This is a genomic window from Flavobacterium aestivum, from assembly GCF_026870175.2.
Classification (GTDB): Bacteria; Bacteroidota; Bacteroidia; order Flavobacteriales; family Flavobacteriaceae; genus Flavobacterium; species Flavobacterium aestivum.
The window spans coordinates 460883-576225 of sequence record NZ_CP113977.2 but is presented as its reverse complement, the minus strand read 5'-3'; the positions used below and the strand labels follow the sequence as shown (position 1 = coordinate 576225).

104 protein-coding genes and 2 tRNA genes (2 of these 106 running past the window's edge) are annotated in these 115343 nt (G+C 34.7%); 37 read left to right on the top strand and 69 right to left on the bottom strand.

Translation table 11 applies throughout. The annotated features are described in order from the left end of the window. From glmS to OZP08_RS02535, 14 genes are all read left to right on the top strand, one after another. Nucleotides 1-358: the end of a glutamine--fructose-6-phosphate transaminase (isomerizing) gene (glmS, locus tag OZP08_RS02600; RefSeq protein ID WP_268848204.1), read on the top strand. It extends 1490 nt beyond the left edge of the window; 358 of the gene's 1848 nt are visible here — the last part of the coding sequence; the start codon falls outside the window, past its left edge; its stop codon occupies nucleotides 356-358. Between the two features lie 302 nt (nucleotides 359-660). After that, a complete protein-coding gene (locus OZP08_RS02595) occupies nucleotides 661-3501 on the top strand; it encodes a TonB-dependent receptor (RefSeq protein WP_281322908.1) in 2841 nt (946 codons plus the stop codon). A gap of 36 nt (nucleotides 3502-3537) precedes the next feature. Next, nucleotides 3538-5007, top strand: coding sequence for an SGNH/GDSL hydrolase family protein (locus OZP08_RS02590; protein ID WP_268848202.1), 1470 nt, complete (start codon nucleotides 3538-3540; stop codon nucleotides 5005-5007). A 284-nt stretch (nucleotides 5008-5291) separates the two neighbouring features. Further along, entirely contained in the window at nucleotides 5292-6803 is a 1512-nt protein-coding gene (gene atpD / locus OZP08_RS02585; protein ID WP_268848201.1) for a F0F1 ATP synthase subunit beta, read from the top strand. Between the two features lie 77 nt (nucleotides 6804-6880). Further along, nucleotides 6881-7162, top strand: coding sequence for a FoF1 ATP synthase subunit delta/epsilon (locus OZP08_RS02580; protein WP_268848200.1), 282 nt, complete (start codon nucleotides 6881-6883; stop codon nucleotides 7160-7162). 469 nt (nucleotides 7163-7631) lie between these two features. Then, nucleotides 7632-8753, top strand: coding sequence for a hypothetical protein (locus OZP08_RS02575; protein WP_281322907.1), 1122 nt, complete (start codon nucleotides 7632-7634; stop codon nucleotides 8751-8753). 51 nt (nucleotides 8754-8804) lie between these two features. Then, the gene (locus OZP08_RS02570) at nucleotides 8805-9545 is read left to right on the top strand and encodes a porin family protein (protein WP_281322906.1); all 741 of its coding nucleotides are present in this window, start codon (nucleotides 8805-8807) and stop codon (nucleotides 9543-9545) included. 119 nt (nucleotides 9546-9664) lie between these two features. Next, nucleotides 9665-10804: an aminotransferase class I/II-fold pyridoxal phosphate-dependent enzyme gene (locus tag OZP08_RS02565; protein ID WP_281322905.1), complete on the top strand. Its 1140-nt coding sequence runs from the start codon at nucleotides 9665-9667 to the stop codon at nucleotides 10802-10804. 94 nt (nucleotides 10805-10898) lie between these two features. Beyond that, a complete protein-coding gene (locus OZP08_RS02560; protein WP_281322904.1) occupies nucleotides 10899-11756 on the top strand; it encodes a TraB/GumN family protein in 858 nt (285 codons plus the stop codon). 7 nt (nucleotides 11757-11763) lie between these two features. Continuing rightward, nucleotides 11764-12264 carry an RNA polymerase sigma factor gene (locus OZP08_RS02555; RefSeq protein ID WP_432419634.1) on the top strand — a complete coding sequence of 167 codons (501 nt, stop codon included), beginning with the start codon at nucleotides 11764-11766 and terminating at the stop codon, nucleotides 12262-12264. Continuing rightward, nucleotides 12254-12871, top strand: coding sequence for a phospholipase A2 family protein (locus OZP08_RS02550; RefSeq protein WP_268848196.1), 618 nt, complete (start codon nucleotides 12254-12256; stop codon nucleotides 12869-12871). Before OZP08_RS02555 ends, OZP08_RS02550 begins: the two co-directional genes overlap by 11 nt. Before the next feature lie 55 nt (nucleotides 12872-12926). Continuing rightward, the gene (gene bioD, locus OZP08_RS02545; RefSeq protein WP_268848195.1) at nucleotides 12927-13547 is read left to right on the top strand and encodes a dethiobiotin synthase; all 621 of its coding nucleotides are present in this window, start codon (nucleotides 12927-12929) and stop codon (nucleotides 13545-13547) included. Between the two features lie 41 nt (nucleotides 13548-13588). Further along, nucleotides 13589-14860, top strand: coding sequence for an adenosylmethionine--8-amino-7-oxononanoate transaminase (gene bioA / locus OZP08_RS02540; protein ID WP_281322902.1), 1272 nt, complete (start codon nucleotides 13589-13591; stop codon nucleotides 14858-14860). 129 nt (nucleotides 14861-14989) lie between these two features. Further along, nucleotides 14990-16144 carry a beta-ketoacyl synthase N-terminal-like domain-containing protein gene (locus tag OZP08_RS02535; protein WP_281322901.1) on the top strand — a complete coding sequence of 385 codons (1155 nt, stop codon included), beginning with the start codon at nucleotides 14990-14992 and terminating at the stop codon, nucleotides 16142-16144. A gap of 114 nt (nucleotides 16145-16258) precedes the next feature. Here the strand turns inward: OZP08_RS02535 and OZP08_RS02530 are convergent, their stop codons facing one another. Beyond that, a complete protein-coding gene (locus OZP08_RS02530; RefSeq protein WP_268848193.1) occupies nucleotides 16259-16717 on the bottom strand; it encodes a regulatory protein RecX in 459 nt (152 codons plus the stop codon). Nucleotides 16718-17074: 357 nt separating this feature from the next. Between OZP08_RS02530 and OZP08_RS02525 the strand changes: the two genes are divergently transcribed. The 4 genes from OZP08_RS02525 (at nucleotide 17075) to OZP08_RS02510 (ending at nucleotide 35865) form a co-directional block, all read left to right on the top strand. After that, a complete protein-coding gene (locus tag OZP08_RS02525) occupies nucleotides 17075-20818 on the top strand; it encodes a DUF8693 domain-containing protein (RefSeq protein ID WP_268848192.1) in 3744 nt (1247 codons plus the stop codon). Nucleotides 20819-21336: 518 nt separating this feature from the next. Then, nucleotides 21337-25623: a DUF8693 domain-containing protein gene (locus OZP08_RS02520; RefSeq protein ID WP_281322900.1), complete on the top strand. Its 4287-nt coding sequence runs from the start codon at nucleotides 21337-21339 to the stop codon at nucleotides 25621-25623. An 858-nt stretch (nucleotides 25624-26481) separates the two neighbouring features. Next, complete coding sequence (locus tag OZP08_RS02515; RefSeq protein WP_281322899.1) at nucleotides 26482-33105, top strand: DUF8693 domain-containing protein; 6624 nt, start codon at nucleotides 26482-26484, stop codon at nucleotides 33103-33105. A gap of 264 nt (nucleotides 33106-33369) precedes the next feature. Then, a complete protein-coding gene (locus tag OZP08_RS02510; RefSeq protein WP_281322898.1) occupies nucleotides 33370-35865 on the top strand; it encodes a DUF8693 domain-containing protein in 2496 nt (831 codons plus the stop codon). A gap of 79 nt (nucleotides 35866-35944) precedes the next feature. On the opposite strand, the gene bioB is transcribed toward OZP08_RS02510, so the two are convergent. From bioB to OZP08_RS02485, 5 genes are all read right to left on the bottom strand, one after another. Beyond that, entirely contained in the window at nucleotides 35945-37030 is a 1086-nt protein-coding gene (gene bioB, locus OZP08_RS02505; protein WP_268848185.1) for a biotin synthase BioB, read from the bottom strand. Nucleotides 37031-37131: 101 nt separating this feature from the next. Further along, the gene (locus tag OZP08_RS02500; protein ID WP_268848184.1) at nucleotides 37132-37569 is read right to left on the bottom strand and encodes a hypothetical protein; all 438 of its coding nucleotides are present in this window, start codon (nucleotides 37567-37569) and stop codon (nucleotides 37132-37134) included. A gap of 217 nt (nucleotides 37570-37786) precedes the next feature. Beyond that, nucleotides 37787-38224, bottom strand: coding sequence for a hypothetical protein (locus tag OZP08_RS02495; RefSeq protein WP_268848183.1), 438 nt, complete (start codon nucleotides 38222-38224; stop codon nucleotides 37787-37789). A 154-nt stretch (nucleotides 38225-38378) separates the two neighbouring features. Continuing rightward, nucleotides 38379-38822, bottom strand: coding sequence for a hypothetical protein (locus OZP08_RS02490; RefSeq protein ID WP_268848182.1), 444 nt, complete (start codon nucleotides 38820-38822; stop codon nucleotides 38379-38381). A 124-nt stretch (nucleotides 38823-38946) separates the two neighbouring features. Next, complete coding sequence (locus tag OZP08_RS02485; protein WP_268848181.1) at nucleotides 38947-39891, bottom strand: bifunctional riboflavin kinase/FAD synthetase; 945 nt, start codon at nucleotides 39889-39891, stop codon at nucleotides 38947-38949. A 218-nt stretch (nucleotides 39892-40109) separates the two neighbouring features. On the opposite strand from OZP08_RS02485, the gene OZP08_RS02480 reads away from it, so the two are divergent. Continuing rightward, the gene (locus tag OZP08_RS02480) at nucleotides 40110-42779 is read left to right on the top strand and encodes a zinc-dependent metalloprotease (protein WP_268848180.1); all 2670 of its coding nucleotides are present in this window, start codon (nucleotides 40110-40112) and stop codon (nucleotides 42777-42779) included. A gap of 66 nt (nucleotides 42780-42845) precedes the next feature. On the opposite strand, the gene pth is transcribed toward OZP08_RS02480, so the two are convergent. From pth to OZP08_RS02465, 3 genes are all read right to left on the bottom strand, one after another. Next, on the bottom strand, nucleotides 42846-43472 hold the full coding sequence (gene pth / locus OZP08_RS02475) for an aminoacyl-tRNA hydrolase (RefSeq protein ID WP_281322897.1): 627 nt from the start codon (nucleotides 43470-43472) through the stop codon (nucleotides 42846-42848). A 345-nt stretch (nucleotides 43473-43817) separates the two neighbouring features. Continuing rightward, the gene (locus OZP08_RS02470; RefSeq protein WP_268848179.1) at nucleotides 43818-44426 is read right to left on the bottom strand and encodes a 50S ribosomal protein L25/general stress protein Ctc; all 609 of its coding nucleotides are present in this window, start codon (nucleotides 44424-44426) and stop codon (nucleotides 43818-43820) included. Nucleotides 44427-44521: 95 nt separating this feature from the next. Continuing rightward, entirely contained in the window at nucleotides 44522-45463 is a 942-nt protein-coding gene (locus OZP08_RS02465) for a ribose-phosphate pyrophosphokinase (RefSeq protein ID WP_268848178.1), read from the bottom strand. Between the two features lie 217 nt (nucleotides 45464-45680). Between OZP08_RS02465 and OZP08_RS02460 the strand changes: the two genes are divergently transcribed. Next, nucleotides 45681-45760, top strand: a tRNA-Leu gene (locus tag OZP08_RS02460). 102 nt (nucleotides 45761-45862) lie between these two features. On the opposite strand, the gene OZP08_RS02455 is transcribed toward OZP08_RS02460, so the two are convergent. The 11 genes from OZP08_RS02455 to OZP08_RS02405 all read right to left on the bottom strand — a co-directional run bounded on the left by OZP08_RS02455 (nucleotide 45863) and on the right by OZP08_RS02405 (nucleotide 61281). Continuing rightward, nucleotides 45863-46000: a transposase gene (locus OZP08_RS02455; protein ID WP_268848177.1), complete on the bottom strand. Its 138-nt coding sequence runs from the start codon at nucleotides 45998-46000 to the stop codon at nucleotides 45863-45865. Nucleotides 46001-46006: 6 nt separating this feature from the next. Beyond that, entirely contained in the window at nucleotides 46007-46951 is a 945-nt protein-coding gene (locus tag OZP08_RS02450) for a glycosyltransferase family 4 protein (RefSeq protein WP_268848176.1), read from the bottom strand. Nucleotides 46952-47156: 205 nt separating this feature from the next. After that, the gene (locus OZP08_RS02445) at nucleotides 47157-48377 is read right to left on the bottom strand and encodes a DUF6625 family protein (RefSeq protein ID WP_268848175.1); all 1221 of its coding nucleotides are present in this window, start codon (nucleotides 48375-48377) and stop codon (nucleotides 47157-47159) included. Between the two features lie 282 nt (nucleotides 48378-48659). Continuing rightward, a complete protein-coding gene (locus OZP08_RS02440; RefSeq protein ID WP_268848174.1) occupies nucleotides 48660-49859 on the bottom strand; it encodes a redoxin domain-containing protein in 1200 nt (399 codons plus the stop codon). 108 nt (nucleotides 49860-49967) lie between these two features. Further along, entirely contained in the window at nucleotides 49968-50159 is a 192-nt protein-coding gene (locus OZP08_RS02435) for a hypothetical protein (protein WP_268848173.1), read from the bottom strand. 359 nt (nucleotides 50160-50518) lie between these two features. Then, the gene (locus OZP08_RS02430) at nucleotides 50519-50767 is read right to left on the bottom strand and encodes a DUF2141 domain-containing protein (RefSeq protein WP_268848172.1); all 249 of its coding nucleotides are present in this window, start codon (nucleotides 50765-50767) and stop codon (nucleotides 50519-50521) included. A 346-nt stretch (nucleotides 50768-51113) separates the two neighbouring features. Beyond that, on the bottom strand, nucleotides 51114-53111 hold the full coding sequence (locus OZP08_RS02425) for a hypothetical protein (protein WP_268848171.1): 1998 nt from the start codon (nucleotides 53109-53111) through the stop codon (nucleotides 51114-51116). A 100-nt stretch (nucleotides 53112-53211) separates the two neighbouring features. Continuing rightward, nucleotides 53212-54651, bottom strand: coding sequence for a hypothetical protein (locus OZP08_RS02420; protein ID WP_268848170.1), 1440 nt, complete (start codon nucleotides 54649-54651; stop codon nucleotides 53212-53214). Nucleotides 54652-54882: 231 nt separating this feature from the next. Beyond that, the gene (locus tag OZP08_RS02415; protein WP_268848169.1) at nucleotides 54883-56583 is read right to left on the bottom strand and encodes a RagB/SusD family nutrient uptake outer membrane protein; all 1701 of its coding nucleotides are present in this window, start codon (nucleotides 56581-56583) and stop codon (nucleotides 54883-54885) included. Between the two features lie 26 nt (nucleotides 56584-56609). Further along, a complete protein-coding gene (locus tag OZP08_RS02410; protein WP_281322896.1) occupies nucleotides 56610-59861 on the bottom strand; it encodes a SusC/RagA family TonB-linked outer membrane protein in 3252 nt (1083 codons plus the stop codon). Nucleotides 59862-60714: 853 nt separating this feature from the next. Continuing rightward, nucleotides 60715-61281 carry a substrate-binding domain-containing protein gene (locus tag OZP08_RS02405; RefSeq protein ID WP_281322895.1) on the bottom strand — a complete coding sequence of 189 codons (567 nt, stop codon included), beginning with the start codon at nucleotides 61279-61281 and terminating at the stop codon, nucleotides 60715-60717. An 881-nt stretch (nucleotides 61282-62162) separates the two neighbouring features. On the opposite strand from OZP08_RS02405, the gene OZP08_RS02400 reads away from it, so the two are divergent. Together OZP08_RS02400 and OZP08_RS02395 are read left to right on the top strand one after the other, a co-directional pair. Further along, the gene (locus tag OZP08_RS02400) at nucleotides 62163-63404 is read left to right on the top strand and encodes a hypothetical protein (protein ID WP_281322894.1); all 1242 of its coding nucleotides are present in this window, start codon (nucleotides 62163-62165) and stop codon (nucleotides 63402-63404) included. Beyond that, complete coding sequence (locus tag OZP08_RS02395) at nucleotides 63395-63799, top strand: hypothetical protein (protein WP_268848163.1); 405 nt, start codon at nucleotides 63395-63397, stop codon at nucleotides 63797-63799. The genes OZP08_RS02400 and OZP08_RS02395 overlap by 10 nt, the downstream gene beginning before the upstream one ends. Nucleotides 63800-63880: 81 nt before the next feature. On the opposite strand, the gene OZP08_RS02390 is transcribed toward OZP08_RS02395, so the two are convergent. The 23 genes from OZP08_RS02390 to OZP08_RS02280 all read right to left on the bottom strand — a co-directional run bounded on the left by OZP08_RS02390 (nucleotide 63881) and on the right by OZP08_RS02280 (nucleotide 79336). After that, nucleotides 63881-64729, bottom strand: a complete 849-nt coding sequence (locus tag OZP08_RS02390) for a DNA adenine methylase (RefSeq protein WP_281322893.1) — start codon at nucleotides 64727-64729, stop codon at nucleotides 63881-63883. A 340-nt stretch (nucleotides 64730-65069) separates the two neighbouring features. Continuing rightward, on the bottom strand, nucleotides 65070-65648 hold the full coding sequence (locus OZP08_RS02385; RefSeq protein WP_268848160.1) for a hypothetical protein: 579 nt from the start codon (nucleotides 65646-65648) through the stop codon (nucleotides 65070-65072). 4 nt (nucleotides 65649-65652) lie between these two features. After that, nucleotides 65653-66159 carry a glycoside hydrolase family 73 protein gene (locus OZP08_RS02380; protein ID WP_268848159.1) on the bottom strand — a complete coding sequence of 169 codons (507 nt, stop codon included), beginning with the start codon at nucleotides 66157-66159 and terminating at the stop codon, nucleotides 65653-65655. Nucleotides 66160-66175: 16 nt separating this feature from the next. Next, nucleotides 66176-66574 (bottom strand): ATP synthase subunit B family protein, encoded by a 399-nt coding sequence (locus OZP08_RS02375; protein ID WP_268848158.1) that lies wholly within the window; start codon nucleotides 66572-66574, stop codon nucleotides 66176-66178. Beyond that, entirely contained in the window at nucleotides 66574-67215 is a 642-nt protein-coding gene (locus OZP08_RS02370; RefSeq protein WP_268848157.1) for a hypothetical protein, read from the bottom strand. The genes OZP08_RS02375 and OZP08_RS02370 overlap by 1 nt, the downstream gene beginning before the upstream one ends. 12 nt (nucleotides 67216-67227) lie before the next feature. Further along, a complete protein-coding gene (locus OZP08_RS02365) occupies nucleotides 67228-69006 on the bottom strand; it encodes a hypothetical protein (protein ID WP_281322892.1) in 1779 nt (592 codons plus the stop codon). 23 nt (nucleotides 69007-69029) lie between these two features. Beyond that, the gene (locus tag OZP08_RS02360) at nucleotides 69030-69842 is read right to left on the bottom strand and encodes a hypothetical protein (RefSeq protein ID WP_268848155.1); all 813 of its coding nucleotides are present in this window, start codon (nucleotides 69840-69842) and stop codon (nucleotides 69030-69032) included. Beyond that, nucleotides 69835-70320: a hypothetical protein gene (locus tag OZP08_RS02355; RefSeq protein WP_268848154.1), complete on the bottom strand. Its 486-nt coding sequence runs from the start codon at nucleotides 70318-70320 to the stop codon at nucleotides 69835-69837. Before OZP08_RS02355 ends, OZP08_RS02360 begins: the two co-directional genes overlap by 8 nt. Then, nucleotides 70310-71152 carry a nucleotidyltransferase gene (locus OZP08_RS02350; RefSeq protein ID WP_281322891.1) on the bottom strand — a complete coding sequence of 281 codons (843 nt, stop codon included), beginning with the start codon at nucleotides 71150-71152 and terminating at the stop codon, nucleotides 70310-70312. Before OZP08_RS02350 ends, OZP08_RS02355 begins: the two co-directional genes overlap by 11 nt. Then, nucleotides 71152-71451 carry a LysM peptidoglycan-binding domain-containing protein gene (locus tag OZP08_RS02345; protein WP_268848152.1) on the bottom strand — a complete coding sequence of 100 codons (300 nt, stop codon included), beginning with the start codon at nucleotides 71449-71451 and terminating at the stop codon, nucleotides 71152-71154. The genes OZP08_RS02350 and OZP08_RS02345 overlap by 1 nt, the downstream gene beginning before the upstream one ends. After that, nucleotides 71429-71968 carry a phage holin family protein gene (locus tag OZP08_RS02340; protein ID WP_268848151.1) on the bottom strand — a complete coding sequence of 180 codons (540 nt, stop codon included), beginning with the start codon at nucleotides 71966-71968 and terminating at the stop codon, nucleotides 71429-71431. The genes OZP08_RS02345 and OZP08_RS02340 overlap by 23 nt, the downstream gene beginning before the upstream one ends. Before the next feature lie 5 nt (nucleotides 71969-71973). Further along, entirely contained in the window at nucleotides 71974-72261 is a 288-nt protein-coding gene (locus tag OZP08_RS02335) for an oxidase (protein WP_268848150.1), read from the bottom strand. A 2-nt stretch (nucleotides 72262-72263) separates the two neighbouring features. Beyond that, nucleotides 72264-72479: a hypothetical protein gene (locus tag OZP08_RS02330; protein WP_268848149.1), complete on the bottom strand. Its 216-nt coding sequence runs from the start codon at nucleotides 72477-72479 to the stop codon at nucleotides 72264-72266. Then, nucleotides 72479-72961 carry a hypothetical protein gene (locus OZP08_RS02325; RefSeq protein ID WP_268848148.1) on the bottom strand — a complete coding sequence of 161 codons (483 nt, stop codon included), beginning with the start codon at nucleotides 72959-72961 and terminating at the stop codon, nucleotides 72479-72481. The genes OZP08_RS02330 and OZP08_RS02325 overlap by 1 nt, the downstream gene beginning before the upstream one ends. Continuing rightward, on the bottom strand, nucleotides 72958-73965 hold the full coding sequence (locus tag OZP08_RS02320; protein WP_268848147.1) for a hypothetical protein: 1008 nt from the start codon (nucleotides 73963-73965) through the stop codon (nucleotides 72958-72960). Before OZP08_RS02320 ends, OZP08_RS02325 begins: the two co-directional genes overlap by 4 nt. Then, entirely contained in the window at nucleotides 73965-74615 is a 651-nt protein-coding gene (locus OZP08_RS02315) for a DUF6046 domain-containing protein (RefSeq protein ID WP_268848146.1), read from the bottom strand. Before OZP08_RS02315 ends, OZP08_RS02320 begins: the two co-directional genes overlap by 1 nt. After that, nucleotides 74615-74740 carry a hypothetical protein gene (locus tag OZP08_RS02310; RefSeq protein ID WP_268848145.1) on the bottom strand — a complete coding sequence of 42 codons (126 nt, stop codon included), beginning with the start codon at nucleotides 74738-74740 and terminating at the stop codon, nucleotides 74615-74617. Before OZP08_RS02310 ends, OZP08_RS02315 begins: the two co-directional genes overlap by 1 nt. 59 nt (nucleotides 74741-74799) lie before the next feature. Beyond that, complete coding sequence (locus OZP08_RS02305; RefSeq protein ID WP_268848144.1) at nucleotides 74800-75123, bottom strand: hypothetical protein; 324 nt, start codon at nucleotides 75121-75123, stop codon at nucleotides 74800-74802. Between the two features lie 83 nt (nucleotides 75124-75206). After that, nucleotides 75207-75626 (bottom strand): hypothetical protein, encoded by a 420-nt coding sequence (locus tag OZP08_RS02300; protein ID WP_268848143.1) that lies wholly within the window; start codon nucleotides 75624-75626, stop codon nucleotides 75207-75209. Further along, entirely contained in the window at nucleotides 75626-76870 is a 1245-nt protein-coding gene (locus OZP08_RS02295) for a DUF2586 family protein (protein ID WP_268848142.1), read from the bottom strand. Before OZP08_RS02295 ends, OZP08_RS02300 begins: the two co-directional genes overlap by 1 nt. Nucleotides 76871-76890: 20 nt before the next feature. Next, nucleotides 76891-77280, bottom strand: a complete 390-nt coding sequence (locus OZP08_RS02290) for a hypothetical protein (RefSeq protein WP_268848141.1) — start codon at nucleotides 77278-77280, stop codon at nucleotides 76891-76893. 17 nt (nucleotides 77281-77297) lie between these two features. After that, nucleotides 77298-78218, bottom strand: a complete 921-nt coding sequence (locus tag OZP08_RS02285) for a hypothetical protein (RefSeq protein WP_268848568.1) — start codon at nucleotides 78216-78218, stop codon at nucleotides 77298-77300. Beyond that, nucleotides 78218-79336, bottom strand: coding sequence for a Clp protease ClpP (locus tag OZP08_RS02280; RefSeq protein WP_281322890.1), 1119 nt, complete (start codon nucleotides 79334-79336; stop codon nucleotides 78218-78220). Before OZP08_RS02280 ends, OZP08_RS02285 begins: the two co-directional genes overlap by 1 nt. Before the next feature lie 126 nt (nucleotides 79337-79462). On the opposite strand from OZP08_RS02280, the gene OZP08_RS02275 reads away from it, so the two are divergent. The 8 genes from OZP08_RS02275 to OZP08_RS02240 all read left to right on the top strand — a co-directional run bounded on the left by OZP08_RS02275 (nucleotide 79463) and on the right by OZP08_RS02240 (nucleotide 87500). After that, complete coding sequence (locus OZP08_RS02275; RefSeq protein WP_268848138.1) at nucleotides 79463-79894, top strand: transposase; 432 nt, start codon at nucleotides 79463-79465, stop codon at nucleotides 79892-79894. Continuing rightward, nucleotides 79894-81468: a hypothetical protein gene (locus OZP08_RS02270; RefSeq protein ID WP_281322889.1), complete on the top strand. Its 1575-nt coding sequence runs from the start codon at nucleotides 79894-79896 to the stop codon at nucleotides 81466-81468. Before OZP08_RS02275 ends, OZP08_RS02270 begins: the two co-directional genes overlap by 1 nt. Further along, nucleotides 81468-81914 carry a phage protein Gp36 family protein gene (locus OZP08_RS02265; protein ID WP_268848135.1) on the top strand — a complete coding sequence of 149 codons (447 nt, stop codon included), beginning with the start codon at nucleotides 81468-81470 and terminating at the stop codon, nucleotides 81912-81914. Before OZP08_RS02270 ends, OZP08_RS02265 begins: the two co-directional genes overlap by 1 nt. 55 nt (nucleotides 81915-81969) lie before the next feature. Continuing rightward, nucleotides 81970-83331: a phage portal protein family protein gene (locus OZP08_RS02260; RefSeq protein WP_268848134.1), complete on the top strand. Its 1362-nt coding sequence runs from the start codon at nucleotides 81970-81972 to the stop codon at nucleotides 83329-83331. After that, nucleotides 83255-84595, top strand: coding sequence for a PBECR2 nuclease fold domain-containing protein (locus tag OZP08_RS02255; RefSeq protein WP_281322888.1), 1341 nt, complete (start codon nucleotides 83255-83257; stop codon nucleotides 84593-84595). Before OZP08_RS02260 ends, OZP08_RS02255 begins: the two co-directional genes overlap by 77 nt. A gap of 107 nt (nucleotides 84596-84702) precedes the next feature. Continuing rightward, the gene (locus OZP08_RS02250) at nucleotides 84703-86454 is read left to right on the top strand and encodes a phage tail tape measure protein (RefSeq protein ID WP_268848132.1); all 1752 of its coding nucleotides are present in this window, start codon (nucleotides 84703-84705) and stop codon (nucleotides 86452-86454) included. Nucleotide 86455: 1 nt separating this feature from the next. Next, nucleotides 86456-86965 (top strand): phage virion morphogenesis family protein, encoded by a 510-nt coding sequence (locus OZP08_RS02245; protein ID WP_281322887.1) that lies wholly within the window; start codon nucleotides 86456-86458, stop codon nucleotides 86963-86965. 19 nt (nucleotides 86966-86984) lie between these two features. Then, the gene (locus OZP08_RS02240; RefSeq protein ID WP_268848129.1) at nucleotides 86985-87500 is read left to right on the top strand and encodes a hypothetical protein; all 516 of its coding nucleotides are present in this window, start codon (nucleotides 86985-86987) and stop codon (nucleotides 87498-87500) included. Here the strand turns inward: OZP08_RS02240 and OZP08_RS02235 are convergent. The 16 genes from OZP08_RS02235 to OZP08_RS02160 all read right to left on the bottom strand — a co-directional run bounded on the left by OZP08_RS02235 (nucleotide 87497) and on the right by OZP08_RS02160 (nucleotide 95902). Continuing rightward, the gene (locus tag OZP08_RS02235) at nucleotides 87497-87829 is read right to left on the bottom strand and encodes a hypothetical protein (RefSeq protein WP_268848128.1); all 333 of its coding nucleotides are present in this window, start codon (nucleotides 87827-87829) and stop codon (nucleotides 87497-87499) included. The two genes, OZP08_RS02240 and OZP08_RS02235, sit on opposite strands and share 4 nt — an antisense overlap. Further along, complete coding sequence (locus OZP08_RS02230; RefSeq protein WP_268848574.1) at nucleotides 87829-88434, bottom strand: hypothetical protein; 606 nt, start codon at nucleotides 88432-88434, stop codon at nucleotides 87829-87831. Before OZP08_RS02230 ends, OZP08_RS02235 begins: the two co-directional genes overlap by 1 nt. Next, the gene (locus tag OZP08_RS02225) at nucleotides 88434-88778 is read right to left on the bottom strand and encodes a hypothetical protein (protein ID WP_268848126.1); all 345 of its coding nucleotides are present in this window, start codon (nucleotides 88776-88778) and stop codon (nucleotides 88434-88436) included. Before OZP08_RS02225 ends, OZP08_RS02230 begins: the two co-directional genes overlap by 1 nt. A gap of 209 nt (nucleotides 88779-88987) precedes the next feature. Next, nucleotides 88988-89416: an LvrA C-terminal domain-related protein gene (locus OZP08_RS02220; protein WP_268848125.1), complete on the bottom strand. Its 429-nt coding sequence runs from the start codon at nucleotides 89414-89416 to the stop codon at nucleotides 88988-88990. Nucleotides 89417-89431: 15 nt separating this feature from the next. After that, entirely contained in the window at nucleotides 89432-89563 is a 132-nt protein-coding gene (locus OZP08_RS02215) for a hypothetical protein (protein ID WP_268848124.1), read from the bottom strand. Then, on the bottom strand, nucleotides 89563-89880 hold the full coding sequence (locus tag OZP08_RS02210) for a hypothetical protein (protein WP_268848123.1): 318 nt from the start codon (nucleotides 89878-89880) through the stop codon (nucleotides 89563-89565). Before OZP08_RS02210 ends, OZP08_RS02215 begins: the two co-directional genes overlap by 1 nt. 1 nt (nucleotide 89881) lies before the next feature. Then, nucleotides 89882-90127, bottom strand: a complete 246-nt coding sequence (locus OZP08_RS02205) for a DUF3850 domain-containing protein (protein ID WP_268848122.1) — start codon at nucleotides 90125-90127, stop codon at nucleotides 89882-89884. 2 nt (nucleotides 90128-90129) lie between these two features. Beyond that, entirely contained in the window at nucleotides 90130-90369 is a 240-nt protein-coding gene (locus OZP08_RS02200; RefSeq protein ID WP_268848121.1) for a hypothetical protein, read from the bottom strand. Nucleotides 90370-90445: 76 nt separating this feature from the next. Continuing rightward, nucleotides 90446-90853 (bottom strand): hypothetical protein, encoded by a 408-nt coding sequence (locus tag OZP08_RS02195; protein ID WP_268848575.1) that lies wholly within the window; start codon nucleotides 90851-90853, stop codon nucleotides 90446-90448. A gap of 1 nt (nucleotide 90854) precedes the next feature. Next, nucleotides 90855-91478, bottom strand: a complete 624-nt coding sequence (locus OZP08_RS02190) for a hypothetical protein (protein WP_268848576.1) — start codon at nucleotides 91476-91478, stop codon at nucleotides 90855-90857. A 79-nt stretch (nucleotides 91479-91557) separates the two neighbouring features. Continuing rightward, nucleotides 91558-92199, bottom strand: coding sequence for a DUF3164 family protein (locus OZP08_RS02185; protein ID WP_268848119.1), 642 nt, complete (start codon nucleotides 92197-92199; stop codon nucleotides 91558-91560). Between the two features lie 85 nt (nucleotides 92200-92284). Continuing rightward, nucleotides 92285-92458, bottom strand: coding sequence for a hypothetical protein (locus tag OZP08_RS02180; RefSeq protein ID WP_268848118.1), 174 nt, complete (start codon nucleotides 92456-92458; stop codon nucleotides 92285-92287). 5 nt (nucleotides 92459-92463) lie between these two features. Beyond that, nucleotides 92464-92607 carry a hypothetical protein gene (locus tag OZP08_RS02175; RefSeq protein WP_268848117.1) on the bottom strand — a complete coding sequence of 48 codons (144 nt, stop codon included), beginning with the start codon at nucleotides 92605-92607 and terminating at the stop codon, nucleotides 92464-92466. Then, nucleotides 92604-93530 carry an ATP-binding protein gene (locus tag OZP08_RS02170; protein ID WP_268848577.1) on the bottom strand — a complete coding sequence of 309 codons (927 nt, stop codon included), beginning with the start codon at nucleotides 93528-93530 and terminating at the stop codon, nucleotides 92604-92606. Before OZP08_RS02170 ends, OZP08_RS02175 begins: the two co-directional genes overlap by 4 nt. Before the next feature lie 11 nt (nucleotides 93531-93541). Next, on the bottom strand, nucleotides 93542-95713 hold the full coding sequence (locus tag OZP08_RS02165; RefSeq protein ID WP_281322886.1) for an integrase catalytic domain-containing protein: 2172 nt from the start codon (nucleotides 95711-95713) through the stop codon (nucleotides 93542-93544). Between the two features lie 9 nt (nucleotides 95714-95722). Beyond that, nucleotides 95723-95902 carry a hypothetical protein gene (locus OZP08_RS02160; protein ID WP_268848579.1) on the bottom strand — a complete coding sequence of 60 codons (180 nt, stop codon included), beginning with the start codon at nucleotides 95900-95902 and terminating at the stop codon, nucleotides 95723-95725. Between the two features lie 93 nt (nucleotides 95903-95995). Between OZP08_RS02160 and OZP08_RS02155 the strand changes: the two genes are divergently transcribed. Further along, nucleotides 95996-96871 carry a S24 family peptidase gene (locus tag OZP08_RS02155; RefSeq protein WP_268848113.1) on the top strand — a complete coding sequence of 292 codons (876 nt, stop codon included), beginning with the start codon at nucleotides 95996-95998 and terminating at the stop codon, nucleotides 96869-96871. 90 nt (nucleotides 96872-96961) lie between these two features. Here OZP08_RS02155 and OZP08_RS02150 read toward each other — a convergent pair whose 3' ends face one another. The 4 genes from OZP08_RS02150 to OZP08_RS02135 form a co-directional block, all read right to left on the bottom strand. Continuing rightward, nucleotides 96962-97447, bottom strand: coding sequence for a hypothetical protein (locus tag OZP08_RS02150; RefSeq protein WP_281322885.1), 486 nt, complete (start codon nucleotides 97445-97447; stop codon nucleotides 96962-96964). A 101-nt stretch (nucleotides 97448-97548) separates the two neighbouring features. Further along, nucleotides 97549-97812, bottom strand: coding sequence for a hypothetical protein (locus tag OZP08_RS02145; RefSeq protein WP_268848111.1), 264 nt, complete (start codon nucleotides 97810-97812; stop codon nucleotides 97549-97551). A 173-nt stretch (nucleotides 97813-97985) separates the two neighbouring features. Beyond that, entirely contained in the window at nucleotides 97986-98798 is an 813-nt protein-coding gene (locus OZP08_RS02140) for a LytR/AlgR family response regulator transcription factor (protein WP_281322884.1), read from the bottom strand. Nucleotides 98799-99198: 400 nt separating this feature from the next. Further along, nucleotides 99199-100740, bottom strand: a complete 1542-nt coding sequence (locus OZP08_RS02135) for a glycine--tRNA ligase (RefSeq protein ID WP_281322883.1) — start codon at nucleotides 100738-100740, stop codon at nucleotides 99199-99201. Nucleotides 100741-100835: 95 nt separating this feature from the next. On the opposite strand from OZP08_RS02135, the gene OZP08_RS02130 reads away from it, so the two are divergent. Beyond that, nucleotides 100836-101519 carry a ComF family protein gene (locus OZP08_RS02130; protein WP_268849420.1) on the top strand — a complete coding sequence of 228 codons (684 nt, stop codon included), beginning with the start codon at nucleotides 100836-100838 and terminating at the stop codon, nucleotides 101517-101519. 158 nt (nucleotides 101520-101677) lie between these two features. Here the strand turns inward: OZP08_RS02130 and OZP08_RS02125 are convergent, their stop codons facing one another. From OZP08_RS02125 to OZP08_RS02110, 4 genes are read right to left on the bottom strand one after another with little or no spacing between them, the layout of a single operon-like run. After that, nucleotides 101678-103939 carry a hypothetical protein gene (locus tag OZP08_RS02125; protein WP_281322882.1) on the bottom strand — a complete coding sequence of 754 codons (2262 nt, stop codon included), beginning with the start codon at nucleotides 103937-103939 and terminating at the stop codon, nucleotides 101678-101680. Further along, nucleotides 103899-104903 carry a hypothetical protein gene (locus tag OZP08_RS02120; protein ID WP_281322881.1) on the bottom strand — a complete coding sequence of 335 codons (1005 nt, stop codon included), beginning with the start codon at nucleotides 104901-104903 and terminating at the stop codon, nucleotides 103899-103901. Before OZP08_RS02120 ends, OZP08_RS02125 begins: the two co-directional genes overlap by 41 nt. 19 nt (nucleotides 104904-104922) lie before the next feature. Beyond that, a complete protein-coding gene (locus tag OZP08_RS02115; protein ID WP_268848104.1) occupies nucleotides 104923-105093 on the bottom strand; it encodes a hypothetical protein in 171 nt (56 codons plus the stop codon). 2 nt (nucleotides 105094-105095) lie between these two features. Further along, nucleotides 105096-105854 carry an enoyl-CoA hydratase/isomerase family protein gene (locus tag OZP08_RS02110; RefSeq protein ID WP_281322880.1) on the bottom strand — a complete coding sequence of 253 codons (759 nt, stop codon included), beginning with the start codon at nucleotides 105852-105854 and terminating at the stop codon, nucleotides 105096-105098. 128 nt (nucleotides 105855-105982) lie between these two features. Here OZP08_RS02110 and OZP08_RS02105 point away from each other — a divergent pair. The 4 genes from OZP08_RS02105 (at nucleotide 105983) to OZP08_RS02090 (ending at nucleotide 110032) form a co-directional block, all read left to right on the top strand. Continuing rightward, nucleotides 105983-106056 (top strand) — tRNA-Ala (locus OZP08_RS02105). 122 nt (nucleotides 106057-106178) lie between these two features. After that, nucleotides 106179-108296: a prolyl oligopeptidase family serine peptidase gene (locus OZP08_RS02100; RefSeq protein ID WP_432419627.1), complete on the top strand. Its 2118-nt coding sequence runs from the start codon at nucleotides 106179-106181 to the stop codon at nucleotides 108294-108296. Between the two features lie 171 nt (nucleotides 108297-108467). After that, the gene (locus OZP08_RS02095; RefSeq protein ID WP_268848103.1) at nucleotides 108468-109463 is read left to right on the top strand and encodes a Gfo/Idh/MocA family protein; all 996 of its coding nucleotides are present in this window, start codon (nucleotides 108468-108470) and stop codon (nucleotides 109461-109463) included. Nucleotides 109464-109717: 254 nt separating this feature from the next. Beyond that, entirely contained in the window at nucleotides 109718-110032 is a 315-nt protein-coding gene (locus tag OZP08_RS02090; protein WP_268848102.1) for an HPF/RaiA family ribosome-associated protein, read from the top strand. Between the two features lie 330 nt (nucleotides 110033-110362). Here OZP08_RS02090 and OZP08_RS02085 read toward each other — a convergent pair whose 3' ends face one another. Together OZP08_RS02085 and OZP08_RS02080 are read right to left on the bottom strand one after the other, a co-directional pair. Next, on the bottom strand, nucleotides 110363-111940 hold the full coding sequence (locus tag OZP08_RS02085; RefSeq protein WP_281322879.1) for a L,D-transpeptidase family protein: 1578 nt from the start codon (nucleotides 111938-111940) through the stop codon (nucleotides 110363-110365). Nucleotides 111941-112188: 248 nt separating this feature from the next. Next, nucleotides 112189-112752, bottom strand: a complete 564-nt coding sequence (locus OZP08_RS02080) for a porin family protein (protein WP_281322878.1) — start codon at nucleotides 112750-112752, stop codon at nucleotides 112189-112191. Between the two features lie 321 nt (nucleotides 112753-113073). Between OZP08_RS02080 and OZP08_RS02075 the strand changes: the two genes are divergently transcribed. Further along, nucleotides 113074-115343 carry the 5' portion of an AsmA family protein gene (locus OZP08_RS02075; RefSeq protein WP_281322877.1) on the top strand. The gene runs 211 nt beyond the window's last position, so 2270 of the gene's 2481 nt are visible here — the first part of the coding sequence; it begins with the start codon at nucleotides 113074-113076; the stop codon falls past the right edge of the window.

Here is a 115343-nt window from a genome sequence, read left to right as displayed (position 1 = left end):
TTATATCCATGCTGAGGGTTATCCAGCTGCCGAAATGAAGCACGGACCAATCGCTTTAATAGATGAGCATATGCCGGTTATAGTAATTGCTCCAAAACAAGGACATTACGATAAAATTGTAAGTAACATACAGGAAATAAAGTCTAGAAGTGGTAAAATTATCGCGGTAGTAACCAAAGGTGATACTCAAGTTCGTGATTTGGCTGATTATGTGATCGAAATTCCAGAAACTTCAGATGCATTATCTCCGTTGATTACAACTATACCTTTGCAATTATTATCTTATCATATTGCAGTTATGAGAGATTGTAATGTTGATCAACCAAGAAATTTAGCAAAATCTGTTACAGTTGAATAATTGATTTATAATATTTTATAAAAAAGCGGGATTGATTTCTCGCTTTTTTTTTGGTTTTTATTTTTTTGTTGAATCAATGAAATTTTAAGATTTATTTAATATAATTACATTATTGTTATGTATGCATAATATTTTTTAAGAATTTACTACTAAATTTTTATTAAAAATGCAATTTTATCATATATTGAATTATTTATTTTGATGTTGTTTTATTAGTAATTATTTTATTTTTTTTATGTTTTGCTGCTGATAATTAAAAAATAAGTGTAATTTGCTGCCATTAACCAATAAAACTTAACCAAATGAGATTGTATTTGCTTTTTTTAACATTATTCTTTTGTGGTGTGTCTTTTGCTCAAAATTCTATTACAGGTGTAGTAACAGATGAAAATAATCAGCCGATTCCAGGTGTGAATATTACTGTAGTTGGAGCAAAGGAGGGAGCTGTCACTAATTTTGAAGGCTCTTTTACATTAGTTACAATGCAAAAGCCTCCTTTTTCGATTGAGGTTACTAGTGTTGGATATATGTCCTCACGTGTAAGTGTAGAGTCGATTACTCAAAAAATTAAAGTGCAGCTTCATGCTGAAGAAACAAAACTCAATGAAATTGTGGTTTCTGCATCTAGAGCACCAGAAAAAGTGCTTCAGTCACCAGTTACTATTGAGAGAATGGGGATTAGAGATGTGAAAAGCACTACCGCTCCTACTTTTTATGATGGTTTGGAAAATTTAAAAGAAGTGCAGTTTAATACAAGTAGTATCTCTTTTAAAACAGTAAATACAAGAGGTTTTGCTGCTGTTGGTAATACTCGATTTATGCAGTTGGTGGATGGGATGGATAATTCATCGCCAGCGTTAAATTTTGTTTTGGGTAACTTAATTGGTCTTTCGGATTTAGATGTTGCAAGTGTAGAACTTTTGCCTGGAGCGTCTTCAGCATTATATGGAGCCAATGCATTTAATGGTATTTTGTTTATGAATAGTAAAAGTCCTTTTGTTTATCAAGGGGTTAGTTCTTATGTAAAGTACGGACAGACTTCTCAAGATGCAGCGGGAACAAATGATTATTTTGATATGGGGATAAGAGCAGCTACTGCTTTTACTAAGCATTTTGCGGTTAAGGCCAATTTTAATTTTATGCGAGCTACAGAGTGGATTGCTAATGATCAAAGAAGTATGACGGGTGGTTCAATTGGACACGACGGAAATCAAAACTATGATGGGTTGAATTTGTATGGGGATGAGGCTAGTACGTTTATTGCCAATGTTGGACAAGTAAGTAGAACGGGGTATCGTGAGCAAGATTTAACAGATAACAAAGTACATAGTGTTAAAGCTGATTTCTCTTTGAATTTTAAACCGTGGGAAAATGATACTGAGATTATTCTTCAATACAAAATTGGTTTAGGAAGTACAATATACCAAGGAGCAAATAGATACGCATTGGATGATTTCTTTATGAGTCAAATCAAATTAGAAGCGAAAGGGAAAAACTTTTTTATAAGAGCCTACCGTTCTGCAGAAGATGCTGGAAATTCTTATGATATGCGTTTTGCTGGATTGAATGTAAACAGAGCGGCAAAATCAGATACAAACTGGTTTACGGATTATGCTAAATCTTTTCAGTTGTCTGAGGCAGTATTGGGGTTAAATGCAAATGATGCAGCGAATTATGCTAGAAACTTTGCGGATAATAATCTTTCGCCAGGTTTAGGATTGACTCCAAATATTGATCCTGCTAATCCTGAAGCACCAAGAGGAGCGAGATTTGCTGTTGGTTCTCCGGAATTTAATAATGCATTAGCTTCTATTATTAGTAATCCTGATTTTACGAAAGGAGCAAAATTTATTGATCATTCAAAAATATACCATTCAGATGTGAATTATAATTTTAAAGACATGATAAAATTTGCTGAAATCCAAGTTGGGGGCTCAGCACGCCAATATGAAATGAATTCTGAAGGTACCATTTTTACAGATTATGATGGTCCTATTCGTTATAATGAATTTGGAGCCTATGCACAAGGATCTAAGTTGTTTATGGATGATCGTTTGAAATTAGTGGCTTCCATTCGTTATGATAAAAGTCAAAACTTCGACGGAAAAGTTTCTCCAAGAGTATCGTTTGTTTATTCTGCAGGAGCCAATAAAACGCACAATTTTAGGGTGTCTTACCAAACTGGTTTTAGAAATCCGACTACGCAAGATCAATATATTGGTTTAGATTTAGGGCCGTATGCATTAATAGGATCTGCACCAGAAAATTTAGATCGTTATTCAGAAACTTTTAATGTAAGTGCTTCGGGACAAGCATTGCCAGGTGTTACGCCTACGGTTACAATGAATGGTCAAAATGCTTATCATAATGCTTATACTTTGACTTCTGTTCAGGCATTTGGAGCGGCAATTGCTGCAAATCCGTCAAATGTTCCTGCTGCAGCTGCATTGTTACAAGTGGCTGATGTTAATTTAGTGAAGCCAGAAGAGGTGCACGCTTTTGAAGCTGGATATCGTACGGTTATTAATAATGATTTGTCTATTGATATAAATGGGTATTATAATATCTATAATAATTTCTTGAATACTGCTAGGGTGGTTGGACCTTACTATGGAAAAGTAGGTGCTGATTTTACTAATCCTGAAACGGCAATGACATTAGCAGCTCTTTCATATGGAGATAGAAGAGTGTATCAAGTGTATACAAATACAGAGGCAGATGTGTCTTCTCTTGGTTTTGGGGTTGGTATATCGAAAAAAGTATACAAAGATTTTGAAGTAGGTGTGAATTATAATTATGCACAACTTGATTTTGATCAATCAGATGATCCAGGATTTGTAACTGGATTTAATACACCAAAACATAAAGTGAAAGGTTCGATAGGAAATCCTAAATTGTTCAAGAATTTTGGATTCAATGCTAATGTTAGATGGAATACGGAATATTTATGGCAATCTTCATTTGCAGATGGAATGATTGAGGAAACAACAGTTTTTGATGCGCAAGTAAATTATAGTATACCAAAATTGAAGTCTATTTTAAAAGTGGGAGCTACCAATATTGGGGGTAAAGATTATATCCAAGTAATTGGTTCTGGAGCTATTGGTCAGCAATGGTTTGCTTCATTGACAATTAATCCGTAAAAATTAAAGTAAGGCAAAAAAATAAAAAGATATAGTATGATGAAAAATTTCAAATGGCTATTATTGGCTTCTTTAAGCTTTGTAGCGTGTAATAATAATGATGACGATTCGGCTCCGGTAGAAATTCCTATTACTCCGGGAACAGCATCTTTTGCAAAATATGTGGCATTAGGAGATTCTTTTGCTGCAGGATATAGCGATGGAGCTTTATTTAAAGCAGGTCAGGCAAATTCATATGTGAATATATTATCACAACAATTAATACCGGCAGGTGGAGCAGCTATAACTATCCCTTTAATGTCGGATAATTTAGGAGGGCTTTTGTTTGGGGGTAATGTGATTGCAAAGACTAGATCAGCAATTCTTGGATTTTCAGCTAGTGGGTCTCCAAATATTGGAAATGTTCCGGGGATTCCAACAACAGAAGTGACTAGTCATTTAACAGGTACTTTTAATAATCTAGGGATTCCTGGTGCAAAAAGTTATCATTTAATCGCGCCAGGGTATGGGAATCCTGCGGGGGTGCCAATTAAAAAGGCAAGTCCGTATTATGCTCGTTTTGCTAGTTCAGCAACGGCTACTGTTTTAGGAGATGCTTTGGCTCAAAATCCGACGTTCTTTTCGTTATGGATAGGAGGTAATGATGTTTTGGGTTATGCAACAAATGGAGGAGTTCCTACTTCTCAGGATCCGGTTTCGGGCGATGATATAACTCCAACAGCCACTTTTGATTTTGCATATAATAAATTGGTTACTGATTTAACGGCTAATGGTGCAAAAGGAATTGTTGCTAATTTGCCATATGTGACTACATTACCTTATTTTACCACGGTTCCTTATAACCCGGTTCCTTTAAATGAGGCTGCAGCTACTCAGTTAAATGCAGGATATGCACAATACAATGGAGGTTTGCAAGCAATGGTTGCAAATAAGTTGCTAACTGCAGAAGAAGCGGCTAGGAGAACAATTAAATTTGTGGCAGGAAATAATGCAGTTGTAATAGTAGATAGTTATTTGACTAATTTGTCTGCTTACGGAGTTCCTTCTTATAGACAGATAACTAAAGAAGATCTTGTAGTGCTTTTGGCGAGAAATTTTATTGGTACCCTTGTAAATGGGAATCCGGCTGCTATAAATGGTGTTTCAGTGCCTTTAGCAGATCAATGGGTTTTATCAAAAGATGAAGTGGCAGAAATTAAAACAGCTACTGATGCATATAATGTAACTATAAAAGCTGTTGCAGATGCTAAAGGATTAGCTTTCGTAGATGCAAAAGCAGCAATGACTCAGTTGTCAACAACTGGAATTCGTTTTGGGAATTTCCAGATGACCGCTGCTTATGTAACAGGTGGGGCTTTCTCATTAGATGGTGTTCATCCAAGTCCTAGAGGGTATGCATATATTGCTAATCTTTTTGTTGATGCGATTAATGTTAAATTCGGTGCAACTTTAAGAAATGTTGATTTGGCAAAATATCAAATTCAATATCCAGTAGTAATTCAATAAAATGATTAAGTTCACAAGAAAAGCAAAACCATCCGTCCTTAATGTGATGGTTTTGTTATTTTTTTGCTAATTGTAATTTGTGATCGGTCTGTAATTGAGTATTTTAGGGGTTGTAAAGTAGGTTTTTAATCATTATGGTAAAAAATTAAAATATTTTATAAAAAAAATTATTGATTTTGTATTTTAAAAAATTATCTTTGCGCTCTGAAAAAAGTATCCATTCGACATATTTCGATGGGCTATATTTCATAAACCTAATTAGCTATTTAATAAACACATAAGTAATGTCAAAAGTAATAGGAAAAGTTGCCCAAATCATTGGACCAGTAGTTGATGTAGTTTTCAACGGAAAGGATGTTGAACTTCCAAAAATTTATGATTCGTTAGAAATCACAAAAAAGGATGGTACATTATTAGTACTTGAAGTACAATCTCACATTGGTGAAAACACAGTTCGTACCATTTCGATGGACTCAACAGATGGTTTGAGTAGAGGTTATGAAGTAGTTGGAACAGGAAATCCTATCCAAATGCCAATTGGAGCAGATGTTTACGGACGTTTGTTTAATGTAATTGGAGATGCTATCGATGGTTTGCCAGAATTGCCAAAGACAGGTGAGAATGGAACTCCAATCCACAAACAAGCACCAAAATTCGAAGATTTATCAACTTCATCTGAAGTTTTATTTACAGGTATCAAAGTAATCGATTTGATTGAGCCTTACTCAAAAGGGGGTAAAATTGGATTGTTTGGAGGTGCTGGTGTAGGTAAAACAGTATTGATCCAAGAGTTGATTAACAATATTGCAAAAGGTCACGGTGGACTTTCAGTATTCGCAGGAGTAGGAGAAAGAACACGTGAAGGGAATGACTTACTTCGTGAGATGTTAGAGTCAGGAATTATAAAATACGGTGAAGATTTCATGCACTCTATGGAAAATGGAGGATGGGATTTATCTAAAGTAGATTTGAAAGGAATGAGAGATTCTAAAGCTACTTTCGTATTCGGACAAATGAATGAGCCACCAGGAGCTCGTGCACGTGTGGCACTTTCTGGATTGTCTATCGCTGAATATTTCCGTGATGGTGCAGGTTCTGACCAAGGAAAAGATGTATTATTCTTCGTTGATAATATCTTCCGTTTTACACAAGCAGGTTCTGAGGTTTCGGCTCTTTTAGGTCGTATGCCATCTGCGGTAGGTTACCAACCAACTCTTGCTACAGAGATGGGGGCGATGCAAGAGCGTATTACATCAACAAACAAAGGATCTATTACATCTGTACAAGCGGTTTACGTTCCTGCGGATGACTTAACTGACCCGGCTCCAGCAACTACATTTGCTCACCTTGATGCAACTACAGTATTGTCTCGTAAAATTGCTGAGTTAGGTATTTATCCTGCGGTAGATCCATTGGATTCTACTTCAAGAATTTTAGCACCACACATTATTGGTAATGAGCACTATGACTGTGCACAAAGAGTAAAAGAAATTCTTCAAAAATACAAACAATTACAAGATATTATTGCGATTCTAGGTATGGAGGAATTGTCTGAAGAAGATAAATTATCTGTTTCTAGAGCAAGACGTGTACAACGTTTCTTATCTCAACCTTTCCACGTTGCTGAGCAATTTACAGGATTGAAAGGTGTTTTAGTAGATATCAAAGATACTATCAAAGGATTTAACATGATTATTGACGGTGAATTAGATCACTTACCAGAATCAGCTTTCAACCTTAAAGGTACTATCGAAGAAGCTATCGAAGCTGGAGAAAAAATGTTGGCAGAAGCTTAAAATCAGTTTGCAGTTTAGAGTTAGTAGTATTCAGTTTTACTCATAACTCATAACTCATAACTCATAACTAAAAAAATATGTTATTAGAAATAGTATCACCAGAAGCGAAATTATTTTCAGGAGAAATAACTTCTATTTCTGTTCCAGGAGTAGATGGACGTTTTCAAATGTTGAATAACCACGCGCCAATAGTTTCATTGTTGCAAAAAGGAACGGTTAATATTACTGCTCCAAGTTTTGACTTAAATGAAGAAGCTTCAAGTTTATTTACCAAAATAAATGATCAAAATTATAGTTTAGAAATTAACTCTGGTACTCTTGAGTTAAAAGATAATAAAGTAATTGTTTTAGTAGATTAAGACAATTCAATTTCAAAAATTAAATGCCTGACTTATGTTAGGCATTTTTTTTGGCTAAAATGAAAGTTAGCTAATCGAATTCAAAAGTTCATGGATTCTACATCAATAGGTCTGTTTAGCCTTTCTTTTTAAAAATAAAGATACACTTGCTTACTTACCCATATAGAAGCGAAATCCTGCCTCGTTTCGTGCCTAAAAGAGAAGAAGAGATAGAAACAATGAACAGCAAGAATTGTGTTAGTTAATAAAGCCAATTGTTTCGCTTTTTTATATTCTTTTAAATGGTCTTAAAAAGATAGTAGTAACAATGTGGCGACAGCTCTTGTACTATAAAGTTTTTGTAAAGAATTAGTTTAGTTACTGATTTTCTGTGAAATAAATGAGGATGTAAAAGAATTACCTTATTATTTTTTTTAACTTTACCTCACGGGTTGTGTTTAAACTAAATAAATAATGTAAATTTTATATTATGAAAAATAATAAAATTTTGATATTTCTTTTTTTGTTACTGTATGGTATTAGTTTTTCGCAAGTATATACCAATAAAGTGGTGGGTAAAAAAAATGCTGCTCTTCTCGACAGTCTTAAAGTGGTAGAATATCCTTATTCGTTACCGATATGGGGAGAAAAAGCAACGCAAAAGGGGTATCAATTGCCTTATTCCGCGGGTCTATCGATTAATTACTTTTGGCAGGAATCAGATCTAACCATAAAGAATTTAGAAGTAGGTTTTAATAATGGCCCTATGTACAATTTAGATCAAATTATACGATTTAATAAAGCTGTGGCATCAGGATACGCAGTCAATGTTAGACCCGATATTTGGTTGTTCCCTTTTTTGAATGTGTATGGGATTTTTGGTAAAGCAAACATGTCTACAACAATTGATGCTGGAGTGTGGGTTCCAGATGCAAACAACAATTGGTCGGAGATAACGACATTCAAATCAAAAGCTGATTTCGAGGGCACTACCTTTGGATTAGGTTTTACACCTACTATTGGTATCGGAGGTGGTTGGTTAGCACTTGATATGAATGTTGCATGGACAGACATTTCTGCCCTTGAGAAGCCAGCTCTTAGTTTTGTTTTTGGGCCACGATTGGGAAAAACGTTTAAATTTAATAAGCCGGAAAGTAACATTGCAGTTTGGGCTGGTGGTTTTAGAGTACATTTAAAAAGTGGAACAAATGGTTCTTTGGCTTTAGGAGATGTATTGGAATTAGATGGAGCGCAAGCTAGAGTAGATCAAGGTATAGCCACCGTAAATGATAAGCAAACTCAAGTAGATGCTTGGTGGAATGGACTTTCTAATGCTGAACAAGCTAAGCCATCAAACAAAGCTAAATACGAAACTGCGAACAAAGCTTTAGATACTGCAGGAAATTTGTTGAATGGTATTGACGGTGCTTTGAGTACTGCGGAATCTTCTACAGTTCAATATTCTTTAGAAAAAGCACCAAAAGATATGTGGAATTTTATTGTAGGAACCCAATATCAATACAACAGACACTTTATGTTACGAGCCGAATGTGGTTTTTTAGGAACCCGTACACAGTTTATGACGAGTCTTCAATATCGTTTCGGATTATAGTTTAATGATTGATTAAAATTGAGATTCAAGGAAATTGATAAATAAGGAAATATGAAAAAAATTACCTTCTTCATTGCATTATTTTTTAGTTTTCAAGCTGTCCAGTCGCAAGTGATTATGTCACTAATTTTTGGTGATAAATTAAATTCTCCAAATATAGAGTTTGGTTTGGAGGGCGGTGCCAATTTTTCGACTATTTCAAATCTGGATTCGGATTATAAAACGGATTTTAATTTAGGTTTTTATTTTGACTTTAATTTAAAGAACCCTTCCTGGATTTTCAACACTGGAGTTATTGTAAAATCGACAATGGGAGCCAAAGGGATTGCTGTTTACTCATTGAATGACGAAAAATTGGATGCTGTATTTGCTGAAGGTTCCATCAAAAGAAATATAAATTACTTCAATGTTCCTTTGATGATTAAGTATAAGTTTGATAACAATATTTATATCAAAGCAGGTACACAATTGGGTTTGTTGTCTACAGCCAATGATATATTTCATCAAAATTATTATGGGGATGATGTGGAATATAAAAACAATATAAGGGACAAAATTCATGTTGTCGACGCAGGTTTGGCGTTTGGTTTGGGGTATAGATTAAAAACTGGAAACGGTTTGAATCTCGGTTTGCAATATTATTATGGATTGGTTCCACTTCTTAAAGGAGATGATAGTCCTAACCAATTCAATCGCTCCTTATACGTAACGGTAGGGCTACCAATTGGCAAAGCCAAAGCTGCTAAAAGAGCCGCAGAAAAAAAGAAGAAGGCTGATGGGATTAGTGAATAGGCATTAGGCAATAGTCATTAGTTGAAACCCGAAAGGTAATAGCATAGTCCAACATCATATTAAAATCAAAAAACTTATGCCTAATGGCTAATTGCTTAAAAAAAGCATAACTTTGTTTTATGAATTTTCCCAAAAAACTAGCCGATAAACTCGAAACTCGAAAACAAAATAAATCGCTAAGAGAACTTCCTCAGCCTAATGATTTAATAGATTTTGCTTCGAATGATTATATAGGTTTATCAAAATCGGAAGCAATTTTCAATACGACCCATCAATTTTTATTAGATTATAATATAAAAAGCAATGGAGCAACCGGCTCTAGATTACTTTCGGGAAATCATATTTTGTATACCGAAACTGAAAATTATATTGCTCAATTCCACCAATCAGATTCGGCTTTGTTATTCAATTCGGGCTATGATGCCAATGTAGGTTTTTTTAGCGCAGTTCCTCAAAAAGGGGATTTGATTTTGTATGATGAATTGTGTCATGCCTCGATTCGGGACGGAATTCAATTATCGAATGCTAAGTCATATAAATTTAGGCACAATGATTTTGAGAATTTAGAAAAAAAGATAATCAATTTTAATAATAGTGCTGGGATAATTTATATCGTAACCGAATCTGTTTTTTCAATGGACGGTGATTGCCCAAACATGAAGGAGTTGGTTGCTGTTTCGGAAAAGTACAACTGTTATTTAGTGGTTGATGAAGCACATGCTTTGGGTGTTTTTGGAGATAAAGGAGAGGGACTAATTCAGTATTTGCAATTGCAAGACAAGATATTTGCTCGAATTATGACTTTCGGAAAAGGTTTGGGTTGTCATGGTGCAGTGGTTTTAGGTTCGGATGAATTAAAATCGTACCTCGTTAATTTTGCTCGAAGTTTCGTTTATACCACAGGGCTTTCTCCGCATTCGGTAGCCACAGTTTTAATGGGGTATTATCATTTAGAAAAAGATAAAAATGCACTCGAATTGCTTCGGGAAAATATCGTTTTTTTTAATCAGGTGAAGAAAATGTTGTATTTGAGTCCACTTTTCATACGTAGCAAATCGGCTATTCAAAGTGCTATCATTCCCGGAAATGAAAAAGTAAAACATATTGCCAATGCTCTTCAGCAAAAAGGTTTTGATGTCAAAGCGATATTATCTCCCACAGTTCCCGAGGGGCAGGAGCGTTTGCGTTTTTGCATTCATAGCTTCAACTCAAAAGAAGAAATTTCATCTCTGATTGCTTGTATTTCCTCACTTCTTTAAAAAAAAGAAACTTTTTTTGTAACGTTTTGATTGTTTGATTACTTACGAGTCGTAAAAAAAATATTTCAATCATCAATCAAAAAACGAAAAAACCATGAAAAATGTTTTCAAATCAATTGTAGCTATTACGGTATTCGCATTTAGTTTTTCGACAAATGCACAAACTCCAAAAAATGAAAATTCAGTATTATGGGAAGTGTCAGGAAACGGACTGACAAAGCCTTCTTATCTTTTTGGAACCGTTCATATGATCTGCGGAAAAGATTATGTTATGCAACCTAAAGCAGTAGCAGCTTTTTCAAAAACATCTAAATTAGCTTTAGAGATAAATGTAGCTGATCCTAATGAAATAGCATTAGTGCAGCAAATGGCAATTGGTAAAGAACCTTTGTCTAAAAAATTGACTGCAAAACAAATAGCACAACTCGAAGAGGTATTGCAAAAAAGTGGAGGATTTACGCTAGCGCAAGTCGATAGTTATACGCTCGAAACCGTGATGAGTTTGCTGTTTATGAAATCATTTGGTTGTACAGATTTGAAATTTTATGAAATGGAATTTGTTAGTAAAGCCAAAGAAAGTAGCAAACCTGTAGTAGGACTTGAAAAGGCTATTGAGCAAGTGGAAATGTTATGCAAATCCTTTACAGATGATGAAATGATTTCTTATTTGCAACAGATCAATCCAGATATGTGTACTGAAATGATCAAAGATTATGTGAGTGAGGATATAAACAGCCTTTATAAAATGACAACGAGCAATAAAGTGATGTCAGCAAATACTAAGAAAATATTGTTGGATAACCGAAATGAAAATTGGTCTAAAATCATGCCTGTTATGATGCAAAAAGAAAGTGTTTTCTTTGCTGTAGGCGCGGCACATTTGGCAGGAGAACTAGGAATTGTTAATTTACTAAAAAAAGCAGGGTACACTGTAAAATCTATAATGAACTAAAGTTTTGATAGCGAAAGAACAAGAGTTTTTAAACCGTATTGAAAATCACAAAGGAATACTTTATAAGGTTTCTAAGATGTATATGGATAATCCGGACGACCAGCAGGATTTGTTTCAGGAAATTGTACTTCAGTTATGGAAAGCCTATGATAGTTTTAAAGGTGAAAGTCAATTTTCTACTTGGATGTATCGTGTAGCAATTAATACTTCGATCGTTTTTTTGAGAAAGGAAAAACGAAAGGTTGACAAGTATGAAATTGCTTCAGAAAACATAAAAGAAGAAGAAAGCGATTCGGATCATAAAGAAAATCAGTTGAATCATTTTTATAAAGCGGTGCAGCAATTGGATAAAATTGATAAAGCAATTATATTTTATCAACTTGAAGGTTTTTCGCATCGGGAAATTGCAGATAACTTGGGTATTTCAGAAGGGAACGCCAGAGTGAAACTGAACAGAGCAAAGGAAAAATTAAAAGAAATTATAAAAAATCAAGGTTATGGATTTTAACGATATGCAATCAGCATGGAATAACGACAAAGCAGAAAATGTTGTGATTCCAACCAATTTAGAAAAATTACAATCGGCCAAAACGCCTTTGGATAAAATCAGAAAGAATTTAAAAAAGGAATTTGTGTATCAAATTATATCTATTCTTTTCCTAGGATTTATACCAGTACTCTATAAATTCACTCCTTTAGTGATAACGGCGTTTTATGGATTGTTTGCTTTATTTTTGGTTATTTGTGCCTACTTTTTGGCCAAACTGTTTTTATTTTACAAACGATTGAATAAGGCAAATACGAATACAAAGGACAACCTATATGACACGTATTTTGATATCCGATTGAATATGGAATTGTACAAATCCTTCACGTATTCTGTCATGCCTTTTGCTTTAGCCTTCGTTACTATGATTATTTTAAAGGATTATTCTCAGGAAATTATAGATGTAATTTTGAATAAAAAATCAGGGGATTTTATTTTAGGAGGTTTATTTGCAATGTTTATTGGTGTAATGACTTCGGCCGCTTTTATTACTGAATGGTGGGTGAATTATTTTTATGGAAAATATGCCAAAGAGATTCGAAAAGTAATTGATGAATTAAAAGAATAACAATTAAAGCCCATCTTAACGATGGGTTTTTTACTTTTGTGTAAAAATTATTTAGATGAAATTATTCATTACAGGAATTGGAACTGATGTGGGTAAAACGATAGCTTCGGCCATTATAACAGAATCTTTGGAAGCTGATTATTGGAAACCCGTTCAGGCTGGGGATGTTGACCATTCTGATAGTCATAAAATCAAATCATTTATCTCAAATGATAAAACAACAATTCACCCGAACAGTTATTTGCTAAATACACCAGCTAGTCCGCATCTATCTGCTGCAATTGATGGAATTACTATTGATTTGCAAGCAATAAAAGAACCGAAAACCCAAAATCATTTAGTTATTGAAGGAGCTGGAGGTGTTTTTGTACCATTGAATGACACTGATTGTGTTATAGATTTAATTCAGCCAGATTATAAAGTAATTGTAGTTTCAAGACATTATTTAGGAAGTATCAATCACACCTTGCTTACAATTGAAGCCTTGCTTAATCGTAAAATAGCGATTGGAGGAATTGTCTTTTCAGGTGATGAAAATGCCGCAACTGAATCTATTATCTTGAATAAAACAGGAATTAAATGTTTGGGAAGAATTGAGCAAGAACCGTATTTTGATCAAAATGTAATCAAAGAATATGCAGATAAGTTTAGAGACGAACTTTTGCAACTGCAATAGTAAGATCAATCTAAAATCAGCAATCTAAAATCTGAAATCTAATGACTTTAATCGAGAGAGACAGCCAACATCTTTGGCATCCTTATACACAGCACAAAACAGCAGCGATTCCTATAGCAATAACCAAAGGAGAAGGCGCTTTGCTTTGGGACGAAAACAACAAACAATATATTGATGCCATCGCTTCTTGGTGGGTCAATCCTTTTGGACATTCTAATAGGTATATTGCCGATGCAATTTACAAACAGTTGACTACATTAGAACATGTTCTGTTTGGAGGATTTACGCATGAACCTGCAATAATTTTGGCTGAGAAGCTATTAGCTATGTTACCGATTAATCAAAAGAAAGTGTTTTTTTCGGATAATGGATCAACGGCTGTCGAAGTGGCTATCAAAGTGGCTTTGCAGTCTTTTTATAACAAAGGAGAAAAGAGAACAACGATTATTGCTTTCGAGAATGCTTTTCACGGAGATACTTTTGCTGCCATGGCTGCGAGTGGAATATCATTTTATACACAAGCATTCCAAGGGATGTTTATAAATGTGGTTCGAATTCCGGTACCAGTGAAAGGTCAGGAGCAATTAAGTTTTGATGCATTACGTGAAGTAATACAAAATAATAATTGCGCAGGATTTATTTTTGAACCCTTAGTGCAAGGTGCAGCCGGAATGGTGATGTTTGAGCCTGAAGCATTGGATCAATTATTGCAAATTTGTCAAGAAAATAATGTGCTTACAATAGCCGACGAGGTAATGACGGGCTTTGGGAAAACCGGAAAAACATTTGCCTGCGATTATTTGACCCAAAAGCCAGATATGATGTGTTTGTCCAAAGCCTTGACGGGAGGAACTATTCCTATGGCGATTACGACTTTTACACAAGATCTTTTTGATGCTTTTTATGATGAAGATATCAATAAAGCATTATTTCATGGGCATACGTTTACGGCAAATCCTACGGGTTGTGCAGCGGCTTTGGCCAGTTTAGAATTGTTGCAAACCAAAGAAATGCAAGATAATTTAATCCGAATTAACAAAAGTCATTTGGATTTTAAAAAACGGGTTGAAAATCACCCTATGGTTACTGCTACAAGAGTGCTGGGGGTTATTTTTGCTTTGGAAATAAAAACAGAAACTTCGGCAAGTTATTACGGGACATTGCGCAACAGACTGTATAATTTTTTTATTGAAAATGGCTTGATTTTGCGCCCTGTTGGGAATATCGTTTACATTTTACCTCCTTATGTGATTACTGATGAGCAATTGCAAAAAGTATATGAAGTGGTAGCGAAAGCATTGGAAATAGTTTAAATTTGCAAAAAAATATTTCACAAAGAGACACAGAGAAAAAACACGAAGTTACACTATGTTTTTTTACAAAAGCTTTGTGAATCTTTGCGAAAGTTCTTTGTGAACCTTCGTGTAATAAAATAAAAAGTCTTGTCACAAACGATCTCCATAACTGCAATAGCTTCTATTTCTCCATTAGGAAATTCATCCAAAACCATTTGGGAAAATTACCTTACGGAAAATCCTTGTTTTTCGGAACACTATTTGGACCATAAAAACACTTTGGTTGCAACTCTAGATTCTATCTCTAATGAAGAGGTTGAACAGTTGCGACAATCAGATATTAAATATAAAGCCTTAGATAAATCGGTTTTGTATGCGATGGTGGCTTCCCGTAAAGCAATGGAAGATGCGGGTTGGACAAAAGAGGATGTTTTTGGGATTAATATTGGTTCTTCTAGAGGGGCAACTGATTTATTCGAAAAACATTTTCAAGAGTATGTTGAGACAGGTAAAGCACAAACATTGGCATCACCAACGACTACTTTGGGGAATATTTCTTCATGGGTAGCCCATGATTTGCAAAGTACAGGACCAGAAATTTCACATTCTATTACTTGTTCTACAGCTTTGCACGCAGTACTGAATGGAGTAGCTTGGTTGAGAGCCGGTATGGCCAATAAGTTTTTGGTTGGAGGTAGTGAAGCTCCTTTAACCGATTTTACCATTGGACAAATGCGTGCTTTGAAAATTTATTCTAAGAGCGAAGAACAATACCCTAATAGAGCTTTGGATTTGGATAAAAAACAAAACACCATGATTTTGGGAGAAGGAGCTGGTGTGTGTTGTCTTGAAATCGGAAAAAAAGAAAATGCTATAGCTTTCATAGAAGGTGTTGGTTATGCTACAGAAATCTTAGAGCACAATATTTCTATTTCGGCAGAAGCAACCTGTTTTCAAAAATCAATGAAAATGGCTCTGCAAAATATAGATGTTTCTGAGGTAGATGCAATCGTAATGCATGCACCAGGAACCATAAAAGGGGATTTAACGGAATATGTAGCTATTCAGAAAATTTTTGGTGATAGTCTACCTTTGTTAACTACTAATAAATGGAAAATCGGGCACACTTTTGGTGCTTCGGGTATTTTAAGTATGGAAATGGCTATTTTGATGATGCAACACAATCAATTCATTGGAGTTCCTTTTGCAGAAGCACAAAAACAAACCCAATCCATAAAGAAAGTTTTGGTCAATGCGGTTGGTTTTGGTGGGAATGCAGTAAGTGTACTTTTGAGTTTGTAAAAGTTAGTCTGTTTCGTAAAATTTTTCAGTTTATTTATTTCGAAATAGGGGTACACTTTTTTAGCATGTCTTTGTGACTTCTCTTCGTGAATCTTTGTGAAATTAGGATCAGTTTTATTCTTGCTCCAATTCACGCACTTTATCGTAAATTAGATTGCTTTCAAATCCACGGCGAAGCATATAATCACAGAATTTCTTTCTTTTTTTGAGAAGGTCATTTTCCGACATGGATTTCCAATTTCTTTCGGCTAGATCTTCAAAAGTGGCTATGTATTCTTCGGGTGAAATTTCTTTTAGTGCAAGATTGATAAGGTTTTGACCAATTTTGCGGACTTTTAATTCATTGGTAATTCTTATTTTACCCCAATGTTTGATGCGGTGTTTTCCTCGGGCAAAACTACAGGCAAATCGAGTTTCATTCAGAAAATTGTGCTCAATAAGATGTACAATAATTTGGTCTATCTCTCCAGAGTTCATCTTCATGCTCCATAATTTTGATACTACTTCTTCATGACACCGTTCTTGGTAGGCACAAAAATGTTCAATTTTTTGGATAGCTTCTTTGATGGTCATAATTAGAATTTGCTAAGGATCGTGAAATGATTCAATTTAGAAGCAAATGTAAAATTTAAAAAAAGTCATTGCAATTAAATTTTGAGGGATTACTTAAAAAATGACTGATTATAAATTTTACAAAATGAGTATTTTAAGGGTACTGATAATTACAATACCCGATCATAACGATGATTTTTTTTGTATATTTGACATACCCCCAATCTGCTTATAAACAGCAATTTAAAGATGTTGTAATTTTTTTGAGAATAGAATGATTTAGGTTAATCTTATTTTCTGAGAATGTTAACTTTTTCATTAGGGCTCATAAATATTACTAAGGATGAATTGATTTTTTAATCTTTAAAGCCTACTATTATGAGACTAAAATTATCTCTATTATTAGTTTTTATTTTTTCTTTAGTGCGGGCACAACCTCCGCATACATTTTCATCAAGTGGTACTTTAAATGTTCCTGCAGGAGTTACTTCTGCAACTGTTCAAGCTTGGGGCGGTGGTGGAGCAGGAGGAGGGGCCAGTGGAGGAAGTGTAGTTACAGGGAGAGGTGGAGCTGGTGGAGGTGGTGGAGCTTATGCCAGTGCGACTATTACAGTTACGCCAGGATCGGTCTTGAGTGTTGTTGTTGCAGGGCAAACAGCTGGTACAACAGGTACAGGAAGTGCTGGAGGGAGTTCAACCATTACAGGTTTTGAAAGTTCTATCTTGGCCGCTGGCGGTAGCGGCGGTACAGCTAACACAGCAGGCGGAACTCCTGCGGGTGGTGCAGGCGGAACAACTGCTGCTTCATTTGGAACAACTAAATTGGCAGGTGGAAATGGAGGAAATGGTCAAACGGCATTATTAACAGTTGGTCTTACTTCGGGAGCTGGTGGTGATGGAGGAAATTCTGGTGGAGCCGGCGGTGTTGGGCGTCAAAGCTTAATTTTTGGCCAAGGACCTGGTAATGATGGTACGGCACCTGGCGGAGGCGGTAGTGGTGCAATAGATTCAGGAGGTGCTAGTGAGACTGGAGGTGCTGGAGGTGCAGGTCAGGTAATTATTTTTTATACATGCCCAACATATAGTCTTAGTGGAGCTACAGCAACAGATGTATGTGCGGCAACCGGAACAACATCTGTAGTAACATTAACTTCGAGTGCGGCATCTTTACCAGTGGGTAATTATGTGGTGACGTATGATAGGAGTAGTCCTAGTGCAACAGGTTTAACTGCTACAATGACGGTTAGTGTTGCCGGAACGGGAACTTTTACTGCAGTTGGGTTAAATACGGTTGGTTCTAGCACAATAACGGTTACGAAACTTACTTCTGAAGCATGTTTTTCTAACATTAGTACAAATAATGTGGCGACAGTTATCATTTCCCCTGCAAGTGTTGGGGGAACTGTAAGTGGTGGTACTTCAATTTGTAGCGGAAACACAAGTAGTTTGCTAACCTTAACTGGGTATACAGGAGGAATTGTAAAATGGCAATATGCTGTGAGTCCGTTTTCTTCATGGACTGATATAGCAAATACAGCTGCAACCTATACTTCAGGGGTGTTAACAGCAACTACACAATTTAGAGCTGTTGTTCAGAGTGGTGTCTGTGCCACAGCAAATTCAGCAACAACTACAGTAACAGTAAATGCTTTACCAACTATTTCAACCACAGGAAACGCTAATGATGTCTGTTTTAGCGCAAGTGCCCAAACAGCCACTTTATCTTATAATGCAACAACAAATAGCCCTATTAGTTATAGTATTGTATGGAATGCAGCTGCTCATACGGCAGGTTTATCAGATCAAGGTTCTACTTCATTTGCATTTTTAGCAGGTGGGGGAAATGTAAACACTATTGCGTTACCGGCTAGTCTAGCTGCAAATACATATTCAGGAACGATGACTATAGTTAATGCAAATTGTTCAACAACTCAGTCAGTACAAGTTACCGTAAAGCCTAAACCAACAGCACCAGTACCTGTAGCGGTTACTGATCCTACTTGTATAGTCTCAACAGGAAGTGCAACATTAAGTGGTTTACCAACGTCAATTACTTGGTTAATTACACAAAGCGGCACAGCATCTACAACTTATTCTAATATTGGGGCAACTTATTTAGTTTCTAATCTTGCTCCTGGTACATATACTTTTACAGTGGAATATGCAGGAAGTTGTGTTTCGCCATCTTCTACAAGTGTTGTAGTAAATGCTGTTGTAAGTAACACTTGGAACGGTGTAGTATGGTCAAAAACCGGGAATACTACACCGCCAGCGACATCTACTGATATAGTTATTTTTGATGGAAATTATTCTTCTTCAGACAATATAAGTGGATGCTCCTGTCAAGTAAAATCAGGAAAAAGTGTTACCATACAATCAGGAGGTATAATGACTATGACTGATGCCGTGGTTAATAATGGAGGCACCTTAATTTTTGAGAATAATTCGAGTTTGGTTCAGTTAAATAATAGTGCTGTAAATACTGGATCCATTACTTATAAACGTAATGCATCACCGATGAAGAATTTTGATTATACCTATTGGTCATCACCAGTAGTTGGGCAAAAACTAAATGTATTGTCTCCAAATACCTTGTCTGATAAGTATTTTAGTTTTGCCAACAATGCTTGGAAAATAGAACCAGGAGTAACACAAATGGAAATTGGGAAAGGGTATATTATAAGAACACCAAAAGACAATGGAGGCACTCCTTGGCCCAATGGAGAAGTCGTTAGTTTTCCTTATGCACAACTAGTACAATTTGTTGGAGTTCCTAATAATGGGGTTTATTCATTGTCAATTGGTACAACTGATGGAGATGGTAATTTAATTGGAAATCCTTACCCGTCGGCGATGAGTGCAGATTATTTTTTAGCGGCAAATAATAAAGAAATTGATGGAACGATTTATTTTTGGACACATAATACAGCTATTTCAAATCTAACGTATTCTTCTACAGACTATGCTTCGTATAATGGAGTTGGAGGAGTAAATACTTTGCCTGCGGCTAGTGGAGGCGCAACTCCAAGTGGTAATATAGCAGCTGGACAATCTTTTTTTACGGTAACTAAAAAAGGAGTGGGCTTTACCGGATCTGTTACTTTTAACAATAGCATGCGAGTAGGTGTGGCCAATAGTAATGCCCAATTCTTTAAAGGGACTAAATCTAAAGAGGCTATAGTGAAACACCGAGTTTGGTTGAATTTATCTAATGACAATGGTGCTTTCAAACAAACATTAGTGGGTTATGTTACAGGAGCCACTGTTGGAAATGATGCTGCTTTTGATGGGGAGAGCTTCGATGGTAATAAGTATATTGATTTCTATAGTATTAATGACAGTAAAAATTTAGCGATTCAAGGGCGTGCTCTGCCTTTTGACAAAACAGATAAAGTACCATTAGGATACAAGACGACTATTGAGGGAACATTTGCAATAAGTATTGATAAAGTAGATGGGGTTTTGGCTAATCAAGCTGTTTTTATTGAAGATAAGGTTACTAATGTTATCCATAATCTGAAGAATGGTGCTTATTCCTTCTCTACTCAAAAAGGAGTTTTCAATGATCGTTTTGTATTGCGTTATACGGATAATTCAATTGTTGTAACGGATCCAGTCGTAACGGATCCGATAATAGTTGATCCAATTGAGACGAATCCGGTAGTAGAAAATCCGGTTGTAACTGATCCAGTAGTACAAGATCCAGTAGTACAAGATCCAATTGTAATGACCCCAGTGATAACAGATCCAATAGTGCAAGACCCAATTGTGAGCAATCCAGTGGTAAAAGACCCGGTTGTAGCTGATCCAATTGTAACTGTCCCAATAGTTTTAGATCCAAATAAAGGTAGCGGAACATTGGGGACTGATGATTTTGCCAATAAAGGAAAATCTGTAATTGTTTTTGTAAAGGATCATCAGATTAAAATTAATTCATTTGATGAAACTATAGGAAAGATAATGGTTTACGATTTGAGAGGAAGATTACTTTATGAAAAGGCTAATATAAACAATTCGGAATTTGTTGTTCAGAACCTAGCTTCAGCTGAGCAAGTTTTAATAGTTAAAGTGCAGCTTAAAAATGACAAATGGGTTGTTAATCAAATAATTCTTAGAGCGTAAAAATTTCAAATAAGTTTAGCAAAACCATCTAGTTGATTCAAGATGGTTTTTTGATTCAAACAAAGTGTAGACAGATTGAATTGGGTTTTTGATTTAGATATTAATTTTTTAGAGTAATACTTTGTGTTTTTTCTATTTGTCTGAATTCATTTTTATACTCCGCAATTTGGGTATAGCTTCTACATGAGATTTTTTTGGAAGGAGTAAAAATGCTCAATTTTAATTTGAGCTCCTTTATGGAGGAAATGTCTTAAAATATTTAAATTATATGTCTTTTTTGAAGTAGAAATAGAATCTACAAATGGCAAAATCTTACAAATTAAAATTTTATTTAAGCATACATTTCTTTCTTTTTCAACAGTGGTAACTTGTTGATATACAATTGTTATGCTGTTGAACGGATATAAAAGATGTTTGACGTTTTAATGATTCGCTTTTAATGATTTTATGTAGCTTTATCACAATATAATTGTTTTGATATCAGAAAAAGTTCTATTAATAATATAAAATTTTTTGCTATGGATATATTTTTACATAAATCAAAACTTTTTTTTTGTGTCTTTTTTCTACTTGTGATCTCAGGAAGTACAAATGCCCAATGTACAATCACAGGTAGTTCTGTTGTTAATGCCAGTACTTTAACGTGCGGAACTTCACCACTTAGTAGCTGTAACGGTATTTTGTATATTGGTGATGGAGTAACTCCAACCAGTTTGTATATGAATGCTGCCTTAAATCTTACTTGTTTAGGAGCTATTCAGTTAATTGTTAGGAATGGTGGGACGTTAGATTTTTCCGCTGGAAATGATTATTTAACACTTGCAGAAGGATCTTCGGTGACTTTTGAGTCTGGAGGGGCTTTAGTTGGAGGTTCATGCAATGCTTCGGAACGGTTATATATTGGGACCAATTTACTTGCCAGTTGTAATGGTGGTGCTGGAGCCGATTTAAATTTTGCGGACCTTGTAAGTTTTGGAGGGACAGGAAGAGCTTCATCAAATTCTCCTGTTTGTGTTGGGAATAATATTGTTCTATCTGCTACCCCACCACCAAACGGAACATTTACTTATAAATGGACTGGTCCTAATTCTTTTTCCAGTACACTTCAAAACCCGACTCCATTTTCAGCCACAACTACTCCTAATGTGGCGGGTATTTATACAGTATCAATAAAGAGAACATCAGATGGTAAAACAATTGATGCTTATACAACAGTAGTTGTTAATTCAGGAACATTGCCTAGTGCCCCAACAGTTTCACAGTCGCAACCAACATGCTCTGTTGCAACAGGAACAATATCAGTTTTAACTCCTACTCCAGATGGTACATTAAAATATAGTATTAATGGATTAACATATACCAATACATCGGGTGCTTTTACATCCGTTTCGCCCGGTACTTATAGTGTGACGGCCAAAAATGCTTCCGGATGTATTTCACCGGCGTTGAGTGTTACGGTTAATAATCAGCCAGCAACACCAGTAGCTCCGACATTAAGTTCAAATAGTCCAATTTGTTCAGGATCGAATGCGGTTTTTACAATACATGGTACAGCCGGAAATACAGTAACTTATACAGGAGCAGCATCTTCGACAGCAACGATAGGTGCAGGAGGTACAGTAGATGTTACGATAACAGGAGTTACTGCAAATACGACTTTAAATTTAACGAATGTTAGTAACGGTACATGTAGTTTAACTTTAACAGGGGTAACTTCGACAGTAACGGTAAATCCTAATTTGGCAGCGAGTGTAAACATTGCAGCTTCTCCATCGGGAACGATTTGTTCAGGTACATCAGTTACTTTTACGGCAACTCCAACCAATGGAGGGGCAACCCCAGCTTATCAATGGAAATTGAATGGCGGAAATGTTGGGACAAATTCGGCAACTTATACCAACTCAGCCTTAGCAAATGGTGATAGTGTAACTTGTGTCATGACATCAAATGCAGCTTGTGCAACTGGAAGTCCAGCTACATCAAATACTGTATCAATGGTGGTGAATCCAAGTTTAGTTGCCAGTGTAAGTATTGCGGCTTCCCCATCAGGGGCTATTTGTTCAGGTACATCGGTTACTTTTACGGCTACTCCAACCAATGGAGGAGCTACCCCAGCTTATCAATGGAAATTGAATGGTGGAAATGTTGGAACAAATTCGGCAACTTACACCAACTCAGCTTTAGCAAATGGAGATAGTGTGACTTGTATTATGACATCGAATGCTACTCCTTGTTTAACAGGAAGTCCAGCAACATCGAATGTTGTAACTATGACGGTGAATCCAATGGCTACTTTGGCAGGAGTTTCTCAAGATAATGCAGCTTGTGCAGGTTCTGGAGCAATAATAAATTTGACGGGTTTGGTACCTAGTAGTACATCAACATTAAATTATACCATAAATGGGGTTTCCCAAACAGATGTTACAGGAGTTGTTGCCAATGCATCTGGAGTTGCCAGTTTTACTACTCCGCTATTAACAACTGCTAACAATGGTCAAACTTTGCAAGTAACTGGGGTAACAATAACTAGCGCAATACCAAATTGTGGAGCTTCGTTTCTAAAAAATGTTACTTTAAATGTAAACCCAGATTCTGTGGGAGGAAGTATTTCAGGATCACAAACTCTTATTTGTGTTAATACTACCACAGGAACATTGACCTTAGGAGGTGGTTATGTAGGTGCAATTGTGCAGTGGGAGAAAAGATTAGATTCTGGTTCTTGGGTAACAATACCAAATACTGCGGCAACTTACTCAGAGTCCCCTTCTGTTGCAGGGGTGTGGGAGTACAGAGCTTTAGTACAAAGTGGTGCTTGCCCAGCTGTTTATTCTTCTTCGTTTACTGTGACAGTTGAATCAGGAATGCCTACAGCTCCAGTTTTAACCGATATTGTTTTAGGGTGTAATCAAACTGTAGTTACTGGAACTTGGGCTGCTGTTTCGAATGCTGCTAATTATAAATTTGATGTTTCTTTAGATCCTTCATTCGGAACTTTTTTATCGGGTTATCAAGATATATCTGTTGCCCCAACAGCTTCTCCTTCTGTAGTTGTAAGCGGATTAACTCCAGGAGTAACTTATTATATAAGAGCTAGGACAGTAAATAGTTGTGGCACAGCAAGTATAAACTCAAATGTAGCAACAGTTTCTGTTATTATTACTAGAACTTCAAACGGTTATAGTTGGGATAATGGTGTGCCGGACAGTAGCAAAAAAGCTGTTTTTATTGGGTCTGGGAATTTATCTTCTTGTTTAAACGCTTGTTCTTGTCAAATAAATTCTGGTGTTGCCGTTCAGGTAGATTCAGGTATTGTTATGACATTGGAAAATGGATTGGCGGTTGTAGGAACCGGAACTTTGACTTTTGAGAATAATGCAAGTTTGGTACAGGTAAATGATGCAGCTTTCAATTCAGGAACGATCATTTATAAACGTAATACAACTCCTATGAAGAATTACGACTTTACTTATTGGTCATCGCCAGTAGCAGGTCAAACGCTTAAAGCATTATCTCCAAACACCTTGGCGGATAAGTATTTTAGCTTTTCTATGAATAATTGGGTAATAGAATTAAACGGACTGAGCACAATGAGTGCAGGGAAAGGATATATTATTAGAGTGCCAAAGCCTGATATACTGTACCCTAACGGAGAATATTGGACAGGAGCAACTTATGTACAACCTGTTCAATTTAAAGGAGCTCCTAATAATGGGGTTTATTCGCTGCCAATAGATCCTGTGGGATACGGTAATTTGATTGGAAATCCATATCCATGCGCCATAAGTGCAGATGCTTTTTTGTTAGAAAACAGTATCAATAATTCTAGAATAGATGGGACAATCTATTTTTGGACGCACAACACAGCTGTTTCCAATAATAGATATTCAGGAACCGATTATGCTTCCTATAATTATTTAGGAGGGGTAGGAACTTCTGCTGCCCCAAGTGGCAGTACAGGAGGGGCAAATAATAGTGTTTTTTCAGGATATATAGCAGCTGGACAGTCTTTTTTAGCGATAAGTGCTGGAGCGGGCCCCGTTATTTTTAATAACAGTATGCGTGTAAATCTTACAAATAAAAATACTCAGTTCTTTAAAGGAACTAAATCAAAAGCGGTTCCTATTGAAAAACATCGAGTTTGGTTGAATTTAGCCAATACTGAAGGAGCTTTCAAACAAGTGTTAGTGGGTTATGTTACAGGAGCAACCAATGGATTTGATCCCGCCTTTGATGGATTGAGTCTGGACAGTAATAAATACATCGATTTTTATAGTGTCAATGATAATAAGAATTTTGTGATTCAAGGGCGCAGTTTGCCTTTTGATAAAACGGATAAAGTTCCATTAGGGTATAAAACGAACATTGAAGGAACTTTTGTGATAAGTATTGATCGAGTAGATGGGATTTTGGCGAATGAAAGCGTTTTTGTAGAAGATAAAGTCAAAGGGGTTGTTGTAGATCTTAAAAAAGGACCTTATTCTTTTACTACCACCATAGGAACATTTAATGATCGTTTTGTATTACGATTCACGGCTAATGATAGTGTTACAAATGTTCTTAAAACAGTTGATTCAGATAAATCAGTGATAGTTTCTGTTAAAAATCATCAAATACAAATCAATTCATTCGATAAGATAATAGATAAATTGATGATTTATGATTTGAATGGAAGATTATTATATGAAATAGAAAAAGTAGATAGTAATGTATTTAGTGTTCCTAATTTTAATTCTAGTGAACAGTTTTTAATAGTGCAGACCTTGCTTAAAAATGGCGAATGGTCTACCAAAGAAATAGTTTTTTAATAAATGTTAGTTTTTTTAGTTTATTTTTTAATAGTTTGAATTAGGTAATTTTTTTAGATTCTCCAATCATTAACAACAGGCAAATACATTGTATCTGTCTGTTGTTGAGGGGGATTTATTTCTTGTAATCATTTTTTGAAATACCTTCGTCTTTTTATTATAAAGAAAGTTTTTCTTCTCCCTTCTTTACATTTTTAAATTATACAGTGTCATCTTCCCAATACTACTTAGAATATCACTTTAAGTTGACGCAAAATGTTTTGTTTTTTTAATACCTTCTACCAAATGTAAATCGCTATTTTTTTGTTTTCCGATTACTATGCAGTAATGGGGTATGGTTTTGTTTCTATTTGTGAAAAAGGAATTATGGCGGTTTCATTGAGGCAAAAAATGACTCTTGTTCTTGCCCTTGTTTTGCTATAATTAATAGGGAATTAAAGAATTTGTATTCAGTGAAATAGAAGGTAATTTAAAAGATTTGAAAAACATGAAAAGCCTGTGTGTCTTTTCATGTTTTTTTGCATACCAAAAGTGTTCCTAAAATTTTAAAGTAGTTCTCATAAAATCACATCTTACAGATTTATGATAGTTATTTTTAGAATCTGAGACTTACAAAAGGAATGAATTTGAATTATTTGATAAAATTAAGGTGCAATTTTGGTTACTTATAGAGAAAATAATTTTTTAATGTTTATTTTTGGCGCGTATAAATACCTGTTTTTGATTTAGTATGACAAAATGTAGTAAAAAAAGAGAGTTATTTTTATAAAAAGCTATAGAGTAATATAGCTAAAAATTAAGCTTTTTTACGTTATTGATCTGTATATCTAAATTATGACAAAATTCCCCCAAAATAATATGAATAGAATTTTACCTACTGTTTTTTTATTGTTTTTATTGCCTTTATTGACTTATAGTCAAGGTGCTGATACTTATAATTTTTCTGCATCCACAAGAACTTATAGCGCATTGACTGGTACTACACCGTCGTTTACGAATGATAATGATGATGAAGCAATATCTTCTGCTATAAATTTGCCATTTTCTTTTACTTTTGGGACAACAGCATATACGCAAATAAAAGTATCTAGTAATGGTTGGCTAACTTTTGGAGGAACAAGCAATGCGTTTTATATTAATAATTCTACGAATGCAAGTAGCGCAAAACCAATTTTGTTTCCTTTGTGGGATGATCTAAAAAACACGATAAGTACAAGATATGTTACAACTGGAGTTGCACCCAATAGAATATTCAAATTGGAGTGGAGTCAACAAAGATGGGATTATAATTCAGCTCCTGATGTCATTTCATTTCAAGTATGGTTGTATGAAACCACAAATGTAATTGAATACCTTTACAATCAAGGGACTAAGTCAGTGAGCAGTGGTTCTGCCTCTATTGGTATTTATGATGCTAATGATAAATACTTAACATTAAACAATTCAGGAGCTTCGCCAACGGCTCAATCCTCAACTTTTACAACCAATATTAATACTAAACCACAAAATGGACAAGTTTATACTTGGACCCCTTGTACACCTTCAGTTTATGCAATGACTGGTACCGGTGGAAATTTTTGTAGTACAGCTGCAGGATCTCCGATAGGGTTAGCGAATTCTGAAACAGGAGTTAGTTATCAGTTATTGAAAGGTACTGTTGCAGTTGGTTCTGCAGTTGCTGGTACAGGTAGTGCGATAAGCTTTGGAACTTTTAATGCTACAGGGACTTATACTGTTTTAGCAACAAGAAATGTAGGAAGTTGTACTTCTACCATGAGCGGAAGTGTTGCTGTTCTTAACTATAGTACACCTCCTACGCCTACAGCTACGGCTACAAATGTTTCTTGCCCTACGGATGCTACAGGAACAATTACGGTTACAAATGCTGCAGCTCCAGCTTCATTAGCTTTTTTGAGCGCTAGTAATCAATATATAGATTTTAATGCAAAAATGCTTTCTAATAGAGCAGCATTTACAGTTGAGGGTTGGATAAAGTTTGACCCAGCCAATTATACTTCTAGAATGTCACTGTTTGGACAAAATGATGTAATTGAGATTGCTTTTGAAAATAATAGTTTAAGATGTTGGACTTATAACGGAGGTAGTGTCGATTTACCTTTAGCTTCTTTTCCCGCAGGTAATGCTTGGCATCATATTGCAGTTACAGGTGATGGAACTACAGGAGGTTTGAAAATTTATTTAGATGGTGGAACACCAGTAACAGGGGGGAGTGCTACGTCAAATTATGGTTCAGATACTAATTATACAACAAAAATAGGTTGGGGTATAATGGATCCCGGAGGAATTGGTTTGACTGGGGAGGTATTTAAATTAGGATTTTGGAATAGAGCGCTTACAGCAACAGAGATTACAAATTTGTCTTCTGGATTTGTAACGTATGATGCATCACAATCAGGTTTGTTAGCAGGATATAGTTTTAACGAAGGTTCTGGGACTACAGTTTCAGGAGTGGGTAGTGTAGCGCCTACAGGTACCTTTGTTAATAGCCCAGTTTGGACAGATCCTTATGTATACAGTTGGACTTCTACTCCAGCTGGTTTTACTTCAAGTTTAAAAAATATTACAGGATTAACAGCAAGAACGTATAATTTGACTACTTCTTTAAAGGGTTGTACAAATTCAGGATCTTGGGTAGTAAATGCAACCAATACTGCGCCAACAATTACAACAATAGGAACAGCTCAGGCAGTATGTTATAGTGCAGGTGCTCAAACGACATCGTTGACCTATACAGCAACAAGTAGTGCGCCAACAAGTTATAGTATCGTTTGGAATGCGGCTGCAAATGCAGCAGGATTAACAAACCAAGCAAATACAGCTTTTGCATTTTTAGCAGGTGGAGGAAGTCTAAATACAATTGCAATAACAGCTGGTACAACTTCGGGAACTTATACAGGAACAATGACGATTACTAATGGGAATGGCTGTACAGCAACTCAAGCGGTAACGGTGACTGTAAATGCAATTGTTACAGCAGGAACAATAGGAACTGCTCAAACAATCTGTAACGGAGTAACTCCAGCAGCTTTGACCTCGTCTACAGCAGGAACTGGTTCAGGAACGATTACATACGAATGGCAAACTAATGCAAGTGGAAGTTACGTTACCATAGGTGGAGCAACAAGTGCTACTTACTCGCCACCGGCTTTGACAGCGACAACAAGTTACCAACGCAGAACAGTATCTGTAAGTGGTGGTACGACTTGTTATTCAGCATATACTACACCAGTAACTATTACAGTAAATGCTGCGGTTACAGCGGGAACAATAGCAGCGGATCAAACGATTTGTAACGGAGCAACTCCGGCAGCTTTGACATCGTCTGCAGCTGGAACCGGTTCAGGAACGATTACGTACGAATGGCAAACTAATGCAAGTGGAAGTTATGTTACCATAGGAGGAGCAACAAGTGCTACTTATTCGCCACCAGCTTTGACAACAACAACAAGCTACCAACGTAGAACAGTATCTGTAAGTGGTGGTACAACTTGTTATTCAGTATATACAACACCAGTAACGATCACAGTAAACGCGGCAGTTACAGCAGGAACAATAGCAGCGGATCAAACGATCTGTAACGGAGCAACTCCGGCAGCTTTGACATCGTCTACAGCGGGAACAGGTTCAGGAACGATTACCTACGAATGGCAAACTAACGCAAGTGGAAGTTATGTAACCATAGGAGGAGCAACAAGTGCTACTTATTCGCCACCAGCTTTGACAACAACAACAAGCTACCAACGCAGAACAGTATCTGTAAGTGGCGGTACAACTTGTTATTCAGTATATACAACACCAGTAACGATCACAGTAAACGCTGCAGTTACAGCAGGAACAATAGCAGCGAACCAAACGATCTGTAATGGAACAACTCCGGCAGCTTTGACATCGTCTACAGCGGGAACTGGTTCAGGAACAATTACGTACGAATGGCAAACTAACGCAAGTGGAAGTTATGTTACCATAGGTGGAGCAACAAGTGCTACTTATTCACCACCAGCTTTGACAACAACAACAAGCTATCAACGCAGAACAGTATCTGTAAGCGGCGGTACAACTTGTTATTCAGTATATACAACACCAGTAACGATCACAGTAAACGCTGCAGTTACAGCAGGAACAATATCGGCGGATCAAACAATCTGTAACGGAGCAACTCCGGCAGCTTTGACATCGTCTACAGCTGGAACTGGTTCAGGAACGATTACGTACGAATGGCAAACCAACGCAAGTGGAAGTTATGTTACCATAGGTGGGGCAACAAGTGCTACTTACTCGCCACCAGCTTTGACAGCAACAACAAGTTACCAACGCAGAACTGTATCTGTAAGTGGCGGTACAACTTGTTATTCAGCATATACAACACCAGTAACTATTACTGTAAACGCGGCAGTTACAGCAGGAACAATAGCAGCGGATCAAACAATCTGTAACGGAGCAACTCCAGCGGCTTTGACATCATCTACAGCAGGAACTGGTTCAGGAACGATTACGTACGAATGGCAAACTAATGCGAGTGGAAGTTATGTTACCATAGGCGGAGCAACAAGCGCCTCTTATTCGCCACCAGCTTTGACAGCAACAACAAGTTACCAACGCAGAACTGTATCTGTAAGCGGTGGTACGACTTGTTATTCAGCATATACAACACCAGTAACTATTACAGTAAACGCTGCAGTTACAGCAGGAACAATAGCAGCAGATCAAACGATCTGTAACGGAGCCACTCCGGCAGTTTTGACCTCGTCTACAGCGGGAACTGGTTCGGGAACGATTACATACGAATGGCAAACCAACGCAAGTGGAAGCTACGTTACCATAGGAGGAGCAACAAGTGCTACTTATTCGCCACCAGCTTTGACAGCAACAACAAGTTACCAACGTAGAACTGTATCAGTAAGCGGCGGTACAACTTGTTATTCAGCATATACTACACCAGTAACTATCACGGTAAATGCTGCGGTTACAGCGGGAATAATAGCAGCGGATCAAACAATCTGTAACGGAGCCACTCCGGCAGCTTTGACATCGTCTACAGCGGGAACTGGTTCAGGAACAATTACCTACGAATGGCAAACTAACGCAAGTGGAAGTTATGTTACCATAGGTGGAGCAACAAGTGCTACTTATTCGCCACCAGCTTTGACAGCAACAACAAGCTACCAACGCAGAACAGTATCTGTAAGTGGCGGTACAACTTGTTATTCAGTATATACAACACCTGTAACTGTTACTGTTAGTCCATTACCAGCAGCACCAACGGCGTCGGCTACGACTCAGCCTACTTGTGTGGTACCAACAGGAACAATCACGGTTACAGCACCAACAGGAGCAGGTATTACTTATAGTGTAGATGGAATAGATTATACGAATACGACAGGAGTTTTTAACGTTATGCCGGGAACTTATAGTGTTACAATGAAAAATGCTTCTGGATGTATTTCTGCAGGCACTTCGTCAATCGTTATTAATTCGCCAACAACAAATACTTGGGATGGGACTAAATGGTCTAAAACTGGAGACACAACACCACCAACAGTAACCGATATAGTTGTTTTTAACGGAGACTTTACTATAACAACTCAATTAAACGCTTGTTCTTGTCAAGTGAATCCAGGAGTTAAGGTAGTAGTAGGAGTTGCTGGAGGAGCGAATGATACCGCTATCTTAAAGGTTGTAAATGGATTGAATGTTGACCCTACAAGTACTTTAACTTTTGAGAACAATGCGAGTTTGGTACAAGTGAATGATGCGGCTGTCAATACGGGGACTATTATCTATAAGCGTAAAGCGAAACCGATGAAGAATTTCGATTATACTTATTGGTCATCACCAGTTGTTGGGCAAAAACTGAATGTATTATCTCCAAATACATTGTCAGATAAGTATCTTAGTTATGTGAACAATGCATGGAAAGTGGAGCCAGGTGCTACGCCAATGAAAGTTGGAAAAGGATATATCATTAGAACACCGAAAGACAATGGAGGTACACCTTGGCCAAATGGAGAAGTTGTTAGTTTTCCTTATGCACAACCAGTACAATTTGTTGGAGTTCCTAATAATGGGGTTTATTCATTGCCAATTGGTACAACAGATGGAGATGGTAACTTAATTGGAAATCCATATTCGTCTGCAATGAGTGCTGATGACTTTTTAGCAGCAAACAATAAAGAAATTGATGGAACAATCTATTTTTGGACACATAATACAGCTATTTCAAATTTAATGTATTCTTCTACGGATTATGCTTCATATAATGGAGTTGGAGGAGTGAATACTTTGCCTGCAGGAAGCGGAGGATCGGCACCAGATGGTAATATAGCAGCTGGTCAATCCTTTTTTGCAGTAACCAAAAAAGGAGCAGGCTTTACCGGATCTGTTACTTTTAACAATAGTATGCGAGTAGGTGTTGCCAATAGTAATGCACAATTCTTTAAAGGAGCTAAAACTAAAAAGACTGAAATAGTAAAACACCGAGTTTGGTTAAACTTAGCTAATGACAATGGTGCTTTCAAACAAACATTAGTGGGTTATGTTACAGGAGCAACTCCTGCTAATGACCTTGCTTTTGATGGAGAAAGTTTTGATGGTAATAAGTATATCGATTTTTACAGTATTAATGAAAGTAAGAATTTAGTAATTCAAGGACGTGCTTTGCCTTTTGACAAAACAGATAAAGTACCATTAGGATATAAAACGACAGTTGAAGGAACATTTACGATAAGCATTGATAAAGTAGATGGAGTTTTGGCTAGTCAAGCTGTTTTTGTTGAAGATAAGGTTACTAATGTTATTCATAACTTGAAAAATGGTGCTTATTCTTTTTCTACTCAAAAAGGAGTGTTCAATGATCGTTTTGTTTTACGTTATGTGGATAATACACCAGTTGTAACAGATCCAATTGTAAAAGACCCAGTTGTGACTGATCCTGTAGTAAAAGATCCAGTGGTAACCGATCCAGTAGTGAAAGACCCAGTTGTGACTGATCCTGTAGTAAAAGATCCAGTAATAACTGATCCGGTAGTGAAAGACCCAGTGGTAACTGACCCTGTAGTAAAAGATCCAGTGGTAACTGATCCGGTAGTGAAAGACCCAGTGGTAACTGACCCTGTAATAAAAGATCCTGTAATAAAAGATCCAATAGTGACTACTCCAGTAGTAACCGATCCAATAGCTTTAGATCCAACTAAAGGAGGTAGTACATTAGGTACTGATGGTTTTGAAAATAAAGGAAGAGCAGTTGTTGTATCTGTAAAGGATCATCAAATTAAAATTAATTCATTTGATGAAACTATTGGAACAGTTATGGTTTATGACTTAAGAGGTAGGCTACTGTATCAAAAGGAACACGTAAATAGAAATGAATATGTTATCAGTAATTTAGATTCCAGCGACCAGTTTTTAATTGTTTTAACTCAGTTAATCAATGGTAAATGGATCACTAAGGAGATAGTTTTTTAAGAAAATAGAATATTACTAAATTATGAATCCCATTCTGAATTATCAGAATGGGATTTTTTTGTGGCTGGAATTTATAAAACTGAATAGGAATTAAACAAGAACTAAGTAAAATTTGTAATTGTAATAGCATGTATTTTGTAAAAAAAATATGAATTTAATTGTTAAAAACAATACATATAAATAAGTATATTTCTTACATTTGAAATAATACTGAATATGAACTTTTTAAGATTTTTTATATAATTAATTATAAAATACGTTTTTATGAAAAAACTTTTTTCTTTGGTAATCTTGTTTCCATTTTTGTCTTTAGGTCAATCTATATTTTTAAATCCAATAACTGGTATTAACCCAAATGCTTTAAATCCTTATAGAACAGGACAAATAGTTGATCCAAATATTTCTGTTTCGGGTATAAGTAGAGGAAAAGGAATCTTAGGTAAAAATGCGAAAAATAGATATAATGCTACGGGTTGGAATACAGTAGGTGTTGATCCAACAGATTATTTTGAATTTGCTATAACCCCAAGTCCAGGGAAAAAAATTGATTTTAAGAGTTTTGTATATAAGGGACAAGTTTCTATAAACGGACCTATACATTTTGCTTTTCGGTCTAGTGTAGATGGCTTTCGTTCAAATATTGGGACAGTTTCTGCTGCAGGAAGAACAATATCATTATCAAGCTCTGTTTTTCAAAATATAACCAAAGCTATTACTTTCAGGATTTATGGATGGGCTGCTAAAACCGGTACTGGAACCTTTAGTATTAATAGTTTTGCTTTTAATGGAACAGTAGGTTGTACTATACTTGAGACGCCTCATTTAGATGACATCAATGTTACATGTGCATCAACTTCTTTTGATGTGAATTGGCAGGCTATTCCAGATATTACCGAATATAATTTGGATGTTGCAACGGATGCTAATTTTAGAGATTTTGTTTTAGGATATGATAATAGAACGCTAGGTAATAGTACAACTCAAAAAGTAACAGGATTAGTTGCTGGAAAAACGTATTATGTGCGTCTACGTGCTAAAAATGAATGTGGTTATAGCGATTATTCAAATACAGTAGAAGCCTTTCGTTCGTCTACAACATATAATTCGGGTTTATGGTCTAATGGTACTCCAGATAGCTCCAAAATTGCTATTTTCTCCAGTAATTATACAATACCTACTAATATGGAAGCTTGTTCTTGTATAGTAGATTCAGGGGTTTCTGTAGGGGTCAATTCTGGCGTAGTTTTGAAACTGGAAGATGGCTTAGAGCTTAAAGGCACAGGCGTTTTAATTTTTGAGAATAAAGCGAGTTTGATTCAGGTAAATAATTATGCAGTCAATACGGGTGCGATTGTTTATAAATGCAATACGACACCCATGAAAAATTTTGATTATACGTATTGGTCTTCACCAGTTGCAGGACAAACACTTTATGCATTATCTCCTAATACATTGTCAGATAAATATTTTAGTTATTCTTCAAATAAATGGATAGTCGAGTCAAGTGCAAATACTATGACTCCGGGCAAGGGATACATTATTAGAGTGCCAAAGCCACAATTTTGGCCAGATCCAACAGCAAATACGTATGCGCAATCAGTTGAATTCATAGGAATACCTAATAATGGGGTTTACTCGTTTCCAATTGCTCCAGTTGGATATAGCAATCTGATTGGAAACCCGTATCCGTCAGCAATCAGTGCAGATGATTTTTTATTAGAAAACTGTATCAATACTAATAGGATTCAGGGAACTATTCATTTTTGGACACATAATACGGCTATTTCCAGTAATAAATACTCCGAAGCTGATTATGCTTCTTATAATTGTTTGGGAGGAGTTGGTACAGCTGCTGCGAGTACTAAAGATGCAAATGCAAATATTCCTTCGGGATATATAGCAGCTGGGCAATCTTTTATGGCAATAAGTGCAGAAGGGTCAGGTCCTGTTGTTTTTAATAACAGTATGCGCATAAATGCTCAGGGTAAGAATACACAATTTTTTAAAGGAGTTAAATCAAAAACTGTAGCTATAGAGAAACATCGTGTTTGGCTGAATTTAACCAATGCTGAAGGGGTATTTAAGCAAATATTAGTGGGTTATGCTACTGGAGCGACTAATGGTTTTGATACAGCTTATGACGGATTGAGTTCAGACGGTAATAAGTATGTTGATTTTTATAGTGTTAATGATAATAAGAATTTTGTGATTCAAGGTCGCACTTTGCCTTTTGATAAAGTGGATAAAGTGCCATTAGGATATAAAACTACTATTGATGGGGCATTTACAATAAGCATTGATCAAATAGATGGGATACTAGTAAATCAAGCAATTTTTATTGAAGATAAGACAGCTAATGTTGTTCATAATTTAACGAATGGAGCTTACACTTTTTCTACCACTACTGGAACGTTTAATGATCGCTTTATAATATGTTATAAAGATAATTCAGGAGTAGTGAAGAGTAAAAACCAAGTTGAATTAGTAGCAAATGGGAAAGCTGAAAGTAGTATTAATTCTAATAAGAAAGAAGAAAAGATAACGGTATCAGCAAAGAATCGTCAAATAAAGATAGCGTCATTTGCGGAAACTATTGCTAAAGTCTTAATCTATGATTTAAGAGGAAGGCAGCTTTATGAAAAAGATTCTGTGAATAGTAATGAATGTATTATCACGAGTATTGACTCGACTAAGCAAATACTTGTAGTGGTAACAATATTGGATAATGGTATGAAACAATCCAATAAAATTGTTTTTTAGAACCAACTATGATTGTTAACTATAAATAAAAAATCCTCATTTTGTATATAAAATGAGGATTTAATTAGTTTATGATAATCTATTTTCCTTTTATGGAAGCTTCTAGATTTTTTTCAATAACATGATTTGGTCTTGTCCATTTTGGTTTTTCGCCAAGAGATTCAAATTTAGAATCTGCAGCTTCAACAGTTGGTCTTTGAGAGACTTTTGTAAAAGGCTTTTGCGGTTTCAAACCTAATAAATCAAACATTTTCATGTCTTCATTAACATCAGGGTTAGGGGTTGTTAGTAGCTTGTCACCTGCAAAAATTGAATTTGCACCGGCAAAGAAGCACATAGCTTGACCTTCACGGCTCATATTCATTCTTCCGGCAGATAGACGTACTTGAGTTTCCGGCATTACAATTCTAGTTGTGGCTACCATTCTAATCATTTCCCAAATTTCTACTGGTTTTTCGTTTTCCATTGGGGTTCCCTCTACAGCAACTAGGGCATTAATAGGAACTGATTCCGGTTGTGGGTTCAATGTAGAAAGAGCAACTAGCATTCCTGCTCTGTCTTCTATGCTTTCTCCCATTCCTATAATTCCTCCGCTACAAACTGTAACATTGGTTTTGCGTACATTTTCTATAGTTTGTAAACGGTCTTCAAAACCACGAGTCGAGATAACTTCTTTATAATAGTCTTCAGAGGTGTCTAAATTGTGGTTATAGGCGTATAAACCAGCTTCTGCCAATCGTTGAGCTTGATTTTCGGTAATCATACCCAAAGTACAACAAACCTCCATGTCCATTTTGTTAATGGTACGAACCATTTCCAAAACTTGATCAAACTCAGGACCATCTTTAACATTTCTCCATGCAGCTCCCATACATACACGAGACGAACCTCCAGATTTGGCTTGAAGTGCTTGTGCTTTTACTTGGTTCACAGACATTAAGTTATTGCCTTCAACTCCAGTATTGTATCTGGCTGCTTGAGGACAATATCCGCAATCTTCAGAACATCCACCAGTTTTTATGGATACTAAAGTCGATACTTGAACCACATTTGGGTCATGATGCTCTCGATGTATGGTGGCAGCTTCAAAAAGCAAGTCCATCATCGGTTTATTGTATATTGCAATAATTTCTTCTTTCGTCCAGTTGTGTTTTGTGATACTCATTGATCCTTCTTTTTTGAAGCTCCAAAAGTAATCAAATAGTTCTAAAGAACCAATGTTATGGCTTGAAAAAGACTTGTTGTGAATATTCTAAAAGAGGCTTTTTAATCGGTCACAAGTTTGTTATTCCAATAGAACACAAGTAGCATTGTTACAATGACAGAAGAAGCAATTCCCTCGAAAAGTAAACTAAAGCAATATATGTTAATAGATGGATGTCCTCCAAATAAAAAGGATTCTGATAGTTTTTGTACATAAATATCACCGCCTCGCATATAACTGTAAATGAGTAATCCTATAATGCTTAGAAATACACCTACAAGTGAAGTTGTCAATGCAGCTTTAACATTAGAAGTAAATTTTTTCTTGCCATGTGCTATTCTCGATTGTAAAGTGTCATTTACAGCATAGAGAACGAAAACAATGTTGAATAGTCTTAAATAAAAGAGATGCGCCAATCCTAGAAATTCCATGATTAGAAAATAAGTTCCCATTGCTATAAAAATGAAGTATCCATTTTTAATTTCTTTTTTTACTTTCATGTGGTTTGATTTTAGTTGGTTAGAAATATGGTATAGATCTGATATTCAAGTCGGTTATTATCAAATTTACAAAAAAAATATAGAATTACTTTGCTAAATATAGCAGAATGGATTTTCTGAAGAAATCTAAAGTTTTTTTAAGCTATGTTATTATTTTGTTGTTCTTAAAATTAAAACCATGTGGTATTGGGTTTGCACAATAGAAATTTATAGGAAATTAATCGGAAACAAAATTATTGTTGTAATAGAGCATGAGTAATAAAGTAACAATTACAGAAGAGGCAATTCCTTCAAAAAGCAAACAGATGCAATAAGTATTCACAGTTGGGTTTCCACCAAACAAAAAGATCTCAGATAAAGATCGTACATAAGAATCACCACCTCTAAAGTAGCTGTAAATTAATAACCCAGCAATACTTAAAATTACGCCAGTAAATGAAGTAATCATTGCAGAAACAATATTAGAAATAAAAATATTTTTACCTTCTGCAAGATTCATCCTAATTGTTCTGTTTACTCCATAAAAGACAATGAATATATTCAAAAGACGTAGGTAAAAGAAATGAGCTAGTCCTAAAAATTCCATCAATAAAAAATAAAGCACAATTCCAATGAAAATAATACATCCGTTATAAAATTCTTTTTGAAGTTTCATAATGATTTGCTTTTTAATGGTTGGATCTTTATTGTCTTTGTGTCTTCATCCTTTTTAGTAAATACAATAGAGTTTAATTTGTCATGAGCGAAAATATTTTGGTATATAGTTGTTATTTTTATTTTGGGATGAAATTGATTTTTTTGATTATAATCTAATGTTTATCTGAAGCATAACGGGTGTCCCAATACAACATGAGTATGAAGGAAACAATTACGGCAGATACAATTCCTTCAAAAAGTATACTAATACTATAAGTCATTACTGATGGGTTTCCGCCAAATAACAAGGTTTCCGATAATGTTTTTACATAGAGATCACCGCCTTTTGCAAAACTGTAAGCCACTAGTCCGGCAATGCTCAAGAACACGCCAGTAAGTGATGTCAGTAGTGCCGAAGCTGCATTAGAAGCAAAAACTATTTTGCCTTCTGCAAAGTTCGATTTTAGGGTTCTATTGGTTCCGTAAAATACAAATAGTATGTTGAGTAGGCGTAAGTAAAACAAATGAGCCAGACCTAAAGCTTCCATTGATATGAAATAAAGGCCAATACCAATAAAAATAATGCATCCATTATATAGTTCTTTCTGTAGTTTCATGTCATTGGTTTTTAGAGGTTGAAAAAAACAGTACCTATTTGATAAATAATACAATACCTATCAAATTTACAAAAAAAAACCTAGAATTATTTTATGAAAATATTAAAAAGAACTTGAATGAAATTTAAAGTTTGTTAAAGTATGCTATTGTTGTTGTTTTGTCTTTTTCTAATTGTTCTTTCAGCAGTTCAACAGAATCAAATTTTTGTTCAGCCCTGATTCTTTCAATTATAGAAACAGTTATCTTTTTGTCGTACAAGTCTTCGTTAAAATCAAAGTAATTGATTTCAATGGTTTGATGTTTGCCATCAACTGTTGGGTTAAAGCCTATATTCATCATACCAATAACTGTTCTTGAGTTAATGATGCTTTTTACTATATAAACGCCGTTTTGAGGAACAAGTTTATAGTCGTCTTCAAGCTTTAAATTTGCTGTAGGAAAACCAATGGTTCTCCCTAATTGCTTTCCTTTGGTAATATTACCTGTCAGAGAATAATTGTAACCAAGATATTCATTGGCTAAGGCTACATTACCTTGAATCAAAGCGTTTCTGATTTTTGTAGAGCTTACAGAAACTTCTTTGATTTCTTGAGCCGAAATTTCTTCGACTTCAAAATCATATTGTTTTCCAAAGGCAATTAAATCATCAATGTTTGCTGTTCTGTTTCTTCCAAAACGATGGTCGTGCCCAATGATTATTTTCTGAATATGAAATCGATCTACAAGTATGTTTTTTACAAATTCCTCAGCAGTCAATCTCGAAAATTCTTCGTCAAAAGGATGTATGACTAAATTTTGTATGCCTATTTCTTCTAATAAATGAATTTTTTCATCAAGAGTGTTCAATAGTTTTATTTCTGATTCTTCCTGTAAAACCATTCTAGGATGCGGGAAAAAAGTAAGTACTAAGCTTTCGTATTTTCCGTTTTCGGTATTTTGGGTAACTCTCTCTAATATTTTTCTATGACCGAAATGAACACCGTCAAAAGTTCCTAGAGTTAGAATCGTTTTTTTTATAGTTCCACAAGGTGTGGTATTGAAATCGTTTATGGAATGAAAAATCTTCAAAGTATATATTTTAAGATTTTGCAAATTTATACTATCTATTTTTAAAATGAGTGGTAAGAAGTTTCAATTTTTATTGATTTTCATACTTATGAGTTAAAATAATCTTTGAAAATAATGTTGTATCTTGCTATAGATGGGATGAATTTTTTAAATCATTTTTTAAATCATTGTATATTCCATTGTAAATGAATTAATTTTGTATATCAAATTTTACAATTATGAATAAATTACTACTTTGTATAGGTTTTCTTGTTGTCAGTTTTGTTGGATATTCCCAGGGGAAATCATCTTGGACAGCAGTGAGTTATTCTCCAAAACAGGAAAACGATTCGGAATCAGGTAATAAATTGTTTTTTAAGTTAAATGAGACAGAATTTAAACAGAAGTTGACGACTCTTCATTCCAAAACTTCTGCGGATAAAGGGATATCAGTTGCCATTCCGAATGGTGACGGTAAAATTGAGCAATTCGTTGTTGTAGAATCTTCCAATTTTGCTCCAGAGCTACAAGCACAATACCCAGAAATTAGAGCGTATTCTGGAACTGGAATTACAGATCCTAAGGCCTCTATCTTTTTTAGTGTTTCTCCAAAAGGGATTCAAACTATGGTTTTAAGAGGTGATAGTGGTTCTGAATTTATAGAGTCTTCAGCTGACGATAAATCATTGTATGTAGTTCTTACTTCTAAAAATAGAAGCAAGGCAGCTTTACCGCTAAACTGTAAAACGGTCGATGTTGCACTGAATAAGGATTTGGTTAAAAAAACTAGCCAAATAAAATCAAATAATGGTGTTTTTAAAACCATGAGACTAGCCTTGTCTTGTACAGGGGAATATGCAGCTTATTTTGGCGGAACAGTTGCCGATGCTTTAGCGGGAATGAATGCTACCATGACAAGGGTGAATGGGGTTTTTAATAAAGACCTAGCATTAAAGTTAGAAATTATAGCCAATAATAATTTAATTGTATATACCAATGCGACTACAGATCCATACTCAGATGCTACTGATGGGGCGAATGGAGCTTGGAATTTAGAACTACAGTCTACCTTAACTTCAGTAATTGGTAATGGGGGTTATGATATCGGGCATTTGTTTGGAGCTTCTGGCGGAGGTGGAGATGCTGGTTGTATTGGATGTGTGTGTGTAAATCCATCTCCATCTGATCAATACGGGAAGGGAAGTGCCTTTACTTCTCCTTCAAATAATGAGCCTGAAAGAGATTCTTTTGACATTGATTATGTAGCACATGAAATGGGCCATCAATTAGGGGCTAATCATACTTTTTCATATGATGTAGAAGGTACAGGTGTAAGTGTTGAGCCAGGAAGTGGTTCTACTATTATGGGTTATGCTGGAATTTCGGATGGTTATGATGTTCAAAATCAATCAGATGATTATTTTTCGTATGCTAGTATTTTGCAAATTCAGAGTAATTTGGTTACTAAATGTGCAGTTAATACCATATTAAGTAATCAAACTCCGGTTGCAAATGCTGGAATAGATTATATCATACCAAAGAGTACGGCTTTTGTTTTAAATGGAGTAGCTTCAGATCCCAATGGAAATGCGTTGACTTATTGTTGGGAACAAAATGATTCGGCTGCTGCTAGTGAGGATAAGGAGAATAGTTTGGCCAAAGCAACTAAGCTCAATGGTCCTAATTTTAGATCTTTTTTGCCAAGTAATTCTACTAGTCGTTATTTTCCAGCTTTGAGCAGAGTGGTTGCGGGTCAATTGACTTCGTCATGGGAGTCAGTTTCATCTATTGCTAGGGATTTAAATTTTGTATTTACGGTAAGAGATAATGCTGCTTTGGGTTTTGGGCAGACCAATTCTGATGGCATGGTTGTTAGTGTAGATGAGAATAAAGGGCCATTTGTTGTAACTTCACAAAATGCTGTAGATGTCAGCTGGACTAAAGGTTCTACCCAAATGATCACTTGGAGTGTAAATGGAACCAGTTCATTGTTTGGTTCGGCTAATGTAAATATTAAGCTGTCTACCGATGGGGGCTTGACTTTTCCAACAGTTTTGGCTAGTAATACTCCAAACGATGGTTCGGAAGCTATTACTGTGCCTGCAGTGGCTTCTAAAAATTGCAGAATTTTAGTAGAACCTACTGGAAATATTTTTTATGCGGTGAATAGCGTGCCATTTGCAATAAACTATTCTCTGATTACTTCTTGTAACACATATACTTTTGCAGCCCCTTACTCGATACCTGATGCGCAAGCTGCTTATACTGAGAAAACAATTGTTGTGCCAGCGACTTCTTCAGAAATTACAGATGTTAATTTGAATATTGGATTTACTCACACATATTTTGGAGATCTTCAGATAGAGGTAATGAGTCCAAGTGGAAAGGTTGTGAAGTTGTTTGATAGGTCTTGTGGTCAAGTTGATGGTAGCTTGGTGTTAACTTATGATGATTTAGGAGGGGGATTGATTTGTAATCAAACCACAAGTCAAACGGTAGTTCCGGCCGGTGTTCTATCTGCTTTTAATGGCGAAAATCCTCAAGGAGTATGGAAATTAAGATTTAGAGATGTTAGTTCAGCGAATACAGGTCAAATAAATTCAGCTTCTTTGAGTATCTGTTCTAGTGTGTATACAAGTTTAGCTTCTTCAAGTTTTGAGATTAATGATTTTGTTTTGTATCCAAATCCAAACAAAGGTATCTTTACTGTTCGTTTTAAGAGCGTTAATACAGATGGAGTTGTGGTTATGGTAAATGATATGTTGGGTAGGAAAATTTATGAGAATAAGTTTGAGAGCAAGGAAGATTTTAGTGAAAATATTCATTTAAAAAATGTAACTCCAGGTGTTTATATAGTATCTGTAACTGATGGGGATCGAAAAGGAGTTTCTAAAATTGTGATTAAATAATTTGATTTTAAATTAATAAAAAAGAAGCCGGCTAAATACAAAATTTGTATTTAGCCGGCCTCTTTTTTATTTTCCATTATAAGTGGTCATGGTGTTTTCCAGTCCTGCTGTTCCGAAAGATTTTATGATTTCGGAAGCAAGTTCCAGTCTTTCGGGAAGTTTGGTTTTTTCGGTATCGTCCCAATCTCCAAGTACGTAATCAACTTGTTGTCCTTTTTTGAATTCGTCACTAATGCCGAAACGGAAACGGGTGTATTCCTGTGTGCTTAGGACTTGATTGATGTTTTTGAGTCCGTTATGGCCGCCGTCGCTTCCTTTTTTGCGGATGCGAATGGTTCCGAAAGGAAGGTTCAGATCATCTGTGATGACAAAAATGTTTTCAAGAGGTATATTTTCTTTGTCCATCCAGTATTTTACGGCTTTCCCGCTCAAATTCATGTAGGTGTTGGGCTTTAGAAGTAAAAAAGTTCTTCCTTTAAATTTGTATTCGGCTAGTGTGCCTAGTTTTACGGTTTCGAATGGGATTCCTTCTTTTTTGGCGAGGAAATCCAAGACTTTGAAACCAATGTTATGTCGGGTATTTACGTATTCGGAGCCAATATTGCCAAGGCCTACGATTAAAAATTTCTTCATGTTATTTATGTTCTCTTCTGTTTTTGTTGATGAAAACAGGTTTTGCATCCATTTTATCATGCTGCAAAAATAGGGTTTATTCGATTATTGGACTATTGGATTGTTAGATTTTTAGAATAATCATAAAAACAAAACTATAAAACCTAATTAGCCCCGATGTGAGGGAAAAAACCTTTTGTTTTTTTCTTTAAAAAAATAAAAGATTTGGAAGGGCAGCGGGAACTCTGCCTGCTGAAAAAATCTAATTTTTCGCTTTAAATTTAAAACAAGATTGCTGTAGATATCTAAATTGCAATACAATAGAATTTGTGTAAATCCGTGTAATTTGTGGCTAGAAAAATGGAGTTGAGGCAAAAAAAAGCATCAGTTGTAGAACTGATGCTTTTGATATAGATTGAAAAAATATTATTTTTTCTTTTTTGCAGGAGCTTTTGCTGCTTTTGCTGCTTCTTGAGCTGCTTTCATAGCCGCACGAGAGATCTTCACTTGACAAATTACTGTATTGTCTGGGTGCATAATTTTGAAGTTTGGCGTTGGCACTTTAGTAACATATAATTTGTTACCCATGTCAAGAGGCGTGATATCAGCTTCAACGAAATCTGGAAGATTTTTTGGTAAAGCTTTAACTTTTAATTTACGGTTGTTCATACGTAAATCTCCACCTGCCATAACTCCTTTTGAGTTACCAATGATTTTTACTGGAACTTCCATAGTGATTTCTTTGTCATCATGGATTTGAAAGAAGTCAATATGTAAAATTCTGTCAGATACCGGGTGAACTTGAATATCTTGTAAAACAGCATTGAATGATTTACCATTTCCAAGCTCAATCACAACTGTGTGCGCGTTTGGAGTGTAAACCAAGTTCTTGAAAGCTATAACTTCCGCTGAAAAATGAACTGTTTGATCTCCTCCGTATAATACGCAAGGAACCAATCCAGCATTACGTAAGGCTTTAGTAGCTACTTTGCCCACGCTTTCTCTTTCTGATCCTTTAATTGTAATCGATTTCATTGTAAATATTTATATAGTTATTAATTAAACTCTTTTTTAGGATGATTTGATTGTTGGATGATTTGATTGTTCGAACAAAACCCAAAAATCAATTCTTACATCAAAAACTTCCCACTAATTGAATTGTTGTGGTGAACCATGTGCATTACTTCGGCAAAAAGTGGTGCGCAACTTACTACTCTTATCTTATCAGATTGCCTTTTTAACGGAATAGAATCAGTTACAATTAGTTCTAATAATTTTGAATTTTCTATTTTTTCGTATGCAGCACCAGATAAAATGGCGTGAGTACAAATTGCTCTTACGCTTAAGGCACCTTTTTCGATCATTAAATCGGCAGCTTTTGCTAAAGTTCCTCCAGTATCAATCATATCATCTACCAAGATTACGTTTTTACCTTTTACTTCTCCAATAAGCTCCATTGTTTCGATAACGTTGGCTGCTTTTCTTTGTTTGTAACAGATTACAACTTCAGAATTTAGGAATTTAGAATAGGCGTATGCTCTTTTTGATCCTCCCATGTCTGGTGAAGCAATCATTAAATTGTCTAAACCTAAACTTTCTACATATGGTAAAAAGATAGTGGATGCAAAAAGATGATCTACAGGTTTCTCGAAGAATCCTTGTATTTGATCAGCATGCAAATCCATAGTCATTATTCTTGTTGCACCGGCTGCATCTAATAGATTTGCTACTAGTTTTGCTCCTATCGGCACTCTAGGTTTGTCTTTTCTGTCTTGTCTTGCCCAACCAAAATAAGGGATTACTGCTGTAATGTGTCTTGCTGAAGCACGTTTTGCAGCATCAATCATTAATAGTAATTCCATTAAATTATCTGCACTTGGAAAAGTAGAGCAAACAATAAAGACACGTAAACCTCTGATTGATTCTTCGTATGAAGGTTGAAATTCGCCATCGCTATAAGTTGATATGGTAACTTTTCCCATTGGGATACCATACTCTTTTGCGATTTTCTCTGCAAGATATTCACTTTTTGAACAAGCAAAAATTTTAGCTTCTGGTTCTAGGTGTGACATTTAATTTGTTGTTTTGTAGTTAGTTGTGTATTCTTTTTTTAACGAGGTGCAAATTTAGAAAATAAAATCAACTCTGAAAGGAAAATTTTAAGTATTTTTATTAGAATATTTAAAAATGTTTTCTACATTTGCACCGTGTTAAAGGAAAAGATAGCAATTAACATTTACTATCTCTTTATTGCGTTGAAATGACTGTCTGTCATTTCATGTCTGCTAAGCCCGGATGGCGGAATTGGTAGACGCGCTGGTCTCAAACACCTGTGGGAAACCGTGCCGGTTCGACTCCGGCTCCGGGTACTTAAAAAGTCTGTAATTGCTTGTTTTTCAAGAGTTACAGGCTTTTTTTTATTGAAGTTGCCCGACATTGGATCAATCCTAAAACCTGTGGAGGAGCAAAAATTAAGCATAAATATTGGTTAGCCTAAAAAGGAAAAATTCTATATTTCTCACGCCTCTAAATTGTGATCGAAAAGCTTTTATTTTAGCATTGAAAGATTTTGCAGAAGCGTTTGTAATTCTGTTATTAAAATAGTTCAAAATTGTTTAGCTAATTATTTCAATAAATTTTTGGGCAATAACTGAACAATCAAAATTTTCTTCTACATATTTTCGTATTTGCTCTCTATATAGATTGTTTTCACGAATTGCTTTTTCTGCATATTCTACAACTTCATCAACAGTATCGCATAAATATATCCAAGGAAGGTTCTTATCTAAGTTTGCAGAAGCCTCCTTTGAAATGACAATAGAAAGTCCAGCAGCCATAGCTTCTAATATAACTAAGGGGTGTGCTTCACCATCACTAAATAAAATTAAACAGGAATAATTTGTTAGATTTTTATGAACTGTAGCTCTATCCCATTCACCTAGATAGTTGATATGTTTATTGTCAACTTTAAACTTAAGAGAGTAGTCTGTTGGTCCAACAAAATCACAAACTATATTTCTTTTGCTTAAAATCTTTTTGGCGACTTCCGCTTGCCTTTTTCTTCCTTCAATTCTACCTAAACAAATTGCATTCTTCAATGAAGCTGTTTTTTTAAACAGAAATTGTTGAGTTTCTGTACCATTAGGAAGTACATCAATTATTCCCTTAAACCCATTTTTTGCAAATACATTTAATATATCTTCACTTAAAACGATCAATCGTTCACTTTCCATTAAAAATCTAAAGGTAGTCTCATAACCATTGCCCCATTTTTTAGGAAAAGCAGCATATCCATAATGACTGGTAACAACTAATTTAAAATTTAGATGAACGGAAAGGATGTTCCAAAATTCAGTCAAAGGATCAAAATGGACATGAACAATATCATAGTTCCAGGGTTTTGCCGCTAATGCAGGTTCCAAACCTCTTTGATTTAAAATATCTACTGTGTGTCCTAGTGCCTCGCAGTATGTTTTTTGATTCCAGATAAGCGTCTCAACAGCACCCCAACCATTTGATGGAATCGGCAGGATTCCTGGGCCAACAAGAAGTATTTTCATTTGAAAAATTATATTAAGTTTAAAAATAGGTATTGATGATTTTTAATGTAGAAATATTTTATCGACCATCTAACTTTAGTTCCAAGTTCTCTAACCAATTCTGAGATATTGACTCTTTCATCACTTAAATTGGGCTACTTTTATTTCGAGAGAGATTGTCAGTCTTTATATTCTGTTTAGTCAAAATGGAGAAAAATTTTCAATTTTAAATAGGATAATCAGCTTTAATATAGGTATTACTATGACCAGCGCTGTTTATGGTGTCAAATTTCTTAAACGGTATAGATTGATTTGTATCAGTTTTTAATATCAATTCAAAATTTTTAGCAAAAAAATAATTTTTATTAAAAGTCATTTCGTACAAAATAATATTTGAAAAACCATTCATGTTTATAAAATTCGTCCCGTCATCATGTCTCCCTATTACTGTTTTTTGTTTATTCAAATGATAGTAATAATCTCCCGCTTCCATCGTTTTAACTTTTTTCCTAAATAAGGTATAGGATAAAAAGCAATCAATTCTTTTACCTAAATTCCAGAAAAATGGCTTCAAATTGTCATCATAAAAAACTATAAAACGGGTTAAAACTGAATTATTTTTTCTATAGTCAAATTTATCAATATAGAAAACATCAGGTATTTTACCCCATTTCAGACTGTTATTAGCAAATATATTACGCTTGTAATCAATTAAATGATATAACATAAATTCAATTTTACCAGCATAAGAAAAGATGCCATTATCCCATTTTAATTTTCCAGATATTCCGTCAATAAGTAATAAATCAAAATGAGCATTTAAATTCCCAACATCTCCTTCCTTTACTATTATATGCTGAATACTTTCTATCTGACAATCTCTTTTGAAGATATCATGTATCTCAAGAAAACTATCCGAATTTTCAAAATTAGTTTCATCAAAGGCATAATTTTTTGGAGAGGCAAAAATCATTTTATAATCTTTACTTTTTATATATAAATTATTTACATACTCATTATTTTTATACAGCATACAACAGGCAGTGATATAAGCATGTCTAACACAGACAATATCATATTCCTCTAATAGTTCATCTGTCATAAATTCACGAATCCTCCCATAAATTACATCTATATCTGTAATACCCCAAAAATCATAATCTTTTAGATATTCAGAAAATATAACCCCAAAAGCAGGTCTAAAATCACAAAGTTTATAACCTTTTTTTACATCAATATCAAATCCGAGTTTTTTTGTCGCTAATTGATTAAAAACGTCCAATGAAAAAGGAATAATTTTAATATTGTTAGTAAGAGGATAATCTATAATAGCATCAGTAAAAATAAAAAAATCTATAGTTGGGTTGGTTTCACATGATTTTAAGAAGAGTTTAAAAAACCAAGGAAACTCTCCAATAAAAATATTAATTAAGCTTATTTTTTTCATAAAGTAAATTAAAAATGCTAATTATGAATAGGTAATAAAATATGCTACAATATTATCATCATTGTATTTTGAAAAAAAATATTTTATTTTCTCTTTTATGATAATTTTTTTAAGTGTTTTGTAACAACCATATATTGTATTTATTACCTTGGATGCACGTTTCTTGAAATCTTAGGAATAGAAAATCGTAGTTTTGTGGCATTGTTGGAGATACAGGTGTATTTCTTACATTAGAAGTCTTCATTGCAAGGTTACTGTTATCCCTTATTAATATGAATTCTTTTATTGATATTCATAAAATTGAATATCTTTCTTCTCTTTCACTAGTGTCAACCCATAAATTTCTAAATCTGAAATTAAATTTTTTTCAGAATCTTTTCTTAAAATAAAATCATAATTTCCCGTAAGATTCGTTTCGTCTTTGACAAATACTTTAAAATTACGGCTAATAGTATTTTTTAATGTTTCAATTTCTATATTTGCTAGCAAAAGATGTGTCATGTTAGCACCATCTTTTTTGTCTTTTTCATTTATTATTTCTTCCAGTTTACTTTTGTCTTTTACTCTTAAAATATAAGTATCAACATTTCGATTTACAATTTTTTCTTCAAGACTTAAAGCTTTTAAGAGGTTGTTCTTGATGTCTAATATACCCCCATTTTCTGATTTCAAATTTTTGTTTTTATACATAATGCTATACTTATTACTTTTTAGGTTTTCAGGTATAGCAATTAAAGAGTTAAATAAACCAGTCAGGTTAGAAAGAATAGTAGTTAAATCGTTATTTGTGTCAACATACAGTCCTTCATCTTTTAAAGAATTAAACTGAATAGTTGCTCCATTTATTTCGCCTTTTAGTAAAGAAAACGAATATTGAGTTGAATCATTTGTTGTATCCTTATATACATTATCAATTAAACTTTTAGTTGTACTTGAATGAGGGGAAGGCGGAAATAAGTCATCTGTATTATTATCTGTGATTTTTATTTCTTCGTTATTAATTAATTTTTTTAGAATCGTTTCATTTATCAAATCTGGGCCTCCAATCCATCTGATGATTCCTTTATTGTCTATTAAAATGGTTGACGGATAAGCAATCGAATTGCCATCATTTGCAAAATAATTTTTGTGTACTTCTCGCTTTTGGTCGCTTACAACTATAGACTTAAAGGGAATTCTTTTCAAAGTTCTCATCACTTTTTCTGGTTTCTCGTCAGTCATTGAAACAAAAACTAAATCTTTGTTTGATTTGAATTGCTCTTGCAATTGGTTGAGTTTGGGTACTTCTTGCAAACAAGTTGAACACCAAGTTGCCCAAAACTCTAGTAAGATGTAACTGTTTTTAAAATTTTTGTTTTCGGGAACATTTTCAATATAATCTGTCACAGTTAATTTTGGTGATGCATCTCCTACTTTTAATTTTATTTGTCCAAAACCTTCAAATGCAATAAGCAATGCAACTAATAAGATTTTTCTTCTCATTTAAATATTAGTTTTACTTTGTAAATTTTAGCAAAAAACATGGATTTTCCATTTTTATTAGAAATAATGAGAGAATTCATATTCTCTCATTACAACATAAGTGCTTAATTAGCAAGCGTAAACCGTATATCCACCACCACAAGTTGGTATCCCTGTCGAACTGACACAATCCCCACATTGCCCTGAGCTGTTGCAGCATTTCCATTTTTGCAAAGCTCCTCCATATCCACTTCCATGAATAGCTTTCATTTCTTTTCTAGAAAGCATACTTTTAGCATTTTTTAAACTCAATTTTTTCATGATTTAATGTTTTACAATTAATAATGTAGCAAATATCTTTCATTTTATTCTGTATTTATGATAATATATTATCTTTAATACGTACTATAATGCCTACAAATAAAACTCTATTCATTTACAGGTGAGCCACATGATAATCTAATTAATTTTTCGAAATACTACACAGTCCTATTTGTATCAAGTAAGTTCAAGTTATTATTAAAGAGTAAGGTGAAATAAAACAAGAGCTAATAAACAAATTAACTTGATAAGGATAGTTAGTTTTTTTTAATTAAGCATCTTACTGTAATTATATGCAATGCTCCCACTAAAAACTGAGACATAAATAATTACATCTCTTCAATTTAAGTTTCTAATTCCTAATAAAGATCTATTGTAATTTTTGAATCGTTTTTCAAAACGTAAATAGAACAGTCTCGAAACGTAGACGTATCACCATCTGGTTTAAAATTAGTACTGTTTCCTACGGGTTCTTTAGGTACTCCCAACCAACTGCTTTTTAGATCACAGTTATTATCCAAATCTTGAAAAAAGATAATGGCATAAGTTCCTCTTGGCAAATCAACTTGAAATTTCAAGATACCTTGATCAGCTTTTTGAACCATCATGACCTTGTTTTACAAACAAAACACCATTCTCTGTTATGGCTCATGCTACAAACTTAAGTATTTAATTACAAAGGTTTAGGATCTCTTTCAATTGAATAAAAAACCCTCAATATTTATTGAGGGTTTTATCATTTTAAACCAGAACTATTTTTTCCACAACTTTAGGGATTGATCCTGGATCAATCCTAAAACCTGTGGGATTGCAAAATTTTGCATAAGTATAAAATAGATCAATCCCAAAAGTAGGGATTCTGGTAAAAATCTTAATTTTTACTGAATACCCCTTTTACTTTTGGGATTGATCAACTTTTTTGGTTATTTTTTATTTGGTTAATTCGTCAATCTATTAAAGATTGATGTTTATCGTTTCTCCGTCTTTAACAACTTTATTGAATACTGTTTTCTTGCCATCAGATACTGTGATTTTTAGTTTTTTATCGGCTCTTTCAACAGTAATGTCAAAGTCACGTTCGAATGCATAGATATGACGCAATTTCATCATTGGCCAAGATTTAGGAAGGCGTGGTGTGAAACTGAAACTATGTAAACCTGTAGGGCGGATACCAAATAATCCTTCGGTAAAAATTCTGCAATACAAGCCACTTTCTGCCGAAAGGTGACGTTGATCTCCTTCTGGGTAAGCTTCTACTGGATAAGGAACATGGTCTCCCAATAAACGACGGTTTGAGTAATAATGTAAAAAATCTAATGCTTTGTCTGTTTCACCTGCGGCTAATACACCTCTTAATGCATATAAAGTTGATCGGTCCCAGAATATTTTATCACCTGCAACACTGGCAAGACCATCTTTTGTCCATAATCTTGGCGAAAATAATGCAGCTATAGTTCCTTCTTTTCTATCATAAATGCCCATTGTAAGTGGAGTGCATATCCATGCTCTTAGGATATCATTCTCTTTATAGTATTTGTAGGTTTCAAATCCTTCTACTTTAGTGCCAAAATATTTCTCAATAGCTATTTTTAATTTTTCAGCCTGAGATTTGTATGTTTTAAGTAGAGCTTCGTCTTTTCCTAATGCTTCACCTAAATAAACTGCTGAATTAAGTGCGTCATAGTATAAAGAAGAAGTATTAAGGTTGGCTTTTCCGGCAGGTAGACGCCCTTCCAGTTCATCTGAATCTGAAGTTACTACACCATCAGCGTTTATTTTTCTGTGGCAATATTCCAAACACCATTCAACCAATGGCCATAATTGTTTAGCTTCATTTTCACTTCCTTTTGAAAGTGAATAGCGAGCTGCACCATATGCTATCATGGCTGCATCTCCACGGTCACCGGCTCCATCCCAAATATCAATTCCTTCTGCAATGATTGAACTCGGAATTGGTTTGTATTCTTTGTTCATGAATCTTGCAAAATGAAGATAGGCATTTAATGATGCTTTGTCGCCATATTCATATCCTAAATAAGGGAAGAAAGGTCCTATGTATTCTGCTTGATCATTAGCCCATATGGCTGCGTAATAAGATTCTCCTCCTGGGCCGTGCATAGGACCACCTTTGGTTTCGAAAATACTTTCTGATGCTCTAATTTTAGCAAAGGCAAATTCTGTATTCAAAACTTGGTCTGGCGTTTCTAATACGAGTTTATCCCATACTTCATGGATGAATTTTATACGTTTATTTTTTTCTTCATCTATATTTACAACAGGCACTTGTTCATTTGTTTTAACGGCTGAGTAGAAAACAGAAAAACTAATTGTTTCATTTGCTTGAAGATTAAAATTACCTTGATTAATAAGGTCTACGTGCAAAGTATAGCTCCCTTCTGTTCCTTTTGATGGATCTGAAGTATAAATAGCATTTGATTTTGGAATTTCTACTGCGCAGGTTTTTCCAGAAATATTTTTAATGGTATAGATTTCGCAATAGCCAGGCAGTGTTGTTGATGGGAAGAATTGTCTGGTTAGTTCAAGATTGTTGCCGGCTTTACTCTTAACAAACAATGTTCCATTGAGAGTTAATGAAACTACTTTTTCTGCTGTGATAGGTTTGTAGTTTACTGTAACCAAATCAAAAGCATCTTGTGCGAATTGGCGTGTAAAACTTGCATGAGTGTTATTTGGTATTGTTCTAAGCATAGGCCAAACCAAACTACGCGTAGCCTGGAAAGAACCGTCTGCTGCTACACCGTATCGGAGTACACAGGAGATTTTTTTACCACTCATTTCGATATGATCGTCATGAGGAATGTTGTTTGATATTTGCCAAGAAATAGACCCGTCTTGGTCAATTTGCCAGCGACGGTCATCTTGTGAAAATGATTTACTCGTTATCAAACAAAAGGCAATAACGGCAAATAAAAAATGTTTTCGTTTTTTCATAAATGATTTGCTTATTAAATTTATTTTTAAGTTACTATTATCTAATATATCAGTAGCGTTTGGATGAGTTGTTTTTGAGATAAGTATTTTACTTATTCTGTTATTGCTTGCATGATGCATTTATTTTTTGTCCTGAACTTACCGGCACATCTACAAATGTAAATAAATTCCCGCTATTATCTTTCTCATGATTGGCAACAATTTTTTTATTATTTACAAATATAGCGTCATAATTTCCAGCAAACATGGCTCTCCATTGTACAGGAATGTTGCCTTTATTATGGAATGTTGTCTTTTGGTTTTCTTGTTTTACAAATAACGTCGTATTTAAAACTGGTAAATTGTCTACTTCGGATATTGCACCGCTTTTTCCGCGATATAAAGTAGTTATGGTTTTTTTTGTAGCATCAGGTTCTATTCCCATATAGCCATGTATTATACCTTCGATTACCCCATAAGAAACTTCAGGGTATTCTCTTCTTTTTGTAGTAGGGTCGGTAAGGTATAAAATATTGTCATAAGCCTTATCTCCATAGCCATGCTTGTATAGTAAAAAGGGAAGGTAGGATAAGCTTTCAATATTTGTTTTTTCTGAAATAATGTGGTCTATTGTTTTTTTAGTTCGGTTTGTATCTGTCAAAGCTTCAAACCATAATAAAAAGAGTTCTCCTCCGTCTTTACTGAATTTTCCGTCACTTGTGTAAATAACATTATAAGTTGAAGTTGTGTTGTCCCACCAAGTTTGTTCTATTTGTTGTTGGTATTTAGCTGCCTTTTTTTCAAAGTATTCTGCTTTTTGAAGGTCTCCTTTTAGTCTTAAAATAGATGAATAGGTTAGCAATCCACGGTAAATAGCAGCGACAAGATCAACACTCATTTTTAAGCCTGGTATTCCTTCTGAATATGATGCAAGTCCGCGGCATGTGTGAAAAGCGTCTTTTGTGTTAAACGGAACAGTGGCATTTGGAAATTCTGGTCTTGTTAATAATGAGTCTGTATCTAGTACCCAACGGTCTATATATTTGGTTGCGGATTTTTCAAAGAAATTTTCAAATTCTGGGTTTTTTATATAGGATTCGTCACCTGTCCATAAGTATAGTCTCCAACAAGCAAATATTACATCAAAATTACTATCCAGGTTGTACCAAAATTCTTTGTCATTTCTGTAATCTTCGGGTGCAGGCTTTCCGTATTTATTGATTTCCCAGTACGAACACCAATCTTTGTTTTCTGAAATGTTTTTAGCAAAAAGAGAAAGCATGTTTTTGTTTTCCTTGTTTAATCCGAGTATTTCTGCACCAATGCTTTGGTGTGATACATCACGCATACAAAAAGCAGCTCGAGCAGGAAGTGCTGCTTCGTACCACGGTCCAACAGGGTCATTTGAGTCTCCCTTGTAGCTTAAAGCCATACTCTTGGCTCGGTTAAAAGCCAGCTCCATTGCTGGGTCAGATGACTTGAAAGTTGTTGTTTTGTTTTGCCCGAACGTGTTAAAAAAGGAACAGCAACTTGCAACTATAATTATAAAACCATTTTTCATGTAATTGTTTTCTATTTAGATTGTTATTTTAAAATTAGGGTGTTGTGGTAAAGGATTTCATAAACTTGGTGATTAATGAGTCAAGTTTTGAATGTGTAAAGTTGTTTTAAGGTTATGATTAAAGCTTTAAAAAGCAAACCCACACAATTTTATATGGTGGGTTTGCGAACTCATCAGGTTTTTTATATATTAATTTTCGTTACTGATGATAAATTGGGGCAAAATGGGTTTCTAATTATAACCTGGATTTTGAACAAGACTTGTTCTGTTTATTTCATCTCTTGGAATAGGTAATAAATAATGTTGAGGTTTGAAAATTCGATCTTGAACTTTTGTGTAGGTGTAGGTTTTAGAGCCATCGCCATTTTTGGTGATAACTACTCCCATCAAAGGTTTGTTTTCGGTTACATCGGCAATTTTCCAACGACGAACATCATAATAACGGAATCCTTCCAGACATAATTCAACTTGTCTTTCGTTACGGATTTTGTTTTCTAAGGCTGTACCAGTTAGTCCTGCCAATGGAACAGTTATTCCTGCACGTTGTCTGATAGCATTTAAATATTGAATAGCTGTACCTTCGTTTCCTAATTTGAATTGTGCTTCAGCGTAATTAAGATAAATTTCGCCCAAACGAGAAATAATCCAAGCTTTGTTCGTTTGTGTTTCTGAATTAAAGTTATACGTAGTATCACAATATTTACGGAAGGTATAACGTGTTGCACTATTATTCCAAGTGTCCCATCCTTGAGGCGAGTCTAATCCGCCTTCATAAAATTCTGCTTTATTTGAATGACCAGCATCATAACGATCTTGGAAAAATTCGGGTTTACCATATGCACGTCCATCGTATACAATATTTTTGTAAAAACGAGGGTCTCTGTTTACATACGGTTTTTGTGGATCGTAACCTGATGTAGGATCTGTAATGTCTTTACCGTCTGCAGTTCCGTAGGCATCTATTAAACCTTGGCTTGGCGCAAATGAAGCCCATCCATGAAAACCACTTGGAGACAAGAAGGTTTCTACTCCATTATAAGCACTCCACTGTGGATCTTTACTGGATAAACGAGAGAAAATAATCTCTGAATTATTCGTTGTGAAAAGATCTGGATAGTTTTTGTCATAAAGCTGGTAGATATTTAAATCAATTACTGCTTTTGCAGCATCAGATGCTTTTTTCCATTTGTTTGTATCGTTAGATGAATTCCATTGTGGACTAGCGGCATATAGCAATATTCTTGATTTTATAGCAAGTGCTGCACCCTTTGTAACTCTTCCAAGACTAGAAGTCGTTAATGGTAATAAATCTGCAGCTTTGTCTAATTCGGCTGTTATAAAATCGACAGATTGGTCATAAGTACTACGGTCAACTTTAAAATCACTGTTCAAATTAAATGGCTCAGTAATAATTGGAACTCCTCCATAGTCATTTGTCAATTTAAAATAAGCATAAGCTCTTAAGAAAAGAACTTCTCCTTTCAATCTATTGCGCCAAGCTTCGTCTCCTGGAACTTTATCGATTTTAGATAAAAATATGTTGCAATTTTGAATAATCGAATAGGTAGGTTTCCATATGTCAAAAGTGTCTGCGTTATCTGGTGTTAGTGCGCCAGAATTGATTGTCGATGAGTTATAATCATCGAATTTATTATACGCTTCATCACAAGAAGTTGATAGAGCCCAACTACGATTGGTTCTGGTGTTCCAATTGTGTTGTGTTGTCGGTAATACTGTATATAGATTATTAGCGAAAGCTTCGGCTAATTTTAAATCATTCCATACAGTTTCATCTGTATAAGAATCCAATGGGACTTTGTCTAGGGGATCTTCATTACAAGAAATGAGAGATGTAATTGCTATAAAAACAGAGGCAAGAATGAATGCCTTGTTTTTTATATTTATTAGCTTAATGGTTTTATAATTTTTCATAGTAGTTGATATTTTTTGTTGTACTATTATAATTCAATACTTAAACCTATTCTGAAAATACGGGTTTGAGGATAAATAACACCTGTTTTGTTATTGGTTTCAGGATCTAGGTTGTATTTTTTCATATTATCGATAGAAAATAAGTTTGTTCCACCAGCATAAATCCTTGTATTTAATATTCCGTATTTTTTAAGTATATTTTCGGGTAAAACATATGATATTTCTAAAGATTTTAAGCGAAAGAATGATGCATCTCTAAGCCAAAAGTCTGCTTCAATATTGTTTCTTGTATCAGTATCATTGAATGCTACTGGATATGGAGCGTTAGGATTGTCTACAGTGTATCTTCCGTCATATAACCATGTAGGAGGGGCAACGATAGATCCTTGTGCTTGCGGTAGAATCATTTGTTTGGCTCTCGATTGTCCTGTCCATAGTAAATCTATAGATACTCCTTTGTATTCAGCTCTCATAGGAATACCATATGCGATTTTTGGTGTGGCAGATTGTGGAATTCTAACTTTATCATTAGAAGTGATGTTGCCATCATTGTCTATGTCTTTTACCCAAATATCTCCAGGTTTTGCTCCTGAAAAATGAGCTGAATTGTCAACCTCTGCTTGTGTGCGATAAATTCCGTTTGTTTGGTAAACTAACCATGAATCAATTGCTTTTCCGGTTGATTTTTGCCATTCTGGAATATTTGCTGCCTCATCACGGAAGAGTACTTCACTTTGAGCATAAGTAAGGTTGAAACCAACATTGTATTTGAATTCAGTTCTTGTTTCTGCATAATTTATAGACCAATCACAACCTCTGTTAACAGTTTCTCCAATATTTTCTTTTGGAAGAGCTAAACCAGTGTATAAAGGTACAGATGCATTTCTTGCAGTTAAAATATCAGATCTTCTATTACTGAAATAGTCAAAAGTAGCAGTCAATCGGTTATCTAAGAATCCAAAGTCAAGCCCAATATTTTTTGAATCTTGTACTTCCCAAGTAATATTAGGATTTGGAGAGGCAGAAAGGTAGATGCTATTATTTAATATGTAATCTGAGCCAAAATAAGTGTAATTCTGTTGGTTAGTTGTTAATTGGTATCTTGTTAAGAAAAGGTATTGGTTCGGATAAAATACTCCGTTAATCCATTCGCCTAAGTCATCATTACCCATTTTTCCCCAAGAAGCTCTTATTTTAAGTTGATCAATTCCTTTTACATTATTCTTAAAAAAGTTTTCTTCAGATATTTTCCAACCTGCAGATATTGCAGGAAACATACCCCAACGGGTAGAAGATGGGAAATTGAATGACCCATTGTAACGAGCAGAAATTTCAGCAAAATATTTATTGTCATAGTTATAAGCTACTCTTCCTAGATAGCTCTCTCTTCCGTCTTGGTATGCACTACCAGTTGCATTTTGTCCAACAGTGCTTCCTGTAAAAATTTGATCTAATTGGTCACTCAATAAATCTCTTCTATATGCATACGTTTCCGTTTTGTCTGTTGTAGTTTGTTCATATCCAACAAAAGCATTAAATCCGTGTTTATCGAATTTACGATCATATGCTAATTTTATGAAATAGGTATTTTGATTAGCGATTTGCTCATCTTGCGTAACACTTGTAATGCTAGTGCTGCTTTTTACATTGTTGTAACTGTCATTTGTTTTGTCATATGAATAAGCATCCCATGGTTTAGTGAATTTTTTTTGACTACGAACATTATAATCAAATGCTGCGTATCCATTTAAAGATAGTCCCTCAGTGATTTTTGGTAATTTTAGATCGAATCCTATCTTTGGATTTACGATAAGGTTAATAACTTTATCATAACCTGCTGCAGAGGATGACAGTAAGATAGGGTTTCTTCCGTTTGCAATTCCTGAAGAAGGATAACCATTTTTCCAATATGCTGGAATGAATGGATACATACTAACAGTTTCATGCATTATACTTTCAATTTTTGTTGTTGGGTATGTTCTGTCTTCTTTTCGAGTAGCAATATCCAAGTTAACTTTCAAGTTAGATGATATGTTAACATCAATATTAGATCTTAAGTTGAACTGTCTGTATCTTTCGTCACTTTCTCTAAGATTACTTTCTTGATTTAAATATTGTCCGGAAAAGAAATATTTAACTTGCTCAGTACCTCCATTTACAGATAGAGAAACATTAGATTGTGGAGCATCTTTTCTATAGGTTTCTTTAAGCCAATCTGTACTTGTGTAATTAGGGTCATTGCCAGCTTTGTATTTGTCTATTTCAGACTGTGCATAAGGAAGTGTTGTTCCTTTGTTTGCATTAAGTTCGTTGTAGTAAGTCATGTATTGCCAAGAATTAACTCTTTCGTCCATTCTGGTTAATTGTTGAATACCATATGATCCGTCAAGTTTGATGGTTGGTGCGCTAACTTTACCTCTTTTGGTAGTAACCAAGATTACCCCATTTGCAGATCTAACACCGTAAATTGCTGCAGATGCATCTTTTAAAACAGTAACTGACTCAATATCATCAGGGTTTATCCTGTTCAAATCACGATCAGGAATACCATCCACTACTACAAGAGGGCTAGTTCCTCCTCCAAATGAATTGAATCCTCTAATTAAAAGACTAGAGCTATCATCACCAGGTCTTCCTGAACGATTGTTGGCGATAACTCCTGACATACGTCCTGCGATTCCGTTTGAAACGTTTGCAGATGCGTTTTGTGTTAAGACACCTCCTTTAATAGATGCAATTGCTCCAGTTGTGGTTCCTTTTTTCTGAGTACCATATCCAACAACAACAACTTCGTTTAAGGTTTGGTTTTGTTCTTGCAACTGAATATTCATTGCATCAGAAGCAGCGAATTCTTTAGTTACATAACCAGTAAATGAAACAACTAGAATGCTATTTGAATCTGGTACTTCAATTGTAAAATTACCATCAAAGTCTGTAGTTACTCCATTTTTTGATCCTTTTACATGTATAGAAGCTCCAGGTAGTGGTTCACCTTTTGCGCCTGTTACTTTACCTTTAATTGGTTTTTGCTGTGTGGATAAAATATCAGTACTCTTTGTTTTTGTGAATTCTGTAATAGACAAATTTGTTCCTGTTCCATTGCTCCCTGTGGCTGGAGTGTTATTTAATCTCAAGAATAAGTTTGTGTCTTTTGATTCTGTAGCAGCCGAAACTTGTAATGTCATGGCTAATAGAAATCCAGATGTTAGTTTGGTAACCTTCCAGATTTCAGAAGTAAGCCAATCATTTGTAGGCTTGTCTTTGATTAATAGTTTCATGATTTTGTAATGGTTTTGGTTAGTAATGTACTCTCTCTCTAAGTTTATCTGATTTCACTTCTTAAATCTTCCATTTTGTGAAAACAAACAAAATGTATTTAACAGTCTGGAAGAAGAGATAAAGGTGAAATTCAAATGTATAAATGTTTCATACTCGTACACACCAGTACCTACCAGTTTTTATGTGATATATTTAAAAAATTAATGAAATTAAAATGAATATTAAAAAATAAGTGGATAATATATGAATATATGCGGGTAATTTAAGATAGTTTATAATGATAGGTTTTAGCGACTCTTTTATAGCCATAAAAAACAATTATATGTCTAATCGAAAAGAAAAAAATTGGCTTTATTTATTCGAATAGTTATATGAAGGTGTTAAAATGAGAATGTTGAAATTGCCTTATAATAATGACTTTTTTTGTCCTTATGATTTATGAATTTTGCAATTGGAGAAGTGAATCTTTTTTTCTTAAATGAATATAACGTAATACTAAGTTTAATTTCTTGTTATGTTCATTTGACTGGAAATAATTACTCTTAAAATCATCAAAAGTGGGTAATATAGTATCATAAATAAGATTGCTATAAAATCATCATTTATTTAGAATAATTTTGCTTTTAAGACCATACCAGTGTATGAATTGCGTTGAGGTGTAAGATTAAGTTTGTTTAAATATTGATCTATTTAATGGCGAATTAGATTTTTTGGTAATAAAACATTAGAATCTAAAAAAAAACACACTTTTATAAGTGTGTTAATCTTGAAATTGATTTTTTTATATATGTTTTTGAAATTCGTATAGTAAGAATTTATTTGTATTTATCTGATAATTAGCTATTTGTGTTTTTATAGCGAATTTCTAACAATCAAAGTACATTTGTTTTCTATTTGCTCCTTTTTTCCTTTTAAAATCATTTCTGCCAAAATTCTACCCATTGCTTCAAAATCGGTTGAAATGGTCGTGATACCGTTTCCTACAATTTTTTTGAGGAAAGTTTCATTGTATGAAATGATTCCAAAATCCTCACTCAATTTTAAATTCTGAAGTTTTGATTTTTCTATAATATCTACCAAGTCTCGATCATTTGGGATAATATATGTCTCTCCGTATTTGATTTCCCTGCCCTTAAACTTAGCTATTATTTCATATTCAAAAGAATAATCATTACAGAAATTCTCAAAACCCTTTTTCATTCCCACAGGCTCTCGGAAGCCAGGAAAGATTAAAATCAGTTTTTTGTATTTGTCCAAATGAGATTTTCCTTTTAGCAAGGCATCATAAATATCTTTCATGTGGTTTTGATATACAGCAGGATAGGATTCCAGTTCCGGATTGGTCTGGTCTAATATGAAAACCTCATTCACTGGTAGGGTTTTAATAACTGCTGCTGTATTGGGTAAATTCGTGGGCATTATTATATATTTAGTATAATTACCATTACTTTCAGTTATTAATTTTTGAAACATTTCATAATTAAAATGATGGAAAAAAATATCGACTTGAACATTCTCTCCAATGTTTTCTAAAAAGGAGTTATAAATGTCTTCCTTAAAAATATTTAACTCATCAAATAACAAGAAGATCCTATAATCGGCAAAACCAAAAATGCAAAAATTGCAAACAGGTTTGACCTCAAAAATACAAAAAGAAAGCTCTCAAATCGAGGATTAAAAGTACAAGAAGATTTTAGACCCGGACCACGAAGATTAAACCGTGATTGCGCTTCTAAACTCTGGAAAAAATTAGTAAAAAAATATTGGCTGGTATTGACCTTGATACATTACGCGAACTTTATGGACATACCTCAAAAATGATGACTATGCGTTATGCCAAAGTAGTAAAAGAAGTTTATCGTAAACAGATTTTGGAAAAAAGTCCAGATTTTTAATTTTATCCTTAACAAGGTAATATCAATGATTAATATTCTTCATCAAAGTCAAAAAATCATTTTGAAAATTGTTTCCTATAATAAAATTATCTACATTCACGTTTTCTTAGGAAAAAACTGTAATAAATACCACTCGTATTACAAAAGCAAAATCATCGTGATAAAATAATAGTTGATTTTTCTAGTAGCATTTAAAAGAATTTACTTTTCCATAGGCAATAAATTTTCCTAATTCTAGTCGATTTATTGATGATTATTGCGTAAATCATTTCGCTTGTTACTTCTGGATAGTAGCTTGATTTTTTTTATGTAATTTCCTAAAATCTGTCTGAATCTTATTAGTACATAATGCTTTGAATTTCAATAATTTCTCATATCAAACTTTTAAATAACTTAACAAAAAAAATGAAAAACAAATTACAAAGAATTGCAAAAGTGGCATTGTGCTGCTTTCTTCTTATTACATTGGGTTGCGAAAATGACAACCCATTGACTGCGGAAGATGCCAAAATGATTGAAGCAAAAAATTGGTTTAATCATTATGAATCTAATGGAATTAATTATGAATTATTTCAGAAAACACAATACGACTGGAATCAAGCAAAAATTACGAAGTCTCAAGATGGAACGGAAACTATTATTGTGCCTATTATTGAATTAAAACAAGATAAAAAAGAAATATGGGAACAGAAATTGTATCTTTATAAATTAGATACTGGTAATTACAAAGCACTCTTGTTTGAAATATATCCTGACAAGAATGCTGAAATAAGCAGTCAAACGATTGATGGAGGAGATTTTAATGGCTATATAACTACTTGGGACATAAAAACGGGGTTTGTAAGAGCTGCTAAATTTGTGGATAATCAGGTTGTAGAAAATGGAATTGCAAAACCACTTTCGATAGACAAAGTTACTGGTAAAGCACCGCCTGTCCTTCCCTGTCAAGATGGGGATTGCAATACTGGCGTCGGCGGCGGAAATCCAATTCCACTAAGACCAGTTATTATAACGGGTCCCAGTACTGGAACTCCGGTAGTATATATGCCGCGTAATCCTGTGACGGGCGGAACAAATACAGGTGGTTTTACTTCACCTAGCGGTGGCGGTGTCGGTGGCGGCGGTGTAACATTAATAATGCCTCCTCCACCAGAAATACCAATTTCTGATATTATAAAATTCTTAAGTTGCTTTAATAAATCTGCAAATGTAAATCTAACTGTTTATGCAGAAAATATGAATTTATCAAACAAAAATGTGGGACATGCATTTATTTCTATCTCACAAGGCAATAATACTATGGTTTTTGGGTATTATCCAAAAAATGGTGGAGGTCAAGCAATGACGGGGCCAGGTATAATGGGAGAAAATGGAGGACATCGTTATGATGTATCAGCCAACATGGGGCAAATTTCGCCACAAAAGTTGCAACAAATTATTACTTTATCAGAAAAATATCAGAATAGCTTTTACGATTTAGGTTTTAATAATTGTTCGGATTTTGCAACTCAAGTACTGAATATTGCAGGAGTTTCGTCATCAGGCTGGATTGATACTCCAAACACTGTTGCAGATATTTTAGCAACATTACCGAATCACACATCAAACTCAACTTACGCACCAAAAACACAAAGAACATGTCCTTAGTTATCAATATTTTAAAAATTGTATCAATAGTCACTTTTTTATTGATACCTGGATTGGACGAAAATACAGTTCCAAATTTTGCCTTTATAGCACTCTGTTTGTTTCAATCTTTTCATGATATATTTAATAATTCTATACATATATTTTGGGAAGGTCTTATTCTTATACCAATACTTACAGCTTTAGTTATTTTCTATAAAAGTAAAAACTATAAAATCTTGTTTATTTGTTTTTTAATTTTATTATTACCATTAACGTATGCAACTGGGCTAATAAAGAACTATGCCAGAATTGATTTTTGGTTTGTATTTACATATGGAACTTTTATAATAACATCAATAGCAGTGATACTATTAGCTCAAAAAAAGGATAATAGTGAAAAAATCGTCCAATAAGATTAGTTAAGAGAAAACACAAAAAAAACCGAAGCTCTCAATTTGAGAGCTTTTTTCATTAGTTTAAACAGGGTTTAAAACCTATTTAAATTTATAGTTTATCTTATGCAACATTATATCGGTATAACTGGCACTAAAATTAACCTGATTGTTTACTGTGCTTGTGGTTGAACCAGCAAAAGGATTATATAATGCTGGCTTGTTTACCATCCATTCACACAGCTCAATTATATGCGATTTATTAGATGTAAAGTATATATAATTCGTACCGTTTAACACATCAAGAACATCAAGATAGTCCTTTAATTTCCAATAATTCTTATACGTTCCAACCTCTGTACTTAAGTATGGTGGGTCAACTAAAAACACCACATTAGTATAGTCTTGGTACTTCGTGAACAATTCTTTGTAATCAAGGGATTCAATGACAACACCTTCTAAATAGTTTTCAGTATTATAATCACTCATTCTAACGCAATTATATAGCGTTTCCTTTTCCAGTTCTGCGTATGATTGCACATACTTCATACTAAATAGAACATTACTCGACAAAGTAATATAGTCAACATAGCCCGTTGTTTGTTCTTCCTGCAGTACTCTTTTGATAACCAAATCCCGTTCAGGTTCCACGATACGTTTATCTTTTGGACAGTTGGATACGATAGTCCTTATATCACTTATCAACCTATTGGTATGGCTGACATTGTCAAGACGCAACCTATAATTATCATAATCATTATACACCACTTTTGCTGATGGATAATGTTGCTTAACAGTGTGTGATAATAAGCCCGAACCGCCGAATAAATCGACGTATGTTGCATCATTTGGACAACCGCTTAATACTTTCTTAACTTGATTTAAAAACCGTCTCTTTTGCCCCATAAATGGTAGTGGCGCTTGTGTGAATTTTTTACTTTTTTGTGTCATTTTTTTAATTGAATATTTGCGTAATTGATTGTTTTACACTATCTTCATAGTATATTAGGAAGTGATTAATTACCTCTTTTTAGGTTAAAAGTTGCTGTTTCTTCTCTTAATAACCTATTAAGGTTTGTTCCTTTCCTCTACCTAAAATTTAATTTAATAATTAGCGACATTTATTCATGTTCGCTTTTTGATTGATGATTATTGATTGTATATTTGCATCTCTCAGGGTTAAAAAAACAAAACGCACTAAAGAGTCAGAAGACCTATGTCCTCCGACGACCTTTAGTGCGTCAAGTTTAAAATACCCTGAGAAAGTTTTTAAATGTCGGAGGACTATTTTTTACCCTCCTTTTGTATTGAATAATGATTTAAACCTATCTGGAAGTTTAAACTTTTTGGCTACCCAATTGAGTATAATAATTACTACAATCAGCAGGAATAACCAAACATAAAAGCCAAATTGAAAGCCTTTTACTTTAGCTACTTTCGCTTTCTTTGCCTTGCTTTTTTCGATCGCTTTTTTCTGTCCAACATCAACCTCAATTCTACCTTTTTCGACTTTAGATTCTTCCTTTTTTTCGATGGCTTTAGCCTCTTTGGTTTCAGTTTGGGTGTTGATTTCGCCTCCTTCTAAATAGATTTCTTCTTTCAAATTACCATCAACAAAATGTTTGTAATGAAATGGTATTCTATTCCCGGAACTATCCAGCTCCGAAACACTAGTTAAAACCAAATTACTATTGATGGCCAACTGATTTTTTTGCCAATCTAATTGATGCTTTACCGACTGCTGAAAGATAGAATCGAAATGCCTTTGCATTTCTTCGATTTCCTTTTGTCTCGAGGCTTCGACTGTAACCGTTTTGGTTTTACAACCTAAAACCAATAGTGATAAAGGTATGAGTATTGATAATTTCATATTTCTATTTAATAAATTTTACAATCGATTTAGACACCGCTTTAAGCGTGTCGGAATAATTTGGATCAGTGGCATAACCCGCTTTTGCAATTTCTTCAAAGAAGCTATTGTAGTCATGCTTTACGGTTAGAGCCTTTGCATATCTACTGTTTTTCAAAAAGAATTGCGCATGATCATTAAAGCATTCTTCAGGCGTTGGATACTTTCTAAAGTAATCCTTTACTACATACTTAAACATTTTGCGTCCCTTTCGCATTACTGGAGTAATCGATATAATTACCGGGAACTTCAAATCAGCTCTAGAACTGTACTCAGTAGTAGTTATTAACTGCTCATTACCGTTAATACCATCGGTATCTTTAACCCCAAAAAACATGTTTCCTGGTGCAACATCACCCCAAGCCGATTCAAGTGCCGCCTGTGTTAATGTTGCTACAGCTGAAATTCCTGTTTTAGCCTCCACTTTCTTTGCATGTGGCAGGTAATTATTTACAAATAGTTCTGGTTTCATATATTTTGATTGATTTTTACTTTACGCTTTCGTAATAAAATAGATCTTCTTTTGAGATGGCTGTTTCGCAGTGTTTTTCGCCTAGAATCTTATCTAGAAAAATACGCAGCTTAGTGTCTTTATCATACATAAAGAGCAATCCAGTAACTGCTGATATTGTTTGATACCACTTACCATATTTAATAAGTCCTGATACCTTGTACACATCGTTTAACATTTCACCCGCACCTGCATTTGCTAACCCGTCCAATATTAAATTTACACTTCTAAGTATTGGTGTGAATTGTTTAGAAAATGAGTAATCGAATTTCCAAATGTGTTTTGCTGATGTGTAAATCAGACCTAATGTAAACAGCAAAGGAAAAACCAGTATAGCTACGATAAACAGACCGATTTCTATAAATATTTTTTTCATTATTGTAAATTCATAATTATTAATTCTTTCACTGTCATTGGTTCACAGCCGTATACTTCTTTATCTAGAAGTGCCAATATATCGATACTTGCTTCTGCATTCAAAGCGCTTACAAATTCAGTCTTGATGCCAGTACGCAAATAAGCATTGTATTGATTGGTGTAGTGAGCATATAAAATTGCATACAATTGGGGATTCATAGCCTGTAAATAATCATCCGCACTAAAACGTTCCGATTTCAAAATCTGTCTTTGTTTTTGGGATGAAAAACCAACAACTGTTTCGTTACCATCACCCAAGAAAACAGGTTGCAAATCGAATGCATAAAGCTGTTTTTTCTTGGAGTAGGCTATTTCACCCGCCCAATCCATATAATGCACCGTTTTTTGAAGTCCTAAAAACACATTAGAATAAGCTTTTCCGTTGTGCTCATAGTTGCCAAAAACACGGCCATAAGTAATTCTAACTACTTCTTTCCCTTTTTTATCATAATATGATTTAGATACTTTTTGCCCTTTCATGTTATAAACGGGTTCCCTTTCTTGCAAAAAGGAAAGATTATCAAACGAGATGTCTGATAGGGTATTACCTAATGTTTGATATTGGTCCAAGTAATAATCTAATACTATTTTTGCGCTCATAATTATTGTTTTTTAAGTCGTTTCTACATACTTAATATTGGTGATGTCAAAACTTGTTATTCTGACTTGAATGTACATATCAACTTGTGCTTGAGTTACAAACTGCCGTTGTAACACACCATTTAAATACACAAACACTTCTCCAGAAACTCTTCTTATTTCACATTGTATTGGATAAATTCCTGATGTATAATTAGTAAAATCAACATACGCATTGTTCAGGTATGTCAGGAAATTAGGATTACCATAGTTGCTACCATAAACACCCGCACCATAAACAATACTTGAGTCACTGACTTTTATCAAACATAATCTATTATCAAAAGAGCCTACTGGAGATGAGGCAATTAAAGGTGATTTATCAATATAAAAAAGCATTTTAAAATTTTGTGCAGCAGGTATCAATTTTTGCCACTTACCAGTGCTTAAGTTATTGGCTACTTTTAAATGAGCCTCGCCTATCGTGTCTACATTTAAAGAGCCTGTTAAATTTGTCCAATCAGTAAGTATCGGTTTGTAAACCGTGCCCAATACGATTAACAATGCATTGTTAAAAGTAGCTGAGAGACCATTATTTAATGTAACATTAAAACGACCTTCAGCAGCACCTGTTGTCACATTTGCATGGACTTCATTGTCATTTATAAAAGTGGTGTAATTAACAGTTTGTCCATTAATAACCACGGTCATAGCAGGCGTAAAAAATGCGCCTTTAAGTATAAAATTTCCTGTAGTACTAGGCAAGTAGCTATCAGGTATCAGTTCATTCAAATATGGAGCTGGAGCAGTAGCAATTGTGTACATTTTCAAATTCCCATTCACATCAGTACCAAGAACTTTATTCGTCAGTATTTGTCCATCATTTCGAGTAGATGGGTAATTACTCAACTTTATATCTTTGCTCAAGAACTCCGTACTTTCAATAACATCCGCTGCAACAATTGCAGCTTGACCAACTCCAAAGCTTCGCCCTCGCAAAAGAAGTTTAAATACCCGCCCTGTATCGGTTGTTTTGTATTCTACAATTTCATTAGCTCCAACGACAAGTACAGGAGTTAAGGCATTTAAGTACGTTACAAATCCTGCCACATCTTGACTAGACAAAGCAGTCGATAGAATAGATTTAACTGTTGTTATAATATTCGTCAAACTTGAAAGTTTAGTAATTTCAGCCGCATTAATAAGTCGCTCACCCGCTGCTTTATCAACTTTGTTAGTTGAAAGGCTATCATACAAAGCTTTTAAACTTTTCCCCATTTCAGCCGTCAAAGCCTTTGTGGTTCCGCCCGTAGTCAAATCATTAACTAATATTGTACTGATTGAAGTTTGCACCGTTTTGATAGCGTCAACAAGTTCCTGAACTGTGTCAAGATTAATGTCATTTGAAGTTAGCAACGTATTGATAGCAGTGATTTGCGTTTTTAATGTTTTCACCGTTTCGGCACTCGCTAAGGAACTGGAACCTCCCGTGGTCAAATCATCAACAATGTCGAGATATTGGCTTGCTAATTTGATGTAATCGTTCAGTGGAGCATAACCACCAGCTACGCCTTTTTGAGATTTGTCTTCTTTGGCGTTAAACAAATCGGCATGAGCGCTTGTATCCGTTTTGTGTGCGTTAAACTGATCGTTTTCAGTCTTTGCATTCAAAACCTCTGTAAGCCCTGAGATCGAGCTTTGCGGTATTGGTTCGTTTTTATTATAAAAGCTACTCCAAGTCGCCCAAAATTGCGCTTGCGTAGGTTTCTTACTAGTCATAAACCAGTCGTATATTTGTGCTAGTGTTGCCATATTATTTTTAACAATTAATTAATTTATAGAGCCACTATTGCAAAATAGAAGTCTAATGCTTGTACCCCTCCAACATCGTTGACACCTAAAACAAAACTAGTTTCTGTTCTGGTGAAAATAGTCCAGGTTTCACCTATGTCTATACTTCTATTTCCATTTCTTCCATGAAGACATCCCAATACCATATAGTTTGATGTACCCACATCTGGAAAGCTAACATTCCTAGTTATTTTACCATCCGGGTCTCCAATTGTTACCGACCCCTTATACAAGAATGGATTAGTAATGGTTGGTTTATTATGAATATATGCATCAGATAACGGATCAGTTACATTCCAGTTACTTGCTACATTCACTTCTGCGCCTGCTGCTATAGTCGCTAATTTTGCTTCTGCAGTCGTCAAACGAGTTAAAATATTATCAGTAGTCGTTTTATCGGCTTTTAAAAATAAAGCAGCTATTAGTTCCTTAGTCTCCATTGGTCGTTTAAAGTCACTCCAAAGCCATGAGGTTTCAGCAGTCCCAAATGTGGCATAACGAATTGTGTGAACCGTCTTAATCTCTGAATTTTCAAAAGGTCGATTTACCTTTTGTTCAATAATAATTACACTTGATGTTGGTGTAACCGCTCCAGCTTTAAAAGCCAATAATTCTCCATTTACATACACATAACCGTCGCTAACATTAGAACCCGATGTAACGCATCCCGATATAATGGTGAAGTTACCCGCCAAAGCTCCATAAGCGTTAAAAATTGAATAAGCCGTTTCTAGTTCTTCTAACCGCTCAGCGTTTAAAGGAAATCCGCCCGTTTGTACAAAATTCGTTTTATTCATTTGTAATAATTTTATATCTTTTACCCGCTACCCTATAAAACTCAATGTGAGCTATCAAAGAGTCTTTTTGTGTATTATAAATTTCTAAAGGCACATAGACTATAAAGTCCAAACCTGTGTCAGCCGTTTCGGCTTCCGTTCTTAAATAAATTGTTTTATTCTCAGCTTCAGTATATAACCAGATCGTTCTGTCTTCCGCCTCTGTATAGATGTAAAAAGTATCATGCTCTAACCCGTCAGTGATATAAATACGCCTTTCAATTGGGTCAAATTTGTCATTCAAAGAACCTCTCGAATAACATATTTGCCCTGTATGTTCTAGCTTATAAATGTTCTCTATTCGCCAGTTGTACCATTTGTAATAAATATCATTTATCGGTCGTAGTAGCACTTTTATAAACTGAATAGAAATTACATCACGCCATTTGTTGGGTAAATTTTGAACCCCATAGACATTCCAATTAATATCAAACCACATAATTAATATTGTCAAATGTTACTATTTCGAAATAACCACTTACAGCTACTTTCGAAATGAATATAGGCTGTGGAGTTGCGTAACCATTCAGTTCAGGGTCTATCCATGAACTTTCAGCGCTTAATATTGTAGCATCCAAAACACCTGGTACTTTTTGCATTTTATCCACTAGAGCCGAACGCTTCAAATCACCATCAAAAGGAAGTTCTTTCATAAATTCCTGAATAGCCTCTCGAACAGGATAATTAGCGTTTAAAATGCTCATTCCGCTTTCATTTAAAACTAAAGCATCTCGTTTAATTTGAATATTTAAATAAAGCTGATCAGCCTTATAATTAATGATTGTTATTTTGCCCGGGTATTTTATTTCTTTGAAATATGCTTTTATCGCTATAACTTGAGAAGGGTCAGTAAAGTCAGTTAAAACACCATCAACCTCTCCAGCTATTTTTATAATTAGCCTGCTTTCGTCATCTGATTCATTTACAGCAGCGTATTTGATAATTTTAGAATCTTCAATTTGTTCTTGTGATGCTGTGCCATTATCAAAATAATCTTTATCAGCAACAAGGTCAAAACCGTATTGAAACTTCAAAGCCATTTCTCTATACCATGATGGTCTGCCTGATTTTTGATTGTATATTTTTGTATCAATTTCTACAGTATGTTGGTCGAAAAAAGTTTCGTGAATCCATATAGCTGTTGCCACTATAAATGTGAATAGCCTAAAAATAGCGTACTTACTTGACGATGTTAACGCCGTTGTCAACGTATCATCTGAAGCAATATCCGCTAACATTAAATTTTGTATTTGTGCTACAGTTCTAGCCATTATTGTACTATAAAATTGTTTTCAATTATCCAATATCCAATACCCGAATTCCCTTCTATTAAGGCTATGTGTTCTTTGGTTAAAGCCGTTGCTGGTTCAACCTTGTTTGTTGCGAAATAATTAACCACTTCTTGATTACCATAATCTTTTGATGGAATCTGAATAATTTGTCCAGCATATAAATCCGTGGTAATACTGATATTATTTAGAATGGCTATTTCGACCAGAGCTCCAATAGTTCCACAATGCCTAACAGCGATATCTGCTAAAGTTTGATTATGTAAGGCTATTATCTCCATCGTCTAATTCAAATTGTTTGTAAAACTTTTTATTGATAATTCGGATTAATGTCTTCGCATAACGGACACCTAAACTGTCTAAATTTTCCAAAAGACTAACTAATAATTGCCAAATAATACCCAGTAAAACCGCCCAATACAACCATGCAAAAGGATCTAATTCCATATCCATTATTTTGATAAAATCAGCATTTTTGGCAAAAGTGTTTAAGATGTAAATAGGCACTAAATAAGTAGCTATTTTTAAAATCATTCTACCAAACTTTCGACTTTCGTGTCGTTCGCCTCTTTTGAGCGAAGCTTGTACTCCTGTGTACCATTCTGAAACCAAAAGGACAACGTAAGCAATTAAAAAAAGGTGATTGAACCCAAACAAAAAACTAACAATTGAGAATATAAAAGCCAAGATTAAATCGATTTTAATAATTGAAGTTGATGTATAAATGAATCCGAAAGCACTCTTTGTAAAATCACCTAAGGAGACAAAACCGAATCCTTTTAAAAAATAATTTATCATTCTTATCATATTTCAATGTTTAAATTCTCAATTCCTTTACTGGTGTCAATCGTTGCGTTGGTGTAACCATCATAGTTTAACTGAATCTTTAAATCACGTTTAAACTCATCTGCAGTAATTGTTTTTTTGATATAATTGATAGCACCAAAACCTGCTAAAGGGAACTCTTTTAATTCTCCTGGTTGCAAGTCAAAAATATCCTCAACGTGTTGCTGATCACTTTGTCCTGTGGCAAAATCACCATTGGCAAATAATAAATCACCGCTTTCGTCTCTCAATATATCCTGTCTCATCTTTAACTTATTGTACCCGTTCCAGTTCCAGTATGATTAGCAGCACTTCCAGTGGTAATCACGTTTACAGTAACCGTTCCAGACTTTATGTAATTTTTAATTGCTAGTAGCAGTTTTTGTGCATATTCTACTTTAGCCGTTTCATAATCTATTGCCCGACTCATTTCATCCTGCAGATTTACTATTTCGTCAATAAATACAATATCATTTAATGCCATTATCCTAGTAATTGATTCGTTTTTTGTTTTAAATCTTTAAATACCAATTTATCTGCAGCGGAAAATTGTCCTGGTCCCGATGGTGTCGTTATTATTGCTTTATTCATTTGGTCAAAAGCATCGTTTAAAATCGATTTAAGACTCACACTTCCGCTTTTAATCTTAAACTTGCCATTGTTTATTTCAAATATCAAATCGCCTATTTTAACAGTTACTTTTTCAATTTCAGAAACACCAACTACAAAAGCATTATCTTCATTCTCTAGGCGGCCAATAACTACTTTTGAGCCTACTTTAGGATACACTGTAAACTGGCTTTTTGAATCTTCAATTATAGCGTTAAGCCGAACATCTTCATAATAATCTACAGTGCAAGTATCATTTTCAACAGCTTTTACCGTTCCAACAGTTAAGGTAAATTTGCCTTTATTTTTACGTGAGCTATGGATAGCTTGTTTAAACATTTCCTCAAATTCACTCATAGTTTATAACTTAAATTATTGGCTCTCTTAATACCTTCAGAACCGTTAACATCGATGGTTACGCTTTCTATAAAATACCTTCCATCTTGATGCCTGTCTTTGTAATATGGCCTATACAATTGTGCTGAATCTCCTGGCTTAGTTCTAGGGTAACACCATCCGTCTAAAGTTCCCTCAAAGCCATCATAGGAAACACTTGTTTGTTGTTTATTGGCCCATAATTGAAGTTCTGATTTAGTCATATTTGGCCAAAGCTTCATTTTCTTTTCATCACCTCCTTTTTCACCTACAGATATTGAAAGTATTTTGCCGTCTGCTTGTTTACTTTCGACAGTTAGAAATATTGGTTTACTTTCCTTTTGTTCAAATTTCAAATTACTACCACGTCGTACATTCTCACTAAAATTGAATTTATGAACTGTTTCAGCTTTAAAATCCACGATCATTCCAACACATAGTGTCGTTGGGTTTTTAAAGTAAGCTCTGATTCCTGCTTTGTCTCGAAGCTCTTCAAGAACATTGTAAGGAGTTGCATCTTCTATTAGCCACTTTCCGATTGAGTAATCACCATTACATTCAATCTTATATTTGGCGGGTAATACGGCTTTCAAAATATCAATTAACTTTCCCGACTTTATAAATTTGGTTATTCTAGGAGCTTTCTTGAGTTGAAACATTTCGTCTTCACATTCTAAAAGCAAAGGCATTTCAGCGCCTATTTTAGTGATGTATCCTTCGAATTCATTTTGCAGGTCACCATCGTACCCAAACTCAATTTTTATAGCATTCCCACGTTTCATAAAATCCAAAATAGATTTACCCGCAATATTGATGGCTTTACCCACTTCATCAACGGCATTACGAAACTCCCTAGGTAATTCGATTTTGGCATTATTTGCAAGAACTTGTACACTTGATTCTATGTGAATCGATTGGCAAACCGTAAACTCTAAATTATCAGCAATGGTTATTCTTATACTGATATTGTGATACAAATAATTCATTAACTATTTGGTTTCAAAAGTGTGAAATTGACTGCCTTTATTGAACTTGCATTGATGGTAAATTGTATAGTGTCCTGGTAACCTTCAACAGCCGTAAAATTGATTGATCGGAAATACAAACTATCGATGTCTTTTTCTTCAAATTGCTTCCCTATAACCTTAACCACGCCATTATATTTCCAATTTCGATTTAAACGACGTATCTCATCTGTTGGATAAATTCTGTTGTCTAAATCAATCAAAATGCCATTAATAGTGATATCCCACGGCTTTGTTCCCCATCTTTCAATTACGATCGGATCATCGTCATTGACTTCGGTTTCAATCAGAGACTTTTCTTGAGAAAAACCGATCAATAAAGGAGGCGCAAAAACATTGCCTCTGTCGCCATGTAATACGGTCGAAAATTCTAAAGCTTCTTGCCCAGGAACAACCATTTTTACATAGTCCACACTCCCATCTTGAATAGGGAAATATTGAAAATTGTAATCTTTGTTTTTAGTTTTTTCAACAAATACTTTTTCAATAGCCGCTCCCGCTGCCATCATTCCAAAAGCGGCCGCATAGCGTGCTACCAAATCGATCGTTATGTTTGACGGGAAAGCAACAACGTCATTAAAGACGTGTTTGTAAGCATCTGTTATTGGCATTATGTTGGATTTATTGGAGCTACTATACCTTTTTCAATCAGCCACTGCACTTGTGCCCATTTTTGAGCCCAAACATCATCATCCAATTGTTCCGGGAAAGGCAAATGCAAGACGTGGCTAATCATTGCATCAATTTTAAAAATCATGTCTTTATCAGCATCATTTATCAGTCCCGGGCAATCGTCTAATACTTTTTTATCTTGCCTTCTCTAATTGGAATCAGCTGGGCTAATTCGCTTACACAGGTTAAAAACAATGCATCATCTGCAAGTACCTGGTCTTTATCTGTCAGCAAACAGTTTTTAACCAAAATCTCTTGTGCCTTTGCGGGATTTACGCTTTGATACTTCAAGTATTGCCCCATAGTTCTACGATCGGGAATGCAAACGATCACGTCCAATACCTCGTTACCGTCATCATCCAGCGGTAATTCAACTCGTCTTAATTTGTCGACACCGCCGACTTTTTCAATTATTTCTTGACTTACTTCTTTTTTGACTTTTGCCATTATATTTTGTGTTTAAATTTGATTTAAAAAAAGCCCTCCCTATCAGAGGGCTTGTTAAAAAATGAAAAAAAATGAACTTGGAATTATGCCGCTACGTTCAATTCAACTGATAAAGCGAACATCGTGTATTCTTTTTTAAGCCCCATTTCGCCAGTAACCTCTCGGCCCTCGTTTTGGAATTTCATTAAAACCCTATCCGTTACAATGATGTTATATTCATTCGTAAAAGTCATGATCATATAAAATGGTGGAATATCTAAAATACTACCACCTTTAGCAGCTAATTCAAGAGGTACGATGTCATGCATCATAATACCTATTGTACAGCTTGGTGTTTTTTTGCCACGACTCCAACTGCTAGCATTCGAACTAAGACCAAAATTCAATTGATGTTCTTGCTCATTACCATAAGTTGCCGAAGTAATTTCAAGAGGCACTCCATTAATGAAACATTCTGAATCAGCACTATCGTAAGCTTTACCGTTTCTTGTTATTTCTGCCATTATTGCTTAGCTTTAAGGTTAATAGTTCCGTTTAAATAGCCCAGTACACCAGTAGGTTGCACGTTAAAAGATACCTTCAGCTCTTTTGCAACCAACAAATCACTATTCGGGTCAATGGTCGTTTTACCCGCAGATATTTCGACAGCGTTCTGCATATCGGTAAATATGTTGTCGCCAATGGTTTCCAAACTCACACGCACACCTGTTGGTAGTTTACCCGCTGCGTTAACCGGATACGTTTTTTTAACCTTAGGTAAATAAGCGGTTCTTAACTGTCTAGCGCAGTCGTCCATAACACGGCCGTAAGCAATTGTATGCTCGTTGATGTTGCCTTCAGCATCTATTTTAATAGGTGCGCAAACGTGGTCGTTATTGATACGGACTCCCGCTAGACCAGGATAAGTAATACCAAACACATATCCTTTATCTTCAAAAGTTTGCAATTCAGCATAAACTTCTTTATTGGTTTTATGGTTCGATAGTCCAGGAACCAACCAAGCAGACTTTCCGGCATTGGTTAAATTGAATGCCTCGTTATCTCCAATGTTTTGATTAATTCCAGCAGCCGCACATATCCCCAAAATTGTACCTACATCGGCAAATTTTTGGGCTATTCCTGTTTTAGTTTCAGCGTATTGCCAGTCTTGGCCAATAACCATAGTTACTTTTGTTGCCTCAACATTTTCAATATCTCTCAAGTCAGGAACTACTGCAGCCGTGCCACTCAAGCCATAACCCTCAACGAATAAGTGTACTGGCATAAATTGATTATAAGCCCATTCGGCCGTACCTTGTGCTTTTGGAATTGACCCGAAAACATCCGGTGGCAATCCATCAACAGCCACACCAATAACCGTTGGGTTTAAAGCAATGGCCACTTGTCTAACCTTGTAAGCGGCATCAACCAGTAAACGTTTTACTTTGTCGCCAGTAGTATCTTCAGTAATGGTTATCAACGTTTCCGTTTGAGGTACTAACATTACATTAAGCTCAACACCTTCACCGGCACCTCTGTAAAATTCTCGCACGTGGCGATATACGTTTACATTGTTTGTCTTGTCAAATTCGGGGGTAATACCATTTTGTTCGGCATCGTACAAACCGTACAATTGAACCGTTTTTTTAAACGGTAAAAGAGTATTGACAGGCGAACTCACAATGAGTCCTGAAATTCCCCTGTCGTTGTTTTGCCTATTGGCTCCAACTTTCCCTTTTTTTATTTTTGCAGCATCTAAATTTGCCATCGTTTAAATTGGTTTTAAATTTACTTTTGGGTGTCGGTGTCTGCGTTTCCGTTTCCTGCCACTGGTGGGTTAGTTCCTTCGGTTTTTGCACCAACCACCTTAATAGCTTCTATTAGTTGTTTTTCTTTCCAGCCATAAACTGATATAACAGATTTACGATCATCACCTGCAAACGCCGCCAATTCTTGCAATGAAGTAACCGCTTTGATTTTAGCAATAGTGTCATTGGCGTTTAGCTCTTTTGTTTCTGTTTTTTCAAACTTGATAAGCTTTTCACCTGCCTTTATACTCAAACTTCCAATTTTTTCAGACGTAAAAAATTCGCCTGCTGGACTTGCAAACAACACTTCGTGGGATGTAGAAGCAAAAAGCTTATCAGCTTCTTGCTTCAGTGTAATTTTATCTATCATTTTACTTACATAAAAAATTAAGTAACAATACCGGAAACTAACGCCCCCACACCATATTCCTGCTTTTTGTCTGTAAGACCATAACAGTGTAATCGTAGTTCTGACTGGGGATCAGGATTTCGAGTATCTTGTATCATTGGTTTATAAAGTACTTTTACCGCTTCGATGTGATGTACAATATTTGGTGCATAATAAAATAAAGAACCATTTCTATGTGTTGCTTGAGAAACAGCACCTTGAGAAACAGGAGCATCAGCTGCAGTAAATTTTACAGAGCTATTATTTTCAAAGAATTTTAGTTTAAAAAATCTTTTTAACTCTCCCGTATTAGAGTCAATTTCAATATCACGAATGTTATTAGTATTACCTCTATCTTCAATAAGATCTTGTCTGTGTTCAGCGCAAAGAATCATAAATGCTTGAGCCCAATCTGTAAGATTCAAACCTTCAAGTACGCTGTAATATTTAATCATATCAGAATACTTCAATTTTTTTCTACCAGTACCATCATCTTCTCCAGTTGTCCTTAAAATTGGAGTTCCTGAAGTATTCGCTTTTGGAGCAATTTTTCTCAACGCATAATCTCGGACACCCATTCTAAAGGCTTCATTATGCAATCTTCTTAATTCACTTTCTTTATCAAAAGCTAAAGCTCGCATTGATTTATCAGATACTACAGTTAAGTCTGTATCTAATTTATCCCACTCAACCAAACCCTTTTTATTAGGGATTTCAACTGGTTCAAAAGCAGTACTCTTGTTAACATGAAATTTTATTTCATTAATCAACTTATTGAACTTAATACCATCTTTATCAATTGCATCCTCTGAAGGCGCTTTGAAAGTTCCTATAAAGTCATCCTTATAGTTTCTAAATTCTTCTAAAAGCTGAGGCTCTACAAATTGCTCAAGCCATAATCCGTCAACTAATTCTGCCATTATTTTTTATATTTTGCGTTAAACAATTCTTTGAATTTTTCTGGTTCTTTTCCGGCCATAGCTTCTAAGGCTTTTGGATCTTCTTTTTGCCATTTGTCAAAATCCCATTCCTCACGACCTAAAACTGCATCCGTTTTACCATGTGATTGTATTTGTGAATAGATAGGATTGCGTGCCGGAATAGCACCAAGAACAGTGTTTAAAACTTCAATTCCTGAAGCTTCAGCAATACTTTCATAAGTAGCCACTTGGTCTTGAGTAATTTTACCCGCTTTTTTAGCTGCTTCAACAACAGCCGTAATAGCTGCTTTGGCTTTGGCTTTTAATGATTCTTCGGCAGTTTCACGCTTTTTAATTTCGGCATCTAGCTTACCTTGAAGCTCTGACTTTTCAGCAGCAAACTTTGCATTAACAGCATCAATAATCGCTGTATCCGAACTTTGCTCATTTACACCAGTTAAGGCTAGAGCTTCAATAATTGGTTTTTTCATAGTATGATCTAAATTTATTTTTGATTCGTTTTTAGGAGTCAGTAAAGCCGTGAATTGGTAATACATTCCTTGTACACCTAATTCTTGTGGGTTTAAATTAGCGATTATAGTATCGCTTTCGGGTTCTATGATTTCAGAAATCAAACCTTCCTTCAGCGCCTGTTCTGCATCAAACCAGTTGTCCCCAACCATCCATTTAGCGACATAACTTTCAGGCTTTCCTGTACTATTAACTAAAAGAGTTTTAAAGTTTTTTTCTATTGAGCGTAATAGTTTAGCGGTATTCTCGTGGTCGGTTGCTGTTCCATCGGTACCACCTGATGGGGCGTGAATCATCAAATATCCATTTCTTACCATACGAGGTTTATTTTTGCGGGACTGACTGATTATTGCACCCATCGATGCAGCTATACCAATGATTTGTATATCAATGTTTTTTTTACTGTTTTGGATAGTGTTAAAGATTAGATTTCCGTCAAACACAGAACCTCCATAGGTGTGAATCTTTACAGTAATATCACTGTATTGACTTTCCATTTGTGTGAATATCGAAACGAACTCCATTCCGTTTCCTTCCCAAATTTGACCGTATGCGGCTATCGTGTTTTGCTGTACTTGAAAAATCATTTTTAAAACTTTGAAGCAAAGATGTGATGATAAAATAGGGTATGAAAAATTGTTCGCAAGGGTTGCAACAATTTTAGTTTGCACCTTGATTTATAAGGATTTTTGCATTTAAATCACTATAAAAACATGTCAAATTTGCTCACAAATCAGGCAAAAAAAGTAATGGCCGAAAGGATGTTTGTCGAAGACGGAATGACAGCAAAAGCTATTGCCGAACAGCTAGACGTATCCGAACAAACACTGTCAAAATGGAGAAAAGACGGACGTTGGGAAGACAAGCGTGCCGAAATGTTGGCATCTCCTCATAAGATTCGCGAAATATTGATTAAGGAATTAAAAACCGTTGCTACTGGTGGAGTATCGCTTATCGATGCCGATGCACTCGCTAAGATTAATAAGGTAATCGAAACACTATCAAGTAGCACAAGTACACAAATTGTCTTTTCAGTTTTCAAAGAATTCGATAACTGGATGGCAGACCAAGACCCCAAAACAGCCGTCTTATTTACGGAATATCACAAACAGTTCATTTTGTTTAAAATAAATCAGGAAGGCTAATGGCAATGAGTCCAAAATGGGAAAAACTTATAAAGGAGTATGATGCACATTGTGTAAGAATTAAGAAAGCTACAACAATTGATATCAATGAAAAGCCTATTGATAAACTCAACCGTATCAAAAGACTTGAAAGTGATTATATAAAATGGTTTGAATATTACTTTCCGAACTATGCCAAAAGTCCTTGTGCGCCTTATCACGTGGATTTAGCGACCATAATTATTAATAATAAAATATGTAGTGTCCTTGGAGAGATTTACAGATCAGGTGCAAAAAGTGTGCATTTAGGTATGGGAATCCCTTTGTTTTTATACTTCACAAAAGATTTGTTTTATATGCTTTTGATTGGTCAAACCGACCCAAAAGCAAAAAAATTGATTGGTAAAATACAGGCACAATTAAAATCGAATACCCGATTAATAAACGATTACGGTAAACGATTTAATTATGGAGACTGGACAAATGGAGATTTTACAACGACTGATGGTGTAAAATTCAAAGCAATGAGTATCGGTCAGTCACCCCGTGGAGAAAGCGAGGAGGAAAACCGTCCCGATTATATCTTAATGGATGATGCTGATACTCGAAAAAGAGTAAAGAATGATAAGCTTTCACGTGAAGCTTACGAATGGGCTTGGGAGGATTTAAGAGGTTGTTTTGACGAAGGAGGTTTGAGACAACGCTTTATTGTTGCTAATAACAACTTTCACAAAAACTGTATTATCAATTTATTGAAAAAAGAGTTTGAAAAAATCAATGAAAAGGCTTTAAAGGCAAAACGAAAAATAAAGCACTTTATCGTTACTGCCAAAGCCGTCAAAGATTTACACACATTCGAACCTACATGGCCAGAAAAAACAAACGCCCAATATTGGAGGGATAAATATGAAGAAACGCCTTATCGTTCCTTTATGCGTGAATACATGCACGTACACATACAAGATGGCGAAATGTTTAAACCCGAACAAATCCAATGGAAAACTAGGTTAGAATGGAGCAAATATGAAGGAATGTGTTTCTATGGCGATTTAAGTTATAAGGATGCAGGAGATTATAAGGCAATGATTCTAGTGGGTAAAATTGGACGTGAATTTCACGTTTTAGCCGCTTACGTTCGAAAAACATCAAGAATGAATGTTGCTAAATGGCTGTATGATTTTGTACAACAAAATGATTTCTTAAAATACAATTGCCGCTACCGAATTGAGGGTTTGTTTGCTCAAGATGAGTTTGTGAATGATTTTGATATTGAAGGTGATGAGCGTGGTTGGTACATTCCAGTTGTAGCAGACAAGAAAAGTAAGGACGGCAAATTCGACCGTATTGAAAGTATGATGGGCTATTTTGAACGTGCTAATATTTGGTTTAATGATGAATGCAAAGAATCGATTGACTTTGATATGTTGCTAGAACAACTATATGCTTTCGAAAAAGGAAGCGGCGCAAATGATGATGGTCCCGATGCGTTACAATCTGCAATAGTAGAAGTAAATCAAATCACATTCGTAACCAAATTTGAGCCTAAAGCCACATCTCGTAAAGAAATAATAAAAAATAACAAAAACAGATTCTAATGAGCCGATTTTTAAAAGATACCGACTACGCTGTATTGATTCGAAATGAAATCAAAAACATTTTGCTAGAAAATTACACTGAAACCAAGCTGTTGAGTGCAGAAGAAATGGCAATAGCTCAAATCAAGAACTATTTAGCCGGGCGTTATGATGTGGCTGCCATATTTACAACTTTAGCTGATGGAGCTACCACTGATATCCGGAACGCTTATATCGTAATGATTACTATTGATTGTGCCTTGTATCATTTGTATTGTTCCATCGCTCCCAATAAGATTCCAGAACACCGTTCCAACCGATACCAAGACGTAATGGAATGGCTCAAATTAATAGCCGAAGGAAAAGGCTATGCTGACCTGCCATTAATCAAAGACGAAAGCACGGGAGAAGCAAAGGACAGCTTTCGATTAAGCAGCAAAAACACATTCACGAATAACAAGTGGTAGTGTTTGCGATTTAAAACACGTTTAAACTCAATTCTAAGGCGCAATTTTATAATTTATGAGAAAGAATACAAACAGAATACTTAACAACCGTAATAAGGGCGGTTTTTCGCCTGTAGCGAAAACAGATACTTTGCCTTTGAAATCAGGCAAACGAAATGCTGATGCCATCATTATGCAAATTGCCAAATCATACAAAGACCGCTCTAGAAAAGAAATTCAATCATGGCGTTTGGCACTAACCGCTATTGAACATATTGAAACACCACGGTACAATCGCTATTTTGATTTAGTTGATGATTTGAAAACGGACGGAACACTTTTAAAAAATGTTATCCTTAGAAAGACAGCAACTTTAAGTGTTGGATTTCAAATAAGAAATGAAAAAACAGGTGATATAAATGAAGAAGCAACCAAATTACTTAATCAAAAATGGTTCTATCGCTATTTAAATCTTGAATTAGATGCTATACTTTTTGGAACTAAATTAATTGAGTTTTCAGAGTTTAACGATAAGAAAATTAAATTTTCTGTTCTACCTTCAAGAAACTTAGTACCTAGTCAAAAAAGAATTTATCCTGATTTATCAAAAGATAAAATTTTTATAGAATATGATTCTGATCAAAATAAGCCGTGGATAATTGAACTTAATCAAGACGACCCTTTAGGACTTATTAATAATATTATTCCAAACTTAATTTGGAAACGAAATGTAGCACAGTCATGGGCTGAGTTTTGCGAAAAGTTTGGAATGCCGATGATTTCAGCAACTACCAATAATAGCAATTCTACGCACATCGATAATGTCGAAAAGCAATTATTGGCATTAGCTGAAGCTTCAGTAGGTGTTTTCCCTGAAGGAACTACTATCAAGTTTGACGAAGCTAATAGAACCGATGCTTACAATGTGTATTCAAAATTTATTGAATACAATACTACTGAAATTTCAGGTGTGTTAGTGGGTTCTAATACGATAGGAAGCAATGAAGCCAATCGATCTAATACCGAAGTTCACGAACGCTCTTTAGATTTCAAAATTAGTCAATCCGATAGGAAAAATATAGGCTTTAATATCAATGATGAATTATTGCCTTTGTTACAAATTCAAGGCTACAGCTACATTTCTGATGATGATATTTTTGAATGGATAGAATCGAAAGAAGAAATAGATCTAACTAAGTTTTGGGAAATCGTAAAAGGCATTATGGAAGAATTTGACGTAGACGAAGAGTGGGTTTCTAAAACATTTAACGTACCGATAACTGGCAAAAAACAAACTCAATCAAATAACCAAATTGTAGCATCAGCACCGATAATGGAGGCTATTTTAAAACTTATAAAAAATGAAGCAATTCAAAATCCCGAGCAAAAAGATAACCATTCAGGCGATAAACCATGGAAAAGAGATTACTTATCATAAGTGCTGCGGTTCCATCGCTCCTGTAGTTGAAGCAAGCACCAAAATACTAGACGATTTAACTAATAAATTACTTACTGCTGTATGGAACAAAGAGGAAACAATAGGCACACAGGGACAGTTAATAGTTGCTGAAGCTTTGCAATTAGTTGACGGTTTAAAATCGGGTTATGGCACAATTTCAGGGTTTAATACGCCCGATAGTTTGGCTTATCAGCTGATGGAATATAACCTTTTTGAATTTTCGGAATCGAAGACGGAGGCACGTTTGGCCGCCATGACTGATTTACTATTAGACCAGGATAAAAACGAAATTAGATCAGAAGCCGATTTTAAGAAACTGGCTAATGAACGTGTAGCTAATTTGAATCAAAACTATCTAACCACTGAATATAATCTTTCGGTGGCCGTGGGTCAAAATTCGGCAGCATATCACCGTTTTTTAGCCGAAAAGGACACGGTTACTTCTTATGTTCAATATCAAACTGCAGGAGATTCAAAAGTAAGAAATGAACACGCCAAACTGGATGGTAAAATATTCAACTTAAGCGACCGTGAAGCTATGAAGTTATTTCCTCCAAATGGTCACGGGTGTCGCTGCGAGTTTACACAATATAACCAAACTCCGAAATCAGGTGAAGTAATGAGCGGTAAAGTCGCTCAGGAAATGCTTAACGCTGACAATGCAAACTGGTCAAAAAGTCAATTCAATATCAATCGAGGTGACCTGAAAGAAGTATTTACCAAATCACAGTTTTACAGCGATATCAAAGGACTGCCGAAAAAGTTAAACGATATGACTTTAGATAAGTATGATCTAAAAAAATGGGATTCGTTTAAATTCGATTTAAACCCTATTTCACTAGACGAAAGCATTACTGCAGACAATGTAAAAGAATTGTTTAAAAAGGACAAATCAGGAGCTTTTATGGGGTTCAAAGACTACTATGGCCGTAAGATGGTGTTAACTGAAAAGAACTTCGATTTTCACACCAAAGGAAAGTATGTGAAACCAATTGAAAACAGACATCAGATATTCCCGCATATCAAAGAAATATTGAATAGTCCGGATGAAGTTTGGTATAATAACCCCGATAAATTAGAAGGGAAATTCCAGTCTCGTTATATCAAGTTCTATCAAGATACTATGGTTATAGTAGATTGTAAATTGAATAACAATGGGCTTGAAGTATTGACTTGGTATCAGGCAAAAAAAGAAGACCTAAACTTACGCAAAGGTCTTCTTGTTAGGAATAAAGCTATTTAACACCCCCAATTTAATGGTTCCTTACTGCTGTGCTATTCCTCTTCAGTGAGCGATATCGTGAAAGGCGTCTTTAATAACTTGATTACAAAGATATAAAAAATAACAATATGGGCAAAAAATCAAAATTAGAGTTGATTATGGAGCTTGGTGATAAAATGTTTAACAACAAATTATCTCAAGTACAGGCGAAGTTATCGCATGCAACCGATAAGATGGAAGAAAAACTGCAAAGCTTTAATATGAAACAAATCAAAGTATTTTCTAATATTGGTGAAGCATTTGACCCTATTAAAATAAACCAAATGACGGATTTATTTAATAGCGTATCCGAACAGTTGGACTTCACAAATGACATTAGCAATACGCAAACTGCTTTACAGCAAATGGATGTTTCTAATGTAGACGAAATGAGTGCCAAAATTCATAAAATAAGCAAGCTTTTCAACGAAGACAGCATCGAAATTGCAAAAGCAGCCAATGCTATGACTAAACAAATTGGAGGCAGTTTTGAAAGCAATTTAGCATTATTACAGGCGGGTTACGAAAAAGGAGCAAACCTAAACGGCGATATGCTTGACCAGTTCAAAGAATATGGGCCACAAGTACGTGAACTTGGTTTGGATGCCTCTCAAATGCTGGCCATTATGACCAACGCAGGTAAGCAGGGTATTTTCTCCGACAAAGCAATCGACTCCATTAAGGAGGCGAATTTGAGTTTAAAAGAAATGGGACCCAATCAACTAGCTGCTTTAAAAGGAATAGGGTTAGGTGTAAAAGATTTGGTTGGAAAGACTTCTTTTGAAGCCGTACAATTGATTTCAAAATCAATGGAAGGAGCAACTGCACAAGCCAAGCAACTCGCATTGACTGATATCTTTAAAGGTGCAGGTGAGGATGCAGGTATGAGTTTTATTTTAGGTCTTGGAACTATGGAACTCGACCCTAATAAATTAAAGTCGTTTAAATCTGCTGATGCCGATTTTAAAACTTGGGTGGCAGAAATACAGACCTCTATTGCGGAAAGCGTAGGCGGTTGGATGCCTTTAATACAAGCGTTAGGTATGGGCGGAATGGCAATATCGGGAATTATAAGCTTAGGAACTGAATTATTTCCAATGCTTGGTAAGGTAGCCAAATCACTTAAACTTGTAGAAGGCGCTCAATGGTTGTGGAATATCGCAATGAGTATGAATCCAATAGGGTTAATAGTTATAGGAATCGCGACATTAATTGGAATTATTGTTCTTGCTATTGCAAAATGGGATGAATGGGGCGCATCGTTAATGCTGTTTTTAGGACCAATAGGTCTAGTTGTTAGTGCCTTTAAATCACTTTATGACCATTGGGAAAGCATTAAATCGGCATTCCAAACCGATGGCATTGTAGGAGGTTTAAAACGAATAGGAGTTGTTTTGCTAGATGCTTTGCTCAAGCCATTACAACAAATACTGGAGTTAGCCGCTAAAATTGACCCAACAGGATTGGCTCAAAAAGGACTGGATAAAATCAAACAGTTTAGAGAATCAAACAATTTGATTACGTCTGGAGAAAAAGACCCCAAGCTATCTCCTAAATCAAATTCACCTGCAGATAACGCTCCTATAAGTCCGTTGCTTAAAGCTCCTGTTATCGACGGTAAGCTAGCTCCAGACGATAAGAAGAAAAAGCAAGGTGAAAACGTGAACCGAGTGGCTGGGTCTGCCAATCAAATTCGAAAAATCGACATTCGTATTGACTCATTTAACAAAGGCGGTATCAATGTAGCTGAAAGTGCTTATGCAGGAATGACTAAAGATGATGTCGAAGCATGGTTTAAAGAAATGATGCGTCGTGTGATTGTTAATGCTGAAACAGCTTAGTATGCAAGACTTTTTAATAAAACTGGATAGACTTTCCAAACTGTATCGAAAGTTTCCTGAAATGGCCGCTATTGAAGCGGTCAATTTCAGTAAGGAGCGCTTTGTTCGTAAAAATTGGGTGGACAGAACCGTAACGGCTTGGCCTGCGAGAAAACCGTCACCAGAATGGCATAGTGAAGCGCAAAAAAAAGCAGCTGCTAGAGGTTCGTTAATGGTAAAGTCCGGGCGTTTGAAACGTTCTATTCGTAAGATAAAAGTAACCCGTAACAGTGTAACTATTGGTACAGATGTTCCCTACGCAGAGGCGCACAATGAAGGTGCAGAAATTAATACCGCTGTAAATATAAAATCACATAGCCGAAAGCGAAAAGGAAGGGAGAGCACTGTGAAAGCACATCGAAGAAAACGCAAAATAAAACTACCGGAAAGGCGGTTTATTGGCGAGTCTGCCGTTTTATTGCGTAGAGTGGAGCGATTGGTACAAAAGGAAATAAACGAGATTTTAAAATAATTTAAACGAGGTTTAAACTATGAACATATTTTATAAAAAAGCAATAGAAGCTTTTGGAAAGGTCGAAAACAAAGAAAAGTTTAGCAAACAAAACATTAATCCAGTTCAGTATATTGATTTGTATGCTGGACAGGAACAGTTCGAAGAAAATTTTGAATTGTTCGCTCAAAATGCCTTATTGATTGATTGGGATGTTGATCATAAAAGCTCCCCGCCAATGGCAACGATAACGCTTTATTGTTGCTACGAGCAATTGCGTGACACTTCGAATATTTCATTGAATCGTGACCTTGGTTTGAAGTTTCTTGACTATGTGGCAACCATTGACGGAGTGGTCAGAACCATCGAGAGTGAAACAACGGGAAAACTCGAGCTTGTTTCGGAGGGATTCCATAAAATGGACAGCATTGTGGATATTTATTTACTGACTTTTGAGTGTAGTTATTCGGGCAGAAAAAACCCGCTTGACAAATACCAAGCGGGTGATTATGATACACTAGATTTAAAAGGAAAACTTATTATTGATTTTGATTAGGATAAAACCAAAGAAAAATCAGGGTCATCTGAAAGGCAATCCCAAGTTACATTTAGGTCGGAATCTGCGTTTATCGTTTCAACCACAATATGTGTGATAGGGAATTGTTCTTTAGAAATTATTTTAGATTCTATTTTCAGGGCTTTTGGCAAATGAAACAACTTGTTTAATAAACTAACCTTAGTTGTGTCCAAGTCTGTAAATTCTAACTTAACATAAAAATCATCTCCTTTTACAATTCCTATTGTAATGTATCCTGAAAACTCATGTTCGGTTTCAATAATTATAGTATCTAAAGTTCTTTCAATTGAAATTATAACATCTTTCATTAATTCGTATTTGTTTGATTAATTTTTAAAGCTTCTTTTGTAGTATTAAAATCCTTTATAAATTCGGCTGTATTGTCGTTGTATTTGGTGTTTGATATTACAATAGAAGCTTTACCTTCTTTGTTAACCGTAAATAAGGCGTAATCTTGTTTATAATGTTTTGTAGCTTTATTAATTGGCATTTCGTTAACTGAATAGTTAGTGTCGTACATGTAAATAAAAAGCGTTGCTACATCTTTAAAATCGCCATTTATTTCGATTGATTTAACCACTTCTAACCCATAAGCTGTAAACGTATTGTATTTTACTTTTAGCGGTAATCTGTGGGTTGGATTGGTGTAAATTTCATACTGAAACCCTGAACCACTTGGAGCGTTTTGTTTTGGGTTCATTTTCAAGTTATCCGTTACCAATTTTCTAATGTTATTCAATGTTACATTTAGCTCGTAATAGGTGTTTTGCAATGGCAAATAATCATTGTAAAATGGTAGTTTCTGTGGAAAATCGACACTTATTGGCTGGCGCACATCATAATCCCAATCAGGACGATTTTGAGCCATTAAAAGCGTTGGAATGAGTAGTAAAGTAAAGAGTAGTTTTTTCATTAGTTGTAAAATTTATATTCATTACCATATTTTAGAATGTTTGAAGGTGTAGCTTCAGTAGGCAAGCTTTCAATTACTAAGGTGTCACCAATCATTTTATTTGCAACAGAATACCCATTATCATCATTTAACAAAGTTTCCTTTCCGTTTTTGTCTACAATTTTAATTGTGTTATTTACTATTTCAACGGTAAACCCTCCGTCGGTTTTATTGACACTAATCACTTTGTCTATAGCCTCTTTGTTAAGGTTATAACTTGTTTCTATACATTTTGTGTACGTCTTTCCTGAATTATTGCATGACAAAAAAAGCGTCGTTACTGATATTGCTAGTATTTTTTTCATTTTTGTAGTTTAAAGTTTATCAAATATAAAAAATAATATTGCTATTACGAAAACGGAAGCAATTGTAAAACCAAAAAGCAATCCTTTTGCGAAGGATTGCTTTTTTTCTGCTTTTATTAATAATTCTAAATGTTGGTTCATTTTGCAAATTTATTTAAAGATTTACTCGAATTATTACGGTTTTCCGCATTGTTTAAACAGCATTTAAATTAATATTCGTCATTGAATCTTTTTTGATTTAGCCAAGTAACCATATGTGCCTTTGCTTGACCTGTTTTCTTTAAATCTTCGTTATAATGTTTTAATGCTGTAAAGCATTTTACTTTACTAACTAAATCCAGTTTTTCAAAGGCTTTTTGCGATAGCTCTTTTTTTCTTTTAAGATCATATTTGTCCCAAAACGTTTCAAAAGAATAATCTTCCAGTTTAAGTTCTATAGTTACTATTTTTTTAAACTTTGCCCATTGTTCTATCATTGCTACATTTTCAGGAAAGGTCTGTTTTCGGAGCAAATTGATAAAGCTTGAGCCTTTCAAATTGATAAAACAGTGTAAAATTTCATCCGATTTACGGTATTGAAATATCCATCTCTCTTTAGTTTCAATGAAGGTAACTTCGTAAGTGATGTAGTCTTCCATATTCTTCTATTTTAGTCAATACTTAATTGGTTTGGTGTGAGCGAAATTCTTTGAAATTTCGATAGCTTCTTTTTTTAATCGTGCATCGTATTCGAATATCGTTTCCATTTTTCGGAGTGCTTTTTTTGGCATCTTTTTAGTATGCATTATGCTAATTTTTGGTTTAAATCATTAATAACACTTTGAATTGAGTGGTATGCAAGTTCATATTTTGACACATATTCGATTTTATGTAACAAGTATTGCTCTAAAAAATGCCCTTCATAATATTCAAGAGATAATTTGAATTTATCTTTTACACCTATTTTATTAATGGTTTTTTTTAAAAGCTTCTTATGTAAATTAAATAAGATATTATATGATATTCTTGAAACTCTTTCTGATGAAATTGGGGTTTCCATTTCGGCGAAACAATCATTTAAATATGTTAATTGGGTGAAGGAAATTTTAATTTCAATGTTCATTTTACAAAGGTTTTGATATTTGTAAGACTACATATTCAGGGTCTAAACCCAAAACATCTTTAATGATATAATCTACCCGTCTTTTAATTTGACCACCGGTATATTTTTCCTTTTTTGGGTCAAATTCATTGAGTATTAGAAGGTCATTTTCTTGATAATTCCGATCATTTTTTCGGACTTCTACTTTCTTTACCCCTAATAATACATCTTTGTAAAATTGAGGGTGAATTTTTAGTTCGTGGTTCATAATTAAAAGAGTTGTAATTGTTGATTTTGTTGGTTTTGCTCCTTTTTTGACTTTAATTCTTTGAGTTCTTTTCGGGCATTTATACCTAAGTAAGTGTCGAAGGTGCGTTTACTAATGTGAAATTGTTTCTCTATATACAAATGGAATATTTCTTTAAAAAACAGCCCTTGCTTGTTGTGATACAAAGCAATTTCCTGAATTTTTAAAACTTTTGTTAAGAAATTTTCTCGATTATAAGCCATTTAATACTATCTTTGGGGCCACACAACCGCCAAGTTGAGAGGCTCTAGATAGTATTATTTAGGGCTTTTTTTATACCTAATTATCAGATGGCTTCGGGATTCCTGTGGCATGATGCCAAGCTTTAGTCCCTGTTTTTTCTGCACTATTTTCATAGTTGGCTTTCAATGCATGGAACTGTTTTGTTAAATCGTCCAACTCATCATAATCGTATGCATTAAGCGCTTTTTTATGAACAGAGGAGTTGATCATCCAATTATTGAATTTTGTCCAACTGTCAGCCTCTTTTATGCCCGTATGTGTGGCAAGCGTTAGAATAGTGCTTCGTTTGCGTTTCATAATCAACTCCATTTCTGCCGAAAGGGATTGTTCACTTTCCTTTTTTTGGGTTTCAACACGATTTTTGTTATTGAAATAGTTATTTACAGCACTATCCGAATCATTAAAAGTGTTGTAGATTCTGCTTTGTTTTTTCGGTTGTCTCATCTTAAAAAAGTTTTTGTTGAACTGGTGTGCTGTCTTTTTTATCCCAAATAACAAAGGGTTTATTTCCTCCAAAACGACTACGTGGGTGTGCTTTAAAGCTGTTTACATACACTTTGATGCAGGACATATATTCGATGTCTCGTGCAGCTTGATTCTTTGGCTTTTCATTCTTTGCCCAACTAACGATAATGAATGATTTTTTAGGAAAGCTTTTGACAAGCAATTTGTATTGTTTAGTCGATAATTCAGAATAATCCTGACTATCAATAATTACAATTCTTGCAGAAGCTCTACGTTTTAACCTCGCTAAAAGTTCGTCAAAAGTACCACCTGTCATAAACATTACTTTGCCTTTTACTTCTTCCATGTTATTACGTTGGATAGCGGTTTGTAAAGATTTTGAATGACCTTGCTCATATGAGAAATAATCTGCTTTTACTTTGAATTTTAAGCATATTTCTTTAACGAACTTAACCACAAATTCTGTTTTACCGTGTCCAGAATCGCCAGTAACCGACATTTTGAAGTTCTTTTCAATCAAGCCGAAACTGTCTAACCATTCGCCTTCAATGTCGTATGTATCGAAGGACTTTTCTAGAAACTGTGTGATTCCGATTGCTTTCATTTTTACTAGTTTTCATTTTTTCGCTCCCGCTTACGACTCGAACGTAAGCGCATGCCTTTCGGGATTGTGTATTCAATTTTTACAAGCTTGAGAAGCTCAGAGAAACATCTTTCCATCGGTTCTTATCGTCCTTGGTATAAACCCTCACATACTTCGCAGTTCCTACCACCACTAAGCAATCATTCAATTTGTCAAACTCATCCATCAAGGCTTCATCTCCTAATTCTTTAGCTTGACGGCGTGCCTTGTTTAATAATTTAGCATCATATTCGCCTTTTGAGTTTTTCATAAGAATGCTATCCAAAAGGTTATAAAAACCTTTATTTCTCGCCTCGAATTTGTCTCTAAAAATGTCCTTGATAGCATTGATGTGTACAATGGCACTGTCGTTAAAATCAAACTTGTCTTGGTTTTCGACTACTATTTTTACACGGTCATTTTTAAGTTCGAAACTCTTAGCTTCTTTAACCGCTTTGTCTTCTAGATGATACTTCAAAGCATTGAAGTTTTCGGAGTGGCTAATCGTATCATTTTTAAGTGAGAATAGAATCTTTTTTACCTCTGTAAACTTTGTTGCAACCTCGTTTAAAAAGTTTTCTTTATCAGTATCATAAGCTTTTTTACGCTGTATTTGCTGTGATTGTTCTGCGGCTTCTTTTTGTTTTGCTAATTCTCTTAATTCTGATGCTGTCATTTCAGCAATTGGTTTCGTAGTTTCCATTTTTCTTATTTTATTAATTAAAATTGTGTTCTATCAGTTCTAAAGTGTCGCCTTCTACTGGCCAGTGGGTGTCCACTTCTTTTACTCATACTTTTATTGACATTAGTTGGTTTTCTTCGAGTTCTATTAGCTTGTTTACATAATAATCTCGACTGCGTTTTTTGTGAGTAAATTCAAAATGAATTCCTTTTTCGTTTGCAAAAAGCCAATCATTTAGTTCTTTAATTTTGGTTTCAAGCCATTGTTTTGATACTTTCATTAAGTTTAATTTTTACGTTTATTAATCCAGCTATTTAACTTTTCATTCCACTTTTCGGTTGCAATATCACCTCCAAAGGCTTTTACTATTTTTCCTTTTTTGTTTTTTACAATAAGGATTCGCTGTGTTGGGTTATAAACTGTTATCATAATGGGTATAAATCATTTAACATTGAGATGGTAACTTCTTGACCTGATATTTCAGCTTCTTCAAGTGCCGTGGTAATGATATTTTTAAGACTATCGAAGTCTTTTACACGTGCTTTAAGCCAGTTGATAGCAGGTTTGTTGATTATTCCTAATTCGTTGCAAATACATTCAATGTCTTCGCTAATTGATGGATCTAAGTTTGTCCATCCAAATGACCAGCGGCGATTAGTTTGTACAAAGCCATTTTTACGACTATCTGCTGCTTTTTTTAGCATTTTTTGCACATCAATACCAATAACCACTACTGAAGCATAGCCTTGTAATTCGTCTGCAATAGTTTTAACGGTTGGAATGTTGCCTGCTTTTGAGTTCTCGAATTCGTCAATAATCAATATTGGGTTATTACCTAGATTTTTGATTTTCTCACAAGCTCTTTTGATAATTGCGCCTTTAGTTCCTGTGGTGGTTACTCCAGCTTCAGTTGCCAAATTGATAGCAAACTCTTTTGAATTTTCTATGCCTGAACACTTAACTAGGAATACATGTGCAGGATGTTTTCTTTTAAACATATCGGCCGCATAACTTTTGCCTAGTCCTGTATCACCATCAACTCCTAACCTGATTTTCTTTTCACGTGCTTTTTCAAAAGTGATAATCGATTGTTTGAAATTGAACGTATTGAAGTGTTGCCAATAGGTTTTTTCTAACTTAAAACCAATAACCAAAGCTATTGCTTCATAATATTTGTCAGCAATTTTTGCTTTACCAATAAACTCATTAGATTTTGCTATTTGGTTCACGTAGGCTTTATCAATTCCTGCTAATTTTGCCAATGCCACCTGTGTAGTGGAGTTGTCCGATAAATACACTTCAATTGCTGAGGGTATTAGGTCTAGTTTTTGAATTTGTGTTAACTTTGCCATAGATTTAAAATTTAAGCCGACCATTCAGAGCTATTAAAGTCTCTATTTACTCTCTGTTTGGTCGTATTTTTAAGGTTAGTATTCTCGTTATTTATTTGATTTTTATTATAAGATTCTTTATTGCCACCAAGTGCGATGCTATGCTCATAGCTTAATCCTTCCATTACTTCATTAAGTGAAGTTTCGAAATCATCGATATACTCAGTTTGTTTTGCTTTGCGTCCTTTCAAGTGTCCTAAAGCATTGGTTTTTTGTTCGTCCATTTCAGCATGAGATTGTGAAGTCCCAATCGATCTAGGACAACTCATTATAAATTTTTCATCCAGTGTGTATAAATCAGCAAAGGTTTCATCCCATACTACTTTTACCTGAGCGCCTGTGGTGTAACCTGTAGCTTTAGCAATCAATTCAGTCCCTACGCCTCCAAATTGTGGTATTTCGAACTGGAATAACTCACTATCACTGTATCCTTTGGTACGATAAACATTTACATATCCTCGCATATAACTTACATCTACTTTGGTATGCTTAGCAAACAAATAGCGCATTACTATTGGTTCAAGCGGTTGGCAATTTGGGTGTTTAATTGCGAAGCGTTCTACAGGCGCAACACCATCACGTAGTTTGGTAGCATTCCAACGCTTAATAAGTTCATGCATCTGAATTACAGCATCATCATAGGTCGGCATATCATCGATATTGATATGATCAGGATTTGCCTGACCTTCTAAACCAGTTCCCCATGATGTTGAAAGGAAGTTTTGAATGTCTTTTAAACTGCGTTTAAACAAACGGAATTGAGTTTCTGCAGGGTTTGCTTGTGAATTACCCGCTTCAATGGTTCTTACTTTGTTGAAAGCAAGATTTAAGAATGATTTGCTTTCTTTTGAAGTAAATGCTCCGTGGTTATCAGAAATAAACTCGAACATCGTTTGATTGCCTCCGTTTTCAATAGCCATTTTAACAGCTGCTTTAGTCATAGCTTCAGTTTCTTTGTGAGAACCTACAGGAGCAACGGACCAACCCGCAATGTGTCTACTTGCTACATCAGTAATAAGAATTACATATAGTTTCATTGTATGCCACTTGCCGTCAGCTTTTTTATACTTGTAGTTGATAGTTCCTGAACCATCACCCGCAAATAATGAGTGTGCGTATTGTAATCTTTCTGTAGTTACGTATGTTTGAACGTGCTTTTTGTAATAGTCTTCACCGTGACGCGCTCTAGCTGTTTTGATTTGTGAGCTAAAACGGGTCAAATGATGACAAAAAGTACGATAGGCTACAGGCTGTAAGTCAAATTCTTGAACATCTTCGCAATAATCACGCTCCCAAAGTGTGCGGATATATTCTTTTGACGAACCGCCAGGATTCATATACAGATGAAACATCATAGCCTGATGTATATCAAACTGGTAAATTTGACCTGTGCTTTCGTCAATTAAAGGGAATTTACCCACTATTTGGGCGTTGTCATTTCCATATTTACCCGAAATAAAGAACTTCAATTGTTCGATTGTATCGCCTGTAAATGGAAACTCATTTATCTTATTGCGTAAATAGGCAGGAGAATTGATTTTAAAACCTTCCAGTTCCAGCGGTGCCAACATATCAGTACACACTTGGTAGAAGTCCTGTTTTTTATTGATTCCAAGTAACTTGAAGTTATCATTAAACAATTGTTTCATTATCCAAATGCACCAAGCACGTCCAGTCGCCATTTGTTCGGCTTGTTTTTGATTGAAGCCTACAATTGCACTGTACATGTAATAAGTAATGTCAGTATTGTCAATGAACGTGTTTACTTGCGCTTGGATAGCGTTTTTTAATTGATTTTGCTTGTTAGATTTATCAGCACTTTGCAGAGCCTCATACGCTTGTAGAAGCTCATGCTTTGCGCCAAATTTTGAACGGTAGTGAGTTGGTTTGCGATCAGGTAAACAATCGTAGTCGTAGTAAAACGTCCCGTTTGCTTTGCCCCAACGCCAAGCACTTCCTGTATTGGGTAAAAAGTCGCCGTATTTATAGCCTTTTTGGATTGATTTTTTGAATAGTGCTCTAGCACGTGTTCTTAAATATTCTTCTGTTACTTGACAAATTTGTAATACCAAGCGTTGCGAAACCCATAAGGTTTCACCGTCTTTGTAATTACGTATAATGATGTCTTGGGGTAACAGTTGCATTCGTACGAATTAGTTGATTAACATTTTTTCTAATTCTGCAAACTTTTCCATGATTAGTTTGGCAGCAACTGATTCTTGTTTTCTTTCGTTTGTCACTACTTTTTTGCAATAAACTTTACTCTTACCTGTCATACTATGAAGCAGTTCCCAAGTTTTAAATTTTCTCGCTTGTTCAATTAATATGCTCATATCTTAAAATTTATTATACATTTGTATCGTTAGAGTGATACAAATATAGATATTTTTCAATACTAATTAATAAAAACATAGACTTATTTCAATATGAGTATAGAAAAAATTACACATAGGTTATGTAAATACATGGAATACAAAGGATTGAATCCTAACAATATTACCGTTGACGCAGGCTTATCTGTAGGATTAATTGGTAAAGCCATTAAGAATTCAGCTGGTTTGAACTCAGATACTATAGAAAAAATTCTACATTCTTATATAGACTTAAATCCTATTTGGTTTGTTTTAGGAGAGGGTGAGATGTTAAAACCAAATGTGCAGGATATGTCACACTTTGAAAATGTCACAAAAACTGTCACATTTTCGGAAGAAACGAAAAATAAAGAAAATGTATCACTTTTAGTAAATGAGGACAAATCTGTTTTGTCTAGCAAAATGCCAAAGATTGTTACTGTAAGTGAAAGCGGGAAGGATAATGTAGTACTGGTACCTACTAAAGCTGCAGCTGGGTATTTATTAGGTTATGGAGATCCACACTTTGTACAGACATTACCAACCTTTAGTTTGCCAAATATTCAGAATGGTACTTTTAGAATGTTTCAAGTATCAGGTCATTCTATGTATCCAACTTTAAACGATGGGTCTTATGTAGTTGGTGAATGGGTAGAGAATTGGATTAAAGACATAAAAGACAATCGTATATATGTGATTGTCAGTAATGATGGTATTCTTGTTAAGCGTGTTTTAAACCGTTTGAAAAAATATGACAATTTATATTTGAAATCAGATAATAGAAAGGAGTATCCTAATATATCTCTAGAGACATATCATATAAAAGAAGTCTGGGCTGTAAAAATGCACCTTTCTTTTGAATTACCTGACCCAACCGTATTATATGACCGTGTAGGGGACTTAGAAGCTGAAATCGACCATATAAAATCACTTTTAAAAAGCAAAAATTAAACCATTCATTTGACTAACTTTAATTTTCGACCTTTTTTATTAAAGAAGAATTAAACCTTTTTAAACCTTTTTTAGTATTAATGTCTTAGTTTATAGTGTATGTTTGGTATTGCCCCTAATAAGATTGTAATTGTTGCCAATTTTAACATATAATTTTTCAGCTTTAAAATAGCACAAAAAGGCACTATCTGATATGGATTTTGCAGTATAATAGTCTCCCAAATAAGTATAGGATTTAGCAATGTTAGCGGTATCATTACTGTTTTTTGATCGTTCTAGAATGAGTTTAGAAGTGTCAAAATAACCTTTCCAATCATTCATGTTATAATAACGATTGGCAATTTTAAATAAGTTGACTTTGTTTATGGAGTCATCTTTTTGAGCTATAATAATTTCAAATGCTTTCTGATTGTATTGCTGTTTAGACTTAAGTGGTAAACGAATGTCATTAGCTAGCGATAAATAAGATGAAAGACTGTCTTTAGATGAAATGACATTATCTTTTGATTTATTTTTATTGGTGCAAGCAATAAGAAGAATGAAAAAAAAGGATAATATGAAATAATTATTTTTCAAAAGATAGATTTGGGTTCAATCAAAAATACTAATTTTTTTGTTAATAAAAAAGGCTGTCATTATAATTGACAGCCTTTATATTGATTTATTTTTTAGAATAATTAATCTGCTTTTCTATGTCCTCCAGAATCTTGACCTCCACTACCATCTATATCTACTAGTATTTGGCTGTTTAATGAAGCTAATGATTCGTTTCCTGTATAATCTGCTTTTCTATGTCCACCAGAATCTTGCCCTCCACTACCATCAATAGGAGTGATTGTGGTGTTGCTAGCAATTGTTGATGCTGTTGTTTCAGTTGTAGTAAATGAAGTTAATGCCATTACTACTGCAATTAGTCCGATTGTTACTGTAGATTTTTTCATGATTTGAGTTTTTTATGGTTATAAATTTTTTACTTTTTTCAATCCCTTTTTGCAGGATTTCCATTGTAAAATTACATCTCAAAACTCAACTTTTCTTACATTACAAGGCCTTTGTGGTGGTTCACCTTCGTCTGTTAGTGGATGGATATTAAATCATGGTGAATGGTTTGTTTTTATACTTCTATGTAATTTTCGTTGGAAAAATCACTTATAATGAAGTCTATATTTTTCTTGTAAGATTTAGAAAACGGAAGCTTTATGGTGGTATTTTTAATATAGCAAACTGAGTTTCCGGTATGAATTCTAGCTATGTAGTTGCGATTGATAATAAAGCTATTGTGAATTCTAACAAAGGGGGTTGACAGTACAGCTTCAAAATGTTTTAAAGTTTTAAAAGCGGTGACGACTTCTCCGTTATTCAAATGAATATCTGTTGAATTATTATCGGCTTGTAAATAGCAAATGTCTTTCGAATCAATATATCTATGGTCCCCATACGATTTGATGCATAGTATATGATTTTTTTTCTTGTGTGAAGTTTCAATAGATAGGGTTGATATAGAGTTTTCTTCATGGTGTGGGGATTGAATTATAAAAATCTCATCATCCCAATGTATTTTTTTCAATTTTAAGATTAATTTTTTAAAATCGATTTTCTTTAGAGGTTTTATTAAATAATCAGTTACTTCATATTGTATAGCTTCATAGGCTAAATCTTTTTTTGATGTGGTTATAATAATTTTTGGGATAACTGTTAGGTATCTATACAATGTATCAATTAGATTCAGGGAAAGCTTGCTTTTTTTGTGTACTGGATCTATTTCGATAAAAATTAGTTTGGGGCTATGCTCTATAATTAGATTTAGAGCGTCGGCATAATTATATGCTTCTGCAATAAAGTGAAGTTCTGAAAAATTAGCAGTAATGGCTTTCGTTTTCAAAACACTTTCTGGATCATCGTCAATTATAATGTACGAATAATTCATTAATAGTTTTCCTATTTGGTTAATTGCGTAACGAACTGTAGTTCTTTTGGTAGACTTTTGCTTTAGCTAATTATAATAATTCATTGGGACTAATGAAAAAAACTAGCTAATTGTGACTCTAAAATGGAATTGATATTGTTTAAATATAATAAAATTACGCAAATCAATTTTTTTTATGCTTATTTGTTAATATCTATAAATTGAATGTTAATACATTGTGACGAAATACATATAAATACGATAAAATGCATTTGTTTGTCGATGAAAAGTGTCAAACAAACTATATTCTTTTGAGTAAAAGATAAATTAAAAAAGCTGTAGATAGTTTGTTTATTTATGGGTAAAAAAAAGTGCTTCTCAATAAATTGGAAGCACTTTTTATATTAAATAGAATCGGTAATTACATTTTCATTAACCAGTTTTTCATAGAAACTTCGTTTTCAATAATAGATTTCAAGTCGGCAATGGATACACGATCTTGTTTCATTGTATCTCTATGACGAATAGTTACCGTTTGGTCTTCGATAGTTTGATGATCTACTGTGATACAGAAAGGAGTTCCCAATGCATCTTGTCTTCTGTAGCGACGACCTACAGCGTCTTTTTCATCATAAGCAACGTTGAAATCCCATTTCAAATCATCAATGATTTTTTTAGAAATTTCTGGTAATCCGTCTTTTTTAACTAATGGTAAAACGGCCGCTTTTGTTGGGGCTAAAACTGCTGGTAATTTCAGTACTGTTCTTGTAGAGCCATCTTCTAGTGTTTCTTCTTTTAGCGAAGTAGCGAAAACAGCCAAGAACATTCTATCTAATCCCACAGAGGTTTCTACCACATAAGGAACGTAGTTTTGATTTAGTTCGGTATCAAAATATTGTAGTTTTCTACCTGAATATTGTTCGTGTGCTTTTAAGTCAAAATCAGTTCTAGAGTGAATTCCTTCCAATTCTTTGAAACCAAAAGGGAAATTAAATTCAATATCGGCCGCAGCATTGGCATAATGAGCCAATTTTTCATGATCGTGAAAACGGTAATTTTCTTTTCCTAATCCTAGAGATAAATGCCAGTTTAAACGAGTTGCTTTCCAGTGTTCGTACCATTGCATTTCTTCGCCTGGACGCACAAAAAATTGCATTTCCATTTGTTCAAATTCACGCATACGGAAGATGAATTGTCTTGCTACGATTTCATTTCTAAAAGCTTTTCCAGTTTGTGCAATTCCAAAAGGAACTTTCATTCTTCCTGATTTTTGTACGTTTAGGAAGTTAACAAAAATACCTTGTGCAGTTTCTGGACGCAAATACAAATCCATTGCATTTTCAGCAGAAGCTCCTAATTTGGTGCCAAACATTAAGTTGAATTGTTTTACATCTGTCCAGTTTCTGGAACCTGATTCAGGGCAGGCAATTTCCAATTCTTCAATCAATGCTTTTACATCATCCAAATCATTGTTACCCAAAGAACGTCCCATTCTTTCCAGAATTTCTCTTTCTCTGGCTTTGTATTCCATCACTCTTGCGTTGGTGGTTACAAACTCTTGTTCGTTAAAAGCATCGCCAAAACGAGTTTTGGCTTTTTCGATTTCCTTGATTGCTTTTTGATTTAACTTTTCAGCATAATCTTCAATAAGGACATCGGCTCTATATCTTTTTTTCGAATCTTTGTTGTCTATCAATGGATCATTGAAGGCATCTACGTGACCTGATGCTTTCCAAGTGGTTGGATGCATCAATATAGCCGCGTCTAGACCTACGATGTTCTCGTTCATTTGAACCATCGATTTCCACCAATATTCGCGTATATTCTTTTTTAATTCTACTCCGTTTTGTGCATAATCATAGACTGCACTTAAACCATCGTATATTTCGCTTGACGGAAAGATAAATCCGTACTCTTTTGCATGCGAAATTACATTCTTAAATAAATCTTCTTGTTTTGCCATAGTATTGCAAAAATATAAAAAGAGAAATTAAAAAAAGAAAAAAAATGAAATTTGAAGTCATGGTTTTCTTATTTTTATGGATAAATCTATTTTTTATGTTTAATTCCTTGATTAATTTATTTTTCCCAAAGGTTTGTGCTGGTTGTAAATCATTTATAGGCGCGAATGAATATGTAATTTGTACTTTTTGCCGTCATGAATTACCTTTAACGAACCATCATTTGAGTCTTGAAAATGAAGCTTTCAAGAAATTTTATGGACAGATTCCTGTCGAATATGCTTCGGCTTTATTGTATTTCCATAAAAAGGGAATCGTTCAGGAATTGATTCATAATTTGAAGTACAAAGGGCATGAAGAGATAGGGACTGTTTTAGGCGAATGGTATGCTGCTGATTTAATGAACAGTGAGATAGCCAAAAATGCAGATGTGATTATTCCGGTGCCTTTGCATAAAAAAAGATTGAAAGAGAGAGGTTATAATCAAGTTACCAATTTTGGTATGGCGTTATCCGAAAATTTTAATATTCCATTGAATGATACAATTCTTTACCGAAAAAGATATTCTAAAACCCAATCAAAGAAAGATCTTTTGGGAAGATCTGAAGGAATTGAGACTGTTTTTGACGTTGCTTTTACCGAAAAAGACGCCAATAAGCATTATCTCTTGATAGATGATGTACTAACTACTGGAGCGACTCTGGAGGCATGTTCGAGAGCATTACTTAAAATCCCTGGAGCAAAGATTAGTATCGTTTGTATGGCTATGGCACATTCGTGATGCGCGTGAGGGATAGAAGCTAGCTACCGAAGTAGCGCGGATAGCCCGACAGAATAAAGAAAGGGACCGATTCACCAGTATGATGAGTTGGTCCCTTTTTTTATTGTGGCACGCCCAAACTAAGTTTAGCGTACTGATAAAGTAAATGAAATTGAAAACTATTTTCGTGCATAGGTTTTGAAATACCCGCATTCATTGATGATTTCTTTATAGTATTTCGTTTTCGAATAATTAGCTTTTAGATTTTTGAAACCTTGCCAAGCAATAAAATTGGTTTTATCATCCTGAATGTCCCAAGTTGATAAATTTAGCGAATAGTATTTTTTGTTGTAATAGTCGTTGCGTTCACATTTAGCAATCATGTACTGGGTTTTAGCTTTTTGTTCGTTGTTTTTGGTTGCCAAAAATGCTTTTTCGTAATAGGCTTTTGCCAATGAACAATTGGTAATCATATTTCGGATAGGATCTCTGAAAAAATCTGGTGTAGAACCAAATCCAGCTATATTTCCTTCATAGAACAGTCGGGCATTGCCAAAATGAGTAATGTTGTAAAAAGCATTTGCAATCAAAAGATTGTTGTTATAAACATCTGCTTGTTTGGTCACATTATCTTGCATTTTATTGATGATGGTTAGAAAATCAATAATGGTGTATTTCTTCTTTTGTGATGCTTGGTGATCACAGTCGTGGCAATCTTGGATGTTGCCTAGAAACGGATTTCCATAAAAAAGAGTGTTTTGAAGCTTATCTGATTGTTTCATAAACGCAATGGCTTCTGGAATTTTATTTTCAAACGTGGCTTTAACTCCTTGAAAGTAATTAATGTCGGCTAGTTTTATTTCATAAATAGACATACCAATTTTTTCTATTTCGGTTTTATTCTCTTTAGATAGGAAAGTCTTCATGGCAAGGAGCTGTTTTTCATTGTCATAAAAACTAGATTCATGATTGAAAATTTCGCTCATCACGGTATTTTTTTGAGAACGATAAAGTGCTGCCAAATAGTTTTTACTCCATTGTGAGGCATTCTCGTAACGGAAATTCTCAATAGGGTTTTTAGGTAATTCAGAATACAACCAAGATAAATCAGCAAGTATGGTCTTTTCGTTTTCCGGGTTGAGTTGGTCAATTTTACTAAGGTTATTTACGAATCTAAGCAAACGAACTTGACCAATGGCCAAAGGCGTTTTAGGCATTTTGTTTTCGGCCTTGTCAAAATTTTTGTCAGCTTGCTTGAAATTTCCGTTTAGTGTTTCTAGATAACCGGCAGCTACATTCCATAAATAAGGTTTTGACGTTTTATCTGATTGTGCAATTTTGGTAACCAAATCAATAGCCGACTTATGAATACTGTCTTTAGTTCTTTTTTTGTTTTGAAGAACGGTTTTGTCTTTGAAGGATTGATCTATTTTATTTTCTTGATTATTAACTAATCGGGTCAATAAAAAATCCAAATGTTGATTTTTAGGTTGTATTTTATAGATTTCGGCAATGGCTTTTTCTTCATCATTATAATAACCCTGAACAGCCCAAAGAGCTGCTTTTTCGTCGTCGGTTTTAGCCATAGCTAATGATTGTTTCCAGTCCTTTTGGTCTTGGGGGTGAAAACAATAAGCTGAGACGATCCTCAAAGTAGGGCATTTGTCAAATACTTGACTGTAGATAAAATTGGATTTGGCATAATTCTTTTGTTTGTATTCTGCGCCAGCCACATAAGCCAGTGCTCTATAATACAATGTGTTTTTGGGCATTGTTTTTTCCGTTTGGTAAAAAAAACTTACCGCGTTTGTTTGTCGATCACTATAGAAATTTGCTTTCATAACCAAAAACCAATATCTATTTTTTAAGAAAGGATCTTTGGCTTCATTGTATTTTTTTTCAATGGATTTAATCCAATTTAAATTCGTTAATTTTTGGGGTTGAACGGTTTCGTCATAATTCCAAGAATCATATTGTTGAGTCGAGTAGATTTCAACAGTTTGGGCATCATTCAAAAACAACAGAAAGTCTTTTGTTTTACTGTCATTTATCTGGAATTTTTTATTCCACTTTTCAGAAAATTTATTTTTTTTCCCATTTTTGTAATACAGGATTATGTCGGCTACGTCAGCGCTGCTGGAGTCCGTCAGGAAAAAAGTTAAATCTTTCTCATTGATTTTGCCTTCAAGATAAGTCGACCAATCTGATACATTTTCATTGTTGAATCTTGTTAGATGTTCAGTGTCAAAACCAATTCCGTAAAAAATATCGTTTGATAAAAAAAGTGGGGAGTATGATTTATCCACAAAAGTTTCAGGAGTAAAATTGGAATCAAATGACCAACCCCAATCTCCATCTGCACAAGCATAAATGGTTCCGTAAACTAAAAGGGTAAGACCGCTAAAAGCAATCAATAATTTTTTCAAAAAGGGCTGTATCATAATTTTTAATATTGAATTCGTCTAAATCGTAAAAGATAATTTCTTTAGGATTTTGTACTGTATTTTCTTCAAGATCGGTTGCCATTTCTAGCAAATTGGTTGAAGTAATTGTTTCTATTTTCAAGAGATCATTTTCTTTGTAATACGTGCCATCTCTGAAATTAGAACGAGTAACTTTAAACCAGTTTTCTTTTGTAAGAACAAAACTACTGTTATTTTTTAGATTATTTATGTCTATTTTGTTACGAAGACCAATTATTTTTCCGTCCCTTATATGTATGCCCCATGAATAAATTGGTAATGCGATGTTTATGGGTAAAGGATAGTTTTTTAGACTCGACAAATAGCGTTTGGCAATGTTACGATCGTAGATTGAGTTTAAAGAATCAGGAGCTATTTTGCCCATATTATAATACATCAATACACCATGATCTACATTGGGAATTTTCGTTTTTTTGAAATATTTTATTTGATGTAGGCGGATAGTAGCTGAGAGTTTTTTATTCGATACTTTTTTAAAAGCTTCAATGAATTTTAAATAATTGTCTTTGCTTGAAAGAGTCCAGTCACAATCAATTTGGATTTCTTGAATATTGATATTGTTTTTTGTATTGATTTGATAAATGAAATTATTTATTTTTTTTGCTAAATCCAGCACGTTTAACTTCGGATTGAGCATGACCTTGTTTTTGATGTATACGACAGGGATGACTTCAAAATTTGTGATTGCCTCTTCAAAACGAATGGGACTTTTAGGGTAAGCTTTTTGTTTTTCTGGGCTTAAGTCAATATCGAAATACCGAATATAAAGTCTCTTGACTTGGTTTGTGTTCAAGGTATTTTTTTCTTTTGGTGTAAGCCTAAATATGGTTTTCCAGTAATAAAAAGAAATAGTAGGTTTCTCTTTTTGTTGACAAGAAAAAAAGAGGCAGATGATAAAACCAAAAAGGAATAATTTTTTCAAAGAGAGATTATTTTATGGGTTACTCTTTTCTTTTTTTGGCACGATTGTATGCCCAATAGGCAAGTACAACTAGCAAAATAAAAGGGAGGTATGAACCAATTAGTACTCCAATTTGATAGCCATCATCGGGCGCATTTTTAATTTTTTCTTCAATATTTGCATTTTGAAGTAACAAAAAATAAGGTTTCATTGTTATTTGATTAAAGCGTTTTTGGTAAAATCAGAAAGTACAAGTTTTCCGGAAATGGCAGCTCTTTCCTTTAGTAATTTATCCCAATGAGTTGTGCCTTCCCAGATTACTTTTTTCATTTCGGCAAGAGCGTCTGGATTGTAATTAGCCAATCTTTTGGAGAAAGAGTTTATCTCCAGATCTAGTTCTTCATGAGATTCCAGTACTTTGGCATATAATCCTTTTTGGTTGGCCCAAGAGGCTGCTTTCCATTCGTGAGCGGCCAAAGTCATTTCGGACATTGCTATTTTTCCAATTTTTCTACTTACAGCAGGTTCGATCACAAATGGTCCTATGCCAATTGCTAATTCAGATAATTTGATGGAGCTTTCAGTAGTGGCCAAAGCATAATCACAAGCTGCAATAATACCAACACCTCCACCTACGGCTTTTCCATGAATGCGTCCTACTATTAATTTTTTGCAAGTACGCATGGCATTGATCAGATTGGCAAATCCAGAAAAAAAGCGAGTCCCTTCTTCAAGTGTTGTTACAGCAAGTAATTCATCAAACGATGCACCTGCACAAAAAGCACCGCTGCCTTCGCTTTTCAAAACAATAATTGAAATTTCTGGGTTGTCGCTCAAAAAGGTTAGTTCATTTGTTAATCGATCCAATAATACTCTTGGAAAAGAGTTACTGGCAGGATGTCCAAATTGAACCGTTGCAATTTTATTCTCTATGGTTGTTAAGAGTGTTCCGTTTTTATCTGGTGTTAGCATAATGCAAAATTTTGACGTAAAGTTAGAAAAAGGAATGGAAGCAAATTATTTTTTTTTGGATTTGAACAATAGTCATTTTGAAATTTGCATATTGCTACAATTAAATGTTATATTTGCTCCATCATTATGGGGGATTAGCTCATTTGGCTAGAGCGCTTGCCTGGCAGGCAAGAGGTGACCGGTTCGAATCCGGTATTCTCCACAGTATAAAACCCTAATGTTCATTGTGTGAACTTTAGGGTTTTTTATTTCCCACATTATCACAACTCCTATTTCCTAAAAAAACTTTTTCTATTTTTGTTAGATATGCAAACTAATTTCTATATGAAAAAAATCCTATTTCTGATGGCTGTATCTACTTCAATTGCTTCCTTGGCTCAAGCACAAAAAACAAACGCAATAACTTATCCTACTACTCCAAAAGGGGAAACGGTTGATGTTTATTTTGACACCAAAGTGGATGATCCTTATCGTTGGCTCGAAGATGATAAATCTCCAGAAACAGCCGCCTGGGTAAAAGAAGAGAACAAGGTTGCTTATGATTATTTATCCAAAATTCCCTTTCGTGAAGCCTTGAAAGCTAGGTTGGAAAAACTATGGAATTACGAAAAAATAGGTGCACCATTCAAAGAAGGGAATTCTATTTATTATTATAAAAATAATGGATTGCAAAATCAATCTGTTTTGTATCGAAAAGATGCCAAAGGAAAGGAAGAAGTTTTTCTGGATCCCAATACCTTTTCAAAATTAGGAACGACTTCTTTAGGCGGAGTTGATTTTTCTGAAGATGGTTCAAAAGTGGCTTATGCTATTTCGGAAGGAGGAAGCGATTGGCGAAAAGTAATCTTAATGGATGTCAACAATTTTAAAATTTTGGAGGATACTTTGGTAGACATAAAATTTAGCGGAATATCATGGAAAGGAAATGAAGGGTTTTATTATTCCAGTTATGATAAGCCAAAAGGAAGCGAGCTTTCTGCCAAAACGGATCAGCATAAACTGTATTATCATAAGTTAGGAACTTCTCAAAAAGAAGATAAAGTTATCTTTGGCGCTGACCTAAAAAGACGTTATGTATATGGTAACGTAACCGAAGACAACCATTATCTGGTAATTAATGCAGCCAATTCTACTTACGGAAGCGAGTTATATATTCAGGATTTAACAAAACCTAACAGTCCTATTGTTTGCATTGTAAACAACTTTAATAGTGACAATCATATTATTGATAACGAGGGTGAAAAACTGTTTATAGTAACTGATTTAAATGCACCCAACAAACGCATTGTGAGTGTAGATGTCAATGATCCAAAACCAGAAAACTGGAAAGATGTTATTGCTGAAACCGAGTATGTTTTGACTCCATCTACAGGAGGTGGATACATCTTTGCTAATTACATGAAAGATGCAGTGTCTATCGTAAAACAATATGATTATTCTGGGAAATTAATACGCGAAATACAATTACCGGGATTGGGAACAGTAGGAGGTTTTGGTGCCAAGAAAAAAGAAAAAACACTTTATTATTCGTTTACCAATTATATCACACCAGGATCGATATATTCTTTTGAGCCAAAATCAGGAAAGTCAGCAGTATATCAAAAACCGAAAGTAGACTTCAAAAGTGAAAATTTTGTTTCTACCCAAGTGTTTTATACTTCTAAAGACGGAACAAAGATTCCGATGATTATTACTCATAAAAAAGGATTGAAACTTAACGGAAAGCACCCAACAATTCTCTACGGATATGGTGGATTCAATATTAGCTTGACCCCTAGTTTTGGAATTTCGAATGCTGTTTGGATGGAAAACGGAGGAATCTATGCAGTTGCTAACCTTCGTGGAGGAGGAGAATACGGTAAAAAATGGCATGATGCAGGAACCAAAATGCAAAAACAAAATGTCTTTGATGATTTCATTGCAGCTGCAGAATTCCTAATCGCTCAAAAATATACTTCTTCAGATTTTCTTGCCATTCGTGGAGGATCCAATGGAGGATTATTGGTAGGTGCAACCATGACCCAACGCCCAGATTTAATGAAAGTAGCTTTGCCAGCAGTAGGAGTTATGGATATGTTAAGGTATCATACTTTCACCTCTGGAGCAGGTTGGGCTTTTGATTACGGAACCTCGTCAGACAGTAAAGAAATGTTTGAATATCTAAAATCGTATTCACCAGTACAAAACGTAAAGAAAGGCGTTCAATATCCAGCAACAATGGTAACCACTGGCGATCATGATGATAGAGTGGTTCCTGCGCATAGTTTTAAATATGCTGCTGAGTTACAGGAAAAGCAAACAGGAGTTAATCCTGTTTTAATTAGAATCGATATCAATGCAGGTCATGGGGCTGGAAAATCGGTTGCGGCAACGATACAGGAGAATGTAGATATTCAAGCTTTTACACTCTATAATATGGGTTTTACGGAATTGCCAAAATAAAATAGTTTAATTTTTTACGTCTCAGTAACTTTGCAAGAAGAATAAATCTTAATACTTTTTAGAAAACAAGCTTTTATGTCTTTTGTAGTTAAATTTTTAATTACAAAAGGCATAATTTTTTTATAAAAAAGTTCCCGATATTTGAGACATAAATGCAACAAAAAGCTGAAAATGAAAACAGTCAAATGGGGAATTATAGGATGTGGTAACGTTACCGAAGTCAAAAGTGGACCAGCGTTCCAGAAAATCGCCAACTCAGAGTTGGTTGCCGTTATGCGACGCGATCCCGCTAAAGCCGAAGATTACGCCCGTCGTCACAATGTTCCCAAATGGTACACCAATGCACAAGAACTCATCAACGATCCAGAGGTAAACGCCGTTTATATAGCCACTCCGCCTTCTGCTCACAAAGAATACACCTTGATGTGTGCCAAAGCAGGAAAACCAGTTTATGTAGAAAAGCCTATGGCCATGACTTTTGAAGAATGTAACGAAATGATCAGCACATGTCAAGAAGCCCAAGTTCCTCTCTTTGTGGCATATTACCGAAGACGTCTTCCCAGATTTCTAAAAATTGAAGAACTGCTACATAAGGAGAAGGTCATTGGTACGCCACGTCATGTAAACTGTGTGTTGTATCACTCGTTAGAAACCCGTTATCAAAATCCGCAGCAACTCCCTTGGACCGTTCAACCTGAAATCTCAGGTGGTGGAATCTTTGTTGATTTGGCTTGTCATACACTCGATTTGTTAGATTATCTCTTTGGGTCTATTGTCTCGGTGCGGGGACATGCCACATCACAACAAAAAGCTTATCCAGCCGAAGATACCGTTTCTATGTCTTTTCTTTTTGAAAATGGGATGCATGGTAGTGGTATGTGGAATTTTGGCAGTCACACCCGTCTCGATACGGTAGAGATTGTGGGCGACCAAGGCAAGATTACCTTCGCGACCTTTGGCGATGGACCCATTTTGGTATATGATGCACAAGGCTTGACACAAACCATCATTGTCGAAAATCCAGAACACATTCAGCAATCCCTTATCGAGACAGTAGTAAAGGAGCTTTTGGGAGAGACAGGTTGTCCTTCTACAGGAACCACTGCGGCTAGAACCACTTGGGTCATGGATCAAGTTCTAAACGAACATCGCGAGCAAAAAGGATAGAATTAAACCGTCGACTTGATGTTGAGGTAAATAAATATTTGGAGCCACGAAATAGAAAAAAATCTAGAAAATTGTATTGTCATAATCTAACAAGAAATCGCTTTAAGACAAAAATAATAGTATCCTTTTCGTCTTCAATCACTTCTGTGGAAGTTCTTAAAAATAGCTATATTCTTTCATAATGTTTTACTAAAAAGGAGGAACTCTAGGGAAAAATGTTTAAATTTGAGATATATCAAAAAATCAATACTATTATGAAAGTACAAATCAACACAGACAAGAATGTAGAAGGTAGCGAAAGACTTGATGCTTATTTTTCAAGTGAAACACAAAGAGTATTATCCCGTTTTGATGATAGAGTTACCCGTATAGAAGTGCATTTTGGAGACGAGAATAGTGCAAAATTCGGATTGAATGATAAACGTTGTGTTATCGAAGCCAGACCAGCCAACATGCAGCCTATAGCGGTGACAGAACATGCCGAAACAATCGAAAAAGCATTTAATGGAGCTTTGGATAAAATTAAAAAAACGTTGACTACTGCGTTCGAAAAACAGAAAGCATATTAAAACAACAATGCAAATTAGCGAAGTATATATAACAAGAGAGGCTGTCCCAAAAAGACAGCCTCTCTTTATTTTTGCCACAGATTAAAAAGATTTCCGCAGATTTTATTCAATAAATCTAATTCACTTTTCTCTAATCTGCGGAAATCTTTTTAATTCTATCTAACTCTTTTTGATATTATTGAAAATCAGTTTTTTTCTGCGCTTTAGCTTTAGCTAATCTGTATCATCTGCGTTCAACTGACAATGCATTCAAGTTAGCTATCAGTTGTCAAAGTCTCCATTTTCTTCAAATTTGTGTAGAAAATTATAGTCACGGATAGTCATAAGAAGTTATTCATCAAACAACAAAGTGGCTAGTTGTTCGTCTCTTTGGTACACATCATCATAAAAATGAATCACACCATCTGCATCTACCCAAGCTGTAAAATAACCAATAAACACTGGAATTTTGTTCTTTAGTGTGTGCCAAACTTCTTTATCCTTATTCATGGCAGAGTCTATTTTTTCGGGTGTCCAAATTGGCTCGTCTTTTAGAATTTCCATTGCCAATTCTTTTGGTTTGGCAATACGAATGCATCCATGGCTAAAAGCTCTTTTTTCTCTGTTAAATAATTCTTTAGAAGGCGTATCGTGCAAATAGATAGAATAGGGGTTAGGGAATAAAAATTTCACTAATCCCAACGAATTTTTTGGCCCAGGCTTTTGTCTTATAGCACCGTTAATTCGTTCCATGTTATGTTGAGCAAGATAATTTTTGTTTTCGGCTATGCCTGGCTCGATTTCTTTTTTGACAATGCTTCGAGGTACATTCCAATACGGACTAAAAACAATATACCGCATATTGGCGCTAAAAATCGCGGTTTTATTCAAGTCTTTCCCTACTACAACATTCGATGTCAAAACGGTTTTTCCATCTTTAAAATAAGTCAGCTCATACGAAGGGATGTTTACTACTATTAACTCTTTAGATGCTGCAATGTCTGCAGTTATCCAGCGACAACGTTCCATATTGACCATAATGGTTTTGATACGGTCTACAATAGGAATGTTCAAAGATGCGATAGTTTTTTTTGTAATATGATTGCTCTTGAGGCTACCCATACGCTTTTTGTATTTCAAAATTCCGGTAATAAGGGAGTCGTCATAGGTGCTACTTTTAGAATCGTTAGTCAAATCACCCAAAATAAACAAACGGTGTCTTATTTGGGCAATAGTTTGGGAAGAATCTCCAGGCTTAAAAGCAACGAAACTAGTGTCGGTCTCGATAGGATCCCAAGGGTTGTCTTTTGCTATTTTTTTATATTTTTGAAGTACATCTTTTAAGCTGTAATATTGACCAAACACTTCTTTTTCGTTCTTTTCAATCAAAGAAGGATTGGCAATTATAGAGTCTAGATAATTAACATAGGATAGTTTTTTTCGAGGTAAAAACCAACCCAGTTCGATAGTCTTTTTTGTGTCTAGCCCTTTTAGAACTTTATGGACGTATAGAAAATAATAAGAAGACATGAATAATTCATCCGTAGCATCCGGCTTTGAAAATGCTGCCGAATTCTGAAAAATAGCATTCAATTTTTTTTTGTAAGGAATAGTGGTTTTAACCCCTTCCTCTTCTAAATGGTTTATTTTATTATACAGCAAATGCCCTACTTCAAGTATACCTTTCTTGTCATACCAAATGTATTGATAGTCCCGCTTAAGGTACAATTGAGTTACTTCTTTTTGGTATTCTTGTAATTCAGGATATTTTTTAAAAAAAGGACGAACAAGGGTGCTGTCAAAAGTGGGGCCTAGATTGATTTTGGCTGCCTTTGGTTCAGAACGCTTAGTGTTTTTTTGTTCACAGGAAATGATGAAAAAAGAAAAGCCAAAACTAATTATAATGAGGGATAATAAAAATTTTTTCATATCTAAGGTAATATTTGTTTTATGGAACTCCTATGACTATTTTGATAGGTATTGCCATTTCTCATTACTTTTTTTAATTATGAAATTGTAATGATTTTATAATTAGTTTTTATTCAGCTACGAATATAAAATTACAAAAATAAACGTAGTATTGAGATCATAATAAATGCTTTGTATACTAAAAAAGTTGTCTTAAAGATCGAACTCTAAGACAACTTTTTTAGAAGTATGTAATGTAGAATGCTTTCTTAGAATTGGAAAGCAGCTCCTATTTGGAAAACTTGATTCTTTCCTTGACTGTTGTAATTACCTTCTTTGAATACGCTATTAAAACTAGTAATGAAACGACCGTTGATTGATAATCCGAATGGTAAATTTAATGATGTTCCAAATGCCCAAGCTGGATCAAAAGTTTCATAATCAAAGTCAGGATTAATAAGTGGAGAGTTAGGGTCTGATTTATCACCTATTTTAAAACCAAATTGAGGTCCTGTTTCAAAACTCAATAATTTTACAGCATATATCTTAGCCAATACAGGTACAGTGATATAGTCAATCTTGTAATCACCTATGTTGTTGCTGAAACCTTGACTAGAATATTGTATCTCAGGTTGTATAAAAAGTAAACTTTTTACTAAAGGAATTTCTTTATAGATACCTGCATAATAACCAGTTTGGGTAGTTGAGTTGTAGTAATCACCACTTATAGTTGATATATTAACCCCAGCTCTAACTCCGAATGCTTGCGCTGAAGCAGCATTAGATATTAATACTATAAAAGCACTTAATAGTAAAATTTTTAATGATCGCATAGTTTTTATTTTTAAATTAACAACCCATTTGTAGGGTTTATTAATTCCAAAAGTACTATAAATTTTAATATACATCTGTGTATTTAAAATAAAATAGTAGTAAAAAGGGGTTTTGATATAAACAAAACGGTCATTTGAGTTTTGAATTTATTGATATTAATTGTTAAGATTTTTCATGAGAAATCAATGAAAATTGAAATTTATTGCATTAACTTTGGTTATCAGGTGTTTTATTATTCTTTATGATAATTAAGGAATTACTACTGTGAAAAAATAGTTTTTCACTCTTTGTGCTTTTTATGAACTAAAAATTTAATAGGCATGCATCAAATTATAGAAAAAGGGAAAGCATTAGTGAAAACAAATCGATTTAGAAAAATCTTAAAAAGAATCGGTTTTTTTATTATTGGCTTTTTGGGGATAATACTTATTTTTTTTATTGGGTTGAGGATTTATTTTAATCAAAATAAAGCAACAATAATGACCGAAATCAATCAGAAAATCAATGATAATATTTCGGGTCATGCCAGTATTGGTGATGTAGGGTATAAATTCTTAATTGGTTTTCCAAATTTCACGGTGGTGTTGAATAAAGTAGAACTTCGGGATAGTTTATATGCTATTCATAAAAGAAGTGTGCTTAAAGCAGCCGAAATCGAAGTGCGTTTGAATGTATTGAGTTTATTACATAAAAAAGTCGATATAGAAAAGGTCGTATTGATAGATACCAAAATTGATTTGTTTAAGGATCAAAACGGAGTTTCCAATTCTAATATTTTCAAGCCAAAGCCAAAAACTAACGAACCAAAAAGTAAAACAGAAACTGAAATCGGGGAGGTTGATTTTAAGGATGTTGTTTTTATCTCCCAAAATCTGCAAAGGAATAAATTGTTTCATTTTGAAGTAAACTCTTTAAGATGTAAAATAAATTATAATGACGATGGCTGGGATACGGATTTGTATCTGGATGTTTTTGCTAAGAGCATGGCTTTTAATACCAAAAAAGGTAGTTTCATAAAAGACAAAAGGGTAAAAGGAAAACTGGCGGTTCAATTCTCCAAAACCAAAAATAAAATAGATGTACTTACAGAAAAACTAGGAATAGGAGATGATGATTTTGACATCAAAGCGAGTTTTGGTTTAGACAAGGATCATCCGATGATGGATATTAATATAAAAACCCATATCCTGTGGTTGAATGCTGCACATTTGTTGGATCCTCACATTTTCAAGATTCTAAATCATTTTAACATAACCAAACCCTTAGACGCACAATGCAGCATCAAAGGAGATATGAATGCAGTAGGTGATCCTGAAATAATTGTAGATGCTCAAATCAAAGATAATGTATTGGTATCTTCAGAAGGGGAAACCAAAGATTGTAGTTTTGAAGGGAGGTATACCAATAATTTTAAAAATGGTTTGGGGTATAATGATATCAACTCGGCAGTTATTGTCAAAAATTTTACTGGAAATTACAAAGGGATACCAATAGAAATTCCAGCAGCGGCAATTAATAATTTAGAGAAGCCGGTAGCAACAGGGAATTTGCATTCTAAATTTGATGTAGAAAAATTAGGCAATATTTTTGGGGATGATTTTATAAAATTTAATGGCGGAACGGCCAATGTAGATTTTAAATTCAATGTAGATATTGTGGCATTACGAATTTCAAAACCTCGTTTTACTGGAAAAGTAAACATAGAAAAGGCCAATATGCTTCTTAGATCTAAGAACCTTAGTTTTCAAACCAATATTCTTCTTGATTTTACCGATGAGGCATTATTTATTAGAAATATTAAGTACCAAAGGGATAAGAATATAGTTTTTCTTGATGGGAAAATTGATAATTTTCTTAATCTCTACTATGATGATCCAGAAAAAATGGTAGCAGTCCTGAATATCAATAGTCCTTTTATGGATGTGAAAAAATTTATGGGGGTTTTAACCCATAGTGAAAATAAGAAAGAGTCTCAAAAAGAAGTTAAAAAAGTAGATACTAAAAAAAGAATAGCACTTGTTGAAAAATGCCAAGTGGTGATAAATTTGAATCTGGAAAAGATGGTGTATTCTAATTTGACTGCCAGAAATGCCAAAATTAATATTTTGGCCAATAACAGACGCTTTTATATCAAACAGGGTATGATTGAAACCTGTGGAGGAAAAATTACGTTTGCTTCTCAGCTAATTCCTCAGGGGAATTTATTTGATGTAAAAACTAATGTGAATATTGCAACAGTTGATATCCCTCAATTTTTGACTTCTTTTAAAAATTTTGGGATTAAATCCTTTCAGCCTCAAAACATAAAGGGGAATCTTTCAGCAAAGGCTGATTTATCGATAAAAATGACTCAAAGTGGTGATTTGGTTGATGATTCTGCCAAAGGGAATCTGCAATATGATATTAAAAATGGGTCACTAACCGATTTTAAACCCATAATGAAGGTTGGGAAATATGCTTTTCCTAATAGGGATGTAAGGCATATTGTTTTTAATGATTTGTCGGGACGATTGAATATGAGCGGTAGTTTGGTCAATATTGATTATTTCAAAGTGAGTTCGAATGTACTGAATTTTGATGTTGAGGGGAT

Excerpts from the sequence above, each read along its gene's own strand:
- OZP08_RS02595 (WP_281322908.1), top strand. The coding sequence starts at position 661 with ATGAGATTGTATTTGCTTTTTTTAACATTATTCTTTTGTGGTGTGTCT.
- OZP08_RS02590 (WP_268848202.1), top strand. The coding sequence starts at position 3,538 with ATGATGAAAAATTTCAAATGGCTATTATTGGCTTCTTTAAGCTTTGTA.
- atpD (WP_268848201.1), top strand. The coding sequence starts at position 5,292 with ATGTCAAAAGTAATAGGAAAAGTTGCCCAAATCATTGGACCAGTAGTT.
- OZP08_RS02580 (WP_268848200.1), top strand. The coding sequence starts at position 6,881 with ATGTTATTAGAAATAGTATCACCAGAAGCGAAATTATTTTCAGGAGAA.
- OZP08_RS02575 (WP_281322907.1), top strand. The coding sequence starts at position 7,632 with ATGAAAAATAATAAAATTTTGATATTTCTTTTTTTGTTACTGTATGGT.
- OZP08_RS02570 (WP_281322906.1), top strand. The coding sequence starts at position 8,805 with ATGAAAAAAATTACCTTCTTCATTGCATTATTTTTTAGTTTTCAAGCT.
- OZP08_RS02565 (WP_281322905.1), top strand. The coding sequence starts at position 9,665 with ATGAATTTTCCCAAAAAACTAGCCGATAAACTCGAAACTCGAAAACAA.
- OZP08_RS02560 (WP_281322904.1), top strand. The coding sequence starts at position 10,899 with ATGAAAAATGTTTTCAAATCAATTGTAGCTATTACGGTATTCGCATTT.
- OZP08_RS02550 (WP_268848196.1), top strand. The coding sequence starts at position 12,254 with ATGGATTTTAACGATATGCAATCAGCATGGAATAACGACAAAGCAGAA.
- bioD (WP_268848195.1), top strand. The coding sequence starts at position 12,927 with ATGAAATTATTCATTACAGGAATTGGAACTGATGTGGGTAAAACGATA.
- bioA (WP_281322902.1), top strand. The coding sequence starts at position 13,589 with ATGACTTTAATCGAGAGAGACAGCCAACATCTTTGGCATCCTTATACA.
- OZP08_RS02530 (WP_268848193.1), bottom strand. The coding sequence starts at position 16,717 with ATGACCATCAAAGAAGCTATCCAAAAAATTGAACATTTTTGTGCCTAC.
- OZP08_RS02525 (WP_268848192.1), top strand. The coding sequence starts at position 17,075 with ATGAGACTAAAATTATCTCTATTATTAGTTTTTATTTTTTCTTTAGTG.
- OZP08_RS02520 (WP_281322900.1), top strand. The coding sequence starts at position 21,337 with ATGGATATATTTTTACATAAATCAAAACTTTTTTTTTGTGTCTTTTTT.
- OZP08_RS02515 (WP_281322899.1), top strand. The coding sequence starts at position 26,482 with ATGAATAGAATTTTACCTACTGTTTTTTTATTGTTTTTATTGCCTTTA.
- OZP08_RS02510 (WP_281322898.1), top strand. The coding sequence starts at position 33,370 with ATGAAAAAACTTTTTTCTTTGGTAATCTTGTTTCCATTTTTGTCTTTA.
- bioB (WP_268848185.1), bottom strand. The coding sequence starts at position 37,030 with ATGAGTATCACAAAACACAACTGGACGAAAGAAGAAATTATTGCAATA.
- OZP08_RS02500 (WP_268848184.1), bottom strand. The coding sequence starts at position 37,569 with ATGAAAGTAAAAAAAGAAATTAAAAATGGATACTTCATTTTTATAGCA.
- OZP08_RS02495 (WP_268848183.1), bottom strand. The coding sequence starts at position 38,224 with ATGAAACTTCAAAAAGAATTTTATAACGGATGTATTATTTTCATTGGA.
- OZP08_RS02490 (WP_268848182.1), bottom strand. The coding sequence starts at position 38,822 with ATGAAACTACAGAAAGAACTATATAATGGATGCATTATTTTTATTGGT.
- OZP08_RS02480 (WP_268848180.1), top strand. The coding sequence starts at position 40,110 with ATGAATAAATTACTACTTTGTATAGGTTTTCTTGTTGTCAGTTTTGTT.
- pth (WP_281322897.1), bottom strand. The coding sequence starts at position 43,472 with ATGATAAAATGGATGCAAAACCTGTTTTCATCAACAAAAACAGAAGAG.
- OZP08_RS02470 (WP_268848179.1), bottom strand. The coding sequence starts at position 44,426 with ATGAAATCGATTACAATTAAAGGATCAGAAAGAGAAAGCGTGGGCAAA.
- OZP08_RS02465 (WP_268848178.1), bottom strand. The coding sequence starts at position 45,463 with ATGTCACACCTAGAACCAGAAGCTAAAATTTTTGCTTGTTCAAAAAGT.
- OZP08_RS02450 (WP_268848176.1), bottom strand. The coding sequence starts at position 46,951 with ATGAAAATACTTCTTGTTGGCCCAGGAATCCTGCCGATTCCATCAAAT.
- OZP08_RS02445 (WP_268848175.1), bottom strand. The coding sequence starts at position 48,377 with ATGAAAAAAATAAGCTTAATTAATATTTTTATTGGAGAGTTTCCTTGG.
- OZP08_RS02440 (WP_268848174.1), bottom strand. The coding sequence starts at position 49,859 with ATGAGAAGAAAAATCTTATTAGTTGCATTGCTTATTGCATTTGAAGGT.
- OZP08_RS02435 (WP_268848173.1), bottom strand. The coding sequence starts at position 50,159 with ATGAAAAAATTGAGTTTAAAAAATGCTAAAAGTATGCTTTCTAGAAAA.
- OZP08_RS02430 (WP_268848172.1), bottom strand. The coding sequence starts at position 50,767 with ATGATGGTTCAAAAAGCTGATCAAGGTATCTTGAAATTTCAAGTTGAT.
- OZP08_RS02425 (WP_268848171.1), bottom strand. The coding sequence starts at position 53,111 with ATGAAAAAACGAAAACATTTTTTATTTGCCGTTATTGCCTTTTGTTTG.
- OZP08_RS02420 (WP_268848170.1), bottom strand. The coding sequence starts at position 54,651 with ATGAAAAATGGTTTTATAATTATAGTTGCAAGTTGCTGTTCCTTTTTT.
- OZP08_RS02415 (WP_268848169.1), bottom strand. The coding sequence starts at position 56,583 with ATGAAAAATTATAAAACCATTAAGCTAATAAATATAAAAAACAAGGCA.
- OZP08_RS02410 (WP_281322896.1), bottom strand. The coding sequence starts at position 59,861 with ATGAAACTATTAATCAAAGACAAGCCTACAAATGATTGGCTTACTTCT.
- OZP08_RS02405 (WP_281322895.1), bottom strand. The coding sequence starts at position 61,281 with ATGCCCACGAATTTACCCAATACAGCAGCAGTTATTAAAACCCTACCA.
- OZP08_RS02400 (WP_281322894.1), top strand. The coding sequence starts at position 62,163 with ATGAAAAACAAATTACAAAGAATTGCAAAAGTGGCATTGTGCTGCTTT.
- OZP08_RS02395 (WP_268848163.1), top strand. The coding sequence starts at position 63,395 with ATGTCCTTAGTTATCAATATTTTAAAAATTGTATCAATAGTCACTTTT.
- OZP08_RS02390 (WP_281322893.1), bottom strand. The coding sequence starts at position 64,729 with ATGACACAAAAAAGTAAAAAATTCACACAAGCGCCACTACCATTTATG.
- OZP08_RS02385 (WP_268848160.1), bottom strand. The coding sequence starts at position 65,648 with ATGAAATTATCAATACTCATACCTTTATCACTATTGGTTTTAGGTTGT.
- OZP08_RS02380 (WP_268848159.1), bottom strand. The coding sequence starts at position 66,159 with ATGAAACCAGAACTATTTGTAAATAATTACCTGCCACATGCAAAGAAA.
- OZP08_RS02375 (WP_268848158.1), bottom strand. The coding sequence starts at position 66,574 with ATGAAAAAAATATTTATAGAAATCGGTCTGTTTATCGTAGCTATACTG.
- OZP08_RS02370 (WP_268848157.1), bottom strand. The coding sequence starts at position 67,215 with ATGAGCGCAAAAATAGTATTAGATTATTACTTGGACCAATATCAAACA.
- OZP08_RS02365 (WP_281322892.1), bottom strand. The coding sequence starts at position 69,006 with ATGGCAACACTAGCACAAATATACGACTGGTTTATGACTAGTAAGAAA.
- OZP08_RS02360 (WP_268848155.1), bottom strand. The coding sequence starts at position 69,842 with ATGAATAAAACGAATTTTGTACAAACGGGCGGATTTCCTTTAAACGCT.
- OZP08_RS02355 (WP_268848154.1), bottom strand. The coding sequence starts at position 70,320 with ATGTGGTTTGATATTAATTGGAATGTCTATGGGGTTCAAAATTTACCC.
- OZP08_RS02350 (WP_281322891.1), bottom strand. The coding sequence starts at position 71,152 with ATGGCTAGAACTGTAGCACAAATACAAAATTTAATGTTAGCGGATATT.
- OZP08_RS02345 (WP_268848152.1), bottom strand. The coding sequence starts at position 71,451 with ATGGAGATAATAGCCTTACATAATCAAACTTTAGCAGATATCGCTGTT.
- OZP08_RS02340 (WP_268848151.1), bottom strand. The coding sequence starts at position 71,968 with ATGATAAATTATTTTTTAAAAGGATTCGGTTTTGTCTCCTTAGGTGAT.
- OZP08_RS02335 (WP_268848150.1), bottom strand. The coding sequence starts at position 72,261 with ATGAGACAGGATATATTGAGAGACGAAAGCGGTGATTTATTATTTGCC.
- OZP08_RS02330 (WP_268848149.1), bottom strand. The coding sequence starts at position 72,479 with ATGGCATTAAATGATATTGTATTTATTGACGAAATAGTAAATCTGCAG.
- OZP08_RS02325 (WP_268848148.1), bottom strand. The coding sequence starts at position 72,961 with ATGAGTGAATTTGAGGAAATGTTTAAACAAGCTATCCATAGCTCACGT.
- OZP08_RS02320 (WP_268848147.1), bottom strand. The coding sequence starts at position 73,965 with ATGAATTATTTGTATCACAATATCAGTATAAGAATAACCATTGCTGAT.
- OZP08_RS02315 (WP_268848146.1), bottom strand. The coding sequence starts at position 74,615 with ATGCCAATAACAGATGCTTACAAACACGTCTTTAATGACGTTGTTGCT.
- OZP08_RS02310 (WP_268848145.1), bottom strand. The coding sequence starts at position 74,740 with ATGATTAGCCACGTCTTGCATTTGCCTTTCCCGGAACAATTGGATGAT.
- OZP08_RS02305 (WP_268848144.1), bottom strand. The coding sequence starts at position 75,123 with ATGGCAAAAGTCAAAAAAGAAGTAAGTCAAGAAATAATTGAAAAAGTC.
- OZP08_RS02300 (WP_268848143.1), bottom strand. The coding sequence starts at position 75,626 with ATGGCAGAAATAACAAGAAACGGTAAAGCTTACGATAGTGCTGATTCA.
- OZP08_RS02295 (WP_268848142.1), bottom strand. The coding sequence starts at position 76,870 with ATGGCAAATTTAGATGCTGCAAAAATAAAAAAAGGGAAAGTTGGAGCC.
- OZP08_RS02290 (WP_268848141.1), bottom strand. The coding sequence starts at position 77,280 with ATGATAGATAAAATTACACTGAAGCAAGAAGCTGATAAGCTTTTTGCT.
- OZP08_RS02285 (WP_268848568.1), bottom strand. The coding sequence starts at position 78,218 with ATGGCAGAATTAGTTGACGGATTATGGCTTGAGCAATTTGTAGAGCCT.
- OZP08_RS02280 (WP_281322890.1), bottom strand. The coding sequence starts at position 79,336 with ATGATTTTTCAAGTACAGCAAAACACGATAGCCGCATACGGTCAAATT.
- OZP08_RS02275 (WP_268848138.1), top strand. The coding sequence starts at position 79,463 with ATGTCAAATTTGCTCACAAATCAGGCAAAAAAAGTAATGGCCGAAAGG.
- OZP08_RS02270 (WP_281322889.1), top strand. The coding sequence starts at position 79,894 with ATGGCAATGAGTCCAAAATGGGAAAAACTTATAAAGGAGTATGATGCA.
- OZP08_RS02265 (WP_268848135.1), top strand. The coding sequence starts at position 81,468 with ATGAGCCGATTTTTAAAAGATACCGACTACGCTGTATTGATTCGAAAT.
- OZP08_RS02260 (WP_268848134.1), top strand. The coding sequence starts at position 81,970 with ATGAGAAAGAATACAAACAGAATACTTAACAACCGTAATAAGGGCGGT.
- OZP08_RS02255 (WP_281322888.1), top strand. The coding sequence starts at position 83,255 with ATGAAGCAATTCAAAATCCCGAGCAAAAAGATAACCATTCAGGCGATA.
- OZP08_RS02250 (WP_268848132.1), top strand. The coding sequence starts at position 84,703 with ATGGGCAAAAAATCAAAATTAGAGTTGATTATGGAGCTTGGTGATAAA.
- OZP08_RS02245 (WP_281322887.1), top strand. The coding sequence starts at position 86,456 with ATGCAAGACTTTTTAATAAAACTGGATAGACTTTCCAAACTGTATCGA.
- OZP08_RS02240 (WP_268848129.1), top strand. The coding sequence starts at position 86,985 with ATGAACATATTTTATAAAAAAGCAATAGAAGCTTTTGGAAAGGTCGAA.
- OZP08_RS02235 (WP_268848128.1), bottom strand. The coding sequence starts at position 87,829 with ATGAAAGATGTTATAATTTCAATTGAAAGAACTTTAGATACTATAATT.
- OZP08_RS02230 (WP_268848574.1), bottom strand. The coding sequence starts at position 88,434 with ATGAAAAAACTACTCTTTACTTTACTACTCATTCCAACGCTTTTAATG.
- OZP08_RS02225 (WP_268848126.1), bottom strand. The coding sequence starts at position 88,778 with ATGAAAAAAATACTAGCAATATCAGTAACGACGCTTTTTTTGTCATGC.
- OZP08_RS02220 (WP_268848125.1), bottom strand. The coding sequence starts at position 89,416 with ATGGAAGACTACATCACTTACGAAGTTACCTTCATTGAAACTAAAGAG.
- OZP08_RS02215 (WP_268848124.1), bottom strand. The coding sequence starts at position 89,563 with ATGCATACTAAAAAGATGCCAAAAAAAGCACTCCGAAAAATGGAAACG.
- OZP08_RS02210 (WP_268848123.1), bottom strand. The coding sequence starts at position 89,880 with ATGAACATTGAAATTAAAATTTCCTTCACCCAATTAACATATTTAAAT.
- OZP08_RS02205 (WP_268848122.1), bottom strand. The coding sequence starts at position 90,127 with ATGAACCACGAACTAAAAATTCACCCTCAATTTTACAAAGATGTATTA.
- OZP08_RS02200 (WP_268848121.1), bottom strand. The coding sequence starts at position 90,369 with ATGGCTTATAATCGAGAAAATTTCTTAACAAAAGTTTTAAAAATTCAG.
- OZP08_RS02195 (WP_268848575.1), bottom strand. The coding sequence starts at position 90,853 with ATGAGACAACCGAAAAAACAAAGCAGAATCTACAACACTTTTAATGAT.
- OZP08_RS02190 (WP_268848576.1), bottom strand. The coding sequence starts at position 91,478 with ATGAAAGCAATCGGAATCACACAGTTTCTAGAAAAGTCCTTCGATACA.
- OZP08_RS02185 (WP_268848119.1), bottom strand. The coding sequence starts at position 92,199 with ATGGAAACTACGAAACCAATTGCTGAAATGACAGCATCAGAATTAAGA.
- OZP08_RS02180 (WP_268848118.1), bottom strand. The coding sequence starts at position 92,458 with ATGAAAGTATCAAAACAATGGCTTGAAACCAAAATTAAAGAACTAAAT.
- OZP08_RS02175 (WP_268848117.1), bottom strand. The coding sequence starts at position 92,607 with ATGATAACAGTTTATAACCCAACACAGCGAATCCTTATTGTAAAAAAC.
- OZP08_RS02170 (WP_268848577.1), bottom strand. The coding sequence starts at position 93,530 with ATGGCAAAGTTAACACAAATTCAAAAACTAGACCTAATACCCTCAGCA.
- OZP08_RS02165 (WP_281322886.1), bottom strand. The coding sequence starts at position 95,713 with ATGCAACTGTTACCCCAAGACATCATTATACGTAATTACAAAGACGGT.
- OZP08_RS02160 (WP_268848579.1), bottom strand. The coding sequence starts at position 95,902 with ATGAGCATATTAATTGAACAAGCGAGAAAATTTAAAACTTGGGAACTG.
- OZP08_RS02155 (WP_268848113.1), top strand. The coding sequence starts at position 95,996 with ATGAGTATAGAAAAAATTACACATAGGTTATGTAAATACATGGAATAC.
- OZP08_RS02145 (WP_268848111.1), bottom strand. The coding sequence starts at position 97,812 with ATGAAAAAATCTACAGTAACAATCGGACTAATTGCAGTAGTAATGGCA.
- OZP08_RS02140 (WP_281322884.1), bottom strand. The coding sequence starts at position 98,798 with ATGAATTATTCGTACATTATAATTGACGATGATCCAGAAAGTGTTTTG.
- OZP08_RS02135 (WP_281322883.1), bottom strand. The coding sequence starts at position 100,740 with ATGGCAAAACAAGAAGATTTATTTAAGAATGTAATTTCGCATGCAAAA.
- OZP08_RS02130 (WP_268849420.1), top strand. The coding sequence starts at position 100,836 with ATGTTTAATTCCTTGATTAATTTATTTTTCCCAAAGGTTTGTGCTGGT.
- OZP08_RS02125 (WP_281322882.1), bottom strand. The coding sequence starts at position 103,939 with ATGATACAGCCCTTTTTGAAAAAATTATTGATTGCTTTTAGCGGTCTT.
- OZP08_RS02115 (WP_268848104.1), bottom strand. The coding sequence starts at position 105,093 with ATGAAACCTTATTTTTTGTTACTTCAAAATGCAAATATTGAAGAAAAA.
- OZP08_RS02110 (WP_281322880.1), bottom strand. The coding sequence starts at position 105,854 with ATGCTAACACCAGATAAAAACGGAACACTCTTAACAACCATAGAGAAT.
- OZP08_RS02100 (WP_432419627.1), top strand. The coding sequence starts at position 106,179 with ATGAAAAAAATCCTATTTCTGATGGCTGTATCTACTTCAATTGCTTCC.
- OZP08_RS02095 (WP_268848103.1), top strand. The coding sequence starts at position 108,468 with ATGAAAACAGTCAAATGGGGAATTATAGGATGTGGTAACGTTACCGAA.
- OZP08_RS02090 (WP_268848102.1), top strand. The coding sequence starts at position 109,718 with ATGAAAGTACAAATCAACACAGACAAGAATGTAGAAGGTAGCGAAAGA.
- OZP08_RS02085 (WP_281322879.1), bottom strand. The coding sequence starts at position 111,940 with ATGAAAAAATTTTTATTATCCCTCATTATAATTAGTTTTGGCTTTTCT.
- OZP08_RS02080 (WP_281322878.1), bottom strand. The coding sequence starts at position 112,752 with ATGCGATCATTAAAAATTTTACTATTAAGTGCTTTTATAGTATTAATA.